This is a genomic window from Lacipirellula parvula (assembly GCF_009177095.1).
GTDB classification, from domain to species: Bacteria; Planctomycetota; Planctomycetia; order Pirellulales; family Lacipirellulaceae; genus Lacipirellula; species Lacipirellula parvula.
On the sequence record NZ_AP021861.1, the window covers coordinates 4205265 to 4320349 of the forward strand.

The window sequence follows — 115085 nt, forward strand, 5'->3', positions numbered from 1 at the left end:
AGTTTCAACAGGCTGCGCGGCTCACTCCGCCTCGCCCCAAGCGTTCGCGTCGCCGTCGTCATCGAGTTCGATGTGAATCACCTGCGGATGGCAGCAGACGGGGCAATCCTCGACGTACGACTGCGAGTGTCCGGCGGCGACGTCGACCGGGATGACGATTTCTTCGCCGCAGTTGTCGCAGATATAGGTGGCTTCGTCGTGCATCGACTTCGTGCCTGCGGGAGTGGATTCAGAGAACAGTGAGCTTGGAATGCCCGGACGGAAGATTACGCAATCTTAAGGCCCACCCAAGGCAGTGCAATCATCCGCCGTGAATTGGGGTGTTCCCTTGCAATTCGCAGGTGAATTGCTCGGCTTTTCTCGCAACATTCGCCGCCAGCAACTGCTGTCTGTTTGCACAGGTCGAAATGGCTGCCTACAATCGGTGTTCGGGCAACGTGCGGCAAAATTCCGCAACCGGCCCACGCCGAACCCATTGAATAGCACCCCGGCCGCACAACGAGGAACAGCGACTAATGGTCAAGACGAGACACTTCTCTCGGTGGAGCGCGCTCGCGCTGATTCTGGCGATCTGCTCGACGGCGTCTCTGCAAGCCGCCTCGGTCAACTACGGTAACTTCGGTCCGGTCGCTCCGGGCATCACTTTTCTGAACGTCGTCGAATCCTCGGGCACCGACGGGGTTCCGCTCTATAACTCGCCCTCGCCGTTCGCAACGGGCCTCAACTTCACGCCGACGGTGTTCAAGTCGACCTCGACTGGCGGCGCTGCGGACATCACCGACGGCCAGTTGAACTTCACGATTCACGGCCAAGACGGCAACGGCAACAACGTCGCCATCAGCTCGATCAACCTCTCGGAAAACGGCGCCTACACCTTGTCTGGCGTCGGCACGGCGGCCACCCAAATTTCGGTCGGCGCGATCATGAACGTCAAGATCACCGAGATCGACGGCGTCGCCGTGGCGCCGATCACCGTGATTGGCAACGCCTCGCTGGCGAAGAACTTGGTGGCCAATGCGGGCGTGGCCTCGCCCTGGGCGCTGAACGTGTTCATCGACGTGCAAAACCAGCTGACGACGCTCGGCGTGCCGTTCGTCACGGGCGCCACGCGGGCCGACGTCGTGCTGAACAACACGCTGGTCAGCATCAGCCAGGCGGGAAGCGCCGCCTCGGTGTCTAAGGACAATTTCCAGATTTCGATCGTCCCGCAAGTGGACGTTCTGCCGGAACCGAGCACCCTGGCGATGGCTGGTTTGGCGCTGTGCGGCGCTGGCTTGGCCGGCCGCCGGAAGCGGTCGTAAGCGGCTGGCGACGACTGTCGGCAGTTCAAATTTGAAAAGGCCCCGTTCGCAGGAACGGGGCCTTTTTTTGTGCCTGCTCCCTAACAAAAGCATTCCTGAGAGGCCCGCATTCTAGCCCCGGGCTCCGCCCGGGGGGTCGCCATACGCACGACGTTGCCCACCGGAATGGATAGCCACCCCCGGGCGGAGCCCGGGGCTACAACTGGCGCTGCGCCGATTGGTGCGCCCCGCGACCACCAGACGGACGCCCGAGGCGAATCCGTCGGAATCACCGCTAATCTGGTGAAAAATTAGCCAGACTCGGCCGTTTTGATCGTTACTAGCGAACCCCCAATTTCGGCGTCCGTAGTGGACTAAATGGGTCAGCCAGAGAATATTGAAAGAGACTGCTGCTCCGTCTGGCGACTTTTTGCGGGCCGCCGGCGAGCTTCCTGCCTGCCGGGCATGCCCGCTTCGCCTCCTTGGGCGCCGCCGAAAACTCAGACGCCGTGACGGCGTCTCCCTATTCATCGTAAGGAATCAAGCATGAGGGCTATTGGATTGGTCGAGCGACTCCGACGCGGAGGATTGCTGTCTCTCTCCTTACTGGCTGTCGCGGTTGCAGGAGCAATCGCCGGTCCTTCCGCGCAGGCCGCTGAATCTGCGCCGGCTCGTCCATCGAAGTTCAAAGACTTCGCCGAGGTGACGAAGGACGCCAAGAAGATCGAAGGCTTGTTCGATCTCTACCAAGATGAAGAACACCTCTACGGGGTAATCAAGGGGGGCGACTTCAATCAGCCGTTCTTGGCCCCGATGTCGATCGCCCGCGGCGCCGCGTCGGCGGGCACCGCGCTCAACTTCGGCGAGCAGTGGGTCGTCTCATTCAAGCGCGTCGGCGATCGCGTTCAGCTGATTCGCAAGAACCTGCGCTACGAAGCTCCCAAGGGAACGCCGCTCGAAAAGGCCGTCCAGCAGAACTACACCGACTCGGTGTTGATGGCTCTGCCGATCGTCAGCGACAACGCCCCCGGCGGCGGCGTGCTGATCGACTTCGGCGACATCTTCCTCACCAACTTCGCCAACCTGCCGGTCGGCGGGCTCGATCGGAGCCGTTCGAGCTGGCACAAGGTGAAGGGTTACCCGAACAACGTTGAATTGCAGGTAATGGTGACCTTCGCCGGCAGCGGCATGGGCCGCTCGTCGATGGCCGGCGATTCGGGAACGATCGATCCGCGCGGCGTGACGATGGTGCTGCACTACAGCCTCGTGAAGATGCCCGACGGCGGGTACCGCCCGCGCTTCGCCGACCAACGCGTCGGCCACTTCCTGAGCGCGACCAAGGACTTTGGTTCGGAAGATCCTGACACGCAGTTCGTGCGGCGGATTAACCGTTGGCGCCTGGAGAAGGCGAACCCCGAGGCCGAGCTCTCGGCCCCGAAGAAGCAAATCGTCTGGTGGGTTGAAGACACCGTTCCGCACGAGTATCGGCCCTTCGTCGAAGAGGGCATCCTGGAGTGGAACAAGGCATTCGAGAAGGTTGGCTTCCGCAACGCCCTGAGCGTCCGCTGGCAAAACGACCGCGACGAGTTTGATCCGGAAGACGTGAACTACTGCACGTTCCGCTGGATCACGACGCCGATGACGTTTGCAATGTCGAACCTCCGCTCGAATCCAATCACTGGCGAAATGATCGACGGCGACGTCATCTTCGACGCCAGCTGGATTCGGTTCTGGAAGCAAAATCACGCTTACCTGGTCGGGAGCCGCGGTTCGGATGGCGGCGACGACAAGGACGACGACGCGATTGTCGCGGTTGGCGAAATCGTGAGCCCGATCATGGCGGCTCGCTACGGCTACGGCCTGCCGGCTTCGCAACAGCGGATGTTGCATGCCCATGGCCCGAACCACAGCCACGGCGGTAAGAAGTCGATGGAAGTGGTGCCGGAATCGTTCAGCTCGTTCCAAGCCGCGCTCAACGAGCAAGCAGCGGCGAATGGCGGCTGTGCGGCGTGCCAGTACTCGAACTCGATGCAGGATCAGTTCCGCATGGCGGCGATCGCCCTTGCCGGACGCGCCAGCAACAAAGACGGCAAGGTGCCGGATGAGCTGATTGGCCAAGTGATCAAGTCGATTGTCATGCACGAAGTCGGCCACTCGCTCGGCCTGCGGCACAACTTCCGCGCTAGTGCGATGCTCGACCTTGACGAAGTTCACGACACGGCGATCACCCACGAGAAGGGTCTCGTCGGCAGCGTGATGGATTACACGCCAGTGAACATCGCCCTCGAAGGGCAGAAGCAAGGCGATTACGCGACGACGACGCTCGGCCCATACGATTACTGGGCCATCGAGTACGCCTACAAGCAATTCTCGGGAAGTGAGAAGGACGAGTTGAAGAAGGTCGCAGCGCGGTCGCCGGAAACGGGACTCGAGTATGCAACCGACGAAGACCTCTACATGTCGAACGATCCGCGGGTCAATGTTTATGACCTCGGTTCCGACACGTTGGAATACGCCAAGCAGCGGATTCAGCTTTCGAACGAAGTCCTCAAGGAGATGGAAAAGAATCTCGTGAAGGACGGCGATTCGTGGGCGCGGCTGCGGCCGGCGTTCCTCACGGTGCTCAATCAGTACGGCGACGCCGCGTTCCTGGCGACGCAGTACATCGGCGGTCGCGAGATTTCGCGCGACGCCCGCGGCGGCGAGAATGCCCACGACCCGATCACTCCGGTGAGCGGCAAGAAGCAACGCGACGCCCTGAAGTTCATCGCGAAGAACATTCTGATCGATGAGCCGATCCCGATGCGGCCCGAGCTGCTCCGTCGCGTGACGACCGAGCATTGGTATCACTGGGGCGCCGACATGGAAATGTACGCCGGCAAGGTTGGCATCCCGTACTACGCTCAGGTCGAAGCGATCCAAAACATTCCGCTGTCGGAAATGTTCGGCTCGTCGGCTCGGCTCGAACTGATCGAAAGCAACGAAGCGATGGTCGACCCCGACCAGAAGCCGTTGCAAACGGCCGAGGTCTTCCGGACCTTCACCGATGCGATCTGGTCGGATCTGAAGAAGATCGAAGAGCCTGAAGAGGGCGAAGACGCGGTCGAGGTGAAGCTGTCGAAGGTTCGCCGCAACTTGCAACGTCGCCACCTGCAGTACCTGGTCGACATCACGCTCGGCCCGAAGGGGTACGGCGGGATGCCGCTCGCGTACGCGATGTTCATGGGCGGCGGCGACCAGTTCCCGGCCGAGTCCCGCAGTCTGGCCCGGCAGCACCTGAAAGAGATTCACCGCGTCGTGGGCGACACGCTCAAGAACGACGAAGTGAAGCTCGATGAACTCTCGCGGGCCCATCTAGAGGAGATCAACGATCAACTGCAGAAGGTGCTCGACGCGAAGTTCGAAGCGGGCGGCGTGTAAAGCGCGCTGCACGTCATCGCTAAGTAACGCGAAACGCCGGCAGTCGTCACGAGACGATTGCCGGCGTTTTTTGTTTTGCAATGAGCTCTCGCGAACGCATGCTGAACACATTCTAGCCCTGGGCTTCGCCCGGGGGTCGCACCACAACGGGCATTCTCAATCGGAACAGAAAACTACCCCCGGGCGGAGCCCGGGGCTAGGGATTCGTCGGTCGCGAATTCTCGCGCCCGATCTGATCAGGCAGCGTTGATCGCGCCCGCAATGCGAACCGGGCTGACTGCCTCCCGGCGTCGCGGCTGCGTGGCGGCGACGATCGCATTGGCAAAGTCTTGCGCCGGACTTAGGCTGTGGCGCTTCCGCACCGCCTTCGCGGCGTTCGCGCCGATTTCTTGCCATTCGTGGCGACGTTGCCACGCACGTTCCAGGGCATCGTCGACGAGTTCGACGGTCGCTGCGGCGGCGATGAAGCCGCTATGGTTGTCGTCGATCAGTTCGGCCGCACGACCGACGTTGGTAACGATTGGCATTCGGCCGCACATCATCGCTTCGATCATCGCGAGCGGGTTGCCCTCGTAGCGTGATGGAAGAATGAGGCCGTGGTTGCGGGCCCAAACGGTTTCGATGTTATCGACGAAGCCGCCGAGCTTCACGGTCTTCTGCAGATCGTAGAGCTTCACGAGCGACTTGAATTGCTTCAGGCTGCCGCCGTCGCTGCCGTGGAGCGTCAGTTCCAGCGGACGTTGACGCCACTTCGATTGCCGCATCACCTGCAGCAGGACGTCTTGCGCCTTCGATTGGAAGTGGACGCGGGCGACGCACGCCAGCTTCCAGGGGTTCGTCGCCACGGGCCAGGCGGGCGCGGCGTCGACGCACACGTTGAATGGGTTATCGACGATCTCGGCGTCGGAAAGATCAACGCCCAGGTTCGCTTCGAGAATGTCGCGGTTTTGCGCGGAGACGAAATAGCAGCGGGTCGCGTTGGCGTAAGCAGTCCGTTGCGATTCGGCGTTCCACGGATCGGTCCACTGGTAGGGGCTCGCCGCTTGGACCAGGATACCGTAGGGAATGCCCGCTTCTTTACAGGCGTGGGCGACTTGCAGATCGTCCATGTGGTACGAGACGGAGATCAGCACGAAGTCGGGCTGAGCCGCGCGGAACCACTTCAGCAAGTTGTAATTCGGCGACCGCATCTTCCGGAGCAGCTTCCGAATCCGCCCGCCAAAAAACGGACCGCGACGGGGAGTGACTTCAGCGCCCATATCGAGCAGCGGCCGCAGTTGCTGCGGCACGTAGCGACGCTGCCGGAACTGGAGACAGGCCTGGTGTCCATCGCGCAGCAGCGCCTCGGCGGCGGCGCTCCAAAGTTCTTCGCTGCCGCCCCACGACATACCTTGTAGGGTGGAATAGAAAGCGATACGCATGCGATAGATTCCTGAAGTCTGTCTTCCTGATTTCTTCAGACGATGCCGATGGGAGGCGCGCCAACGAGGCGATCCGCCTTCATCCATCTCTCATTTCACCCCGCAGCCGCCAAACGCATTTTCGTCCGCTTGCGAAGCACGACGACCGTTTGGAAACCATGGTGGGCGCCGGGCGCGATTTCGACGATGTCGAACCATTTGCCCCAGCAGCGGCGAATGTAGTCGGTGTGAGCGAACACGTTGCAGTTGTGTTCGATCGAGTCTTCGTTGTAGGTAAACACCATCCGCTCGGCGGGCATCGGCTTGCCGCGTTCCCAAGCCGAGGCGAAGCTGGGGCAGTTGGCAAGCGTGCGGCGGACGCCGGTGTGCTCGTCGAGGACGCCCCAGGTGTGTTCGGAATGAATCGTCAGGAAGGCGTAGCCGCCTTCATCGAGGACGCGGTGGATTTCCGCGAGCCAGCCCGTTTCGTAGCTGTCGATGTGGGTGAACACCGACATGCCGACGCACAGCGTCATGCTGTTGTCGGCGACTGGGCAATATGGGTAGGGGCTAACCTTCACCGCCCGCACCGACGGCCCGAAGTGCTGGTCGACCCAAGCGACGTGATTGACGTTCAGTTCGGCGATCGTGACGCTAGCAGCGCGATCGGCCAAGATGACGTGACGCGCAAAGCGACCGCTGGCGCCGCCGAAATCCAGGACGCGGCTCAGCGCGCTGTCCGGGATCATTTGGCGGATGACCTGCATGTCCTCGTAGCCCGAGAGCCAGTACGAGAGGTGGCGATCGTCGAAGTAGCCTTCGCGATCGTCGGTTGCGGGAATCGGCACCTCGTCGCGCATCATCGCGTCGCGCACGGCAGGGTTCTTCAGCAGCGGCGAGAAGTGCTTCTCCACGGCGTTGACTTGCGCAGCGTTGTGGAGCAGGTCGCGCGGGAGGCCGACCGGGTCGAGATGTTGTCGGCGAGTTTCGAACCAGCTGGGCGAGTGGGCGCCTGCCATAGGTGTTCCGTCAGTTGAAGCAGGAGGTGGGCACAGGTGCTTGGCGAGCATGCCCAAATAGATTGCCTGGAGGGCAGGGGGGAATATGCCGAAAAGTAGTCGGATAGACAAGATCATTGGCTCGAAAACGACGAGCTAGCGTGTAAAAAACTGATCCGTATTGCTCGTCGAAAACATCTCCGTTACGTTACTCGCCGCATTCGGCCTTTAGCGTTTTCTCCTTAGCAGCCAGCAACTTACGCCATGTCGCGCCGCACGCCGCACTTCGCCGAGCCGCTTCACGTCGGGCGCCCGAACATCGGCGACCGCGAGCGACTACTAGAGCGATTTATCGACTTATTGGACCGTCGTTGGCTGACCAACGACGGACCCTATTTGCAAGAGTTCGAACAGCGGCTTGCCGAGTATCTAGGAGTGCGTCATTGCGTCGCCGTGTGCAATGCAACGATCGGCCTGGAACTGGCGATCCGGGCGCTCGATATGACGGGCGAAGTGATCGTCCCCTCATTCACCTTTCCGGCGACGGCCCATGCGCTGGCTTGGCTCGGAGTGACGCCGGTGTTCGCCGACGTCGATCCGACGACCCACACGCTCGATCCGGCCGCAGTGGAACGGCTGGTGACGCCGCGGACGACCGGTATCCTCGGAGTTCATGTTTGGGGTCGGTCTTGCGACATCGCGGGACTCGACGACGTCGCCGAGCGGCACGGATTGAAGGTGCTGTACGACGCGGCTCACGCCCTCGGCTGCACGCAGCGTGGGCAGATGCTGGGCAACTTCGGCGACGCCGAGGTGTTCAGCTTCCATGCAACGAAGTTCGTCAACGCCGCCGAAGGGGGCGCCATCACGACCAACGACGATGAGCTAGCCGCACGGTTGCGGCGGATGCGGGCGTTCGGCCTCGAACGGGGCGAAGTATGCGACGTCGGCACCAACGCGAAGATGAACGAACTCTCGGCGGCGATGGGGCTGACCTCGCTGGAGAGCGTCAACGACTTCATCGCCCGCAATCGGACCAATCTCGCCGCCTACGAGCGGGCGCTGGCGGGCATCCCGGGCGTCAAACTGCTGTCGCCGCCGCCGTTTGAACAGAGCAACTGTCAGTACGTCGTCGTCGAGGTCGAAGCCCGCGACGCCGGGCAGACCCGCGATCAGTTGGTCGCGAAGCTGCACGAAGAGAACGTGCTCGCCAAGAAGTACTTTTCACCGGGCTGCCATCGGATGGAACCATACCGCGCGGCGCACGAAGCAACGGGGAGGCGCCTCCCGCATACTGATCGGCTGTGCGATCGCTTGCTTCAACTGCCGACTGGCACGGCGGTGGACGAGTCAATGATCGCGAGCATCGGCACGATACTCGGCAACCTGGCGATTGGACGGCGGAGGGCGGCGTGAGCGAGCAAGCAGGCGGAGAAATCAAAGTCAGCGTGTGCATGGTGACGTACAACCATGAACGCTACATCGCGCAAGCGATCGAGAGCGCGCTGGCTCAGCGGGTCGACTTTCCGCTGGAGATCGTCATTGGCGAAGATTGCTCGACCGACCGCACCCGCGAGATCGTCCGCGATTTCGCCCGCCGTTATCCGGAGACCATCCGCCCGCGGTTGCCATCCAAGAACCAAGGGGGCTCGCCGAATTTCGTCAACACGTTCGCTGAATGCCGCGGTAAGTACGTCGTGATCCTGGAGGGTGACGATTACTTTCTCAACCCGAACAAGTTGCAGATTCAGGCCGATAAGCTCGACGAGCGGCCCGACTGGGCGATCCACTTCCATCCCGTGAAGTGCATCTATTCGGACGGAATCACCGGCGCCGACGTGTGGCCCGACAACTTCGATCGCGAAGAAGCAACGATCCACGATCTGCTGGAGGATAACTTTATCCCGACCAGCGGCTGCATGTTCCGGAACCGCCTGTTCGATCGGCTGCCGGACTGGTTCACGCAGACCAATCTCGGCGACTGGCCGCTGAACATCCTAAACGCCGCCCACGGCAACATCGGGTTCACGAAGGAGCCGATGTCGGCCTACCGCAAGCATGCCGGCGGACTGTGGACCGGGATGGACCGAGGGCGGCAGCTGATGCTGACGTTCCGGATGTTCTCGATGATCGACCACCACTTCGGCGGCAAGTACCGCGATGAAATCTACAAACATCGCTATAATACGCTCCACTGGCTGATGCACGAGGTCGACCAGGCGCGCGTCGTTAATCAGTACGTCGAGGGCCTGGAGAGTGAAAACCGTCAGCTGACCGAGCTGAATGAACGCTACGAAGCGATGGTCGACATGACCTCGTATCGCGTCGTGCGGGAGATCATGCGGCCCTGGAAGCAGTTCCGCAGCCGGCTCGACAAGTTCCTGGGCCGCGAAGTTCCGGAAGAAGCGCCCCAGGATTTAGCGACGCGGCTGAAGCGGGCCGCCTAAACTTCGATTGGCAGGCCCCGACGGCTGGAGTGCATGACTCGAACCTACCTCATCACCGGCGGCGCCGGCTTCATCGGCAGTTGCCTGGTTCGACAGATCATCGCCGAGGAACCGGCGACGCGCGTTGTCACGCTCGACAAGTTGACGTATGCGGGGAATCTCGATTCGCTGCAGCCGGTCATCGACGAGCCGCGGCATCGCTTCGTACAGGGCGATATCGCCGACGAAGCGCTCGTCGCCGAGTTGCTGAAGACCGAGCAGCCGACCGCGGTGATTCACCTCGCGGCTGAGTCGCACGTCGACCGCTCAATCGACGGCCCGGCGGCCTTCGTGCAGACGAACGTCGTGGGGACGTTTACGCTGCTGCACGCGGCGCGCGACTACTGGCGAGCGATCCCCAGCGAACGGCAACAAGCGTTTCGCTTTCTGCATGTGTCGACGGACGAAGTCTTCGGCTCGCTCGGCGACGACGGGGCCTTCGTCGAGACGACCCCCTACTCGCCGCGGTCGCCTTACTCGGCGTCCAAGGCGGCGTCCGATCATCTCGCGCGGGCCTATCACCACACCTACGGCCTGCCGACGCTGGTGACGAACTGCTCGAACAACTACGGGCCCTACCAGTTTCCCGAGAAGCTGATCCCGCTGATGATCCTCAACGCGCTCGAGGGGAAGCCGCTGCCGGTGTACGGCGACGGGCTGAACGTGCGTGACTGGCTGTATGTGGACGACCACTGCCGGGCGTTGCGAGCCGCGGCAGAGCGCGGCGTGCCGGGCGAGACCTACAACATCGGCGGCAACAGCGAACGGGCCAACCTCGACGTCGTGCGTCTAATCTGCCGGCTGATCGATCACTTGCGGCCCGATTTGCCCCATTTTCCATGCGACTCCTTGGTCAATTTCGTCAAGGACCGCCCGGGCCACGATCGCCGCTACGCGATCGACGCCACGAAGATTCGTCGGGAGTTGGGCTGGGAACCGCAGCGGACGTTTGAGGAAGGCCTCGCAACGACGGTCGCTTGGTACCTTGAAAACGGCGAGTGGGTCGGCCGAATCTCGAGCGGAGACTATCAGCGCGAGCGGCTGGGGCTGGCGGGCGAATCGCGGTAGACTGTGGGCGCTCCGGACCGCGTGGCGGTCCGGCTAAGGGCGAATGATCGCGCCGCACTGTTGAATATTTCGCCGCCTCGAAAAATCGATCCGCCGCCATGTCGCACGCCACGTATTTCAAGAAGGGAATCATCCTCGCCGGCGGGGCGGGGACGCGGCTCTATCCGCTCACGCGGGCGGCGAGCAAGCAGTTGCTGCCGGTTTACGACAAGCCGATGGTTTACTACCCGCTGTCGGTACTGATGCTCGCGGGCATCCGCGAGGTGCTGCTCATCTCGACGCCCGAGGACATCGGCGGCTTCCAACGGTTGCTCGGCGACGGCCGCGAGATCGGCCTCTCGATTCAATACGCCGTCCAGCCGCGCCCTGAAGGTTTGGCTCAGGCGTTCATCATCGGCCGCGAGTTCGTCGGCAACGACCACTGCGCGCTCGTGCTGGGCGACAACCTCTTCTACGGTCAAAGCTTCCACGCGATGCTGATGGACGCCGCGGGGCGCAAGGAGGGAGCGACGATCTTCGGCTACCCGGTGAAAGATCCGCAGCGCTACGGCGTCGTGGAGTTCGACGGCGACGGCCGGGTTTTGTCGCTCGAAGAAAAGCCAACGGCGCCAAAGTCGAACTACGCCGTCCCGGGGCTCTACTTTTACGACAACACGGTCGTCGACATTGCGGCGAACCTCAAACCCTCGCCGCGCGGCGAACTCGAAATCACCGACGTGAACCGCGTCTATCTGGAGCGCGGGGCCCTGCGGGTCGAACGGTTCAGCCGCGGCTTCGCGTGGCTCGACACTGGTTCGCACGAGACGCTGCTGCAAGCGGCCCAGTATGTGCAAACAATCGAAGCCCGCCAGGGCCTGAAGATCGCGTGCATCGAAGAGATCGCGTTCCGCAAAGGGTTCATCGACGCGCAGCAGCTTGAACGGCTCGGCAGCGCGATCAACAACGACTACGGCCGCTACTTGCTCGATGTGCTCAAGGAGCCGCTGAACCCGGATCACATCGTCGGCGGTTCGGCATGAGCGCGGCGGCCGGCTACGCGAGCCGGGCGTATGCGGAGTCGCTCAGCGAGTTCGGCGAAGTGATCGAGTTGCCGCGAGCGGGCGGATTCTTGCTCGGACAAGCGATTCCCGGCGCCGCTGGGCAAGACGCCGTTGGCCCTTATCCGCTGCTCGCGTGCCGCGACTGGAATGAGTTGAGCGGCGATCTCGCAGCGCTCGCGCAGCGGTTCATTTGCGTTTATGGCGTGACCGATTCGTTTGCGGAAGCGTCGCCCGAATTGCTCGCGGCAACGTTTCCAGATGTGTGCTACGTCTACAAGCAACACTTCGCGACCGACCTCAGTCGGCCGCTTGATGAGATCGTCGACAGCCACCATCGCCGCAACATTCGCAAAGGGCTGAGGAACGTCGAGGTGCGGAACGTCGTCCCCGACGACGCGGCGGCGTTGCAAGCCTGGCAAGGGCTCTACGATTGTCTCATCGAGCGGCATGGCATCCAGGGAATTGCTCGTTTCTCTCCCACGTCATTCGCCAAGCAATTCGCCGTGCCGGGGTTCCAGGCGTTCGCGGCCGTCGACGCGGAGGGGATTTGCGGGATGACGCTCTGGTATGTCGACCGCGGAGTCGCCTACTACCACCTCGGCGCCTACAACGAGCGGGGCTACGGCCTGGCGGCGTCGTTCGCGATTTTTTCGACGGCGCTGCAGCAATTCGCTGAGCAGGGCGTCCGCTGGGCGGCCCTCGGCGCCGGCGCCGGGACGAGTGCCAGCGACTCGGGCCTGACGCGGTTCAAGCAAGGATGGTCGACCGAAACGCGGCCCGTTTACCTCTGCGGGCGGATCTTGCAGCATGACGCCCACGAGCGGCTTGCTGCCACAGCGCCAGTGGGGACAAAATTCTTTCCCGCCTACCGCGCGCCGCGGGCGTAGTTCGTAGAAATTGCTTGGATGGGTGCCACTGGCATCCTGCCAGTGAGAACTGCCGAACGGGTCTGCACTTCAGCACTGGCAGGATGCCAGTGGCACCCCAGTTATCAAGCTGGTACGGCCTCGAAAAACTTTGCCGGTTGTCAAATGCCCGCCACTTTGGGAAAACGCTACGGATGGAGCAGGTCGACTATCAATCGCTGATCGAGCATTACGAAGGGTGCCTGGAGCGGCATGGCGACACCCATTTGGGAGTCGATTGGCCAAACCCGCACGACGCCGCGACCCGCTATCGCGTGATGCTTGAACTCCTCGGCGCCGACGCCCAGCAACCGGGCGTGAGCTTGCTCGACTTTGGCTGTGGGACGGCCCACCTCTGGCAGTACATGCAAGAGCAGGGCAGCAGCGACCTGCGGTACATCGGGCTCGATGCGTCGTCGAAGTTCGTGGAACTCTCGCAGCAGAAGTTTCCCGGCGTCGAGTTCCACTGCCTCGACGCGCTCGCCGACGCCGCGCCGCTCCCCGAGGTCGATTACATCGTGATGAACGGCGTCCTCACCGAGAAACGGGGGATGACGTTCGATGCCATGTGGGAGTACACGCAGCGGCTGCTCGAGCGCGTCTTTCCCGCCGCTCGACGCGGGCTGGCGTTCAACGTGATGTCGAAGCACGTCGATTGGGAGCGAGACGACCTGTTTCACCTGCCGTTCGACCAACTCGCGGCCTTCCTGCGGCAACGGCTGAGCCGGCACATCCGCTTCCGCGCCGACTACGGACTCTACGAATACACCACGTACGTTTATCGGGAACCGAGGTGAACCATGGCCGACGTCGTCATCTTCGGCGTGAAGGATTTTGCCTCGCTCGCCCATTTTTATTTGCGGCATGATAGCCCGCACCGCGTCGTGGCGTTTACGGTCCATCGCGAGTTCTTGCCGGCCGAGGTAGAATTTGAGGGGCTGCCGATCGTGGCGCTCGAGGATCTCGAACAGCGTTACCCGTCGAGCCAAGTGAGCGCCTTCGCGCCGATGTCGCATCGCAAGATGAACCGGCTACGCGAGGGAATTTACAACGATCTCAAGTCGCGAGGCTACGAGTTGATCTCGTACGTCAGCAGCCGGGCGACGACATTCCCCGAGCAGCAGATTGGTGACAACTGTTTTATTTTGGAAGATAATACGATTCAGCCTTTTGCAGCGATCGGCGACAACGTCGTTATTTGGAGTGGCAACCACATCGGCCACCATTCGACGGTTGAAAGCCACACGTTCATCACGTCGCACGTCGTGATCAGCGGGCACTGCCGCATCGGCAAGTATTCGTTCCTCGGCGTTAACGCGACGCTGAAGGATCAGATCACGCTCGGCGAGGGAACGCTCATTGGCATGGGGGCGAACATCACCAAAGACACCGAGGCGTGGTCGCTCTATAAGGCCGATGCGACGAAGGCTTCGAAGGTGTCGAGCGCTGACATCGATTTCTAAGCGGGCGATATTGAATGCGGCGCCTTTCGCGAATCGAAGCGCTGCAAACGGATTGGATGCACACCATGGAATGGGAAAAGCTCGGCGTTGTGTGGCAGCCGGCAGGTGAAGCGGAGTGGGCGCACACGCATGCGACGCTCCCCGTCGTCGACGCCAGCCGGCCAGGAGAGTGGCGCGTCTATGTGAGCACGCGCGACGCTGCGGGAAAGTCGCGGATCGCGCGGCTGCGCGTCGATCTCGCCGGCTTGAGTGAGAACCAGCCGCCGCAGGTGATAGCATTCGATCCGCAGCCGGTGCTTGAGCTTGGACCCGCCGGTTCGTTCGACGACAGCGGCGTCATGCCGTCGTGGCTCGTCAACAACGGCGCTGAGCAGCGGCTCTACTACATTGGCTGGAACGTCGTCGGCACGGTGCCGTATCGACTGTCGATCGGCATGGCCGTCAGTCGCGACGGCGGCGAGTCGTTCGAACGCTACGCGACCGGGCCGCTCATCGATCGCAGCCTCGACGAACCCTTCTTCGCGACGGCGCCTTGCGTGCTGCAAGATGGCGGCCAGTGGCGGATGTGGTACATCTCGTGCACCGGCTGGCAGCTGATTCACGACCGTTGGGAGCCGAGCTACCACGTGAAGTACGCCGAATCGCCCGACGGCATCCGCTGGCGGATCACTGGCCGCTCGTGCGTCGAGGCGGCCCACGGCGAGGCGATCGGCCGGCCCTGCGTCTTTCGCCGCGGCGCCGGCTACGGAATGTTTTACTCGTACCGCTCAACGACCGACTACCGCACGCGGCCGCAGCAGGCCTATCGGCTTGGCTACGCAGAATCGAACGACGGCCTCGAGTGGACCCGCCGCGACGATGCGGTCGGCATCTCGATGGGCGATGCGGGGTGGGACGCCGAGATGATGGAGTACTGCTGGGTGCAGCAGCAAGGTGCGGAGACCTACTTGCTCTACAACGGCAATGGGTTCGGCAAGTCGGGGTTTGGCATCTCACGGTTGAAACAGGCGTAAGCCTTGCTTGCCCCTAGCCCCTGGCTCCGCCAGGGGGTCGGCTTGCCTACCGCTACGCGTCGTCCTGCGTAGAGGCGCCCCCGGGCGGAGCCCGGGGCTAGAAATACAGCAACCTACGCCGCACGAGATTCGTGCTTCACTTGTTCGATCTTGCCGTACTCCACCCGCACCACCTTGTCGGCGAGCGACAGCGTGCTTTCGCGGTGGGTGATCATGATCATCGTCTTCTCGCGGCCGTAGTCGTCGAGGGCGTCGTGAATCAGCCGTTCGCTGTCGACGTCGATCTGGCTCGTCGCTTCGTCGAGAATGAGGATGTCGGCGTTCTTCAAGAAGGCGCGGGCAAGCGAGATCCGCTGCCGCTGGCCGCCGCTGAGGCGTTGGCCGTTGGCGCCGACGACGGTTTGATAGCCGTCGGTGAAGCCGCTGATGAATTCATGGGCCCGCGCGAGTTCCGCGGCGGCGATCACTTCCGCTTCGGTCGCATCCCAGCGGCCGTAGCGAATGTTGTGGAGGATCGTTTCGTTGAAGAGCTCGGTCTGCTGCGTGACGAGGGCGATCTTGCGGCGAACTTCGCTCAGCGGCAAGTCGCGGAGCGAGACGCCGTCGATGAGCACCTCGCCCTCCTGCGGATCGTAGAAACGGCACAACAGGCTGATGAGCGTGCTCTTGCCGCCGCCGTTCGGGCCGACGATCGCCAGATGTTCGCCCCGTTTCACGGTGAGGGTTACGTCGTCGAGGACCTGCTGCAGACCGTCGTAGCTGAAGCTGATGTTGCGAAACTCGACCTGTTTGTGAGCCGAGGGAAGCTGCTTAGGAACGGACGGTTCTTTGAGACCTGATTCCATCTCCAGCATCGGATAGAGCAAATTCGCGGCGGCCATACCGGTATTAAGACCGGTAATGACGGCCGACAGCTTTCGCAGTGGATCGGCCGCCGCGATGAGAGCGCCGAAGAAGACGGTGATGATCGCCGGCTCGAACGGCGTGTCGGTCATCGGGATGCCGAAGATCGACGTCGCACGGAAGATGACGAGGTATGACGAGACGCACAGGCCGGTGCAGAGCATGCCGATGCCGAGCAGTTCGGTAATCGGGCTCGACAGGGTGTTGTAGAACGTCGCCATGAGCGCGGTCCGCTTGATGGCGCCGGTCGCTTCGCGGAAGCGTTTGCGCTCGAAGTCTTCCATCGAGTAGGCCTGCACCGTGTTGAGGCTGTTGAAGACCTCGATCATGATGTGGTGGAAGCCGAGCGAGCGGTCGAGCACGCGGTACGAGAGCGAGCGAATGCGGCGATTGAGGTGCAGCATCAGGAACGCCGCGAGGGGCGCGAAAATCAGCGAGGCCAGCGTCAGCCGCCACGAAATAAACGCGGCGAGGATGAGGCAGGTGATGATCCGCAACGGCTCGGTGACGGCGCCGCCGTAGAAGGCGGTGATCCCCTGCGCCAGCATGTCGGTCGTGTGCGTGATGTGGGCGGTGAAGCCGCTGACGCCCTGCTTGTTGAACTGCGGTCGATCAAGCGCCAGCGCTTTGTTGAACACGCGGCTCCGCACGTCGCGGGCGATGCTCTGCGAAACGTACGCCACGAGCATCTGATTCATTACGGCCAACAGTTGCTTGACCGCCGTGGCGGCCACAATGACGCAGACGACGAGCACAACCGTTGAGAATGGCGTGGACGGCATCCAGCGCTCAAAAATTGGCTGGATGCGGCCGGCCCACTCGGCCGTGAGCCTATCGCGCGTGACAAGCGCATTCGTTTTACTGCGCTCAATTTCGAGCGTTTGCCGCTGAGCAGGATTCGCGGCCAGCAGCTGCCTTTCGATATCGGCGAGTTCAGCTTCGTGCGTCGCGAGATCGGTTTCGGCGCGATCGATTCGCTCCTGATTCCACGACTGGAGCGACTCGCCGTTCAGCGTCGTCTGAATGATCGGAAAGAGGGCCGCGATGTTCAGGCTCCACAACACCGCCACGGCCAGCGAGCATGCGATTGCCGCGGCCAGCACCGTTTTGTGTCGCGATGCATCTCTCAGCGCCTGCGCAAAATACTTCATCTCAACGACGGCCTCCGTGCCTCGCCGCGTCGTCATGACGCGACATTCGTACCTGCAATTTGCGCAACGTGTGAAGTCGACCTCTCAGGCGGCGCGGGGGTAGCTTAGCGTGAGGGGGGTGAACGGCCAAGCGCGAAATACCGTGAGGATTGCTCGACAAGCCTTCATGAACGGAGAATACGCTGACAAACGCGTGCAGGCCGCGAGAGGCGAACCGAGAATGCCGCCCAAATTGCGCACATCGCCCTACTTCAGCAGTTGCAAACGGGCAATCATAATAGATGTGGCGACGGCGGCCGGCCTCGCTAGCATCACCCATCGAACTGATTCGAGAACCCTAGCTGATGGATACGCGACGAGAGTTCTTCAAGAAGGCAGCCTTCCTGTCTGGCGCCGGGATGTGGGCGGCGCTGCATGGCTCGATTGAGAAGGCGCTGGCGATCGGGCCGGAGCCGGGGAGCACCTACCTCGACGCTGAGCACGTGGTGATCCTGATGCAGGAGAACCGGTCGTTCGACCACGCTTTCGGTACGCTCCGCGGCGTGCGGGGCTATAACGACCCGCGAGCGCTGACGCTAGCTAACGGCAACCCGGTGTGGGTGCAGACGAACAACGCTGGCGCCAGCTACGTGCCGTTTCGGCTGAACATCAAGGAGACGAACGCCACTTGGATGGGCTCGCTGCCGCATAGCTGGACCGATCAGGTCGACGCCCGCAACGGCGGCCAGTGTAACCAGTGGCTGCCGGCAAAGGCGTCGGGTCACGAAGAGTTCCGCGACATGCCGCTCACGATGGGGCACTACAATCGGGAAGACATCCCGTTCTATTACGCCCTGGCCGACGCCTTCACGGTCTGCGATCAGAACTTCTGCTCGTCGTTGACCGGGACGACGCCCAACCGGCTCCACCTGTGGACCGGCACGATCCGCGAGCAACCGTCGCCCGACTCGTGGGCCTGCGTACAGAACTCCGACGTCAACTACGATCGCGAGGCAAGCTGGAAGACGTACCCCGAGCGTCTCGAAGCGGCGGGAGTGCCATGGAAGATCTATCAGAACGAGATCAGCGTCTCGACCGGCCTGCATGGCGAAGCGGAAGCGTGGCTCGCTAACTTTACGGACAATCCGATCGAGTGGTTCACGCAGTACGGCGTGCGGTTCTCGCCGGCCCATCGACAATATCTGCGGCTACGAGCCGAGAAACTTCGGCAAAGGATCGCCCGCTACGAGCAGGCGCAGATCGAGGCGAAGATCAGCGTAAAGGAATGGTTCAAGCTGGGCGTCGATAAGAGCAAGCTCTTGGCGATTGAAGCAGAGCTTGAGCAGTGGAACGAGGAAAACTTCAAGTTGCTCTCGCCCGAATGTCAGCAAATCCACGAGCGAGCCTTCACTACCAATAGCGGCGATCCAGACTACCACTCGGTCGTCGAGATGGCGTACGACGACCAAGGGACGCCGCGGACGATGGAAGTCCCCAAGGGCGACGTCCTCCATCAATTCCGGCATGACGTCGACAACGACAAGCTGCCGACCGTCTCTTGGCTGGTGGCGCCGGAGCGATTTTCAGATCATCCAGGCTCGCCGTGGTACGGGGCGTGGTATCTGGCCGAGGTGCTGGAGATTCTCACGCGGCGGCCCGAGGTGTGGAAGAAAACCGTGTTCGTCCTCACCTACGACGAGAACGACGGCTACTTCGATCATGTGCCGCCGTTCGTGCCGCCTACTCCGGGCAAGGCTGACGCGGGCAAGGTCTCCGACGGCATCGATGCGGCCGTCGAGTACGTCACGCGCGAGCAGGAGTCGAAGCGGAAGGGTCTGGATGATTGCCGCGACAGCCCCATCGGGCTTGGCTACCGCGTACCGATGGTCATTGCGTCGCCCTGGAGTCGGGGCGGAGCCGTTTGCTCGGAGGTGTTCGACCACACGTCGGTGCTGCAGTTCCTCGAACATCTGCTCGAGCACCGTACGGGGAAGCCGGTCAAGGAAACGAACATCAGCGAGTGGCGGCGCACCGTGTGCGGCGACCTCACGTCCGCGTTCAAGCCGGAGCCGCCGACCGGCGCGGTCGAGCTGCCGTATCCCGACCGCGATCAGTTCTTGGAGGGGATCCATCAGGCGCAGTTCAAGGCGCCGCCGGCGGACTTCCATGCGTTGTCGGCCGACGAGATCGCAGCGATGCGGAAGGCGCCAAACAGCAGCGATGTGATGCCGCGGCAAGAAGCAGGGCAGCGGCCTGCGGCGCCGCTGCCGTATGAACTCGCCGTCAACGGCGCCGTCGATTCACAGACCGGGGAGCTGAGCATTCGCTTCGCGGCTGGGAACGAGCGGTTTGGCGAGCGCTCGGCCGGCGCGCCGTTCATCGCCTACAGCCGGCACGACGACGAGTTGCGGGTGCGCAACTATGCCGTAAAGGCTGGCGACAAACTGGCCGACTCGTGGAAGGTCGGCAGCTTTCCGAAAGAGCAGTACGACGTCGAGGTGCATGGCCCCAACGGCTTCTTCCGCCGGTTCCGCGGCGAGGGCGCCCAATCGCCGGTGGAAGTGACTCTCGGTGAGCCGACGAACTCGCGCAGTTCGAAGCAGGCGTCGGGGGCGATCGAGCTGACGCTGCGCAACGTCGGCGATCGGCCGGCGATGGTGAGCATTATCGACCACGCGTATGGCGCGCCGCCGGAGGCGTTGCAACTTCCTGCGGGGAAGGCGACGACGATTGCGATCGATCTGACGGACAGCGATCGGTGGTACGATCTCTCGGTGTTCGTCGACGGCGATGCAGGGTTTGAACGGCGATTTGCCGGGTGCGTCGAAACGGGGCAGTGGGGGCTCAGCGATCCGGCGTTAGGTTAGCTTGGGACGCGGGACGAACCACGCGGCGAGGCCGAGGATCAGCACCGCCGGGGCCAGCGTGTAAAACATCGCGTTGTACGAGGCCGTACGGGCGAAGCACTCGGCGAAGAGCAGCGGGCCAACCGCAGAAGCGAGTACGGTGAGGAGCTGCGCGGCGCCTTGGATGAGGCCGAGGTGGCGGCGGCCAAACAGCTCGGGCCAGATGGCGAAGAAGACGACCGTCACCATGCCGCCGGCGGCGCCCATCAGCACGGCATTCGAAAAGAGCTCCGAACGTCCCGTGACCGAAGGGAGCCACAGCAGCGACGCGCCGTAGAGGCCCATTGCGAGCATCATCAGTCCGCGGAGCGACCACTTCCAACCAAGCCAACCGCCGACCAGTTGCGTGGCGAGTCCAACGAACGTCGCGATGATCAACGTCTTGTGGTAGTCCTCCGCGGTGAAGCCGAGTTGCTCGACGATCGATTGGTTGAACAGTCCAAAGCCTGAATAAACGAGTCCGTAGATCGACGTGGCGAGTGCGAAGATCCAGAAGGCGGGCGTTCGCAGCGACTCTGAGAGAGTCAGGCCTGTAGGAACGGCTTCGACCGTGCTCGCATCGTCAGACTTCACGCCGACGCTTTCCGGCGTGCTGCGAACCAGCAACCACGCCGCGGGGGCGAACCCCGCCAACAGGACGATGCCGATTTCTCCCCAGGCGGTCCGCCAGCCTTGCGTCTGCACGGCATACCCGACGAGCCCAAACGCAATCACGAACATGAAGCCGACGAGCAGCGCGTAAAAACCCATCGCGATGCTGATGCGACGCTGGAACCATTTGCCGACCAGCGCGATGCTCGCCACCGAGAGGGCGCTCTGGCCGATGGCGCGGGTTGCGGTGATCAGCAGAAAGAGCATAAGGGTCGTTTCAACGCGGCTGATGCCGAGGACGACGGCGCCGAGTCCGAACACGAGGACGACGAGCACCAGTCGCGCTCCGCTGCGATCGAGCCAGCGTCCCACCGGCAAACAAAAGAGGGCGCCGATGAGCGTCGCCCAAAGATTGATCTGAGCAAACGTGGTCGGCTTGAGTTGAAGATCGGCCAGCAGCGGTTCAGTGATGAGGCCGAGCCCCTGCGTGCGTCCGGGCAGCGTCGCGAGCATCATCAGCGCGGCGGCGAAGACGTTTACCCAGCCGTAGTAAAACGGCGTCCACGCCACGAGGCCGGAGCTTGACGGAGCGGCAAGGGCCGACGGTTCGGCGTTCGAGGCGGTCATACGGCGTGATCCAGGCGGGGGCGTCGGCTCAGCAGCCACGCGGCGGGGAGGGCGATGAACAGCACGACGCCGGCCCAGCGAATCGTTCCCGATTCGAAGACGACCATGCCGTTGAACACGATGAACAACATAAACAGGTGGAGCGTGCGACCGATCCACGCGGGCCTGTCAGCATACCAGCGGGGGGCCGCCCACCATACCGCTGCGTCGAACGTCCACCAAAGCGTGAAGAAGTAGGAGACGAAGACGCCCTCGCCGACGCCGCTCGCCTGGCGGGTCGTTTCGAACGCATGGGCGTGCGACCAGCCGTGAAAGTAGTGAAACGCCATCGCCAGATGGACGAGGAACACGACGACGCCCCAGGTCCAGCACCAACGGGCGACTTGGCCTAAGCGCGTGCGAATGGCCCAGTCGTCGCGCTGCATCCGCATCATCATGAAGAGCGCTGCGGCATACCACGCGAGCGAGAGCCGCACCGTGTTGCGGGTGAGTGCATCGGCCACGTCGGTTGCCGCGAGCCGCGTGAGGCCAAGCGTCGCCGTCAGCGCGACGGCGCCGCCGATCGCCAGCAGACAGTCGACGCGACCGCTGCGCGCAGGCCGTTCCGTCGGCGCGGCGTTCACGTTCATCGCCCCGTCGCCGTGAGGAGGAAGTGCTCGAAGTCGCGGACTTCGGCGTCGTCCTCGTAGAGCACGCTGCACTTGGCGAGAATCTCCGCGCGGATCGCTTGCCGTAGCTTCGCGTTCGTGCCGAGCTCCACCGCGCGGGCGATATAGGCCTCGCCCGAGTCGACGGTGAGCGAATTGATCCCCATCTTCGCGTAGAGGGCGTGCGTAATGCGGCTGCGCATCAGTTCGCCGGGCCAGGTGACGATCGGCGTGCCAACGGCGAAGGCTTCGTAGCTGGTGTTGCCGCCGCCGAACTGCGGCGGGTCGAGCATCAGGTCGGCGAGGGCGAGTAGCTGCAAGAAGTCTTCGTTCGGCAAGGCCGGCAAGAACTTGATGCGATCGATCACGTCGGGCATGCTCCGTGCGAAGCGCTCGCGCAGCAGCCGCGTCCAATTCGCGGTGCGGCCTTCGATGAGGGCCAACTCGCCGCGGGGGTCGCGCCGCAAGATGCCGGCAAGCTGTTCGTCGAACGCCGGGTGGAACTTGAAGAGCGTCTGCGGGCAGATGTAAAGGTTCGCATCGGGCGAGAGGCCGAGATCGGCGCGGCTCTTCGCGGGCGAGGCTAACTGCGGACGGAAGTAATAGGTGGCGAGGTTCGGTAAGCGCACCAAGCGTTCCGTGTAGTGCCCCTCGCCGTCGGGGCCGTCGAGTTCCTTTCCCGAGAGAAAAAAGTCCATCGTCGAGCTGCCGGTGGTGACGGGATGCCCCCACGTGACGGCCTGCACGGGCGCCATTCGCGAGAAGGCGAGCGTGTAGCTGAGCGCGTCCATGCCGACGTCGGCGAAGAACAGCAGATCGAGCCCTTGGTCGGCGATCAACTGGCGGGCCGCAGCGACGTCGCGGTTGATCTCGACATACTTGTCGGCCGCCTGGCGGAAGCGATCGGCGAGCGCGTCTTGATGCCGGCCGACAGAAAGGACGACCGTTTCAAACTTGTCGCGGTTGAGGCGCTCGAGGCGCCCGATGTTGAGCCGGCCGATCGTGTGGTCGCGAAAATAGGCCGAAAGAAAACCGATCCGCGGACGGGGGCGTGACTTGTCGATCGTTCGCCCCTTGGTGAGATCGACGCCGCGATAGATGCGGCCGAGGTTTGCGTGAAGGTCGCGATCGTTCTCGCCTTGGTACGCGGCGAAGAAGTTTGTCGGAACGAGCGTCGCGGTGGTGTCGATCGTGACGCCGTCATCGACGACTTTCTGTACGCGAGCGAGAAGACTCTCGCGGCGCTCACGAACGTCTTCGATTGATTCGTACACTACCGGCAGCGCCGTCGCGATGAGGACGTGATTCACCGGCGCCGGCTGGACTCGCTGGGCTTCTTCGAGACGCTGGCGACCTTCGTCGACGCGGCCTTGCGCGACGAGGAGATAACCAAAGTTTTGCAGGGCAGGGCCGAACGTCGGGTTCGCCTCGGCCGCCAGGCGGTAGCACTCAAGGGCTTGCTCTTGCTGACCGGCGTCTTGCAGCGCGTTGCCGAGATGGTTCCAGGCTTCGGCCGATTGCGGCCGGGCAGCCGTGGCGCGTTGGAAGAGCTCGATCGCCTCGCCGATGTGACGTTCGCGCTGCAGGCGGAGGGCCTGATTGAGCACCATTTGGAATTGGGCGTCGCTGAGCGTGACGTCGCTGCCGCCGAAGGCATGGGCTTCAGCCGTGGGAAATGCAGGACCGCGATTGCCGCCCGCCGCGGCGCGACCGCCGACCGTAGAAGTCGCTGCGAGTTGCTCGACTTGGTCGGGGCGCGGGACGAGCCAAATATCTTGAGCGCCGTCTTGATCGGGCCGCGGGCCGCAGAGCGAGGCGCAAACGGTGTTCTCAAGCACTTGGACGTCGAAGATTTCTTCGACGCCGCTTTCGAATTCGAGCGAAGCGACTGGCTTGCCGGTGCGGAGGTCGACGACGCCGACGCCGCACTTGAGTTCGTGGCGATGCTCGGCGATCGGCACGCCGCCGAAGACGGCCGTCTCACGAATTTTTGAGAGACCGATGAACGCGAACGGGCCGCTGAAGCCGAGGCCGCGAGTGTAGCCGGGCATGCCGGCGACTGCGTCGCGACGACCGCTCGCGGGGTCGACGACTTCGAGCGTGCCGAAGCCCGAGTTAAGCACCCACAGCCGCTCGCCATACCAGCGCGGCGAGTGGGGCATCGCGAGGCCGTGCGTGACGGGCTGGCCGCTGGCGACATCGAGAATGACGCCGCTCGTGCTTTTCGTCGGCCGCCAGCCGGCGGCGGTGTCCGTCTGCGACATCATCGAGACGAAGCGCGGTCGGCCGCGATCCATCGCGAGGCCGTTCATGTGGCAGCGATCTTCGCCGGCGAGGTTCGTAATGAACGACGGTCGCCAGCGGGGAACGAAACTGAAGTCGCCGTGAAGCGTCGACAGGCACGAGAAAAGCGTGTTGACGACCCACAGTTCGTCGCCGCGTTCGCCGCCCCAGCCCATCTCATGGCAGTGGATGCCGCCGGTGACGTGCGCGGTGCGGGCGAGGTAACAGCCATCGTACCGGCCGGCCGGTTCAATGCTGGGGGCGAGCTGCGAGTTGTTTTGCAGGAACCAGATTTGTCCCTTCGCGCCGACCGCCAATTGCCGCGGCGAGACAGCGACGCCCATCGCCTGATCGAAGTTGTGGAACGAGAAGTGAAGCTTGCCGTCGGCGAGGCCGATCGACAGGAGCTTGCCGGCCTGATAGGTCGACACGAGGAGCGAGCAGCGGGCCTCGCGGAGCACGTCGACGAACGACGGCGAGTGGCGAAAGCGGACTTCCCGCCAGCGGTCGGGAGCGTCGTTATCGGCGGGAGCAGAACTGGAGTCGGGATTCGCCATGGCGGAGGATTTTGAGTGTCGGGTCGCTTGGTGTCGGGTCGCTTGATGTCGTGTCGCTTGATGTCGTGTCGCTTGTCGCCTCGTGTCGCAAAGTCGATTTTACGCGACACGAGCTGGCAATTTAGGCAATTTATCGCTGTAAGTCTACTTCACCGTTAGGGTTGCGACGCGGCTATTTGCGGCCCTAATGTCGCATCGTTTGTCGCTTCCAGTAGCTTGCTCCATCGCACCGTCGGTCGCGTACTAGCTCTGTACAGCTAGACGCAGCAGCTGCGCCACGGATCGCCCAACGGCGTTGCGGCGAACCTGCAACCTAGCAAAGTGAGTGGCCGTTTTCAGCAACGAAGTTTTTGTTTTTTGACGCGGCCAATTCCGCCGCTTGAGGGGCGAAGATCGTGCGGACGATCGCGACAGCGTACAATCGGCGGCATCATTCCAAGCCGACTTTTACCACGGCCGCACGACGAGAATTTTTTCGATGCTACCTTCTTCGAGAACGCCCGAGGGTGATTGCGGTCGCTGCGAAGTATGCGGGAGCCGCTTTCGGATTGAGCCGTCGCTGACGCGTGATGCGCCGTGTCCTTGTTGCGGGGGTTTGGTGTGGTTTCGCCGGCGATCGGACTCGCGGCATTCGTCGAATCTTTCCACCCACGCCTTCGTAATCGCTCGCAAGTCTGCAACTCAAGGGCCGAAAGCGGCCGCCAGTTCCAAGCATGCGGCGAGCGGTCCCGCAAATCGATGCGCCCAGTTCATCGGATTAGCGTTGATGCTTGCGGGATCGCTTTCGCTCGCTGGAGCAGCCGTCGCCACATCGACGTTCCATTCGCCGACGCTTGGGAACGTGCTTGGCGGGACGGGATTGGCCGCGCTTGTCGGCTGCTCGTTGCCGCTGCTGCACGCCTACGACCGATGGAGCCAACTGAAGCGGGCGCTGGTGCAAACGTTTCGGATGGAAGTGCGTCTGCCGCGTCGGTTGACTGTTTGGGAGCGGGCCGGTGCGGTCGTTCCCGCCCGCCGCGAGCGGCGAGGCTAAATGGGCGTTGCGGCTTGGTTCGCCAGCTGTTGCTTCGGTGAGCGCTTTGTGATGGGCCGGGATATGCGGGTTGTGCCGATGAATCGCGTGTGCTCGCGAGCGATTCTCGGCAAACCATGAGCGACCTAGCCAATGTGCTATGTTTCCCCTGAGCGTAGTCCACTTTCACCGCAAATTCGTCTTTCTAGGGGCCGCACGATGGGGCGCGATTCTTCTTTGTTCACCAGGAATCGGCGTGGGTTTCTCGGTTGTTGCGGCGCCGTCGCTGCGGCCGGAACCGTGGGCGCCACGGCTGCGCCGGCGATGGCCTACGACGCGCTCACCCGCGAGCAACGCGATAAAATGACGCCCGATGACGTCATCGCCCTGGTGAAGGCGGGGAACATGCGGTTCCGCACGGGCGAGCGGCAAGAAAGAAACTTTCTGCGGGAGCAGATCTCGAGCTCGACGGGGCAGTTCCCGGCGGCGGTGTTGCTCAGCTGCATCGACTCGCGGGCGCCGGCCGAGATTATTTTGGACATGGGGATTGGCGACACGTTCAACGCGCGGATCGCAGGGAACGTGATCAATGACGACATCCTCGGCAGCATGGAGTTTTCTTGCGCCGTCGTCGGCGCGAAACTTGTGCTCGTGATGGGGCACACCTCATGCGGCGCCGTCGCGGGGGCGATCGACGACGTGGAGCTTGGTTACCTCACCGGGTTGCTCGGACGGATCAAACCGGCCGTGGCGAAGACCGAATTCACTGGTGAGCGGACGGGGAAGAATCCGGCGTTCGTCGATGCGGTCGCGCGGACGAACGTGCTGCGCGAGGTCGCTCAGATTCGGGCGCAGAGCGAAATCCTGCACGACTTGGAACAGGCCGGGAAGATTAAGATCGTCGGGTCGATGTATGACATCAAGACCGGGGCGGTGGAGTTCTTGGGGTAAGGGATTGCTGGAATACGCGCTGCGCGCCTTCCTGTGCGGGTGAGAAATAAAATCCTGAGGTCCCCTCCCCTTGAAGGGGAGGGTTAGGGAGGGGTGGCGGCAGCGGGTACCAGGGTTCTTCCCCCCTCTCCAGCCCTCCCCTCAAGGGGGAGGGAGCCACAAACTTCAATATGGCAGCGTCGGCTGTTAACCGGCAGCGCGTGCGTCGTCGGGGGTCACTTTGAGCGTGGGCGTCGCGGAGTGCTCTGCCGCGGCGACGGGCAGCTGGCTCGGTTCGCTCCGGCGCTGGGCCGCGATTTGTGGATCGATGCCTTGGCGGACCACGGCGACGGCGCCTTCGCGGCGTTCGCCGGTGGTGGCCCAATCCTCGGCCTCGACGCAAAGCTGCGTGAGCAGCGTCTCGACGCCAACGCGGCGTTCTTCGAGTTCGGGACGACTCAGCCCCGGCGGAATGTAGATCTCCGGCCCGACGACAGCGCGGGCGCGTGAACCGGGGCGCGGGACGGCGAAGCGATCCCAGCTCTTCGCGCGCCAGGGGCGGTCGAGTCCCATCCCGAAGGGGACGATTGGCAGGCCGAGCTTCGAAGCGAGGTAGATGGGGCCTTGGGCGAGCTTGCGGCGCGGGCCGCGCGGGCCGTCGGGCGTGATCGCCAGGTGCATATGCTGGCCGCGGCGCGAGAGTTCGAGCAGCGCTTCGGCGGCGCCGCCGTGCGTCGAGCCGCGGACGCACTCGAAACCCAGATGGTGCGCCACCCGATAGAGGATGTCGGCATCGCGATGCTTACTGAGCAGCATCGTGAGGTTGCAGTGACCGCGCATGTAGAGCGGGATGAGAATGTATTCGTGCCAGAAGACGTAAATCCGCTGGCCACCGACGCCGTGGATGGGATCGACGTTCGGGTCGTAGAAGAGGGCCTGATACTCGAGGGTGCTCATCCAGGCGCGAACGCCGCCGGCGGCGAGGAGGCCGGCGGCACGCATCCAGAGCGGGGTGCGATCGAGTGGTTTGGGGGAGGGGTCCATCCTTGGAGCCGATCTTAAGTGGGCAGTGGGCAGTGGGCAGTGATGATTCTTACGCGGGCCAGTCGCCGGTGAAGATTTCGGCGGCGGGGCCGGTCATGTAGACGTGATTCGTGGCTTCATCCCACTCGAGTTGCAGGTCGCCGCCGAGAAGCTTCGACGTGATGCGGCGTTCGGTGCGGCCGGTGAGGACGCCGGCGACGCAGACGGCGCAGGCGCCGGTGCCGCAGGCGAGCGTTTCGCCCGAGCCGCGTTCCCACGTGCGCTGGCGAACTGTTTCGCGATTGAGGACTTCGATGAACTCGACGTTCGTGCGGCGGGGGAAGCGGGGGTCGGTTTCGATTTGCGGGCCGACGCCAAGGACGAGCTCGTCGGTCGCGCTGTCGACGTACGTGACGCAGTGGGGGTTGCCCATCGAAACGCAGGTGACGGCGAGCGTGCGGCCGGCGATTTCAAACGGGGCGTCGACCGGCGGATCGCCGGCGAGCGTCGTCGGGATGTCGCGGGCGGTGAGGATCGGTTCGCCCATGTCGACGCGAACGCGTTCGACCTTTCCACTGCGGGTTTCGAGATCGAGCAGGAACTGCTTGCCGGCAGAGGTGATGCGGAGCTGATCGCGGACGGCGATGCCGTGGTCATGGACGAACTTCGCGACGCAGCGGATGCCGTTGCCGCACATTTCAGAGTACGAGCCGTCGGCGTTGAACATCCGCATCTCGGCATCGGCGCCGTCGGCCGGGCAGATGAGGATCAGGCCGTCGGCGCCGACGCCAAAGTGACGGTTGGAGACCGCGCGGGCAAGCGCGGCGGGATCGGCGGGCGTCGGCTGGCGGAAGCAATCGACATAGATATAGTCGTTGCCGGCGCCGTGCATTTTGGTGAACTGCATGGGGAGCTGAGTCAGATGGCTGAGTGGGCAGTGGGGAAGATATTGCTTGCGGCCGGGTTATTCTATCGGGTTGGTTGGGGAATTGTAGTTGGCGTGGTGCGATGCTTGGCGGCTGCGGTGTGGTTGCGTCGGGAATCCCTCCCCTGGCCCCTCCCTTCTAGGGAGGGGAAATGAAGAGATCAGCCTGTCAGGTCTAACGCGTTGCCGGCGATGCCGGTGGGGTCCTTCACTTGGTGGTGTTCGATCGGCGGCAAGGGTTCCGCGCTAAGGCGGCCGGCTTCGGGGGGTAGTTCCCACAGGCGGCGGCCGTCGGCGTCACGTTCGGATGTTCCTTGATCTTGCTCCGTCTCGCCGATGCCGGCGGCGGCTTCGGACTTGGCGTCCGACTTGGCTTGCCGCTGCTGCACCGACGCATCTTTCGAGGCTCGTTCCGTCTCCGCCCCCGCGAGCTGCGAGAGGGGGGCGCCCGCCGCGCTGGCGAAGGCTCCTGTGGTTGCGCTGACATTCATGATCTGCGCCTCCGGTGAGGGATTGAGGATCGGGGCTGTTCGTTGGGTGTTAAAGGATAGGCTTTTTTGAGGGGGCAGGGTTCGGGGTTCAGCGAATGCGGGAAACTTCGCACCGCTCGTTTGGTCATTTGCCAATCGGCCTGCCAAACGGGTCGGTTCGCGTTGCTTGTCTGGGCGCCGCGCCGTTGCCATTCTCAAAATCGGTGCGGATTTGCTGGATCATTTGATTGAAGCCGGGGAAGGCTTCGGTGGTAACTTTCGGATCGGTGAGCGTGCCGTCGACGTAGAGCTGCATCAGGTTGCCGCTCGTTTGGCCGACGATGTGTTTCACCATCGGTAGGGCGTACTCGCGCGGGCCGAGTTCGGCGCGGAACAGCAGTTTCACGTGTTCGTCGAAGCCGGTCTCGCCGTAGCCGTAGAGGTCGACGACGTCGCCGAGGAAGTCGATGCGGCTGAGCGTGATGTGGGGGCCCTGGATGCGGAACTCGATGTCGCTTTGGTTGAACGCGGTGCTGTCGGGGGCGCCGTGGCGGAGGATTTTCAGCAGGCTGACCAGGATCGGCAGTTCGTAGATGTTGGCTTCGCGGATGTGGACTTTTCCATCGCCGGTGAGACGGGCGAGCGACGGGCCTTCGCCAGCGATGGCGACGTTGCCGTCGATCTTGCCCGAGAACGACTGCCGCGCGCCGAAGCGCTCGACCATCATGCGGTTCAGATCGGCGCCGGCGATCGCGACTTCGGCGCTATACTGCGGGGTGTGGGCGAAGCGGACCCAGGCGTTGCTGACCATCGTGCCGCCGTAGACGTTGCCGGAGACGCGGCGTTCGGGTTGGCCTGTTTGTTCGGTCGCCCACTTGCCGAAGAGGGCGCGACTTTCATCGACCCACATCGGGCCCTTCACGTTGGTGAGCTGAATTCCCTGGTAGGCGACGCTTTCGAGATCGAGTTCGCCTTCGCTGAAGCTTTGCTGTTGGTTCGAACGACCGCGGAGGTGGACCGAGCCCGAGGCGCTTTCGACGTCGATGCCACAGTGGAGATCCGTCTGATGGCATTCGAGGTTCAGATCCCACGTCGTCTCCAGCGGCGAGATCGCAGAAGCGGCCTGGCGGAAGGCTAGCTCGCTGCCGTGCAAGGCGAACGTGCCGCTGGGGCGGAGCGAATCGATCAGCCGGCGGAGATTCTCGGGCATCGCGGTCATCAGCGCGGGGCGGACTTTGATGCCATCGGCCCAGAGTCCGCTGAGGATGAACTCCCAGCCGCGGTCGCTCGTGAACGTTCCGCGTCCCTTGGTGCCCAGCGTCACGCCATCCTGGTGACGTGCGGTAAGGTTGTCGATGGTCACCGTACCGTCGTAGTACGAAATGGTCCCCGTCACGTCTTCCATGTAGTATTCGAAGAATTGCGGCCGCAGCGTCGACTTAGCTTGCGGCTCGACGACGACGCTGAACGTCGGCGCCCCTTGGCCCATGCGATGGCGCACGTCGGCGGTGACGTTGATTGAGCCGTTCGGCTGAAGCATCTTCCAGCCGTTGCGGACTGGTTCGGGTAGCGCTTCGAATAGGCTGAGGTCGAGCGGCACCTGCTGACCTTCGAAGTGGAGCCAAAGTTCGTGCGGGCCGCCGGGTTGGACCGGCATCAGTTGGCCGCGGGCGTTGATCGTTTGGCGGCCGCCCGATTGGAAATTCGAAAAGGTAAACTGATCGCCTTGCGCGGAGATCACGCCTTGGATCTTCTGCAGCGGGTAGGGGAAGGCGTCGTAGTTCACGCGACCATCGGTGACGCTGATCTGCATCGAGATCTGCGGCTTGTCGCCAGGGTTCGGCCGTTGAATCTGCCAATAGTCGAGATTGAATTTGCCGGCGGGGTGGATCGACGCGATCACGTTGCGCGGGGCGCCGTCGGCGGTTTCGGCAATGCGCTGATCGACGGCGGCGATGACGCGATCGTCGACTTCGAGATTTTGTCCGGAGATCTTCGCCCAACCGGCGGCGCCAGGTTTGGGGTCGGTCACTTGGGCGACGATGTTCACGCGTTGCCCGCCCGCCGTCAGGCCAAACAGGTTGACGTCGAGGAGCGCCGGCGCGCCGCGTTGGTCGTCGCGGGGCTTGAACGAGATCGTGCCGGCGCCGCCGTTGAGGCGATAAGCGAACTTTTCGGATTCGAACGACAACTCGCGTCCGGTGAGCGTCGCCGCGGGCGACCACTTCAAGCCGTCGAAGCGGGCGGCGAGGGCTCCGTCGACGACGCCGTGCGGCGAGTAGTTGTCCCACTCTTCGCCTAGGACGCCGGCAATTTTCATCGGCGGACCATGCTGCGGATCGGCGGCGGCCGCTAAGGTACGACGAAGTTCCGCATCGAGCGGCACGTTGTCGAGTCGCGCGGTCAGCGCGACGCCCGCGTTCGGCGCCCAGCCGCGACGGTTGAGCGCGACGGCCAAGATCGCAGCGCCCCACTTGGCGCGAAGGTCGTCGACTTTCAATTCTTGCGGATCGAGCTGAATCCGTGCGGTGAGTTCGGTGATCGGTCGAGCCAAACGCGGGTCTTCGACGCGGCCGCCGCGAACAAGCAATGTCGCGTTTCCCGTCGGCAGGGCGCCGCTCGAGCGCTGCCAAGCGCCGTTCAGCGTGCCGTCGACCGTCGCGCTGATTCGAGTTCCCGCGACCGCCGGCGGAAGGGCAGGGCGGATCCAAGCGATAAGTTGCTCGTCGAGTTGAATCCCTTTCAACTGCGCTGTCGCCGCGACCGCTTGCTGCGGTCCATCGACCGTGCCCTGTAGTTCGAATTGCTTGAGTTGCGGGCCGATCCCGGTCGCTTCGATTTTGAGCGAGGGCCAACCGCCGGTTGCCGGCGCCTGCGCCGTCGGCGTGACCGTGAGATCGATGTCGCGAAGCAGAATCGGTTGGCTGTCGGGAGCGCCTTCGTTGGCGAGCGTTGCTTCCGCTTTCCGAATGACGATCGGCGGGATGGGCATCCCGCTCGGGTGACGCGGAATGAGTTGATCGAAGTTCCAAACGCCCGCGGCGTTGCGGAACAACGAGATCCGCGGACGGCTGACTTCGACGCGTTGGATCGGCGGCGTGCCGTGCATGAGCGTCGTGATCTCGACGTCGCACACGATAAGGAGTTCGTCGACGACGAGCAGTTCATCGCGGAGTTGGCGGTCGCCCTTGGGCACGAACTCAACGTCGTAGACGACGATGCCGCGACCTTCCATCAACCGCGCACCGCCAACGGTAACGTCGAGGTGCGGGTAGCGCTCGCCGATGAACGCCTCGACGTGGCGGCGGATCTCGTCATCCATCCGCACGTACATGTAGAGACCGATCGTCACCACGCCGACGAGCGCGAGCCCGACGCCGAACTTGAAGACCGACCAACAGACGTTGACGATGCGGCTAACGATGGCGGCAGCTTCCTTGCTTTGGCCACGATGGATCTGTTTTGTCACGCGCTGCCCGACCGCGCGTCGTCATGAGCGCGGAATGGGCGGCGATATTTGCGCAAACTAAGCTACGGATAGTAGATGCGGCGGCGCCTGGCGGTCAAGACAACGTCTCGCAACGCAGTGATAGCACGCCTGGCGCGGAACGGCTCGCGCGGATGTCGCCGGGAAGATTGAGAGGCGGAGCGCCTTCCGGCGACTGAGCAAACTGGGCAAGCTGTCGCCACCAGCTGTAGGTCATCGATTGCTCAGGCCATGCCGCCGAGCGCCACGCTTGGCGGAGGGCTTCGCTCACCAGGAGCGGCGGAGCGACGGCGAGCGGTTTCGTCTGCAGTTCGATGCCGATGACAAGTCCGCTTGCGGAGCGCTCGTCAGTGAGCTGGCATGCTGCTAGCAACGCAGCGGCTTGCTCGTCGATGAACGCTTGCGCTGCAGCGGCTTGCTCGGCGGCGCGCAAGATGGCTCCCTCGGCATTTTTACCGAAACGCTCGCGAATGGGAGGGAGCAGCTCGTGACGCACGGCGTTGCGGGCGGCGACTTCGGCGTCTTGGTTCGTTTCGTCCTCACGCGACGCCTGGCCGATGGCGGCCAGGTAGTCGGTGATTTCGCTACGGCCGATGCCGAGCAGCGGGCGAATGGCGACGACGCTGGGCGACAATGGCCGGCTGGCGGGCATGCCGGCCAAACCGCGAAGGCCCGAACCGCGCAGCAAGCGGAACAGAATCGTTTCGAGTTGATCGTCGCGATGATGACCCAGCGCGACGAAGCGGGCGCCGAGCGTCTCCGCCATGCGGGTGAGAATTGCGTAGCGGGTCGTTCGCGCCGCTTCTTCCATGCCGTCGCCGCGGACTTCGGCGACTTCGCCGACGTTCGCTTTTTCGATGAACAGCGGCACGCCGAGCCGGCGGCACTCAAACGCTAACCACTCGGCGTCGGCAGTGGATTGGTCGCCGCGCAGTGAATGGTCAACGTGTCCGGCAAAGAGCTTCCCGGCGCCGCCGACTTGCTGCTTGGCGGCAAGGAGCGCGCAAAGGAGCGCCACGCTGTCAGGCCCGCCCGAGAGGGCGACGAGCACATGGATGTCGCACCACGCCGTCGCTGGCCAAGCGGCAAGCAAGCGGGCAGGCAAATCAGTGGTGGGCGGCAATGGCGGCATGCGATCCAGCATATCGCAGCAGCCGCGGGTCAACGACCCGCCGGAGCGGTGAAACAAAGGCCCCAAACACCAAATGCAACCGCCAAGGACGCCAAGAGCGCCAAGGAAGAAATCAGGAACCACCGATAAATGCGAATGAACGCAAATGAGAAGCAGAGATCGATAAGTAACGCCCCAGCCAGCGGCTGCGCTACTTATCTCATATTCACTCACCTGTGGCCGTCGACGGTTTCAAACTTCCCGCTTTTCCCTGGCGTCCTTGGCGGTTAATCTTCTTTTGTTTCGCTCCGGCGGCCCGCGTACTCGCGGCAAGAAACTCGTTGACCCGCGGTTACTGCTAGCGGTTGTTGCTGGCATTGACTTGAAATCTGGCGATTTCTATTAAAGTCGCGCGGCCTCTTCGTCCGACGAGGTCGAACTTTGCGCTCTGCGCTACTCCAGCCGATGGCTGAGCTGCTATGGAACTCGCTGCCAAACGACAACTGCGCATGATGCTTCGCCGACAGGCGCCGATGCTCGCTGCGCTGGTCGCCGCCATCGTCTGCATGAGCGGGGAGGCGGCCGCGCAAGTGATGATGGGCGCCGACGGCGCCGTGCATCTCGATGCAATTGGCGACGTCCCCGCGACGCCGCCAATTATTGTGCAGCAACAGCCGCAACTGGTCGGCCCGGCGATGGCGGGCGGGCCGATGATTGGCGGAACTCCAACGGTTGCGGGCGGCGTGCCGTGGCAGACGGCCATCGGCGGCACAGCTCAACCCTATGGGGCGTGCAGCGTCCCGTTCGCGCCGTGTGCACCAGTCGCGATGCAAGTCGTCGAGCAGCCACCGCCGATCTTATTCTCGTTCTTCGGCGAGTTTCTGTACCTCAATCCAACGGGCGTCGACGTCGCTCACGCCCAACAGGTCCGCACTCCGGGCGTGCCGCTGGGGCAGATCGCTCAGACCGACATCGGCTACAATCCCGGTTTCCGCATCGGCGGCGACATGGCGATGAGCCAACATTCGAGCATTGCCGCTTCGTACACCTACTTCGAGAGCGATGCATCGAACTCGATCGGCCCGCCCACGATTAACGGCATTCCGGGCTCCGTCGATTCGTTAGTCCACTTTCCGGGACTCAACCTCGGCGCATCGGCAACCGGGCTGACTGCTAGGAGCGAGTTCGACTTCCAACTCGCCGATATCGAGTACCGCACGCGGCTGCGGCAAGGCGAGCGCTACTGGATCAACGGCGGCCTGGGTCTGCGGTACGGCAAGCTCGAACAATCCTTCGGCCAGACCGGCGAGTTCTTGTCGGGCCAGATCGATACGCAATCAGACGTCGACTTCGACGGCGGCGGCATGAAGCTGGCTCTCGACGGCGGTCGCAACATCGGCAGCCGCGGCTTCTCGCTCTACGGCCGCACAAGCCTATCGCCGATGGCGGGCAGCTTTCGCTCGACTTATTCGATGACGAACGTCGACCTCGATTCGACGTTTGTGCAGGCGAACTGGAACGATCAGCGGATCACGACGCTGCTCGACTACGAAGTCGGCGTCGCCTGGACTGGTCCCCGCGGCCGCTGGCGGTTCGCCGCCGGGTACACGCAGTCGTTCTGGTTCAATGCCGTGACGACCAGCGACTACATCGACGCCGTGCAGTCGAGCAACTACGGCGGCGTGTCGGATACGATCATGCTGAACGGACTGACGGCGCGGGTGGAGCACTTGTGGTAGGGCGGGCTTTCATCGATCAAGCCTCCAGCCCATCCGGCTAGCCTCGCCCCGCCTTGATCTCATCGCCTGGCGAAGCTGTCTGCCCAGATGACGGCGGGCGCCGATTTTTCTGGCTGCTCCGCCGGAATTCAGCCCAAAAACCGGCGTCGACGCCGGCAATTAAGCCCGAGGCAATTGACGCCGAGCCAAATCGACGTAGGTTATTGGGATGCCTGCCGGCCTTGGTCGGTAACTCATGCCGGAGTGGCGGAATTGGCAGACGCGCTGGACTCAAAATCCAGTGCCCGCAAGGGCGTGCCGGTTCAAGTCCGGCCTCCGGTACTCCGTTGGTGAAAAGGACTTGGAGCGATATTGCTCCAAGTCCTTTTCTCATTTCTGAAACGAATTCTGACGCAAATCTGACGCAGCCCGGTTCTATCGGGACGATGCGGCGATAGTCTCTGATGATGCCGCCCCCTAGCATTGGCCAACACCAATCTAGGGGATAGCTCAAAGTGGCATGGCTCGAATTCGATGACGCAGCAGAGCGCTACCGCATCCGTTTTCGTTTCGACGGACGGCAATACAAGCGATCGCTCAAGACCGCCGACGGCAGGGAAGCCAGGGCCATGCTTGGCCGGATCGAAGAGACGATCCTTCTGATTGAGCGGGGAAGAATTACGCTCCCTGAAAACGCTGATCCTGCAACTTTCATCCTGTCGGATGGAAAGAGAACGGGGGAAAAGCCCGAGCGTGACGCGCTGACCCTTAAGACACTCTTCACCACCTACACGGATGAGCTTCCCAAAGGCGTGAAGGAAGAATCGACTCTCCAGGGCGAGGGGATTCACATCAAGCATCTCCTGAAACATTTAAGGAGCAGCGCGACGGTTCAAAACCTAAGCGTCTCTGAAGTTCAGGGGTATGTGAAGAGTCGAGCGAAGGACAAGTGGCGGGGGAAGCCTATTCGCTCAGAGACGATCAAGAAAGAACTCACAACGCTTCGTCTCATCTGGAACTGGGCGGTTGAGCAGGGATATCTCACCGGACCGTCGCCGGTCCGAGGAATCAAATACCCAAAGCTAAACGAGAAGCAGATCTTTCGAACGACTCAGGAGATTCAGCAGATCGTTTCTCGCGGGGGAATCTCTGAGGACGAGGAACGGGAGCTGTGGGACGGGCTCTATCTCACGCGGGTCGAGACAGGCGAGCTGCTGGCCCACGTTGAAGCGCAGTGCTGCCAGAGCTTTGTCTATCCCATGTTTCTCTTCGCCGCTCACACAGGAGCGAGACGTAGCGAGATTCTTCGCTCTAGAATCGATGACATCGATTTTATGTCGATGACCGTTCAGATTAGGGAAAAGAAAAAGAGTCGCTCGAAAGCCATGACCTTTCGCCGGGTTGATCTCACGACCTCCCTCGCACGGATACTGAAGAGCTGGTTCAACGAGCATCCGGGCGGACAGTACACGATCTCAGCCGACGGACTTAATCCGCTGACGGTTCACACGGCACACGACAAGTTTAAGCGGGCACTGAAAGGCACGAAGTGGGGCAAGGTTCGAGGCTTCCACGTTCTACGGCACTCCTTCGCCTCCAACCTCGCCGCTGGCGGCGTTGACGGGCGAATCATCTCGGAGTTTATGGGCCACACAACTCTTGAGATGGAGCGGAGGTATCGCCACCTGATGCCCGACATCAGAAAGCGAGCAATCGAACTACTCGTTTCGTAGCTCAATCACTCAGTGAGTGGACGACAAAATAAAAGAAACCCGCGAAGGACGCATCACGCGGCTCTTCGAGGGTTTCGCGTCGTTTAAACTTTCGATTCCTAGCTATAGGACGGCTCGGCGCCATCCAGATATTCAGTATTCTTCTTAGGCTTGGGCGGTACCTGCCTCTTATGGTCAGGTTTGTACGCTCTAGCCTCACGCGCTTCGCGGTTCTTCTTGGCTTGGGCCGCACTGTGCAATCCCTCCGCGACGTAGCGAAGGTACTCGTCATGCGTGATACGCCACTCGTTGTGCACTCCGCGCCCTCCGGCCGTCTTAACGGCACGAAGTTTACCTACGAGACAGTAGTGGGCAACGGTTTCCGCAATTAGACGGCCCTCTAACACCGGGGGGAAAGTTTTACTGGTGTAGTAAGTTCGGACCGGAGCCACCACGGGCTTATCGCCGAGGTCTTTCTCAATAGAGGCGAGCCTCTCAATGATCGCGACGAGCTTTGCCGCTAGATCAACGACCGTTCCCCAGATACTGATCAGCAAGCTGAAGATCCACTGAATCGCGTTTGACTCGAGGAAGCTTTGAAACAGCGATATCGGACTCTCTTCGGCGTTCTCTGTTCTCGCTTCACTCCATTCCTCGCGGTGTCGACTGGCGTATTCGTCGTCGTCTTCCTCTGCACTACTGGCGACCGTTGCCATTTCGTTTCCTTTCCCTGCTATAGACCGGTGTCAGGCGGCGAAGTGCTCCACGGGACATCACACTTGCGGTACAAGCTTGTTAGTTACGCAGCTCGTGCAATTTCGGTCGGAATTCTTTGGAAAAAGTTCGAACTTTCAAAATAGGTAGGGGAGGGAAGACTTTCCGCATCCTTGTCCGCTGATTTCTAGCCGGAGCGCTTCAAGTCAGAAATCAACTGGCCCAAGGGATCGGGCTTCGCCCTCAGCAGCCTTTTCCGGCTCACCTTCCTCACTGTGAGCCCTCCGCGACAGCAACCTTGTGCCAGACGGGAAGTCTGTCACGGCGCTTGCTCTGCCGCTCCGGTTCACGCTCTTCGTCAGGATGAGCCGTCTACAAGGCGGTCCGGCCTTCGGCCGGGCAATGTTTCTGTTTCCTCTCCGTAAGGGCCGCCTTCTTGTTTGCCATGCAGGGGCGAACAAACAAGAACGCGGCCCTCACTGCGAGGAAAACTTCTCCGGGGAGATTCCAGGCGGATTATCTCGGCTGACTACTGAGGGCCAAGTCAGTCGCTTTAGATAAAGGAAAAAACAACATGGCATGGAGACCACACAAACAACTAATCGAAGGCTTTCTCGACAACACCACCGCAGGGAAGGTGACCGGGTGGCTGAGATTTGCCGGGTTACCTGAGAAGGTGACCTTGGACCTTGAAGGACACTTCCACCGGGATATCAGGGGTGCCGCACTGAAACTCCTTCCACCACCACCGCTAGACGACGGCGACAGCTACATGGAGGGCTTCAACGTGCTTCAGACGGGGAGTGCGGGCGACATTACAGCAGGACTCGAACCGGCTGATTATGTTCGCTACCCCTACATCGAATGGTACTCGGCCACGAATGGGCGCGTCGTTATTGAGCTGAACCCCGAAGACATCGAGGTGATAGGCACTCCACGATCCCACGCGGAAGAGCAGCCAGTCGATCGCGAACAGCAAGACCAGAACATGGAACGGTTCTTGTCGGGCGTCTGCGAAAACCTCGCTACTTCCAACAGTAAATAGATTAACGAGCGGGCGGGTAACTCCGCCCGCTTCAAGGAGACTACACCATGACCACCACGAAATTTAGCACAGGTAACATCTTCACCACTCCGGGCGTCGCTCGACATGTACTCCTTGGGGAAATCGCTTCGGCACTCACCCGGCACTCACGAGGAGACTGGGGAACCGTCGGCAAAGAGGACTGGGAAGAGAACGAACTTTCTCTTACTCACGGCTATCGCCTCTTCTCCGTTTACCAGACAACCTCCGGACAAAAGTTCTGGATAATTACTGAGGCCGATAGATCATCGACTACTGTTCTCCTTCCTGAAGAATACTAGCCGCATTCACTAATTCCGCTGCCTCAGCCATGACAACTGAGGCAGCTTCACCGGATTCTACCCGGACGACACGGCCATAGCGACCTTCCTGGACACACGCGATCATTCGCTCATCAGCCATTGAGCACTGGTACACCTCAAGCCGCACCTCAGTCGGCTGTCCGTCACCGAACTCGTTACGCCAACTGACCTTCTGATTTCTGCCCGGTTCGCCCTCCCACTGATTCAAGATGCTGGGCAAATGTTCGGGAGAATGTTCCGCCGCCGATTTCGCCAATGCCGCCACACCTGACTCACCGAGACGAGGAAGTTTTGAGGACGTTAGTCTTACGCGTCCGCTGCATCACCGCGTCGATCGTCGCAGCTTACTTCTGGCCGTCGCTTGCTAGTGGGACCAAGCAAGCAGAAAGGCGCATGTCGGCGCTTGAGGTAGCGGGTTGGTTAAGAAGTGAGAGGCGGTTCGCGAAGCGACTTCCGCGACTCAATATGCCGATCGCCACTTGGTCACCGGGCGACCCAGTGATTGAATTCGGAAAGATCTCCTACCTCCTGAAGCACCGCTTTAATTTTCCGGCAACTACCTGCCGGATCTACATCGCATCCATGAAGGCAGCCAATCGATACGGTGGTGTGGGGGACCGGCCACCTAGAAACTCAGAAACGAGTCACGATCTTGGGCTCGCCCAGGTATATCTCGAACTGAGAATGAAAGGAGTAATCGGCGATGCCGAATGGGTTTCAGAAGGAAACATGAAGGTGAAGTCCGGTGAGAAGGTTCCCGATGCACTCATACGGACTCGCGACGGCAGAGCAACTGTGATCGAGTTTGGAGGCGAGTATTCAAAGATGAAATTACGCGACTTCCACCTCTACTGCGAAGCACTCTGCCTGAGGTACGAAATATGGTAACGCCCGTTCAGAAGGCAATCCTGCGACACATCGCCAGATACCAGGTATCCCTCCGCCCTGTGATAGATCGGAAGTTCTTCAACGGTAAGTCCGGCGGCTGCGGGAAGGCAATTGCCGACCTCAAAACGCAAAAACTTATCGAGTCAAAGGAACACGGAATCGCAGATGCCAAGAATTCGAAAGCGAACTTCACGCTCTACCATCTCTCGCTGTCCGCGACCCGTTTAGTGGGGGCTACCGCGCGTCGAGCAAATGCTCCCGGACCTACCGCCATACCCCGAAGTCTGGCGATCCTTTGGTACTGCTGTATGCGTAAGACGCCAAGTTACCGGCTCGAAGCCCGCGAGGTGAAGCAAGTATTCCTTCCGGGGGTAGGAGGTTCAACTCGTAAGGACGGAAAGATTCCCGGATTCCACTGCCTCTCCCCCGGACCCGAATTCCACATTTCGAACGTTTCCGTGCCGAAGGCTTCGCTGGCCGAAACAGTCAGCGAGCTGAAAAAGAATGTCCGCAACGCCAGAGAAATCCCTGAATTGGCGGAGGCCATTGCCTTGAAGCGGTACCGTTATCTGGTATTAGTCGAGTCCTCTGAAATGTGTGACCAATTACGAGTCGCACTCAGTCAGACGATTGGCCAGCAGGGAGTGGCATTTTTCGTCACTCGTGCGCCAGGTTCCTGGGGAGTGAGCAGTGGAGAAGTGGGACTTAGAGGACGACGATCTCGGCAAGATTCAAAAGCCTAAGCCGCTCACGACCCCACGTGACAAGACTGGAGGATTTCCCCTCCTATACATCTGGCCAAACGTCCCGCTTCTTGGCCGCGCGTTCATTCTTCATGTCCAAGTAGCTCTGGCGATTCCGCTAGTTCTTGCCACAAGTCTGACTCTTTATCGTTCCGGAACTCTTCCGATTGCCGTCATCGGAAGCTTTCCAGTCACCTTTCTAATCTGTACTTGGAACTACATCCGTCTATTACGGTTAAGGAAAAGACAGCTGGAATCTCCGTTTCCACCACACCCGCTGCTCATTCAACGCGAACCAGATGTTATCTGGTATCTGATCGCACCCACGCTGTATGTTCCGATTGGCCTGTTAGTTGGATCGATTCTGAGCATCTGGTTTGGAAACCGCTTCGTTGCGACGTTTATTCCCGCGCTCATCTCGTTTGCTGCCTTCTATAAATTCGGAGGAAGACCGATTGAGTTCTACTTCGAACACATGATCTGCCAACCGTTCATGCCCGCCGAGTACCGTCACGAGAAGCCCTCTAAAGACGGCCAACCAAACATGCTGCTACTGGGAGGCCTCTTGGTTGCGATCGTGACACTCCCAATTCTCATCTCTACAAGTGTCGCGATAGCAGCGGTTGCTGGATTTGTCGGGTGGTTTCTCTGGGTCCGATCGAAGCGAGTTCGGGACGGCAACGATAGTCAGATCGTTCTCTACTTCGTCGTTCAGGCGTACCGTGTCGCACGAACGTACGTCGATTATCCGACCGTCTTCGAATCAGCCAGATCGCTCGACGATGCAAATCAGTGGCTCCCGCCTTCAACTCAGCTAGTACGGCGTTGCATCTTTTTCGGTCTAATTGGCAGTCTCTACGCCGCATTGATCTTGGGCCTCACATACTACTGCCCGTGGGACATCTTCGCTTCGCTGTTCGTAATGCCAAACGAATCCGCTTTGGTAACCGGCGATGACTTGCTGCACGGCTACAGTTGGCTCTTCGCTCCTTTCCTCCACATACCACTGGCCTCGCCACTCGCGCCTTACCTTCTCTGCTTTGGCATCGCAGTCATTCTCTTCCTGACCCTTCCCCCCGCAATTCTCCTTGCAATCTACTATCCGCGACTGGTCGAACTCGAACGGCTCCATCAAGAGCTGAAGAGAAACGTGAAGCATACCGAAATGTGAGGTCCGCAATGTTGTACCGCGAAACTCTGGCACCCGAGCAAACCCTTTGGCAGAGGATTCAATCTCACAAGGAATCTTCGACACGCATCGATCAGCGACGTAGCATCACGTTCGGTATCGATCCGAAAACAAACGCGGTGATATCTGTTCCGGCGCAGCTTTTCTATAATGGCCACGCCGTGATCTTCGGCAGCACCGGCTCTGGCAAAACAACCGGAACACTCTTGCCCGCGGTGCTCCAGTTCATCCGCGGCCACCGTGACATTACTGGCGCATGGGCACCGAAGAACCCGGTTTTCGTTTTTGATTTGAAAGGAGATAACGGCTTTTTTCACGCCGTGAAGCGAGCCGCAGAGAACGACAACCGATCGTTCCGCCATCTCTCCTGCGAGCCAGGCAATGGTTACTACTTTCTCGACCCATTCGAGTTTATATCGCCGAAATCCACGTCTGCACTTACGCTAGCGTCCGACTGGATTCGCTCACTCGGCTTAGACAACGGAATCGTCTACGGCGGTCAGTATTTTACTGCGCAGAACTTCGTACTTCTGAAGCAAGCCTTCAAGGACATGCTCAGGGTGGGCGGACAGCTTTCTATCGGCACTCTCGCCATTCAGCTCGCACGCCGCGCCAGAGAAAAAGGCAACGCCGACGCCAAACACATTTCTTTGTGCCTGGATACGCTCGCGGAATACCCGCAGATCAATCTAAGCGCCCACGCTGCGATGCCTTCACAGCGAATTGATTTCGCTGACGCAATCGAGAAGGGCGACGTAGTCTACTTTCACCTTGAACTGAACCAGACTGCCACAAGTCTTCGCGAGGTAGCGGCAATCGCGCTCACGACTCTAATTCAAGCGGCGAAACTTCGACGCAGGAAAGGACTTCCAAAGAAATCGATTCATGTCGTAGTGGACGAATTTTTTCACATCGCAGGCAAAGCGTTCGGTGATCTGCTCTCCACATGCCGCGCTTGGGGCATTCAATTCGTACTTGCAACTCAATACCTGACGCAACTTAAGACACATGACCGCGATCTGCCGGATGGCGTATTAACAAACACCGCGATTAAGCAGTTCTACTCAGGAGCCACCCCCGAGGAGATCGAGTTTCTTCGAGATGAGTCGGGCAAAGCTCGCGACTTGAAATACGGCAAAACAACATCAAGAAAAGGTGATGGATACTCGACTTCCGAAACTGACGGTTGGTTCCTAGATGAGGACGCAATACGCGCCGTCAGTGATGAGAAGATGCATTCGGTCCTTCTCGTCAACGATGGGCTCACGTACGGCCCCGGCACGAGAACTCGAATTTGCCGGGCACTCTATCCAATACTTATAATCGAGCACCTCCGCTTCGACAATGAGCCACTACCGAACTATCCGAACGGTGATCTTGCGGACCTAAGGCCTTGGAACACTGCCGACGCCTCGCCCCCCAGTTCTGCTAAAAGCAAAGCGAGTAAGCGAACGTTCACAGACGAAGAGCTGCTGAGAGATGATGAACTTCAGTCCCGAATGGAATCGCTACACACCGCACTTACAGCGTGAGCAGATGTATGTCTACAAAAGACAAAAGGCCCCCATGGGCCATTTTGTCTCGCACATCAAATGAATGTGCTTCATATATCCTCCGTGACATATTCCCCGAGCAACGCTCAGGTACGTTTCCTAAAGTGCCGCCAAATTAGGCCCTAGGCGGCAAGGGTAAAAAAAGTTTTTGAGTAGCACCGATCGGGATGTTAATCTCGCAGGCATGCAACGCAAACACAAAGACATCGTATGGGGCTTTAGCTGGCTGGTTCCTAAAGACGTGCCACCGGACTTTATCGCTTCAGTCGAAAGCGCACTCGGGCCCATCTGCGGGTGGCAAGGGTACGTAACGCTGGCACTTGTGCTCAGCACACTCGTTGTTATACCAGCCGTCCTTTTCTATCTCTGGCTACCCATGCTAGCCCTCGCAGGACAAGTATCGGCGATAGTCTATTGGTGCAGTCTGCTGTACCGCGAGATGTTGAACAATGAAAACAACATCCCGAAGAATGATAAGTCAAAATAGCGCAAATCTATTGCTGCTATCGCAGGTGACCACGATAGGTAACTGCTAAAAACCATCCCGAAGGATGGCCGGCCACAAAATTGGCCTACTGACTTAGAACCGACGTGTCGTAGCAAGAATGCAAGACATCCAGCCGATTCCAATGAGAGAAGGAACCAGAAGCGCGAGCATTATAAATGCTAAGCGTCTCCAGAACCTCTCCCACATGCCTGGCTCCTGATGTAGTTCAATCTTCACCACATTTCCGTCGCGATCCAAAGTCACTATCCGTTTCTCAGTCATGGTTGTCTCCTCATATTAGTTGTCATTCACAATTGAACGAACCGAAGTACGCTCAACGGTGGAAGACGAAAGGAAGTACCATGAGTGACCGACGGACATGGAAGAGCATCCATTGCTCAGGAAAGGCCATCCTTGAATCGATGGTTGCGAATATGGGCAAACGCATCGAAGAAAAACGGGGATAGATGTCAGAGGGTAGTTGTTTCCTATGTGGAAATTCTACCCGGGTAAGCTTTTACGACCATACGCGTGGCATCCGGGTACCGTCCGGGAACAATTTCACCCGCTCGCCAAAAAACCACTATATTGATCGACTGCCGCATCGATCGCGGATACCTGAAAGGATTACTCTCGAAAGGAAAATCCAGCCGTGTCTTACTACGACGATCTGGGTGTCTCGTCAGTCGCTTCAAGCGACGATATTGATAAGGCTTACCGAGCACTCGCACAGAAGCTCCATCCAGATCGCAACCCTGCAAATAAGAGTCAGGCGGAACTTCAGTTCAAACGAGTGCAGGAGGCGTACGAAGTCCTGTCAGATCCACACAAGCGACAGGCGTACGACTCAATTTTTGCATCACGGAAGTCAACTCCTGAGCCTCCGCCAGCAGCTCCCAAGAATCCGATCGCTCGACCGACTTCGCCAAAGTCGACGCCTCCACCGGCGCCGCCACGCGCCGCACTCCAGGAGAAATCAAAATCCCTCTGGAGTAAGCCTGTCGTCGGCGTCGGAATTGCTGCGACGCTATTACTAGTTGCCGCCGCTGCAACTGTTGCCAGTAGGCCGCCAACTGAAGTTACGCCGGAGACAGTATCGCAAGACGAGATCGAAGAGCGTGCAGAACACCTGAAGAATCAGCAGAAGCTTGCTGAGATTGAAGAGGAAGAAAGGAAGCGGGTTATCCAGATCGCCCTCGCTACTGCCAAGCTCAAGAAAGTAAGAACCGAAGGCGACCGGGCATTAGCACTCGTAAACGAGCTGAATTCAGAACTCGCAGCTTGGGACAAAGAGGTGGTGCCGCTAATGAATAACGATCGCGGAAAGTACATAGCGGCCAGTGAAGAGGGGACTCGCACATTCGCAGCCAGGTTTGAAGTCAAGCGTCCCACAAGTTCGGACGCGGCAGCAGCCGCAGATCGCATCAACCTCCTTCTTACACCAGTCTCAGCGGAACTCGCGAAGACTTCTCCTACGTGGGAACCTGATGCAACGCTCACAGAAGCAATTCTAGAAGAAATGAACGCAACCGAAGCCATGCTTCGGCAGGCGAGGGAGCCAAGGCAACAGATCATTGCGCTAATTGAGGTAGGCAAGCGAAGTGGCAAGCCAAGTGATATCAGTCTAGAAGATGCGATCGCTCAACTAAAAGCAAAAGAGCAGGCTTCGCTCGCTGCGATCGAAAGTGCAAATCAAAAGAAGATCGCCGAGAAAAAAGCTGAACAGATGGCAGCGGCGGGAGTAGAGGCCGTTAACGACATCGAGAAAGATACCGCTGCATCAAGAGAAGCGGCTCAAGCTGAAGCCGAGAATAAAAAGCTCCTCGTGAAAGCGGGTAGCGGGAAAACCAAAGCTCTCCTTAGCTTCTTCCTTATGAAGGGGCACCTTCAAGCAGATCTTACCGAGACTGCTGAGAAGAGACCGTTCTCGCTCGCGAGACTTGAAGGACGAGGCTGCCTCGACAAGACTCCTGAAGGACAAACCCGGCTGCTTCATTGCCTATGCACAAGTTACGAAAAAGAACGCCCGACTTGGAAAACAACTCCGTACTTGAGCGACCTGACAGATACTCAACGGCAAAAGCTTGAGCGGATGCAGGACGCTTTGATTGAGCTCGGTCCAGCGCTCGTTGAACTTCAACTGCTCGATCCTTGAAGCAGTCGATCTTCTCAATTGCGAATACGTTTCACCGGTAGACAGCCCATCGGTAAAAGCTGTCGGCGGTATATCGCCGCGTGACTACCGTTAAACGTCGTTTCCTCGATTGCAATTCCCAAGGTAGTGTGTGCATCATAAAGGACGTTATGATGCATTGTCGGGGAACCGACGACTTCAGCAAAATCGGGTTTAGATAGCCCGTCCTGAACGTTGGAGAGAATGGCAAAGAGAGACGCCCCCGCAATAATTTCTAAGCCGAACGATTTGGCACGTGGTGGCTTTGATCGACTGCCGCCCATTGTTTCGAACTCCGGTGCTGCCGCATCGGTAAAGTTCATTGAGTTTTTCGCAGTTACGATTCGTAATCGAAATACTCGGGCTGCGTACGTTCAAGCAGTGCTTCAATTTCTGTCTTGGTGCGAAGCACGGAATATACGGTCGCTCCGAGACGTGCAACCTGTAACCATTGCACTCTACATTGAGAAGCACGAACTTTCGGTTCCCACAATCAAGCAGCATTTGGCCGCAATCCGGAAGCTATTCGACTGGCTCGTCACCGGCCAAATCATTCCCTATAGTCCTGCGACTTCGGTTCGCGGACCGCGACACGTGGTGACACGCGGCAAGACGCCGATTCTGTCCGTGGATCAGGCGCGCTCATTGTTGGATTCAATCGACACTTCAACGATAGTTGGTCTTCGCGACCGCGCGTTGATTGGGATCATGGTGTATAGCTTTGCTCGGGTCACCGCCGTAATCAAAATGCGAAGACGCGATTACTTTCAAGATCGCAAACGCTGGAAGTTTCGCCTTCACGAGAAAGGCGGAAAGCGTCACGACGTCCCCGCTCATCACAACGCTGAGGAATATCTGGACGCCTATCTCGATGCCGCTACTTTTGAGAAGGACGCGAAGGCCCTGCTCTTCCGAACGATTGACCGCAAAGGGATGATGACTAATCGGGGAATGTCTCGAACTGACGTTTTAAAAATGGTTAAGCGTCGCGCAAAGAAAGCTGGACTTCCTTTCTCGACCTGTTGCCACACCTTTCGAGGAACTGGCATCACAGCCTACCTGGAAAATGGCGGCACGATCGAGAACGCTCAGGCAATCGCCGCACACGCCAGTCCAAAGACTACGAAGCTCTACGACCGAACGAGCGACGAAATCACTTTGGATGAGATTGAGCGGATCGTAATCTGAATCGCTAGATCTGAACTCTGATCTCGGCTTCAGTTCTAACACGAATTGGTGCGAGTGCTGGGTACTTGTGCCTAATCTCAGCGTACAGGTCGCCTTTGAATTTTTCTGCCGTGATCGTGAGGACGACAGCATAATCAAACCGCGCTGATGCACCATTACGACCGATCGCATGCAGCGTCATGAATGGCTCAAAAATACTCGATGCCATTTTCGATTTCGTTCGACGCACCAAAGGCTCCCACTTGCAATCGAGAGCTCGCTTGGCGAGTTCGTCCTTATACTCATTCCCAGATTCAGTCAGGGGGAATGTCGATTGCGTCCAGCGCTCTTTCAAGAGTTCCTTGACTTCCGCTTTGTCATTTATCAGATGGAGCTTCTTCGGTCTGGCACTCAGGCCTTTCGGTGGCGAGAAATTGAATCGCTGACTATGCGGGTAAAACGTTTCTTCCAAACAGCATGACGTGTAGTCACTCGGATGCATCGGATCCACGGGAGCAAGTGAAGCGACAGTCCACGTTACTTGCAGTTTTCCTGGAATGGCAACTCGGTCGGGCCACGGTATGGGGAGACGAACAACCTTGGTCGGCAGAATGACGCCCTGAAATACAACCGTCACGCTCTTGTCCGTGCAGAACAATAAGTCATCGATTCCGTCAGCGATGCAACCATGCCCAAGTAAGTGATCGGGAGTCTTGCTCGGATGGCGCGCAGTATGAGCCAGTAACGCTCGACCAAGTAGTGCCGAACTTCGCTCAAAACTTGCGGTGGCCTGTCCGCACAGGCGCGCCGCGTTCGGTGACGCGAAGCTCGTTCCCCACTGAAGCAGCTTTTGCCCAGCGGTAGTCGAAACGAGATGCATTGGCGAATTGTCACAACCTCCAAACGCCGCGACATCAGGCTTTACCTTGCCGCATTCCCGACCGGGACCTTTACAGGAATACGGAGCATGAACTCTATCCGTTCCGGACAGCGTGTACGCCCCCACTCCGATTCCGTGGACGACATCCGAAGGAGCTTGAATTCGGTCGTAGCCTGAGACAGTTCCGTCGTTGCCCACAGCAATGACGAAGGCAACCTTGTGCCGATGCGCGAGATCATCCAGGACATATGTGAACCGTGAGATCGGATCATCTTCGACCGGTCCGCGTGGGCCGAAACTCAGATTGAAAACCTTGATATCGGGCCTCGCGGGAACCGCTCGCTCGATTACGTCGATCGATTCGAATAAGTCCTCATCAAGGCGGTCGGAAGTCGGTAATGCTCTAATGCTCACGACGTAGACTGGGGGCGTAGGCGTGCGTCCCGTCATGCCGTTCAGAGGCCCATGAAGTATCGCACCCGCAACGGCAGTGCCGTGAGCGACGCAATCAACATCCGGTGGCGTCGCGATCCCCAGCGACAGGTCCTCCTCGACATGCCCCAGGAGCAACGGGACCGTTGGATCGAGGCCTCCATCGAACATGCCAACCTTAATCGTCGATCGAGTCGTCGACGTAGGCGGCAGTGGCGCGACAGATGATGGAGCGTTGCGAAGATTCGGCAAGCCGCCAAAGCTGAGCGGATGAGCGGCTCTAAGAGGGTTCGTCCCAGCTAATGCATTTAGCATTTGTCGAGTGGCCCGGCACGAAACAAACGTTGGACCGTTTGGGTAAGGTCGTATCGTGCTGCGCTCCGGGTCTACCCCCGCCTCTTCGAACAGTTGAAAGAGGAACTCTTTCTGCCGCCCCGAATCTACTCGACTGGGATGAAGGGTGAGTTCAATCCGACCCTCACGCCACTCCTTGCTGAATCCATGAATCTGTTCTGCGGGATCAAGCAGATCGAACTTCTCGACCCGGCGCACTGCGTCGCGAAATTGTTTCGTAAGCTGGTTCTCAGTGCGATCTAGGTGTCGCACGAGGCGCTTGAAACCCTCCTCGGGACCTTGCACGAAAACAAGCCGTCCCGTTATTTCTTTCTCCTCCTCCTGGATTTTCTTCGTCACACGCTTAGTTGGAGCAACGTCTTCAATCTTCGAGCGGTAACTGCGCGATCCGACGTTACGCAGTTCAGGGACTTCTGAAAAGATCGCTGTGGGCTCGTAAGATTTTGCGATCGCGTCGGGATGAAGTCTTAGACAGAAGACCGCTTCTTCCTCCAACCTTTTCTCGACCGGCAACGAGTTAAATAGATCGAGCGTCGTAGCAACGCCCGATTTGAGTAGCGTGCGCGCCTCGTCGTAGGTTCTCGGGGGCTCTGGAGATCGGCCGCGGAACGCTTTTTCAACGCCCTCGACGTACTTTTCGCCGCTTCCAAGAATGAGTCGTCGCTGCCCGTCAGCCATCGATAACTTCCTTACCTAAGTGGTGCTGGATCGTTGACGGACTCTTACCAAAAATCTCTGCAAGTTCACGCACAGTAAAGGGGCGGTCGTCGCCGCTTTGAATTTTTCTCAAAAGCGGTCCGAGCGATTTACTATCCAGTGTGTTTTCCATCCTCGTCTGGAACTCGTGCATGACGCTCTTCTGTAGCGGAACCTGCCAAGATAAGTGATGACGAACCGCTGCTTGCATCAGCCCTTGAACGTCCGCCGCAGTGGATCCCTCCATTGCATTTGCAAAGGCACTGATAAGCTTATCCGAAAGCTCCGATGAAAAGCGACCCGCTGCGCGTTCTAAAATCGCACGACGTTCGTCTTTTCCGGGCAGAGGTAAGGCGAGAACTATATCGAATCGGCGCCGTATCGCAGGATCTAGAAGGCCCGGATGATTAGTTGCCGCAATCAATACAGACTGCAAGGGCCAGTCTTCCAGCTCCTTAAGCAATACATTCACGATACGCTTTAGCTCTCCCATCTCCGTCGAATCGTCTCGCCGCTTTGCAATTGCGTCAAATTCATCAAGTAGCAAAACGCATTTACGCGAGCGAGCGTAATCCAAAACACGGCGAATATTGAAGCCGGTCTTACCGAGAAAACTTGAAATGGATGTTGCGAGATCAAGGGAAACCAATGGCAGCTTCAACTTGAAGGCGAGCCATGAGGCGAGCATCGTCTTGCCAGTACCCGGCTCCCCCACAAGAAGGACTGATCTTGGGGGTGAGAACCCCTCGACGAGCAGTCGCTCCTGATCGTTCCGCTCCATCAAGAACTGCTCCACCTGACGATTGAGGGCTTCAGGCAAAATAGGCGGAGCGGAATCCTCGGTTGAATCGAGGCGTACGAGTGGCAGACCTTCTTCCGCGTCAGTCGGCGGAGGTCCAGATTCTTTCCAGCGAAGCCCGGAAGGGTTGCTTGAGTACTGGGAGAGAATTGCACCAAGTTCACTTCCAAGTTCAGGGTTCTCGCGTTTGAGTGCTCGAATCACTTTCAGCAGAATCAATTCCAGACGCTGAGTGTCGCCAGCTAACCCAGCTTCCGCAATTTTTCCAATCCACTGCTGCCACAGTTCTGTTCGAGCCACGCGATATCCTTTTCGAAAGTCGAACGCTGATTTCAGGCCGTTTTCCAGCGATTGCTGAGCGGCTGTTCGATGACATCGAAAAGTATCGCCAAAATCGAACATGAACTCAAGCGTTTATTGCCGACGATGGTGAGGCTCGGTCCGACGTGATCACGACCTTTTCACCTTCAAGAAAGCTCGCTTCTCCCAATGTCTCGGTAGTCCAACGTTTCGAAATGGGCGGGCTGCGTCTCCCCACCCAACATGTTTCGAGCAGTTGCACAGCGCCCTTTGCGAACGTGGCTCTGCTACAAATCCAAAACGTTGCTGACCGATGTCAAACTGCATCGTTGAATGAGGCATCTCGAACGCGCCAGTCAACATTCCCATCGCGTATCCAGCTGCCATCGAGCCAGCGGTAGAAGTTAGATAGCCGACCGTGTGTAGCTGTCGTTGATTACCACGCCAGTACTGGTCAGGGTCATCACCTCTCTTCACGGCCTCGCGGGCCTGTTCCTCGCGTGTAGCGCGCTCTTCATCGCTCATCAGTTCATAGCTCAAACCGGCCGCATCGATTCGGCCCTGACAGAAAGCACAAGGGAGGTCGGGGCTGTAAAGCGTGAACTCGATCAACTGTTCCGTGATCCGTCCACTCTTGCCATCCATCCCTACCCCCACGTCGAGGCAGGGGAGCAAGTAGTGTCGTGAAAAATCGCTGAACGCGACTCGGCCGTGCAATGAGTCGGTGCAGCCAAGCACAATGTCACACCGAAGAAGTTCGTCTAACGCATTTTCGTGAAGGATGTTCCCAACTAGACCTGTGACAGCCGTAGTTGGATCGATTGCCCTGACCAACTCGTCAAGAACGTCTACCTTGAAAGGCAGCGGACTTGACTCCAAATGTTTCCTGTACAGTCCGTGAAATCTTTCGTGATTCGAATTCGCCACGCGCTGTGGTTCAACTAACACCAACTCACCCGCGCGCGCGCGTGTCAGGACGTGTGTGGCAGGCGACCCCGTTCCACTGCAACCCACCACGCCGATGACGCTTCGGCGGAGGCGTGTAACAGAGGGTGCTCCGATCAGTTGTTCGAGTCGCCGAGAGGTTGATTCCTCCCCGTTTGCAGAATCGTCTTGATGTGGCAGAAGTTCAGATCGAATCCGCTCGATTGACGAACCGACAGTCAGCATGTCGACCAGCGGCAGCCAGGTCCCACGGTAGTAAACACGTCCCGAGAAAGTGAGCCCCGATGCCTCGCTGCGTTGAAGAATGAAGCTCAAATAGGGCGCACCGTTAGTTCTCGCGGCGAATTCCTTCGCAAAGTATTCGTCCATGTCGTCGTCTAGCGGACTTGGGTACGTGCCGTATCCCTCCGGGTGCGAATGCACCACACCCACTCCCAACTCCTTCGCGCTCTCGGCGCTTTGGAGGGCGCGAAGACTGTACTGATCCTTAAACGTCGTAAGCGGCGTTTGACGATCGAGGTCGCCCGCCCCCGGCCAAAGACCATCGAGGTAGCTGAGCGCCAGCCCCCAGCTCGTCTTGCGCCACCCAAACCGGAAGAAGGTCCCCCACTCCCGATCCGGATAGCGTTGAAAAATGAATTTCTCAAGGGCGCGCCGATCCGCTTCGCGAATCCTTAGAAGCGCGTAGCCGAAGTCGACACCGAGCGTGATTCGACTTACTGAAGATCGTGCAACCATGACATCACCTCCACAACGTAAGTATGAAATCCGTGCACGGTCGGGTCCCACGCGGGGCCACCACCCCCGTTATGTGGGTGATAACTGATCTGTCGCCAAGTGCATCCCAGCGCTGTGGTGAGAACCTCCTGCGGCTGACCCTTTACCTTGCCGATTAACGGCGAATCAGTCCGCAGATAGGCAAGATCGAGCATCTGCGCCGGATAACCTCCCGGCACTGGCACGAGCACGTCGGTTGTGCCGAAGTTTCGTCCCGGATGAGTGCGCAAGTCGTGGAAGATGACGACATCGGGCCCGGTCAGCACGGTGACGCGCTGTCCCGACGAAGCCAGCAGGTCGATTTCACGGTCAATGCGCGACCTCTCGAAACCACCAGTCACTTCTTTCCGAACTACGTCAAAGACTTCGCAGCCTTTGATGCAAACCGTTTCGTCCAGCGCAACTTCTCGATTTCCGTCAGAGACGAACCAGACACGCGTGTCGCCCGGCTTGTCCGGGTAGACGAGAGCAGCGATCTCAAGTCCAGTCATCCGGCTCTTCACGCCCTGAGCCTCACTGAAGATCCGGGAGCTTACCGTGATCTTCAGCTCTGCGTGAACTTCACGAGAAATGAAAACCGGCCCATCTTCGAAGAGGGCGGTCGCATCGATCGCTATCGGCACGTCATGTGTTCCGTCCACATCTCGCAACACGTCCGAATGTGTCGAGAGGCTAAACAGCGAGCGCAACGTTTCACCGCTTAGCTCCGGGCGGATCGTAATCTCAGAAACGTCGTTAAGGAACCATGCGCGCTTGGCGATCTCCTGGCACGCGCCACGCCCGGTCACTTCGCATCGCTTCAACCGGTAGAAAACGTTTCCTTCGGCCAAGTCGATCATGTCTCCGTCATCAAAGACCACGTCATTGGGCGAGTTGTGGTCGCGAACGAGCACGTAATCGGACGGCACGCTGGCAAGTTCCTTGGCAAGAGCGACCGGCACTCGCCGCTGCGGCATGGGCACGGTGACATCATCAATCGAGGCGGCCCACTTTCCGGTTGCCCGGTTATGCGAGCCGCCTTTAACAGGCCCTACAGCGTTCAATACAGCTTCTTTCTTCATGGGGAGTACTCCAAAAACTAAATGGTTTACACGCGGCGACCGCAACATGCTGGCCACCTGTGCTCATTATACCAAATTTGCTAAGTTTGACAAGCAGAAACTTATATTGCTTGATTCACTTAGCAGGAAGGCGTATCCTAGGAGCTGGAATTCACCACAAAGGCAAAGACCATGGCCAAGAAACCAGAGCCCAAGACCAACCCTGAGAAACCCGTCGAAGCAACCAGCCCCCAAACGTTAGGCGACTATCTCGCCAGCATTCGCGCGATTCGGAAACTGAAACTCCGTGATGTCGAGGAAGCGACAAATAAAGAGGTATCCAACGGATACTTGTCGCAACTCGAAACCAACAAAATCACCAAGCCGTCGCCGCACGTGCTGCACGCGTTGGCAAAGGCCTATGTGATTCCTTACGAAACACTGATGCAGAAGGCGGGCTACCTTCCCGCTTCCACATCTCCCGCGCCACAGGTGTTGCGATCGGCCTCAACCCCGCAGCACGGCCGCGTCCCAACATTCGCAAATGAGCCCCTGACGCAGGAAGAAGAGGAAAGTCTGCTTGAGTATTTAGCGTTTCTTCGATCTAGGAGGGGTAAGAGTGGCAAAAGCCAATGATTATTTGCTTCCCGACGCTCAGCGCGCTCTGATTCAGAAGCATGCGAAGCTGGCCTTGGAAAGAGCCGGAGCATTTGGAGTTTTTCCAACTCCTATCGACGAAATTCTGGACGCGTCAAAACTCGTCGTTTCGGATGATGATTTAGCGGACGAGGGACTGATCGCGCACTTTCGCCGTAAGGCCAAAGCTGCCGGGCAGAGTCTCCGTCGAGCGATAAATAAAGTGATGGGCGCGCTTGATGCGGTAGCGAAGATTATATATCTCGACCGCACCCTTCACGTCGCCAAGATTGCATTCATCAAACTCCATGAAGCGGGACATGCAGTACTGCCATGGCAACGTGACATTTACAGTCACACTGAGGACTGCGAAGTTACCCTTGCCCCAGAAATCGCAGAGGAATTCGAACGCGAAGCAAATACTTTCGCGGCTGATGTGATTTTTCAGATCAATAAGTTTACCGAAGAAGCTAATCAGTACCCGTTCGGCATTCTCGTGCCGGTGCGATTGTCAAAACGCTATGGAGCCTCAATTTACATGTCTGTGCGTCGCTACGTGACTGAAAGTCATAGAGCGTGCATGGTCTTAGTTCTGGAGCCACCGAAAATTGCGCCTGGAGGTTTTTCAGCAGAAATGCGGCGCGAGGTCGCGTCGCCATCCTTCCTTCAGCAATTCGGACCGCTGTCATGGCCAGCGTCTTTCGGTCCAGATGACGAGATCGGGCGAATCGTCCCGCTCTACGGCCGAAAGATGTCACGACCGCGCGAGATCACCCTCGTTGATCGCAATAAGGTTCAACACAAATGCGTCGCCGAAGCCTTCACCCAGACACATCAGGTATTCATCCTAATTCACTCTGTCGCGACTCTAAAACGCCTCACTGTCTCAATGACTGGATAGTCCCCTAAGCGGAACAGGTTTGGGCTATATCGGCTATATGCGGTTGGTCTCGGCCTTTGTTCACGCGGCTAACGGTAATTGCATCGAACGGCTTCACGATCTTGCGTTGGTATCGCAGCACCTCTGGTGACACTCGGGCAAGATTACCTGCATGACGCGCTTGATTGATCAGTCTCAGAAGGTTTAACAATTGCTGCCGCACAGGGGCGTACGGCTCGTAAGGTAGACAGAAAAGTTCCCTCGCAAGTGTCTCAGCGGAACGTTTGCACGCGTTCTCTTTGAAATAGGCCTTAAGTTCTGCGTACCGTTCACGATCAACCTGTACCCTGGAATGCCATCCAGAATCCGGTTCCGCCGGAGCATCCGCTTCCTTTCTCAGGAAGCCACCCGGCTTGTAACTTATCGAGTGGCCAGCGAACTTGATCGGAACTTTTCTGACATCTCGTATTGTCGCTGCCTCCTCCGCAAAGAAGTGATGCTTGCCGTGCGTTGCGAGTAGGAGAAAGAATCTCTCGTACCTCAAGTACTGAAGGTTTGCGAACCCTGCCGCCTTACGCCGCCACCGGCTCTGGCGTGACATCGAGATTCCGTACTTAACAAGAAGCTTCTCGTCCAGCGTTCTTGGATCTTTACCCTCGGGCAACCACCCCGACACGTAGAACCAATACCCGTGCGGCAAGTAATTACTTGCCAACTGCTGAATAAATCCTTCGACTGAAGTTGCTGCGTACCTGTACTGCATACGATCACATGCTTCTCTACGAATTAAAAATGAGGGCTAGTTAACGGCCAGCCCTCGATGCCAAAATCTTTCAGTGAAACAGCTGCGAAAGAAGCTCGGGTGGAGTTCTTTCACGGAAGTTTGAATAAGCACTTCCGATTGCAGCTGTCGCGTAACGCCAGCAAAAGCCCGCAGACTTGAGTTCTCTGCGAGAACCTCCTTTCTCGGCGCCCATTCGGGGCGGCCGAACTGTATTCCAAGTTCGACCGCCCCAATTTATAGGCGTACCGCAAGAACTAACCTTCGGTGGCACTCGTCGTGCTGAACATACACGTCGACTGTCCACCGCCAATTGCTGCCACAGGACGCTCCTTCTCCCGAAGAAGCCTCGTGAAGCCGCTATACCTCCGACCACGGAAAACAGCAGCCGCAGGCTGTCCGCATGGGACCGCCTTAAGCCACCTTGATCTTCTGTCTGGCACCATGCCAGTCAGCCCTTTCGTCGTCGCTAATGTGCCCGGCACCACCCGTATGCACGCGAGCGGGCTTCGACTGCCTTGCCGAAGACACCGTCCGAAACAGACGAGGCTCCCGCCTCGACCGCTTTCGGCTTTCTACTCAGGCCACACTCCCTCACTACGGCGTTTCAATCACCTGACTGATCAAGGCCAGGCACCGGGAACCACCCCGGCAGCCGCAGCGATTCCTGCGTTAGTCATGCACTTCGATTCTCAAGTCACGTGGCTATCGGGTGTTATCCCGAGGGCTCACTTAGCTCTATGGCCGGGCTTCCGCCACGGCATAGTTTCCGTAGTCCGACGACTACGATTTCAGGGGGCAGAACACAGAAGCTCCTCCCTTACCCATGAGCTAAGGCTCTTCGCCGTCAGCGATTCCCGATCGGGAATTTGTCTGACCTATTCGGCGACGTCTCTTGAGACTCTGACCGGTAAGCCCTCTCGGGCCTTTCATGGTAGAGCTATTCACCGTGGGTTTTTTCGACCCATCGCCGGACGCGATCAAACGTCCGATCCCGTTTATTGCTAAACGAGAGCTCCCCACACCGGCGCATGTTGAACGAACCCTTTCAGGTCACGAACCCCATGGGCGGATTTGCGGTTCATAAGACCGCTCACCAGCTTTGAAACATGACAGCTCCAACGGGACTTTCCCGTCGGAACAATTTCCGCATCGCCCTCATTCCGAAGACTACGCTATTGGATAGAACGCTGAGATTACTCCACTGCGATACAAAGGCAGTGGGATTAATTCAGTGAGCCTCCATCGAACGAAGCGAGCGTGTCTCCACGCACTTCGCTCTACTGGCGAAGCGTTTGACAGGCGGTTAACCCTGTCCCCTTAGCGAGCTGGTAGGCTCGTTTACCGGGTACGCTTCCCAAACAGAAGATCTCAAGTCAAAGCGTTTGCATCGTTGACGATCGCGGGACCTATCCACCGTCCCACATGGGGCGAGTCTAGCGCAGTTCAAAACGCTACTGAATCTTTAGGTGAGGCGAGATGGAGGTTTTCAGAGCCCTCGTCGACTCAGAACTCTCATACATCATCTCCTCCGCCATCTAATTGGCTCCCTCGCACCATGCGACTGCCTCAATAGTTCACCCAACTTTACAATGCGGTTCCGGCATGCTACTCGACCGAAGTTCATTTTAACTCCAAAGATCGACATGCCATTTAGTTCACCTTTTGGGCCATGGCGACCCGCCGCTAGGGTCAACTATGCGTGCTTCAGCTGGACTGGCCCTAAAAAGCACTTCGATTCTCCAGCAAGAGAGCGCCTATTTTGGTTGTGCAGGATTCGCTGGGGCGCATTTGCCGGTCATTTCCTGTTCATCGCCGTTGCATTTTACATTCTGAATCTCTCTTTGAGATTGACTCCGTTCATTCTCGTCCAGGCCGCACTCGCTTTGACGAATCTCGGACTCCATCTCTCACTTCGCCACCATATTGCACATCTAGAACGGCTAAGCGCCTGCATCCTGACTCTCGATGTCTTGTTGCTAACTGTTCTGCTTACGTCATACGGGGGCTATGCGAATCCCTTCAGCATGATGTACTTGGTGCACGTGGTCTTAGCCTCGCTACTTCTTGGAAACGTCGGTACGTGGGGCATTGCGACCCTCTCCGGTATCTCGTACGGAAGTCTCTTTATGTGGTATCTCCCCCTCCCTGGGATGCATATGCATCACGCCGAGAGTTCGACCACCTTTGATCTTCATCTTCATGGCATGCTCGTAGCATTCATACTGATCGCGTGCCTCATCGCTGGATTTATTTCGCGCATGCGCCGCTCAGTCGAACAGAGTGAAAGAGAACTCACCGCGATGCGAAGCAACGAGGAGCGGTTAATCGCACTGACGCAGCTAGCAGCAGGCGTTGCACACGAGCTTGGCACGCCGCTGGGGTCCGCCATGATAGTTGCATCCGAATTGAGAGCTTCAATTGATCAGATGAGCAGCCGTGATGTCGCCGACGAACTCGACATCATGTTGACAGAGTTAACACGTTGTCGAACTATTTTAGGCAGAATGCGTGCTGAGTCAGGCACTCTCGCCTCTCAGTCCAATACGGATTGCACAGTCGAAGACCTTTTGAAATCCGCCAAAGCCCTCTTTCCCACTCGTCCAATTTCGCTATCTAGCCCAGACCGCACCGCCATTGTCTCAATCCCTTTCGATTCCGTCTTACGGTCGCTATCAGCTTTGATCTCAAACGCCATAGATGCGACAAGTTCCGGAGGTCGAGTCTCGCTCACAGTTTTCGCACGACCGAGATGGATGGAGATCCTGGTTGCCGACGATGGTCCGGGAATGGACCACTTAACTCTGAAGCGCGCCGGAGAACCGTTCTTCACCACCAAAGACCCAGGACGTGGTACCGGACTGGGACTTTTCCTATGCCGAATGTTTGCTACCCGTGCGGGAGGGAATCTTCAGCTTTCCTCGAAACCAGGTCACGGCACGGTCGCGATCCTAACTATTCCGCAATAGTCTATGGAACACCGGAAACAATTCGACCTGCTGATCGTTGATGACGATGATCCATTCCGCGAACTAATGATTAAAGCATTTACTCGACGGGGACTTTCAGCGATCGGCGCAAATTGCGTAACGCATGCCATCGCTTTGTGTGATGACATAATTCCGAGTAAGGCGATTCTCGACCTTCGAATGCCAGGTCCGTCAGGACTTGTGCTTGTCGAGTTCCTAAAGAACAAGTTCCCAGAAATTCAGATCGTGATCCTTACGGCATTTGGAAGCATCGTGTCGACTGAAGCCGCCATTAAGCAGGGAGCTTCTGCCTATCTCATAAAACCGTGCAATATATCTGACGTATTGGCCGCGTTTGAGCCATCCTCTCAACAAAGCGATGTCCCGGTTGACTTTCCATCAATCGCACAAGTTGAGTGGGATTACATACAGCGTGTACTCCGCGACTGCGGCGGTAACGTGACTCGAACTGCGCAAGTCTTGAATCTCGACCGAAGATCGCTCCAGCGACGGCTCGCTAACCCACCGAATCTAAAGTGAACCATCGCGGCATTTTTGCCGCATTGATTACTGTGCCTCACTTTGCTTGATTACAAGCTGCTAAGGTTTTCATCTTGTTCTCTTGCGTAAAGGAGGTGTTACGTGTGTCCGATGTGTTGGGCAACAGCGTTGGCGACTTTCGCGTGTTTTTTCGGCATTTCTCTTGTGTTGGTGGCTGGGAGCGATCTGTTCGTCCTTGTCATCGCGGGTGTGCTATCCGGCACCGCACTGCTTCACAAATTAGAAGAGACAGTGTGGTTGCCGTGGTGGTGGTACGTCGTAGTCGCTTCGATACTGACGCTACGCGTCCTGTATATCGGCTTTGTTCACAGGGATCGTCTGCTCGTTGTACATGCCTGGAATAAAGCTAAGGCGGTTTCGAGATCACGTTGCAAGACAGTACCGATTAAGCAGTGAGCGTTCTACAAAAGGTTCTGACCCTCCTATTCAGGGTTTGTCTCCCCCACTTCGAATGATAGGATTCGAAGTACTTTTATCTGGTCCATCGGGGCCGGACATATATGCACCCGTAAATGAGGTGAATCACAATATTAAGGAGCAATGACATATGTGCGTAGATAACAAGGGATATCCATGGGAACGACCAGCGACAGAGGCTGACGCAGCGACAATCGGGGAACATTTTCCGAACATCGATTTCGCGGAGTTGTTGGCGGTTATGTCCCAGGACATGGCGAAGCCCCTCACAACCGACCTTGTCCTGATTGGAGCGATGCTTTCTTCCTGCTCCGATGATCTCGGAATGTGCTATGTGCCATTCACCGGCCTGGAAGCAGGGAGCAAGAATATGGTTAAGCTGCCTGTAATGGATCAGGTTGTTGATTGGTTCGAGAATTCTGCACTCGGCACTGACATGTGGCACCATGCATCCGACTGGTGCGAGAAACGGCATGGTGGCCGATTTCATTTCTGTATGAATTGTGGATGCGGATTTGTCTCTCTTGAAGCGCACCAGGATTCTCGTTGGAAGTCATGGCAAGTGCGATTCAACCTAAGCAGAGCATCTGTCTTCGGTGCAACAAGCGTCGTGCGCCGTGATTTGAATTCGATTCTGAACACTGACATTACCGATGCGCAGCTTGCAATGTGGCATCGCATCCGAACGTGCTTGGAATCGCTTCCGAGCTATCAACACGTGAATTTGGACCGCGCTGCCTAAGCGGCCCGTGTTTCAAAAAGCTGGGATCGGTGTAATGCGCCGGTCCCGTCTTCTGACCTTCCTCCAGCCAGCTCCGACCTACCCAACTACGACCCTTGACCCAATACCTAAGACACACACAGCATTCGATCCAGCTCCTGATCGATAATTGTGTTTCGGTAGCCCGTAGTTAGAGCTTCAGAACCGGATTCAAGCGCCCGCTCCCATCCACTAAGGACAAATGAATCAGCGTGCTCGAAGGCAAGCTTCTCGATTGCTGCCTTCTCTGAAACTGATAGTCCCTTCCAATAGGCTCGTCGCGACTCGCGTTTTCTGTCTTCAACAGTCAGTTGGATCTCGCGAGGCTTTAAGACTTCCTTCGCTTCTAGTTTCGATGCCGGGCTGACGGAGTAGTCGGCCCTGATCGCTCTCACCAAGTACCCGCCACCATTTTTGATGGCCAAGCGCTTCTCTTTTGGAAGCTGGTCGAAAGCCGCAATCTGCCTTTCAATCTGACCAGCGGAAAACTCAGTCGCGATTTCCTCAGCGACTGTTCGCGTAACACCACGCTCAACTAACTTCGCTGCTGATCTACCTAGTCCCTTTTCTTCGGCCACCGCGATTTGCTTTTCACTTTTCTCTGCGATGACGATCCAATTTCCTGGACCACGTTTCACGAACCGCTCGTGGCGTGACATTGGCTTAATGAAATGGATTCGCTCCAACTCCTGAAATGCGGGTTCAAGCTTCCGCTTTAGCTGGCCTGTATCGTAGCTCCGGCTGAGGCCTAGATGCTCACAGGCGAACACGCGGATATCAAACTCCCATCGTCGCTTGTGATAGAAGCGTTTATCGAGAAATCGATAGGCTTGTCGCGCCGCAGCGCCGTCTAACTGGAAATAGACTTCGAGGTTCAACTTCTTGATGTAGTTTGCCGCAAAGCTCGCGAAGATTGTTCCGTTCCAAGTGAGGGACGAAAGTGGTTGCTCTCCCGCCCCAACCGACTCCCTCCCGCGAAGATCGACCGATTCCAAAATGTGAAACGTGCGATTGCGCCAGCTCTTGCCTTTTAGATCCCACCACGCGCGATTGTAGAAAAGCGTGACGCTCGCAAGCACGTTCAGCGAATGTTCGAGCCGCCGATACGATTTCCCGCCGTCATCCCATTTCAAAAACTTCACCAGCTCATATCGCGTGAAGTGGACAGTCGGTTCGCGAAACGAATTTCGGCATTTCGTTAGATGGATGAGGGCCAGCAGCACATCGTTGTCGCGTGCAGTCGGCAGTCCGAATTGATCTGAGCCTGAGATCGTGAGCTTGCGATTGACTTTCTGCTTCGCTCCCTCGTCCCAGACCTGGTCTTCAAATGAAAATGTTTTCTGTCCCTGAGGCACTCGATTCGCAATTGCGGCAAGCGGGAACTCGGCAAGGTTCAACTCGTCGCGACCATCGGTCAGATCGAAATTCCACAGCGGCTTCCAAGTCTCTTCTCTTAGCTGCTCTTCCATCCCCTTTCCCGCTTCGTAAATAAAACACCACCAGCTTGGCCCGTGTTGTTGATCTTTTCTTATAGTTAATAACAAGAGTTACCTCTCGCTAACCTCGCGCTAGTGCTGGCGAATCGCTTCGCTTTCCTGTCTCGGTTCCCGGTACTTTGCAGGATTCCCTGCCTCAGTTCCCGGTAAACTCCTGTCTCACGTCCCGGTGCTTAGCTGCCCCGAAACCCAGTAGTTCTGTCTCAAATCCCGGTACCCCGAGATAAGGGCTAGTGACACTCAAGAAATTGATTGAAAAATCTGCCTCAGTTCCCGGTAAGCGAATTTGCCTACGGGAATGAGATCGCTGAACGCTAGATACAAAAAGTCTGTTGACAGGAACAAAGTGGCGGGAATAGAGTTCGTGTGTCACCAACGATTCCTATTCCTGCCCGCTCCTACCAAGGCGTGCAGCTAGCAAAGAAGCCGACTTACCAGGTCGGTTTTTTTGCGTCTTCAATCTGATTCACCGGACTCATCACAGCCAGAAGGCAAACGGAAGGTCCGGCATTTTAACCGTCTTAAAGTTACCTCTCCAATTCAAGATCTGACAAGGATCTTTTTGAGAGATCCGCGATCACTCGCGAGCGAGAATCGCGTCGCTTCGGCATGATTCTATGTCAGCATGTTTGCAAGTTGGTTTGCTTGATGGCTGGTTTGCTGACAAGGCCGCAAGCGTGTGTGCAGGTCAGTAAGTAAGGCCGCACGTCAGATGGTCTGCACGTATGCCTGTCCGTAACTAAGCAAGTAATCTTGTTTGCATAAATACTATCTTGTCAGCACGTCTGCATGCGGGCTAGCGTTGTCCGCATGATGATTGTCTTTGCAAACACGAAGGGCGGAGTAGGGAAGTCGACCCTCGCCGTCCACCTCGCCGTCTGGCTTTTCGACCGTGGGGCCAAGGTCGCACTTCTCGACGTTGACCGGCAGCTCTCGGCACGGCAGTGGATCGAAGAAGTTGAGCCTCAAATTACAGCGCGCACAGCGGGCACGCCCGAAGATGTCCTCTCAGAAGCCCAGAGTTTGGCTGAGTCGCACGATTTCGTCATCGCCGATGGTCCGGGTGGTCTGAACGATTCGAGCCGCACACTTCTCATTCTGGCCGATCTCGCGATCTTTCCGATCTCGCCCTCGATACTCGATTTGCGGTCGGTAGCCGAAGCGACTCAGGCGCTGAAATATGCCCAGTCGATCAACGGTGGAAAAGTTCAAGGGCGACTCGTCCTGAACCGCATGCGAACGCGGGACAAAATCTCTCGCGAGATGGCAGAAGCGGCGCCGAGCCTCGGGCTCCAAGTGACGAAATCACACATCCGCGACCTGCAACCGTACCGCGACGCCGCGCAACAAGGCACGGTCGTGACACGAATGGGGTACAAGGCAAAGGAAGCTGCCGCCGAACTGACGCAGCTCTTCGTTGAACTAATGACCGACAAACTTGCGTTCCTCGGAACAGAGGAACAGCCGAAAACAGGAAAGGTAGCAGCCAATGAATGATCGACGTTCCATGGGAAGCGCTCTTAAGATGACGCCCGAAGTTAGTAAGCTCGGCCCTGAAGCGCTCGCCTTCATCAAAAGCGGCGTTCCTGCGAAGGAGCCCAATCCTCCCGTTCATACCGTTGAGCTGAAGACTGAGACGGTCACCGCACCAGCTCCAGTGGATACTGCTGCTGAAGTAGTCCCAGAATCAAAAGAGCCGAAGGCCAAGAGAACGCAGAAGGTTCAGGCCCCTCAGTACCTCACCAACCGCATTACGGTCTCCATTACCACCCGACTGGAACAGCGCACCGCCGACGCCTTGCGTCGTGCCCACCTGGAACAGAAACTCAAGAATGTCCGGCCCGCCACCCAGCAGGAGATCATGGAACTCGCCGTTCAGGGTTGGCTAAAGGACAACGGTTACCTCGATTAGCCCTTGTAAGTGCAGCAAGTCAGCCGCCCTCCAGGGAATCATTCTTTGGCTGCGGTTTTTCTTAGTCCGTGCTATAATTTAGACATGCTACAGATTCCACTACCTCCAGCGACCGAAGAGATGCTTCGGGAACGGGCGAAGGCCAACGGCGAAGACGTTTCGGCGTACGCTGCCCGCTTGCTTCACGACGCCTTAAGTGCGCCGTCTGTGGATGAACTCCTTGCGCCATTTCGCAAGCAGGTTGAAGAAAGCGGAATGTCTGACGGAGATCTCGACCAACTGGGCGAGGAACTCCGAACTGACGTGTGGCAGGAGCAGCAAGCCAGGAAAGCCAAAAGCGCGTGAGTACGCTTGCCGTCTATGACTGCATGCTCTTTCTGCGAGCGGCAGCCCGCCCTCGTCTCGCACGGCCCCTTTTCGATTTAGTTTATCAGGGTGACGTGACGCTCTGTCTCGGACCAGAAACGCTGGCCGAGATTCGCGACGTTCTTACCCGACCAAAACTTCTCGCGAAGTTCCCAGCCCTGACCCCTGAAGCAGTTGATGCCTTTCTCGCTCGCCATCTTCGCATGGCGACTTGGATTAACAACGTGCCGGAGCACTACGTTCTTGCCCGCGATCCCAAAGACAGCAAGTACATTAACCTCGCTGTTGCCGCTAACGCTCCCTTCCTCGTCACTGACGATCAGGATCTGCTGGAGTTGATGGACTCTTCATCGGTGGTGGGAACGGAGTTTCGCAACCGCTTTCCAAGCCTTCGGATTGTCAGCGCTGCTGAGTTTGAGGGAATTGCAACGCCTCCTTCTCCTTAAGGCCCGCCATCGCGGCGATCCTGTCTTCGGCTGCACTCTTGCCGCCTCCCCGCTCGCGTCTCCAGCGGACGATTCCCGGACGCTGCCGGGAAGTTACGGCAATAGTAGTGCTGATCCTGCGCGGCAATGATGCATTCAGCCGCCATATCACCGCCCAAACTTTTTTTTGAGTAGCGATTTCGACGGTGGCACTATGACCAAACCTTTTGATGTTTAGGAGGTCCTCGCCATGAATGAATCGAAGCAAGAACTAAAGTCCGACGCGAAGAAAAAGAGCGCAGCAGCGGAACCTGAGACTGCCGAGCCAGTCCACATGATTAGAGAAGGCGCCGTCGCGGCATCGATCTGGCAGCGTCAATCGCTGTCAGGTTACGCCTACTATGACTTCTCGCTTTCCCGCTCCTGGAAAAGCATGAGCAGCAGCAAGACAGGCTACTCACGGAACTTCTTCTCTCGTAATCGTGAAGAAGTGCAGCTGGTCGTTGAGAAAGCGTGCGACTGGATCTCCCAGCGCGAACGCCAGGATGAAGCGTCTGAACCCGCTGCATCAAGTGACGCGAACAGCGCCGCACTCTGATCCGTTTGTTATTGATCCGTCCCGATTTGCTCTTTGTAGTTACGTGGTGAGTAGAAGCCTAATCACCGAGCTCTCATGGAAGGAACGCAAGCGCGCTTCCTGCATGAGAGACCGGTGGTGCAACAAAGGTTTCAATCGTGGTTGTGTATCTAGGGAATAGCACCGTGCTATTCCGACTCAATCGCCACTTCTACAAGGAGCTTTTCCATGGAAAAGCAAAACCTGACTCGTGCTTCGCAGGAACTGTTCCGGCGAAGTCCAGACGAGTCGTTCGAATCCCTCGGAGCCCTTTCAACTTATTGCAGCGCGAAGCGTGAGCAATCAGTTGACGTCTGGCATCCGCCAAGTCAGATCACGCCGGAACTTGTCGGCGAAGACTTCGGCGTCAGGCTCGGCTCCGACGGAGCGTTTCTCCTAAATGACTGGAGCTTTTCGCAGCTCTGTAAGTGCGCCGCAGTCGGTAAAGAGACCATCAATCGTCTCTCTCCCCACACGGCGGCTTCGGCATTGAAAGAAACGTTGCCGCGCAGCAACAAGCCGCTTCAGTTCTATCACAGGGATCAGGTAATTCGATCGATTCACGGAACGGGATACACCCGGCTCCATGATTCGGACGTGGTTGCCATGCTGCAAGAGTTCGCAGTCGACTTCCAGCCACCCCAGGTCGGGATGAATGGAGCGACGGGCCTCTACGCAGGAGAGCAGGATCTATTCTGCTTTCTGATTGATCCCCAAGGCTGGACTGAAATCGAAGGCGAAGCTTTCGCTCCCGGATTCTTCATCTGGAATTCGGAGGTCGGCAAGCGTTCGATCGGCATCGAGACGTTCTGGTTCCAGGCAGTGTGTCAGAACCACATCGTCTGGGACGCGACAGAGGTCGTTGAGTTCACCCGCAAGCATACCTCAAGCGTTCACTCAGCACTCACTGAGATGAAACGAATCATTGAGGCACTTGTCGCGAAGCGCGACGAGCGGCGTGCGGGATTCATCGAAGTCATTGGCAGAGCAATGCGCACGAAGCTCGGCGATGACGCCGACGAAGTGCTAAAGACGCTGACGAAAAACGGCATTGGCCGTAGCGTTGCAAAGCAAGCGATGGCAATTGCCGAGCAGCAGGGTCGTTTCACGATCTTCGCTCTCGTCGACGCCCTCACTCGCATGTCGGGTGAGATCGTTAACGCCGGTGACCGTACCGACGCTGACGAAAGGGCAGGGGCTCTTCTGGCCTTAGCCCAATAGCTTCGAAGTTTCTCTTTCCAATTGGTTTTTCATCAGTTCTCACAAATAAGGAAGTCATCAATGGCTACTTCTTCGCAACAACAATCCGAGAAGGCTCGCCCCGTCCACGAAATTCGTCTTGGACGCATTAAGGCCGCCATCTGGGAAAATGAAGTCAGTACCGGCATTCGTCACAACGTCACCTTCCAAAGAATCTACAAGGACGGAACGCAGTGGCGACAAAGCGACAGCTTCGGCCGCGACGACTTGCATCTCGTGATGAAGGTCGCTGATCTCGCCCACACTTGGATCTACGAGCAGGGACAAGACAGCGGCGCGAATGATCGAGCAGCGTAGAAATTGAGAGGTTCTTACCGATGCATTGCACCACCGGCCCTCTCTTTTCTTTCTAGAGGCATCGTATGCAACATGACCTTCTCTTAAACAGTCTGCGTCACCAGAAACGAAAACGCATGACAAAGCTCCTGCGGATCGTTATCGCGGCGACTCCATTGGCTGCTCTCTGGCTTCTCGGCAAGTGAAGCCATTCACATCCGACACCACGCCATATTTCTGAGGCCGACTACTCGGCGGGCACGTTCACGACAGCAGCGAAGTCTCGCAATCGTCGTTTTTGAACGTGGGAAGCTCTCCGGCTGGAGAGGCTGTGTCTTCTGACATTGGACGGTCTTTGAAAGCGGGCAATTGCTTCACACAACATCAACGCGGTAATTCACTCGATGACAATTAACTACTGGTACTCTGTCTGTATCGATTGCAATGCGAAGTGGTTCGCCCAATCTACGATGGCAGCGTGTCCGCGCTGCGAAATCGAGCATCAGTCGAATGAGTGCATTCATCCGCCGTGGCAGAATTCAAATTCCAAGAACCCCTCAGACTCCGACCAACAAAGGCAGGGTGGGGAGGCTGAAAGAGTGATTGCTGAGGAGAACGCCTTCATCGCCCTATCATCATCGGGGCCAAGGGCCTCGCGGCCTCAGCGGGGCGAGCCCCGACGATGATAGGACGACGAAGGCAGGTAGAGATGCAGGTGAAGACGCTTCGCTTAGCAGTTGCAGCCAGCGACTCCCACCGCTTCGATCACGGAATGGCCGAATCAGTTGCGGCGGCCAGACGATTGAGCAACATTTCATTCGTTACCATTCACAGCCAGACGTCGAAATCGCCACAAGCCGCATAAATTCAGCCCCAGAAGAACGAGTGTAGACGGTTCAGGAATGGGCGATACCGAAGTTGTGGTGACCCTTCCGAAGTTCTCTTTCCACAAGGTGAGGTCATCCGCATCTATTACGCCGTTCAACGAGCCATCGGCCTCAAGTTCGGTCGTGGAATGAAGGGTGCGTTGCCAGAGGAGAAAGTCGCCTCCATCGACAACGTCATTGTTGTCATAGTCCCCGGGGAGCTTCGCCGCAGCATTGATTTCTTTTGCAGCGATCTGGAAGTCCTCAACCGACAGGTTGTAATTCAAGGCAATTAAGAACGGCTCTGACGATCCATAGCTCGGCGACGTTAGCCGGGCGAATAAACCGTAAGCACCAAACTTCGCCGCTGGGGCATCGTCCAACAAATACAGAATCGGATGTTGGTGCGTCCCTAGGTCAGTGGATAGTGGCTGCAACACTTGCATCGACGCCCCCGTAGTCGGTGCATCGAATTGCGTTAGTACGACGTTTCCCAACAGCCGCTGAGAGGCCATTTCAAGAGTTGGGTTACTCGGAGCGATATCAAGCTGCTGCGATTCCTTATCCCAAAACCACATCCACCGCAGCGGTCCGTTCGGGAGGGTGAAATCCGGTCTCGCAATGACCTCGATATTCAGCTGGCTCTCTGCTTCCATTCCATTCACATCGTACCCCGGCAGCGTAGAACCGAGAGTGAAGCCCGGCGCAACATCCAGGTAGGCATCCTCGTGGTCATCGAAAGCCATGCTGACGAAACCACCGGGCGTACTAAGACCGCCGCTAACAACGAGTCGACCATTCGTGACATTGACATGTATCGGGTTCCCGTGGCCGTAACAGATTCCTGCCGCCAGCGCGAAAACCATCGCGAGCGTGTATTTCATAGTTAACCTCCTAGCCTACTGAGGCTTGGAAAAATCAAATCCCTCATCGACCCACTGCTTTATTTGATCGGAGCTTATCGTCTCAACGTGGGCGTCAAGGAAAAGGTAATTTGAGGCGCTAAAATGTCTCTCTAGATGAATGTCCTGCTCTATTGCCCAGGTCACAAAACCACGCTGGATGTTAAGTGGCGTGAACCAGTTCGATGCGTGGGCGTGCTCGACGATTTTCTTAGGGTCGGCTCCCCATTTGTCTGCAATTTCAAATCCAACCATCGTCCGATGGGTGCTTTCGATCTGACGTAGGAATCGCACTTTGTCGGAGACCTGGTTGGCAGCAATGTCATTAATGATGAAATCATTGGCGACGTAGCTACTACCCTTGATAGCCAGGCGCTCGTCAGCAATCGGGTCTTCCGGACAGATCCGAATGGCATCAACACTCTCCATGTATGGAGCAAGGGTATCGACCCAACTAAGCGTCTCGCCGAAGTGGACGTTGTGTGGAAATTGCCCTTCGTTTGAATCGCAAAAGCCGATGATCGCAAAACCAATCTGTCGTAGTTGGTTCTTGCAAGCGGCAGAGCGCGCGGAAGCCCGCGCGCTCTGTACCGCCGGTAAGAGCAATGCAACCATCGCGCCGATAATTGCGATAACCACTAATAGTTCGACTAGTGTCATCGCCCTTCGGGCTACGTGCATTGGATCAGCCTTATCGCTTTCGACGCAGCATTGCACAACTGCCCAAAGCAAGAGCCGCAAGGCCCAGGCTCGCAGGCTCAGGGATGGCCGTCATGGCCTGGATGGCTCCTGCGCCAATTCCCTGTTGCTGCGCAAATGCAAACGTCGCCGCACCGGCTTCCGTGGATGTGACTCCCTTTGGCAGCACGAAATAAAACGGGTCCGACTCAGTGAGCGTCTCGTTCGACACTTTGAGGCTGAGAAGGTAAACGCCGTCCGCTAATGTGCTGGTATTCGAGACGCCATCGCCTAGAAACCGGAAACCCATGCCTGTGTGAGCTTCGTCGCTGGTCACCGTCAAAGGATAGGTGAGCGATGCAAAAGGCCCGCTATCAGTCGTCGTCGCAGTCAGCGGATTTCCGCTCACCGTCTTATACAACTGCAATTGCGAATCACCCGTATCGACGAAGCTCGTTCCATTCCACTTCTTCAACCCGTCCACGATGCTCGTCGTGTAGTTCCCTGTCTTAAACGGATGGGAAGCTGCATCAACGAACCCAACTCCAGGAGCGATGCCGGGACCGGAACCCGTGGTTCCGGGTGGCTGCACAACCCAGATATTGGAAACGCTCGTCACCGGCAAAACGTAAATCGACGTTGCCGGGCTCACGGGCGTGTAGTCGTCGATCATCACTTGTCGTGTGATGATCTTCCCGCTTTCGGCGGTGAGTTGAATCTGCGGACCGTGCCCCCAGGCGGGAGCAACGGACGTGGCTAGGGAAGCCAAAGCAATAAGACACCAATTTAGACGCATTAGACTTATACTCCATAGTTGCTGAATCATGCGCGCACGATCTGCGCTAACGCTAGAAGTAGCGTTTCAAAAACACACAAACGTGGGCGCCATCAAAACAATTCGTGACAGCAAAAGACGAACGCTATGCAGCGTCCGGTGGTGGAGTCGCCACGTCATAACTTGGCGATAGGTAGAGATCAGACCGAGTGCCCGGCAACTCGCTAACTTCGAGAGCGGGAGGACCGAACGCGTAGTGAAGCGGTGGAAGTGCAGGAGGTAACATCCCCACTGATACGCTGATGCCGCGACACTTCAAAGCGGTGACGAGCAATACGATCTTGCTATCGGATGGCTCACGTTCGGAGCAAGCACCATCGCTACAGCATGCGTTGCGATGTTCGCAGCAAGTCGGTTTCGCTGACAACTCTCTGCGGGCTGCTGCGACCACAAAAATAGGGACTTTTACCCCGTTTTTCTCGGCCCATTCGATTTTTTGGGTATTCGTGAAGCAACAACAATCACGCCAGCAAGTTTCAGCGTCCGTGCAGCCACAGGGGCAATTCTGACAGGGGAATGGGTCGCCAGCATGCTGGGTAGAGCCAGTAGGCAGAGGTACGCCGATTGCGCCGATAATCATCGCCAATGAGGCGATAGCTGCAATCAATCGATGCTTACGACGCACGGACCACCCCCGAACCCTCGCGATTAGACAGCGAGGCAAGGGTGATAGTTTACGTTGTGCGGAGAGCAGCGACAACCATTTACTGAGATTTAACCTGTCAGCAACCACCGATGCCGGGAGTCGAGGTCACGCACCGTAGGTAGCGCCGTGGCCATCTGGATTTCCATTCCACTCTCTACCGATCCGGCATCATATGGTGCTTTCTGCCACACAACTATGGAGCCAGAACGGTACGCCTCTCGATACTCTCTCATGAACGACGCTCAGTTCTCAGCGGACCACGTTTCCTCGTTCGGCTCGGGGTATCACACAGAATCCGCATGCGTGACAATCCACTCGGGCTTGTACAAGGATAAGGGCATCCCCAAAAAGGCAAGGCAACTGGATTCCAGCGCCCAACAACACCAACTATCCCGTCATGCGGCTCTACTGTCCGAGAACGGAAGCTCCTTCAATCCTTCCAGCGGAGGAAGGTTTGTGGAAACCACCCGACATCCTGCTAAGTGGGTAACGATTGCTGCGCTACTACTCAGGACGTGCGCACTCAAGCGAGTTGCGTTTCTCAAGACGGCAAGGTTACGTTCACTCGTCAGAATAGCGCCGAGCGACGGCAACCCAGACGTAATATACCGGCACACCGAAAGCGATAGTGAGCAGGGAAATGGACGAGATAACTGGACGTTCGTAAATAACGGCTCCAGTTAGCAGCGTGGTCCCCACTAGAAAGACCGCCGGTACAAGAGGATAACCAGGCGTCTTGAATGGCCGTGGAAGATCAGGCCTTCTGCGGCGTAATACGTACACCGCATTCACTGTTAGCATTGAAAATGCCGCCAGGCCTACGCCTGAATAGAGTAAGATCCACTCGAACGAAGTGGTCCAGAGTAGTATCAGCGACCAGGCGCCCTGCAATACGGTAGCGATCACTGGAGTACCACGAGTCGAGATTTTACCTGCCCCTGCGGGGAAATGCCCCGCACAGGCCATCGCATAGATGACTCGTGGGCCCGTTAGAATGTAGGCGCTCACGGAAGCAAGCAGCGTCAGCCCAATCGCCACTGATAACCAATCGGCGATCCGCTGACCATACAACCGTTCTGCCGCAATCTGTGCGATCGGTGCGATCGCGTCGATGTTGTCTGGCGTGCCGACGATCGCTCGAACGTCGACGGCCGAAAGTGCCAATCCATACGTCGTGTTCAACATGAGGTAGAGGACGATCACTAAGCCTGTGCCTATCAAGATCGCGCGAGGCATCTGCTCCTGCGGCCGGTCGACCTCACCGGCTACGTACGCCGCAGCGTTCCAGCCAGTATAGGCGTAAGAAATGTAGACCAATGACGACGCCATCGTGATTAATACACTTGGCGTCAGTGGCGGTCGGTCGACGAGATTTTCCCATCCGCCCCGACCTGCCACCAGTCCGGCAATCGCCATCGCGACGAGTATCGCGATTTTCACGGCGGTCATCGCGCCCTGCGTCAGCATTGCCGAACTACGGCCTCGGCAGTGCACTAGCCCTAGACTGATGATCATCACCGAGGCGACCGCCTGTTGAGGAACTCCCGTCGCGTTGTCTAATCCTAGAGGGGCGAGTAGGTACTCGGCCGCTGCCCACGCCGACGCGGCGATCGGACCGCCGAAGCCAATCAGGAAGGACACCCAACCCGAGAGAAACGCCGCCAAAGGGCCATACGCCTCGTAAAGGAACACATAATCACCGCCGGTGCGCGGCAAAGAGGCGGATAGTTCGCAAAGCGTCAGTGCTCCGCACATCGCCAGCACCCCGCCGATTACCCATAGGGCTAGCATTAGTTGATTGCTGCCGACGAAGTAAACCGTGAGTCCCGATGTCGTCATCACTCCTGTGCCGATGGTGCTTGAGACGACAATGAAGATTGTCGTCATGAGGCCGAACTGCGGACCAGATTGCGGCGATTCTCTTAGAGACCCCATTACGATTACGGATTCCTTCGCGCATCTTCTTTATCCGAACCCAGCAACTCAGCCAGGTTTTGAATACGCCGCTAATTCTTGGTGCCAACGACGATGTAATGCCGTGGCATTGATTCGCGAATGGTTTTGACTTCAAAGCCAGCCTCTTCGAGTTGCTTGGTCACTTGGTCCGGCGTGATCCGCATCGCTTTCGGCGGCCCGACTTCCGCGTCGACGGCATAATCCACCACCACAAACCTTCCGCCCTGCTTCAGGCCGTCGTACACCTTCTTGGCGTATGCCTCTCGACCGTCGAGGTGATGCCAAGTGTCGAGAGTCAACACTGCGTCCATGGATGCGGCGTCCAACTCCGGATCGTTCGCGTCCACTTTGCGAGGCACAATATTCGCCGGACCTAGTTCAGCTTTTCGTTCGGCCAGATACTTGACCATCTCCGGCGACGAATCGATGGCTACGACTGTTCCATCTTGCCCTACTGCCTTACTCAAGGGAGCCACCATGTAGCCCGTCCCCGCGCCGATGTCGGCGACGGCGTCGCCGGGCTTCAAGGCTAGGGCTTTGACGATCGTGTTCGGCTGTTGCCACTTGTCACGTTCTGGATCGTTCCACTTCTTCTGCATTTCAGCAGGATCTGCAAAAGGGTGTCGATGTTGGTGATGGTTATGCATACGATGTTCCTCCTGTTGAGCTTCTTGTTGAGCGGTCGTCTTCCCGTTGGTCTCAGCCGCAGCGACTTCCTTCCATTCACTGACCCATGCGATGCTGACTGCAATTGCAAGCACGACCACAGGGTTGGAACTGATATTCATAACTACGTCTCCTAGTACGAGTTGTTAGCTGCCCACGCGCAACCAGTTCGCGCGTATTGTAATTCTTCACGTCGATTCCATGGGCGCATTGGGCGCGTAGGCCACCCACCCGCGAAAGGCGAATCCGGCGTAGAACAAGCTGACGTTTGTGAATCCCGTATCACGCAAGATGGCTTCATCCTGTTCTGGTGAGAGAACGGTCAAATACAATTCGAGTGCGGTCCGAGCCCTCTGCGCGTCGGCGACGCTGAGGCCGGAAGACATGGCGAACGCGGCGAAACGCGACGCCCAAATCGACCGCTGAGTTGCACCCTCTGGAATGCTGAAGTGAACCACCACAAAGGGTGCGCCAGGTTTCAGTCGGCGAAACACCTCGGCCGCCATTTCCCGCCGCTCTTCAATTGATGCAAAATGCATGGTCAAAAGACAGGTCGCCGCGTCGTACGGTCCTTCGGGCGCGACGTTGATGAAGCCATGGTGAAGTTGAACTCGTGATGGGCACGATTCGAGGTATTTCTTAGCGAGATCTAGCATTTCCATGGATGGGTCGATCCCATCGATCACCCAGCTAGGAGACGCTTGTGCGAACGTCTTCAGCTCCAGTCCTCCTCCCGCCCCCACGATGAGCACACTACCTTTTTCGGGAACTCGTTCGGCAAGCAGGAGCGCCGCCATCCGGTGCATGTCGGCAAAGCCTGGCACTAGGCGCGGTGGTCCTTCTGCGTAGCGGGCGACGGCTTCCGGATCCGAGAAAGCAGCAGAAGGCTTTTGCAACTCAGGTGGCATGAGCGTCCTTGCGAACACCACGATGTTTGCCGCGCGCCTTCATTCGCGATTGAACGTCCGCTTTCAGCATGGAGAGCGTCACTTCACCGAAGCGATTGAGAAGCATTTCCTCTGCATCGTTAAATGCTGGTTGCAGCGCAGCGTTTACAGCCTCCTCGACGAGGCAGCCAGGTTCTTCGGTGCGATTGCCAATGGCGAGAAGTGAGGGACTGCCTAACGCGCTGTAAATGTCTCGCAAGGTCACCTTCGACAGGTCGCAAACCAGCGTCCAACCGCCGCCATGGCCTTTTTCCGACTGCACATATCCCTGCCTCCGAAGCCCAGCCATGATGCGCCTAATGACCACTGGGTTGGTCGCCATCATCTTGGAAAGCTCCTCAGATGTGACACGCTCCGCCCGATCCGCCATATGCAGCAAGATGTGAAGTACGCCCGATAAACGACTGTCTCGTTTCATGTAACTTATGATATTACATGAGTGTGGGGGCGTCAAGCCCGTGAGTCGAGTACGCGATAGGGGCGCTCTTGAAGCAGCATTCCGCGTTGGGCATTAGAGCCCTTGGCTCGACCAATGATATCGCTGCACTCTCACCGCTCATCTGGCGAGAGATCGCCTAACGACTTCTGATCGGCCCGAAGGGATTAGGAATTCGCCTGATCGCTAGGTGCACCTTCCTGAAGGATCGCTCACGCAATCGGCTGGCTACGCACCTCTTAGAATCTGACGCAAATCTGACGCAGATCTGCCCGTTCACCTTCCAGATACCACCCGGGTTGGATCGGTGCGAAGTGTGACGAAAGGACCGAGATTTCGCGTGCCATCCGAGTAGTGTCCAGGCATCTTTCGGACACTTCGTAACATCTTTTCTCGGACTCAAAATCCAGTGCCCGCAAGGGCGTGCCGGTTCAAGTCCGGCCTCCGGTACTACTCAAATTTGCCTTATTTTCCAGGGTTTTCAAGCTAGTTCGGATCGAATCGGTTGTGCTGCCGGCGATGACATACACGCCTGGTACCACGCCTCCTACCCGACCTAGACTTGAACATGGCTAAGGCAAAACCCCAGAAGCCGTACGCGGCTTACCCTCTCTACGCGCACTCTCGCGGATCATGGGCCGCTCGAATTGGCGGCAAGGTCCGCTACTTCGGTCCGTGGCGCGACCCCAAAGCCGCGCTCGACAAGTATCTGGCGTACATGAACGGCTCGACCGTCGTCGACCGGAAAACTGTCGGTAGCCTGACCGATGCCTTCCTCGCCGACAAACAGGCCCAACTGGCGACCGGCGACATCACCCCGGTCACCTTCGCCGAATACAAGCGGACCTGCGAAGTAATCGAAGCCCACTACGGGCGAGGCCGTTCGGCCGATTCGCTGGAGTTTAACAGCCTGCGAATCGCGCTAGCCAAGGGAAAGAAGATAAAGACGCTTGGGCCGGTGACGCTCAAGCGCCGGCTGGTCATCGCGCGGATGATCTTCCCGAACGCCGGCAAACCACTGAAGTCCCCCGCGCAACGTGTCTTACGAGCTGCGAAGGAAGCTGCGGGCGTTCGCCTTTACGAAGCGGCCGATCTTCGCAAGCTGGTCGCCACGGCCGACGACAGCTTCAAGTGGATTCTGCTGCTTGGAATCAATTGTGCATTCGGACCGAAAGACTGCTCGCTCTTCCCCGGTCCTGATGGCGAATGGCACAACTTCGCCCGACCGAAGACGGGTATCTCGCGCCGGTGCTGGCTCTGGCCGGAGACCGTCGAAGCCCTGAAGCATCAAAGCGTTGGCTGGAATCGACACAACGTCGCCCACACGTTCGTGGACCTTTGCGGGCAATGCGAGGTCACCAACCACGGCTTCTACTCACTTCGCCGAACGTTCGTCACGGTCGCAGAAGGCTCGCAAGCGGTCATTGACCGCATCTGCGGCTGGTCGCGGAATGACATGGCGACCCAGTACCGCCAGAAGACGTTCGACGACAAGCTACGGGCGTGCTCGGAAGGCGTTCGCGCGTGGTACTTGGCGTGAGGTTAGGAAGTCGTCGAGATCGGCCGGCTTCACCATGTAGCGTGGGCGCTGTCCCGTTGCGAGGTTCGACGCCTTCAGGAAGCCGGTTTTGATCCATTCGATGACCGTCTCTGGCGCTGAGCCAGTCAGCTCAGCAACTTCCGGCGGTGACAACAGCGGTTCCGGCCCTGGCTCTGGCTTCTCAGCCGTCGCCGCGATTGCCATCGCGAGATACTTCCGTACTTCGATCGGCTGAGCGGCTGGCGTCCATTCCCTTACAAGTTCCGGGTGGCCATGCTTCGCCGCCCATTCGCTGACCTCGTTGGCGATGCCGGCGGCGACGGTCTCGGCGCACCGGTCGTCAACGTCGTCGAGCTGGGTTAAAAGCTTTTGGAAGTTCATGCCGCTCTCCCGCGCACTTCATTCGCGGTCAACCGACTAACGAGCCACGTTATCCAGGCCCCAAGCTCGGCCTTCGCCGGGTCGAACTGATTGGCAAATTGAAAGATGCGGGTGAACACCCGGTCGGCGACAGCCTCCGCGGCGGCTTGATCCAGCTTGCGAGCGGCGGCGCGAACCACCCGAGGCCGGTGGCGATCGATGATGGCGGCCTTGGCGGATTCGTCGCCAGCGGCGACGGCGAACATCAATTCGGTGTCTGACATAGATGAGGTCTCCGGGTGAAAAGTGGACACTACCTCCATTCTGCTCGGTATCTGGAGCTGTCAACGTTTGTGTCAACGGTTACGCGGTGTTGCATAACCTCTAACGTCCCGGCACGATCGGGCGAAACGTTACGACACGCCGTGGCAAATTGGGCAAGGTATCGCGAGAATCCTCCGACTTTTTGAAACCCGGGATTGACATCCACATTAAACCGAGAGATAAACACGCACTGACAACCCTAGTCCTTCACGCACAGGTAGTTGTCACCTGTTGCCTTGCTCGGCCGCTTGGAGCTGAGAAGGCCTGAAACGGTGTCTAGTACACCGGCGACCGTTCCTGGCACGTCCGGGATAGTCTCGTTGCGCAGCGACCAGCCTGCTGGTGTTGCACGGCAGCGAGATGCAAGTGGTTTCTGAGAGGAGATTCTATCCGCGTGGGTAGCGTCGAGTCTCATGTTTTAATCAGTGGGGGATGCCGCGATGCATAATCGCATTGACGGGTTGTCAACGGAGGAAGCGCTTGCGCTGCAACATCGAATAGATCGCATCGTTGCGTTCTGGGGGTGGTTGCGGGTGGGCGATGATCCCGGCCAAACATCTTGGGAAGAATTGGATTCGTTGGAGCGCGAGGTGACGGAATGCCTGCAAAGTGGGACGCCGGCCGACATCAGTCGGGCGGAGTCGTTGACGGCGCAAGCGAGTTTCCTAATGACCGGGCAGTACAACCTCTAAACTTCCCAAAACCATCTATTAAAGGCTGAAGCCTTGGACATATATCTCGGCCAGACTGCAAGAAAACTTCGCGATTCGTTGGGGTTAACTCAACGCGCGGCGGCCGACGCTCTGGACATTTCGTTCGTCCATCTGTGCAACATCGAGAAAAATCGAGCAGCGCCGTCACAGGCCTTGATCGATAAGTACCGCGAGCTTTGGGGCGTCGATCTGTACGTTCTCGCTTGGTGCTCAATGGGCGACAACGAGAAACTGCCGCAGGCAGTGAGGAAGTCGGCGGGTGAACTGGCGAAGGGATGGCAGCAGCACGTTGACTCGCTGATTAAGCAGCAACGATCGAAGGCCCATGGTTGATGCTCAAGATACGACAGGTTAAGCATCTGGCCAGCGCGCTCAGCACGACGCCGGCTGAGATGGCTGCGGTGCTGAAATCTCCGGCCGACTTTTATGAAGAGTTAGAGCTGAGAGACCCCTCTCGGCCGGATAAACCACGCATCGTGGTGAACGTGACCGGCGCGCTTCGGGCGCTCCAATCAAAACTCTACCGCCGCATTCTTTTGCCGAAGCTATCGCAATCAGCCCATAGTCACGGTGGTGTCAGCGGCCGTAGCATCAAGACCAACGTTGAACCCCACTTGGGTTCCAAGTTCGTGTTCAAGACGGACATCGCAAACTTTTATCCGAGCATTCACTTCAGGCGGGTCTACAAGCTGTTCGTCGAAGACTTCGAGTGCTCCCCCGACGTTGCGAGCGTATGCACGAAGATTTCCACTTATCGGCACCACCTTGCGCTCGGCTTGATTTGCAGCCCCATGCTCGCAGATCAAGTGCTGAGGCGCGTCGATCGGCGGATCGGCGGTGCCTGCGCGGGTCTAGGACTTGTCTACACTCGCTACGTCGACGACGTTGCTATCTCCGGTCCATTCAACATCGAGACAAGCGGACTTCCCCGTCTAGTTGAAGACATCTTGGCGAAAGATGGGTTCAAGGCGAACGCCGACAAGCACCTGTTCGGGAGTTTGGCCGAGGACCTGTCAATCACGAGTCTCCGTGAGGTTCGGGGACATTTAGATGTTCGTCGCGAATACTTAGACGAGCTTGAACGGCAGATTGATGATGCCGCGAGCTTAGCTCGCGATGGTGAATTCATCGGTCCGTACTTCACATCGGAGCAAATTCTCGGCAGGGTTCGCTTTGTTTGCTGGGTGAATCCCGGCCGCCGCCGAAGTCTGATAAGTCGCTTCCGCACAGTGAAGTGGAAGAAGGCGAGGAAAGTCGCCAAGAGACGTGGTTACGAAGTCACCCGAAAGACGCTGACAAAACTTCCGCGAAGGGAAGAGCCAAGCTAATGGCCAAGTACCTCCGCTACACGCTGGCTGCTCTGTGCCTCGCGGCAAGCGTGGGGTGTCTGGGGCTCTGGTGGCGGAACCACTCGCGTCACGATCAGTTCTTAGGACCAAATCACCTAAGTCCGTCTAGTTCAATCTATGTAGAATTTGGGGAGGGCATGGCCATCGTCGCGATTGTGAACAGCCCTGCGACGCAAGCCCCGACTTTCCAACGGACGAGATTTCGACTTTTCCCATCTCCGCTGAGATCAGCGAACACGCATAGATTTGGCGCGAGTGACAACGAGATTTACTTCCCCCTCTGGTATCCGGCCCTAGTCTTCGCGCTCGCTGGCGTCGGCATCCTGCGAATTGGACGCTTCACGATTCGCTCGGCGTTGGTGGGGATGACGATCGTGGCGGTGCTGTTGGGGATGGTCGTTGTTTTATAGCATGGCTAGCTAGCATGTCAGGCTAGCTAGCTTGACAAGCTAGCTAGCTGTACCACATAAGAGCAAAAACTCTTCTTTAGCTGGCGACGCGGCAAACCCCACCGCCAAACCTAAAGCCAGTGGATAGGGCTGAAAATCCCGTGCCAAAAAGTGCCCGTTTCACCGCGGGATTTTGACCCCGCCCGGCTCCGCCTCGCTCGGCTCGCCGCTCGATTCACGTCGCTCACACTCTGCTGCTGATCACGTCGATCACCGCCGTGGGGTGTAGATGCTTGACATATCGCTCAGTCGTGGCAACGTGAGCGTGGCCTAGCTGCCCTCCGATGATGTTCATCGGGACGCCTTCGTTGACCAGCTCAAAGGCGTGCGTGTGACGTAGACCGTGGGGATGTACCCGCTTGGCGATCCCAACCGCAGCGGCTAGCCGCTTCATCAGGGCACGCACGTAGGCCGTCTTCACCGGCTCGCCGCGTAGGGTGCAGAACAGCTCCGCCTTAGCGCTAAGCCCCAGCGCCTTCCGCTCCGCCAGCCACAAGTCGAGCAGCGCCCGCGCGACTGTATCGAGGCCCACCACGCGGGCAACGTCGCCCTTGCCGTGGAGAATGCGAAGCGAGTTCGTCTCCAAGTCGCACGGCCGCAGGGCTAGGGCCTCTGACACTCGGAGGCCGCTCCGCCAGAGGATTCCGATCAACGCCCGGTTCCGGGTTCCCGTTGCCCCGCGGGAGCAGGCTTGGAGCAATCGCTCGACCTCGGAGCGGCTCAGCGGCTCGACGGGGTATTTCGTCCCCTTTTTCATCCCAGTATCACCTTTAGATGAGAAGTGTAACTCTATTCCAAGTCTAACCTCTGGTTGTGAGGGCGGACGGGTGATTCGCGCAAGAATGATACTCTTTTGGAGATTTCCGTGTCTAATTGTGAGGGCAACCAACCGAGCCATCGCGTCTGGGAATTCAAGGGCGACGGCCGCACCTGGATCGCATGGGCGGTCGGCCACGACCCACCCGAACCCACACCCGGCTCAGCCGCCTCGCGGGCGTTCGACTCGCTGACGCCGTGCAACGAGCTGGCCCCGAGTTCGATGCTCGACAAGGCCGCGGCGATCGCCTTGGCGAGGCTGATCAAGGGCATTCGACGCGGTCAGGGCTTGGAGGTCTTGGCCGGCCGGGCGTTTGGCGGAAGCGGCCCGATCCGACCGGCCGGCGGCTGCCGAAGCCTCAGGGCCTTGGCTCGAATGCTCGGCTGTTCGAGGCGGCAGGCGTCCAAATATGCCGGCTTTGACGATTATGACGGTCGCAGCGGTCGTAGTGGGTCTGATTATGACGATCGCCCCTAAAATTGGCCCGGCCTGAACAAATCCGTCAACCGCGCGTGAGACAGTACGCGGCTAGTAGCCTCAGGAAGGCCTCTGGCAGGCCCGTACGTACGTTCCGATAGCGAACGCGACTCAGGGAGGGGTGTTTTGCTACAGGCCATGCAAAACAGGATTACTCTCAATTCTTTTCCCATTTCGTGCAGCCAACTTGGGTTTTCAATCGCAATAAATGCGCCCCTGCTCTCCCGTGTGCGCCGTATTAACGGTGTCCCGAAACTAATTGCACCTAGAGAACTACATGAATGCTGACCCTAGATGATCCCTGGACTGTCTACAGAAGCTATCGCGACTGCCCATGTCGATCGAATCGCCGCGCCCTCGTTGAGTCGATTGCCAGCAAGTGGCTGCCGGCGACCGCGGGCAAGTTCCTAGCCAAGACGGGTTCGCTCGCGACGCCGGATCGATTCGAGGAACTGCTCGCGGCATCAATCCTGGCCGTCGTCGAGGGCGTCGACAAGCTCACGAGAGCCTATGACGAGGTCCGCCATTTAAGGGCTGACGTTAATACGCTCGCCACGAAAGCAATGATCACGGCCGACGACGACGCGCGGCCAAGCGGTCTTGGGCCGACTGCGGCCGCGAAATACCAGCGGCGTCGCCGAGGGACCGAGGAAGCTAGGTCGACCGATCCTAAGGCGGTCAGCATCGATCCCGGCAATGAACCGCGCGATCGATCGCGCGGGAAGTCGAACGAGGAGTACGACTTTGCGCAGTGGGTTGAGGTCACTGCCGACGAGCAGGTCGAAAGTTGGAAGGAATGGGAAGCATTGGCGTATTTATCCCACCCCTTGTTCGCGACGGGCAAGCGAGGGCGGCCGAATATCGCCGCGATCGCACGACATCTGGGAACGAACCCGGACACGCTCCGCGACCGCCTTAAGCGGCTCGGCCAGCGAGTCGCCGCGGCGTGCAACGATCCCGACCACCGAGAAATCTTGGAAAAGTTGCTGGAATTCTGACCGTGTTTTGCATGGTTGTCAGAAGGAAGGTAGTAGGAGAGGTTCCGTCTCCTATGCCGCATGGCAGCACTCACCGCGTCAAACAGCCAAACAGTTATGCGCGCGCCTATATATAGTGCGCGCATCTAAGTTAGTAGCTAAGCAGGGTTGTTCGGAAGAGAGGGGACTAACGTCTCCCCTCTCTCCCTCCCTCGCGTTGCTCACCACCCGGCTAAGCGACTACCTGACCGAAAACGCTCCGAAGTTCCCGCCGCGCGCAAACAACTGCGCGCCCATCCGATCGGCCTCGCATCTTGGCCGATCGGACCTTATCAACCGAAGGTGCAAAAGGTCTATCAGTGAACTACGAAACGCTGGCCGCCCGCATTATCGAGGCGGCCGCAGCTAAGAACATCGACGCCAAAGTTACCCAGCAAGTCGGCGTAGACCGCGTCATTAGCCTTTCCCGCTGTCCATGCGAAACCTACGGCGACTCTGACCACTGCGAGCTGTCCCAGCCGTCAATTACCCTGCTGGGCGGCCAAATCACTTACACCTGCGGCCACCCCCGGTGCTCCCACCGTCCTATTGAGGAAGTCGCCGACAAGCTCGGCGTGACGCTCCCCTTTCGGGGGAAGACCCTGACAGTCTTCGATATCGATGAGCTGGCGGAAGTGTTCAAAGAGGACAGACCTACCTACATCGAAGGTCTGCTCCGCCGCGAGGACGTGATGAACGTCGTGGGTCCATCGAAAGCGAGGAAGACTCTGTTCGCGACGCAGCTCGCGCTGACGCTCGCCATGGGCGGCAAGTTCCTGGGCAAGTACCAGACCTACTATCCCGGCGCGCCGGTGCTCTATCTCGACTATGAATTGTGCGGCGACTCGATCCGCCGTCGCGTTCTTCAGCAATGCGACGCCCTGGAAGGGTTCGAGAAACAGCATCGGAAGCGGGTGAAGTTCGCCAAAATGCGGGGGAAGCAACACATGAAGCTCGACGAGCTTTGCAAGTGGCTCGCGTCGCTCCCGCCGAAGACTTACAGCGTCATCGTCGTCGACGCGCTTTACAAATGCTACCCAGACGGGATGGACGAAAACAGCAACTCGCACATGACAACGCTATACAACATGCTGGCCATTGCGGCCGACGTGCATCAGGCCGCAATCATCGTGATTCATCACTTCTCAAAGGGGAAGCCGCTCAATAGCCGCATCGCTGACCTTGGAGCTGGAGCCGGTTCGCAGTCGCGTTCGGCCGACGCTCACGTTGTACTGAAGGAACACTCACGCAAAGACACAATCGAAATGCACGGTATCGTCCGCGACTTCGCGCCGCTTAATCCGATCCTGCTGCAATGCGATTGGCCATTGTGGGTCTACCTCCCCGGCGACGTAGACGCGGAGTCAATCAATATCGAGTTGGCCGCCATTGCGAACGATCTTGTTGCCACGGCCGACGAGCCGCAACCGAAAGCCAAGTTCGTCACCCTCCAAACGAATCGTAAAGATGAATACTTCGGGGAACCGTTGTCGTCGCGCCGCGCGAAAGCGCTCATCGAGAAGGCAATCGCCGAAAAATGGATCACCGAGGACACGAAGCATCGGCCCCATACCGTCTGGCTGACGCCAGAGCAACGCGCAAAGGTCAACCAAACCTTGCTCAACGTCGCGAACACACTGATTGCGGAGGCCGCCTAACATGCGATGGAAGAGAACCACGCCGTTCCCGAACTTCACTGCCGTCGCGGCCGCAATCCCAAACTTCATCGCGCCGCCAATCCGTGACCGTTCAGTGCGGGTCGGCCTCACGCGCACCGGCATCCGTTGCTATCTGCGATCGGACGCCGATGTACCAGGGTGGAAATTTGGCTGGACGGATCAAGCCGGGGTGATGGGCAAGGGTCGAGCGCCTATCTGGGTGCTCGACATTGTTCCCGACTTCGAGGAAATCCACGAAGGCCTTCGACTCTGGCGCGTACCAGACGCAATCGAATCTGGCCATCGGTTTGGCTACATGCTCGACGCCAACGGCGTCTGGGTCCACGTCGCGCCGACTGCTGCTGAAGCTTACTTAGAGTCGCAGGGGATTGCCCGACCCCACGACTACCTTAAATCAATTCGGGCGACTTACGAGGCCGCATGATGGCAAAGTACGCATTTAACATCAACGAGTTTCAGTGCGTTCAATACTTCGGGCGCGTCGTCGGCGAGACGAACGACACCCTCACCGTGAACGCCTACGACGCAATCAGCTTACTGATGATCGGTTTCTTAGATGAAACCGGCGAGGCTCATACCATTGCGAAGGAAAGCGCTCGCGTCTTCAGCAACCGGAAGGCGGCGATGAAAGCATTCGGCGAAACGATGACAGCCTACTATCGTCGCACTGGAACCGGACCATGTCACCCACGAAGGGCAGCATGACAATTCACTTTTTCCCACTCACACAACGCTTCGAGATCACCGCTGAGAGAACATGGTCGGGCCTCACCAAGGCCGATGCCAAACTCTTGTTGCTCGGATTCAATCTCGGCCGCGCGAAGATAGCCGAGTTGCTCGCCTTATCGACCGCGCTGGGTTACTTCTGCGGCCGTCCACTCACAATTTCGTAAACGCGACTGTTCGCAGTCGCGGGCCGCCGTCTTCGCGCCTAGTCTTCTCGAAGATGACGGCCACAATTCACCCGCTCCGCGCGTAAGCTAGCGCGCGAGCCGGCGGCGAGTACCAGGGTGACAAGGTACTCGTCGCCAAATATACGCTCGCCCTTCCAAGGGCTGAGCGCTCGCCAGTCGCGTGTACGCAAGAAACGGGGCGCGCGGCTGGCAACTTACTTCGCTCCCGCGCAAGCGGTCGAGCGCCGGTCCACGTGGGGACGGGGTCTCTACGTGGGCCGGCCTTCTCTTACACCACAAGGATTCCCATGCCCTACGAAAAGCCAACACTCCAACAAATTCAAGACGCCGTCGAGGCGTCCGCGTGCCTCCGCAAGTTCCAGCCGGTGCTGGCGAACATCATCGCGACGGTCTCGCTCTACGAATCTCCGCCCATCGGCCAATTGATTGACCTCTGGCGGCTTAGAAAAAGTGAGTGGTTCTACTCATGAGCAAACCATGGCACGCGCTTAGAGGTTCGGCGAGAGTCGCCGCGAAGGCAATCGACTCGCAGAAAAACAAACTCGACGATGCAGGCACTGCCACTTATGCGCGCCTATGTCGTGCTTATGGAATCGCCTACAGCGATCTCGTCGCCGCCCGAATCGAGGACGGCAAACTCGTCCTCTCTTGCGGCGCGGTCGAGCTTCCAATGTCCTTGAATCTAGTCGACAGGAAGTGGCTTGCACTCTGTCACAAACAACTTCTCAAACCAGAGGAACCAAAATGCCCATCGACCCCCGTGTCGCCGTCGTGCGAACCCAAGACGCCATCGTCGCCCTCGGAATGCGATTCAGCAACGAAGAAGACCTGATGCAAGAGGTCCGACGCAGAGACGCTGCTGCCGGCAGCTATAAGCTGAATCCAGTCGACTTATATGCTGGCGTCCCCCGAGGACGTTTTCGAGACGATCGCTCAGAGTATGAGAGAGTCAGCCAGAATGCCTGGTCGCCGGTGTTCGACACGTCGGATAACGACGGAGATAGCAACCCCTGGCGAAGGGACGACATTGGTCAGATCAAGGCGGCTGCGGGCCTCTCGACTGACGCCGAATCACGCCGAGCTTTTTTCAAGCGAAGCGAGCGCGAAGTCGACGAGAAGGAAGAGCGTGAAGCCTTTCTGGCAGCCGACAAGGCTAGTCCCGAGCGAGCTGCGGCGATTGAGTATGCGACAAATCACTGGCGATCAGTGGCTTTCGATATCAACCAACCGCTCTCGGCGGTTATTCTCAGCGAGCAGATGCTAGCGCAGGCGTCTACAAACGGCGCGAGCTTGACCGCGCTCAAAGAGATGAGCGTCAAAGCCGTCGAGCAACAGAAAACGATCCTCGCCGAGAGACGAGATAGGGCTTCACTCGCCCGGTTGGCTGCTCAACAAGCGTTCAACGCTGCGGGCGTCGAGCCTACGAGCTTCGGTGGTACACCCGGCATTTCACCTGGTGACACTGTCACCAAGATGCGAAGCGCCGACGGTGTTGTCTCTTTTGACGTGGTTAGTGCTGAAGGCGTTCTTCGCGCGTCGTATACCCCCGAAACCGTGCCGGCCGCCATCCAGGCAGCCGCGGACCAATAAACAAGGAACAAAATCAATGAGCTACACAGACAAAGAACTGTCGCCGCAAAGCACCTTAAGCACCACTTTCCGTTGTCCCATTTCAGGCCGTGCTTTCCATGCCCGCTGGGATGATGAGATCGACGCTATGCAAGCCGCTCAACTCGCATTTACCAAAGCGTTGATTGTCCAGCAAAACAAGCACGAACCAATCGGCGATCGTGAACTGACGCTCGCCGAACGGTCCGCCTACTACCACCACCGTATGTTCCCTAGCGCTCGCTAGGCCAGCAAGGCTAGACCGGCAACTTCGCCGACTAGCGTTCACTCTTTTTAGGAGATTCCTGTCTTGAATCCATTCTCAGCGGCCTTAGCAGGCCTGTCCCCCGGCAGCGCAGAAACGAAGGGCATGCTCTGGGCATATCTGCGATCCCGCGAAGCATCGTACAGCAGCGGTTATACGGCCGCGGCGGGCAACCCATTCGACTGGGTTTGCGCAGATGCAAAAGCGCTCATGGGCGACTCATGGGCTACGACGTACATCCTCCAGCAATTCGGCCACCAGCGAGTCTACAAGTGATTTACAACCAGACATTCGTCAAAACCATCCATCTCGAAAAGCCCGTGTTTATCGAGCAGATCACAGGCGTCGAGTACCCAAGTCGAGCAGCGGCTGAAGCCGCTTGCCACGCCATCATGTTCGACCTTAATTGCTCAATCCCCGGCGACGCTACCACTCACGTCCGCGTGACTCGCACGTTGGCGGCTTGGCAGGAGCTGTGCCAGCTCAGGATGGCGCAAGCATGAGCAACCCCCTCATCCCAGTGAAAATATCCCGCTTCATTGGCGAATCCTTCCTGATCGGCGACATCGAGGTCGTTATTAAAAACGTTCGGGGCAAGCGTGTACTTATGACAGTCTTTGTCCCGCCAGAGGTTCGCGTCGTGAAGCCGGAGAAGAAATCTTGATCATCACATTTCGGCACAGCGGGGAAGACCTCTATAGCGCCGCCGTAGCGGGTGGCCTTATCTGCTACCGATTGCCAAAATCGGCAGCGGCCGCTGCTATCTGCGAAAAAGTCGAAGGCATCAGTCTAGCTCGCGCGACAGCGATGTTGGAGAAGCCAGCATCGTCGGCTGAGTGGCGGGCAACGTGGGCTTGCGCTATTAGCGCCGACTTAGACGGACTCAACAGAGAAGTAGCCGACATTGGCGACCAGCAACGGGCCTATCAGCTCGCTGTGAGGATTGAGCAAGTAATGACGATGCTCGCGCAGGTTCACCAGGAGCTGGCCGAAGAGAATAAGCTCGCAGCCGAAGCGAACGAACTTGAAAGCAAGCGCGTTGGCATCGCTGCCGCCGAAGCCAAACGAAACGCTCAGCAGCTAGTCGTTGCCAAACAAGCAGCTGCCGCGCGGAAAGACGCCACGAAATGGCTTGACCTGCGCGTTGTTCGCGATGGCGATGAGATCGTCGTTTGGCGAGACGTGCGGGAGTTCTCGCATGTCGAAGGCCCAAACCACGTTCAGCAGTTTCGCAACTATAGCGTCAAAGTCGCTAGCTACCCCTCCTCTGAAGCCCCGCCCGAAGTGCTTGCCAGAATCGGCATGCCTGTCACGCGGTCGAAAGTAAACATCCCCTATTGGGCGCAATGAGAAAAAAACGATTCAGATACGTTGGCGAGTATCGAGAGGGCATGAAGTTAGAGGTAGGTGACATCTATCGCGACGCGAGCGGTGTGGGGTTCGTCGTGACCACTGACCGAATCCAACCGGTTGCCGCCACCCCCGATGAATCCGACACCCCAAAAAATGGCAAAGACGGCGTCGATGGCCGTGACGGGAAAGATGGTCGCGACGGCAGCCCCGGCGAAGTGAAGGCGTGGAATCACCGGGGGGAATACAAGCGGCAACAGTACAGCGAAGGCGACGTTTGCGAAAGCGCCGGCTCGTCATTTCTATGTATTGCGCCGACGAAATCGGAACCTCCAAGTCGCGCATGGAAACTTCTCGCCGCCAAAGGTGAGGACGGCGCTATCTATCACACCAGCTCGCACCACACCAGGACTGAAACAGTCATTGGCGGGCCTGAGAAGATCACGGCCATTTGCGACAGCGATACGCCGAAGGGCGCAGTCCTCTACGTTTCTAGTGGCGGACATGTTGACTTGGCGTGCGCCAACGGCCGTCCGCAGACTCGCGCAATCGGCATTGCCACGGCGGCCGCCAGTGCGGGTCAGCCCGTTGAGTACATCACCGTTGGCCCGGTGTCGTGCGAAACGTGGTCACTTACGCCGGGCATCGTTCACTACTTGGACCCTGCCATCCCCGGCGGAATAACCGCCGTCTATCCGACAACAGTGGGCCAGTTCGTTGTAGTTTTGGGCGTGGCAACAACGACTACTTCCCTAAACCTCTCCATTCACTACCATTTGGAACAATCATGACCATCGACGAACAATTTGCGCGGATGGGTCCGGCGCAAAAGAACTTAACATTGGCCCTAAGCCAATATTTCAAAGCACTGAGCGCGGAAAGAGACGCAATCCTGATTGAACGACTTAAGAAGCGATTCACCACCGATCCCGCGGTAATCAAGAAGCTACTGGAGCTGTTGCGTGGAGAGTAGCCCCCTCACTCCAGACGAATTTTCGTTAGTGGAGGAAATCCGTCTCTTACGCCGTTTGATCGAAGAGGCTACGTCACCAAATCTCAAGATGAGCTTGACGCTCGCGCTCGCAAAGTGCCTCTCGCAAGAAGCGGAAAGAACCATCAAGTCTAATGAGATGCTCAGCGCCGGAGCGGTCCACCTATATGTGGACAAATGTATGGAGACGATCGCTCGCGTTCTTCAGGATCAATTGCCGGAAGAGCAGATGTTCCTAATCGTCGATCTCATCTCAGAAGGGCTAGCCGCGCTGACACCGAGGAACACGGCCGCTGACTTAAAGCTGCTAAAGTAGGATCGCGAGCAGCGCGAAGAACAGAATGGCAGCGACCTGCCAGAAGCAGCCCTGATTGGGCGGCGGCGGTGGCGGCGGGTCTATGACCGTGGTGTAGAGCGTCGTGATGTCGTCCATTGCAGCTCAGCATCTAATCAGATATGATTGCCCGCGGTGACGGGGAATGTGTAAACTTCGCCCCCAGAACCAAACCAAAAGGCCCGGCATCACTGCCGGGCCTTTTGTCGTTTAGCGAGCATAAGGGTTGAACCCGCCGCCGTAGTAGATCACCGGCCGCTCGCGGCGGGCGGAGACGACGACAATCACCTTCGGGCCGCAGTACGTTGGCCGAGCGGGCGGCGGCACCTGCTGGAACATCCTAGGAGCTGCTTGCGCGGTCGACGCCATCAACAGCAGGCAGGCCATCGTGCGAAGGATGCGGACCCGCGGCCGGATCACTTCGAGGCGAGCGATGGCTCGAAGTTCGTGGCGACGTGCTTCGAGGAGTTCACGGATGCGGGCGACAAGTTGTGCTTTGCGTTCGTTCATGGGTGTCATCTCCGAAGAAAAGAGCAGGGCAGTGGATTTCGTATCGGAGTCCAGTTACGATGATTGCCATACACGCCTGACACGCCGATTCGACCGTTTCACGACGGTTCAGACCGGTTTGAAAGACTGAAAATCTCGGCAAAAAGCGTACTGTGTAGGACTTGAGTCACCACTCAAAATCCAGTGCCCGCAAGGGCGTGCCGGTTCAAGTCCGGCCTCCGGTACTCCGTTGGTGAAAAGGACTTGGAGCAATATCGCTTCAAGTCCTTTTCTCATTTCTAATACGAGTTCTGACGCAAATCTGACGCAGCCCGGTTCTATCCGGACGATGCGGCGATAGTCTCTGATGATGCCGCCCCATAGCATTGGCCAACACCAATCTAGGGGATAGCTCAACGTGGCATGGCTCGAATTCGATGACGCAGCAGAGCGCTACCGCATCCGTTTTCGTTTCGACGGACGGCAATACAAGCGATCGCTCAAGACCGCCGACGGCAGAGAAGCCAGAGCCATGCTTGGGCGGATCGAAGAGACGATCCTTCTTATCGAGCGGGGGAGAATCACTCTTCCTGAGAACGCCGATCCGGCAACCTTTATTCTGTCAGACGGCAAGCGAACGGGGGAAAAGCCTGAGCGTGACGCGCTTACCCTCAAGTCGCTATTCACCACCTACACGGACGAACTTCCCAAAGGCGTGAAGGAAGAATCAACTCTCCAGGGCGAGGGGATTCACATCAAGCACCTGCTGAAACATTTACGGAGCAGCGCGACTGTTCAAAACCTGACCGTGTCTGACCTGCCCCCGGTTAGTGAACCAATCGTTAAGTTAGAGTTGGCGTTGCCCCAACGCCAGCCTGCTTCGCTTGCTGAGGCGTAGCCGAAGCAAGCGAAGCAGGCTGAATCGCTTCCGGCGCCGGAGCCCGGTAGCCCAACGAACTGTGCGGTCGGACGGCGTTGAAGTGCCGGCGCCAGCGCTCGATGAGAACCTTGGCCTCCAGCAGCGTATCGAACTGCTCTCGCGCGAGCAGCTCGTCGCGCAGCTTGCCGTTGAAGCTTTCAACGTAGCCGTTCTCCCAAGGGCTGCCCGGCTCGATGAACAGCGTCTTAACGCCGACCCGAGCCAGCCACTCGCGCACCTTCGTCGCCGTGAACTCGGCGCCGTTGTCGCTGCGGATGTAGGTCGGCACGCCGCGACGGACGAACAGGTCGCTCAAGCGCTCCAGCACGTCCTCGCTCTTGAGGCTTCGGGCCACGTCGATCGCCAAGCACTCGCGGGTATGCTCGTCGATTAGGGTGAGCATCCGAATCGCCCGGCCGTCGCTCGTGCGATCGGCGACGAAGTCGTAGCTCCAGACGTGATCTTTGTAGGATGGGCGCAGCCGCACGCACGAGCCGTCGGCGAGCCACAGTCGCCTCCGTTTTGGTTGCTTCTGCGGCACTTTCAGGCCCTCCTGACGCCAAAGACGCTCGACGCGTTTGTGATTGACCGTCCAGCCGTCGCGCCGCAACAAGGCAGTCACCCGGCGATAGCCGTAGCGGCCGTAGTCGCTTGCCAGTTCCACGATCCGCTTGAGTAACCGCGGCTCGTCGCTGGGAACGCGCTGCTTCCGCCGCTGTGTGCTGCGATGTTGGCTCAGCACCTGGCAAGCCCGACGCTCCGACACTCGGGCGCGTCCGAGAGAATCTCGAACGTACTCGACCGCACAGCGTCGTTTCGTCGGGCTCAGAAGTTTCCCGACGCGGCTTCCTTCAAGATCGCCTTATCAAGCTCCGCGTCGGCGAGCAATCGCTTCAGTCGAGCGTTCTCTTTCTCAAGCTCTTTGAGACGCTTCGCTTGGTCCATCCGCAAGCCGCCGTACTCCTTCTTCCAGCGGTAGTACGTCTGCTCCGTCACGCCGATCTGCTTACAGACTTCGGGAATCTTCTTCCCACGAGCCAGTTCGACTTCCGCCTCGCGCAGCTTCGAAATGATCTCTTCCGGCTTGAACTTCGTTCCTCGCGGCATCGGAATGCTCTCCTTCGACTTCGCCCACAGCCTAGATTCTCTCCAAGCGTGGGCTCTTTTGAAGGGGGCACGTCACTGTAACGGGAGTTACGATGCATTCATCGGCTGAGGATGTCGGAACTCTTCGAAGCGATATACCAATGTCTGAGGGAACGTGCGCAGCTGGTCACGCGATCCTGATGCACGTACTCATCGGTAATGTTGAAGAACGAAGCGATCACATTAGCGCTACGAGACAACCAAGCCTACGGCGCCGCGCCAGCGGTCGGAGCGTCTTGAGGTTGCTTTAATCGCACCAGGAGCCATTGCTCCGTTTGATCTTTACCGATGTGAAGCAAACATGGCGCTTCTTCCTTCGTGAGGTTATACAGTCCTGTCTCAATCACGCTCGTTTTGTTGTCGCCGACAGTGAAGGCCACACGCTGCGTCTTCTTGTCGATGGAACCTTGGACTACTTGATTCTGCTTCGTCGCTGAATCTGTGTAGTTGCCTCGGATTACGCCCTCCTTGTTGACGGCCAGCTGGATGCTGATGTCGGAAGTCGTCTGATCGGGCTTCGTGAAAGCGAACACGCCCAACGGCAACCAGTCACTGTCTGGAGAGGCGGGTACCGCAGCGCCTGCCGCGGCAATCTGATCGGCCTGATCGTAGTACTGTTCGGACGTCCCAGCGTCATCGCCGTTGACATAGACGTTGCCGTCTTCGTAGGTGACGTTGTTGCCGTAGTCGTAGTACACGGGCGGTTCGTCCGAGTAACCGCAGTAGGCCGACGCGGAGTTCCATGTGCACGCGTTCCATGCAGCGCCCGCAGCCCAACCGGCGGCTAGCCAAGCTCCTGGATACTGCGCGTACCAACCTCGACCGTAGACTCCCCAGTGCGAGTAATTTGTTCTTACCGCAGCGCCAGCAACGTATCGACCTGATGGCGAAACGCGGGCAAATCCCGCCGCAGCGCCGCGTGGTCCCGCCGTCACTCCACGAACTGCGGCGCCGCCTTCTGGACCGCGAACGCCGCCAACGGCACCGACTTGGCCACCCGGGCCGACGCCAACCGCGCGGCCAGCGGCAGCGCCACCGGCTCCCTTAACTCCGCCCGCTGCCGCGACGCCCCCTTCAGATCCAACGCCAACGGCGCGACCGGCCGTGTTTCCGCCAGGTCCGGTTACGGCAATTCCCGCCGCTTGGCCGCCGCGAGGGCCTTCCGCCGTCCCCGTGTTCACGTCGAAGTTTCCGCCGCCTCCCGATTGCAGCTGACCGGCAGAACGGTTGGAGCTGGCGCTTAGTCCATGCATTCCTTCGTCCGACGGAAGCCCCAGAAAGCTACTGAGTTGATTTCGGCTGGGCGCCGAGTATCGATTGCCTGCGGCTCCGGCTCCGTTGAACTCTCGGCCACCTGCACCTGCCACTCCGCGTTGACCTGGCGATCCAATATTGGCAGCCCCCCGATTTAGTTGGCCTGCGCCCGACGGACTGGCGAGTCGGCCCGGCGAAGGCATCTGTCCCCCGCCAAAATTAGATCCACCTGGTCTGCCGCCCCCGTAACCGCCACCGCCCCCGCCGTAACCTCCGCCACCGTACCCGCCGCCGCTAGGCCGCGCTCCGCCGGAGAACCCGCCGCCTCCGCCGCGACTCATGCCTCCTCCGCCTCCCCCTCGACCACCACCCCCGCCGCCAAAGCCACGACCCCAGGTAAGGTCGGTAGGGAGCAAGGAAAGCGCAATGCAAACGAGGGTCATCACAAATCGAGAGGTCATAGCACGATCCCTAGGTAACTTGTGGGGCACTTGGCAGGCGGTTTACTTCGCAAGCTGGCGTCGCATGATCACTTCGTCGCTATCAGGAAGCTGCGTGCCGTCGAGTGACCGATTCACCGATTGCCAAACGTAGGCATTATCGTCGAGGCGATGGAGGCGATTGACGGCAGTCGTCGCCGCTCCATCGAGAGTCACGCCAGTGATTGACGCTTGCCATCCGCCCTCGGTAGGCGTCCAGATTCCGACGGCGAAGGAGCCATCTGCGCTAAAGCTCCATGACTGAACATGGCCCGCTTGAGCATTCCAGCCGATGATTTGGACGCCGCTTGTCTCGACTCCGTCGGCGGCCTTCGTCGTATACCTTCTCTCCACAAAGCTCTTCTCGCCAATCCATTTGCAAACTGACTCTGTCGTGACGCCCTGCTCCTCGGCAGTCCAAGTTCCGATGAGCCACTCAAGATCTGCGATGTGCTCATGAGCGGTTCCGCCGTCGGCCTGTGCGTCACGCACGGACGCCATGAGCCAACGCCCATCGACTTTGACGTGGACGACCGAATAGGCACTGGCGGTCGATTCACCCGCCGGGGGGAGCGTCAAGACGGCGTGCCCGTCTTCGATGGCGGCATCAGGACTTACTGATCGCACCGAGTCGACTTCGAGTGCGATTGCGGCTCCCGGATTGGCTTTGAAGAAATCGGCGTAGCGTTTTTCGATGGCTTCCTGGCCAGCGTACTCGGCGCCAGATTCATCTATGTACTCGCCACTCGCCGTCCAAAGCCCCGCAATCGCCTTCGCATCTCCACGGTTGAATGCTTCGGCAAACGCGATAGCTGTTTTCTGGATAGCCGCCGTGTTTTCATCGGCGGCCTCGGCGCTCTTCGCACCCTCGCCGTTCGACTTGGGTTGCTGAGCTTGAGCCAACGGCAAAACAGCTGAGAACGCGAGAACCAACGCGGCCGTGGCCACGGTCCGGAGTTTCATAGAAGTGCCTGGGAGAAGAGCGAGCGGATAATCGTGGTCGACTTCGACTGATCGATTTCAGAAATCTAAGAGCTTGTCAGATTCAAGCTGTGTTCACCCTAGCCGAGGGCCGCATGGAATACAATAAACCGCCCATTCAGCCCCAGGTGCGCGATGCGTGAGCTTCCCGAGTAAAGACCCTCGCAAAAGGTGATTGAAGGCCAACATCTTCAACGTTTTACGCAGCGAAACCCGACGTGGTTACTTGCAGTCGTCTCGTGGATTTATCACTCTTGCTGTTGGATGGGCGAAGGCAATGAGTTCCCTGGTAGCATCGCGGGCCGCCTCGTAGGAGACGGCCCGCGTGCTTCTCGACCGAGTTTGCCGTCGCTTACTCGCGGCCAGCGGCGGCTTTCTTCATGCCCTCTTCAAGAGTTTTGATGTCATTAGGCGAAAGTTGTGGGCGGTCCACGTTCAGCGTCAACTTGTGAAGCTTGCCGGTGAACGCGAACGGCGGCTGATAATCCGCATCGTTCACGCCAGTTAGCGTGTCGGAGCCAATGTCGAAGCTCTCGTCCCACTGGAGAATCATCGGTAGCGTCTTCTCCATGCGCTTCGTCGCGACCACCTTGCCATCCACCTTCAGTGTGCCGATGCCGGGTTGGCCGAGTCCGCTGAAGCTGTTGTAGACAAGCGTGCCAACGCCGATCCCCTCGTATTTGAAGTCGAACTCGACCGTGTGCTTGCCGGGCGCGAGCGCGTCAGGGCCTTCCCACTTGAGGCGTTCGAGGTCGAGCAAGTTCCAGAGGAATACCGGTTTCCCCTTAAGCAGGTAGAAGCCATAACCCGCAAAGCGCCCGCCCGAGGTCAGCAACATCCCTTCGGCGCCGCCAGCCGGTACCTCGACGTCGGCGGAGATAGTGTAGCTGGTATTCAGCAGCACCGGCGAATCGCCCTGAGGCAGACCTACCATCGGGCGCGTATAGACGAACTCAGAGCGCCCGGCGGTGATGTTCGGCCGTGGCGCGATAATGCGCGCTGCCACTGACGCATCCAGCGGGAATACCTGATATTTCTTCGCCTCGGCGAGGAACTTGGCTTTGAGTTCTTTGACTTTGTCCGGGTATTTTGCCGCTAAGTCCTCCGACTGGGTGAAGTCCTTGTCCAGGTTGTAAAGTTGAAACTCTTGGTTATTGAGCGGGTCCGGGTTGGCCGCGCCAAACGCTTCCCATGGCGCCCGATCGACCTTCGTACTCATGAACCAGCCGTCGTCATACAACGCATACTGGCCCATCATTTCGAAATACTGGGTCTTGTGTTGCGATGGAGCCTTGGCGTTGGCCGCGTCGAAGGTGTAGAGGAAGCTCGTCCCCTCGATCGGCTTTTGCTTGATGCCGTCAACCACATCGGGCGCGGTGATTCCTGCGGCCTCAAGGATCGTCGGCGCCACGTCGATGACGTGCATGAACTGAGTGCGGAGGCCGCCCTTGTCCTTGATGCGCGCCGGCCACGACACGACCATGTTCTGGTTGACGCCGCCAAGTTGCGATGCATTCTGCTTGAACCAGGAGAACGGCGCATCGAACATCCAGGACCAGCCGGCCGACATATGATTGTAGGTCTGCTCGGTGCCCCACACGTCATACCACTTCATTTGCACTTCGACCGCCATGTCGCTGACGCCGTTGAACCACGCGACTTCGTTCGGCGTGCCCATCGGGCCGCCCTCAGCGCTCGTGCCGTTGTCGCCATTGATGTAGATAATGAGCGTGTTGTCGAGCTTGCCCAAGTCCTCGAAGGCCTGGACCACGCGTCCGATTTCGTGGTCGTTGTAGGCGACGTAGGCGGCGAAGACTTCGACTTGCTTGAGGTAGAGTTTCTGCTCCGCGGCCGTCAGTTGGTCCCACTCCTTGAGCACGTCCTTCGGCCAAGGCGGCAGCACGGAGTCCTGCGGGATCACGCCCAGGCGCTTCTGGTTCTCGAAGATGCGTTCACGCACCTTGTTCCAGCCTTCGTCGAACAGCTTCATCTTGGTGATCTTGTCCACCCATTCCTTCGTCGGATGGTGCGGAGCATGCGAGGCGCCCGGCGCGTATTTGATGAAGACCGGTTTGCTTGGATCGATCTGATGCATTCGCGTCATCCAGTCGATCGCTTCGTCCGCCATGCCGGTGATCAAGTTCCAGTCTTTCTTGCCCTTAAACGGATAAATTTGAGTCGTATTCCGGAAAAGGTTTGGCTGCCACTGGTTGGCGTCGCCGCCGACGAACCCGTAGAAGTACTCGAAGCCCATGCCAGTCGGCCACTGGGTGAATGGGCCGGACTGGCTCGCCTGAAAAGCAGGCGTGTTGTGGTTTTTGCCGAACCACGACGTGTTGTAACCGTTCTCGAGCAGGATGCGGCCGATCGTGGCGTTGTCGACGCCAATGACGCTGTCGTAACCAGGGAAGCCCGTGGACTGCTCAGAGACCACGCCAAAACCGACCGAGTGATGGTTGCGGCCGGTGATCAGTGCGGCTCGCGTCGGCGAGCAGAGCGCCGTGGAGCACATGCGGTTGTACCGCAGCCCCTCCTTGGCCAAACGGTCCATCGTGGGCGTCGGAATCACGCCGCCGAACGTGCTGGGCACACCGAAGCCGGCATCATCGGTGATGATCAGCAGCACATTGGGCGCGTCCTTCGGCGGCGCCACGCGTGGCGCCCACCAGGGCGTCGATTGCAAAGCGTCGTCCTTGATCACTCCGCCAAACTTGGGCGCTGGCGGCGGAAGCTGTTGGCCGTCAATGGTGGTCGTGGCACCCGGCGCGCCGAGCGTGCCGCTTGTTTCAATCGCTGCCTTCTCGCCGCGACTCAATTCCGAAAGCCCGCAAAATGCGGCCAAGAAAGCGGCCGCCCAAGATAGTTGACGCATCGCCGTTGCCCCGTCAGGAAATGAGAGTCGTACGCTGAGATAAAACGCCGCGACTGCAAGTTCCACATTGCCAAGACGTATTGTACTGAATCAAGGCCCGGGCAAAACCAAATTGCGCGAGACCCCGCGGCACGGGTTGAAATACTGCCAAATGCGAAAGACATGCCGAAGATCGGGAACTTGTCTGGGGAATGTGGGCTAATGCCTGCGTTCGTGGCGGTCCTCTCGTTGGCCGCACTCTCGCCGCCGCCTCGCTTGCATCTCAAGCGGACGATTTCTGGACGCTGCCGGGAAGTTGCGGCAATAGTAGTGCAGATCCTGCGCAGCAATGATGCGTTCAGCCGCCATATCACCGCCCAAATATTTATTTGAGTAGCGAATTCGACGGTGGCACTATGACCAAACCTTTTGATGTTTAGGAGGTCCTCGCCATGAATGAATCGAAGCAAGAACTAAAGTCCGACGCGAAGAAAAAGAGCGCAGCAGCGGAACCAGAGACTGCCGAGCCAGTCCACACGATCAGAGAAGGAGCCGTCGCGGCATCGATCTGGCAGCGTCAATCGCTGTCAGGTTATGCCTACTATGACTTCTCTCTGTCCCGCTCCTGGAAAAGCATGAGCAGCAGCAAGACAGGCTACTCCCGAAACTTCTTCTCTCGCAATCGTGAAGAAGTGCAGCTGGTCGTTGAGAAGGCGTGCGACTGGATCTCCCAGCGCGAACGCCAGAATGAAGCGTCTGAACCCGCTGCATCAAGTGACGCGAATAACGCCGCACTCTGATCCGTTTGTTTTGATCCGTCCCGATTTGCTCTTTGTAGTTACGTGGTGAGTAGAAGCCTAATCACCGAGCTCTCATGGAAGGAACGCGAGTGCGCTTCCTGCATGAGAGACCGGTGGTGCAACAAAGGTTTCAATCGTGGTTGTGTATCTAAGGAACAGCACTGTGCTGTTCCGACTCAATCGCCACTTCTACAAGGAGCTTTTCCATGGAAAAGCAAAACTTGACTCGTGCTTCGCAGGAACTGTTCCAGCGAACTCCAGACGAGTCGTTCGAGTCCCTCAGAGCCCTTTCAACTTATTGCCGCGCGAAGCGTGAGCAATCAGTTGACGTCTGGCATCCTCCAAGTCAGATCACGCCGGAACTTATCGGCGAAGACTTTGGCGTCAGGCTCGGCTCCGACGGAGCGTTTCTTCTCAATGACTGGAGCTTTTCGCAGCTCTGTAAGTGCGCCGCAGTCGGTAAAGAGACGATCAACCGTCTCTCTCCCCACACGGCGGCTTCGGCATTAAAAGAAACGTTGCCACGCAGCAACAAGCCGCTTCAGTTCTATCACAGAGATCAGGTAATCCGGTCGATTCACGGAACGGGCTACACCCGGCTCCATGATTCGGACGTTGTTGCCATGCTGCAAGAGTTCGCAGTCGACTTCCAGCCACCCCAGGTCGGGATGAATGGAGCGACGGGCCTCTACGCAGGGGAGCAGGACCTATTCTGCTTTCTGATCGATCCGCAAGGCTGGACTGAAATCGAAGGCGAAGCTTTCGCCCCCGGATTCTTCATCTGGAATTCGGAGGTCGGCAAGCGTTCGATCGGCATCGAGACGTTCTGGTTCCAGGCAGTGTGTCAGAACCACATCGTCTGGGACGCGACAGAGGTCGTTGAGTTCACCCGCAAGCATACCTCAAGCGTTCACTCAGCACTCACTGAGATGAAACGCATCATTGAGGCACTTGTCGCGAAGCGCGACGAGCGGCGTGCGGGATTCATCGAGGTGATTGGCAGAGCAATGCGCACCAAACTCGGCGATGACGCCGACGAAGTGCTAAAGACGCTGACGAAAAACGGCATTGGCCGTAGCGTCGCGAAGCAAGCGATGGCGATTGCCGAGCAGCAGGGTCGTTTCACGATCTTCGCTCTCGTCGACGCCCTCACTCGGCTGTCGGGTGAGATCGTTAACGCCGGTGACCGCACCGACGCTGACGAAAGGGCAGGGGCCCTTTTAGCTTTAGCCCAATAGCTTCGGAGTTTCTCTTTCCAGGTTTTCCATCAGTTCTCACAAATAAGGAAGTCATCAATGGCTACTTCTTCGCAACAACAATCCGAGAAGGCTCGCCCTGTCCACGAAATTCGTCTTGGACGCATTAAGGCCGCCATCTGGGAAAATGAAGTCAGTACCGGCATTCGTCACAATGTCACCTTCCAAAGAATCTTCAAGGACGGAACGCAGTGGCGACAAAGCGACAGCTTCGGCCGCGACGACTTGCATCTCGTGATGAAGGTCGCTGATCTCGCCCACACTTGGATCTACGAGCAAGGGCAAGACAGCGGCGCGAATGATCGAGCAGCGTAGAAATTGAGAGGTTCTTACCGATGCTTTGCACCACCGGCCCTCTCTTTTTTTCTAGAGGCATCGTATGCAACATGACCTTCTCTTAAACAGTCTGCGTCACCGCCAGCGAAAACGCATGACCAAGCTCGTGCGGATCGTGATCGCGGCGACTCCATTTGTTGCTCTCTGGCTTCTGAGCAAGTGATGCCAATCGCATCCGACACCACGCCATATTTCTGAAGCCGACTACTCGGCGGGCACGTTCGCGACAGCAGTGAAGTCTCGCCGCTATCGTTTTCGAACGTGGGAAGCTCTCCGCTGGAGAGGCTGTGTTTTCTTAGAGCAAGATAGGCTTTGAAAGCGGGCAATTGCTTCACTCAACATCAACCCAGTAAATCACTCAATGACAATTAGCTACTGGTACTTTGTCTGTATCGATTGCAATGCGAAGTGGTTCAGTCTATCTACGATGGCCGTGTGTCCGCGCTGCGGAGTCGAGCATCATTCGAATGAGTGTGCTGAACCGCCGTGGCACAGTTCACATTCCAAGAACCCCTCAGAATCCGACCAACAAAGGCAGGGTGGGGAGGATGAAAACGGGACTGTCGCGGAGAACGCCTTCGTCGCCCTAACATCATCGGGGCCAAGGGCCTCGCGGCCTCAGCGGGGCGAGCCCCGACGATGACAGGACGACGAAGGCAGGCAATGATTAGAGCAGACGCTAAGATTTAGGTCGTCCTACAATCACATTCGAACTTTCCGATTTGGCGGGCAGTCTTTTGGGACGCGTCCCTGGGCATAGGGACAAGTGCTTCCGCGTTTTATGCTGATGGTGCCGGATAGTCAGCGGAGGTACCGTCCGACAAAGGTTTCGTTAAAGTCAATCTAGCGATTGACCCTCCACTCGCAGCGAATTTGCGGAAAATTGGCCACTTGTAGCATCACGAATTTGGCGAAGGTAGAATCTGGGCGACGGTGCTCACCGCCGCCCTGCTGGATTGGGCTACGCTTCAGTTGGGGCTTTCTAGTCTCGGCCGACGATTCTTTTTTCCCGGAGGCATCACTGATGCAACGCTGGCTCTTCACATTGTCCGCGGCATGGTTGCTGCTGGCGCAGACGGCACTCGCTCAAGAGGGCAAGAAGCCGAACATCCTCTTCATCATGGGCGACGACATCGGCTGGATGCAGCCGAGCTGTTATCACCGCGGGTTGATGGTCGGCGAAACGCCGAACATCGATCGCCTCGCCCGCGAAGGGGGGATGTTCATGACCTATTACGCGGAGTCGAGTTGCACGGCGGGCCGCTGTGCGTTCGTTACTGGCATGCATCCCTATCGCGCGGGCATGGTCCTGCCGCAGTTGCCGGGCGCGATTTCGTATCTGCGCCCCGGCACGCCTTGCATTGCCAAGTTCCTGTATGACCTCGGCTACAGCACAGGCGAGTTTGGTAAGAATCACCTCGGCGATCATCCCGATTCGCTGCCGACGGCGCACGGCTTCCAGGAGTTCTGGGGCTACCTCTATCACTTGGATGCGATGCAGCAAGTGAGCTTCCCGGACATCAATAGCAGCCCGGATAAGCAGGCCGTTGTGCCGCCCATGAAGATGATCCCAATTCCTGGCATTCCGCCGCATCCAGGTGAAATCGACCCGAAAGACGGCGTCTGTATGGCGGCCCCACGACCGGTGCTCTGGATGAAGTCGTCCGACGGGACGGCAAAGAATCAAAAAGGGACCGACGAAGGTCCGCTCACCCTGGAACGCTCCAAGACGGTCGACGAGGAGATCTCATCTCACGTCATCGACTGGCTTGATCGCAACGACCCCGAAAAGACCCAAAAGCCCTTCTTTTGCTATTACAATCCCGCCCGCATGCACGTCACCACCGTGCTGTCGAAAAAGTATGAAGACATGATCGGCACCGTCGGCGGCAAAGACTGGGGCGCCAATGAAGCCGGCATGAAGCAGATGGACGACAACATCGGCTACGTCCTCAAGAAGCTCGAAGACATGGGCGAACTCGACAACACCATCGTCGTGTTCACCACCGACAACGGCGCCGAGGTTCAGACCTTCCCGGACGGGGGCGTCACGCCGTTCAAAGCCGGGAAGTTGAGTACGTGGGAAGGCGGCATGCGCGCTCCGTGCGTCATTCGCTGGCCTGGGGTCGTCAAGCCAGGCACGATCTTCAAGGAGATGTTTTCGTCGCTAGACTGGCTGCCCACGTTGGTAGAACTAGCTGGCGGCCCCAAAGGGGAGGAACTGAACAAGCAGATCATGGAGGGCAAGTACGAAGGCATCGTGAAGACCAAGCTCGATGGCTTTAACCAGATCGACTATCTCACCGGAAAGGCTGAAAAATCGAATCGCGACACCTTCTTCTACTACCAGGGCCGCCTCCCTTCGGCCGTACGCTACAAGAACTGGAAGTTCTACTACACCATGATGGGGTCCATGGGCACCGATGCTCTCAACGCCCCCGTGACGTATCACTGGACGCAACTCCAGAACATCATGCGTGATCCGTTCGAGAACAACGTTGGGGCCGAGCAGAAAGGCGCGTTCTCAGTAGCAGGAGCCTTAGCTTCTCCAAGCACCGCGTATATTTATGACTGGAACCTCCTGCCCATCGGCCAGCTCCTTTGGGAAAAGGAACTCATGTCCTATGTCGACTTCCCGCCCCTCCAGATGGCGGCGAGCTATAACCTCGAACAGGTCCTCCAGCAGGTGCGTGAGATGGGAGCGAAGCACCCAAGCGAGTAATCGACGGGTGAGCGAGACGAACGCGGCGGGCGGTCCTTCGAGGCCGCCCGCCTTTTTTCTGCCCAAATAACCTCAGAAGAGGCAATCATGTCGCAACAGAAGAAGCCCGCCATCGCGACGCTGGCCATCCTGTGGATTCTTTGCGGCGCCAATGTTACTCAAGCGCAAGACGCGCTTCCCTCATGGAACGACGGCGCCGCCAAGCAGGCGATCGTCGCCTTCGTGACGTCCACGACGACCGAAGGCAAGGCCGATTTCGTCCCCCCTGCCGAACGGATCGCCACCTTCGATCAAGACGGCACGCTGTGGGTCGAGCACCCCATGTACTCGTTCGTGATGTACGCGCTCGATCGCGTCCATACAGTCGCCAAAGAGCGGCCCGAACTGGCGCAGGTCGAACCCTTCAAGACGGTTCTCTCCGGCGACCGGGCCGCCATGGCCAAGCTGACGCTCCCTGATCTCGAAAAGATCATCGCCGTCACCTACACGGGAATGACGGTCGAAGATTTCGCCGACGAACTTTCTCGCTGGCTGGCCGAAGCGCGCGATCCCCGCTGGAAACGGCCCTACACCGAACTAACGTATCAACCGATGCAGGAGTTGCTGAAGTACCTCCGCGACCACGGCTACAAGACCTACATCGTCACCGGCGGCGGGCAGGACTTCGTGCGAGTCTATTCCGAGCGAGTGTACGGCATTCCGCCTGAACAAGTCGTCGGCACCGCGGGCGAGACTAAGTTCACCTACGCAGCAAATGGAAAGCCGGAACTCGTCAAGGAGCCAAAACTCCTGCTGAACGACAACGGCGTCGGCAAACCGGAAGGCATTCAGCTCGTCATCGGCCGCCGCCCACGCGCTGCGTTCGGCAACTCGACGGGCGATCAGCAAATGCTCGAGTACGCAACGGCCGGTGAAGGCGCGCAGTTGGCGATGCTCGTCCTGCACGACGATGCAAAGCGCGAATACGCCTACGGCCCCGCCACTGGCCTTCCCGACACGAAGGTCGGCGCGTTCACTCAGGCGCTATACGACGAAGCGACTGCCAAGAGCTGGACCGTCGTCAGCATGAAGAACGACTGGCGGAAGATATTTACGTTCGACGAATAACGCCTTCTAACACGGGGCGGCGAGACGTGCGTCAAGCTTCGGGAACGAGTAGCGTCAGCCCTAGAAAGAGGGTCCAACCCGAATTGCTTTCATCACGGGCAAAGTTGTACTGCGGATTGACGAAGAGTTGCAGCTTCTGTCCCCACACGTCGACAATCTTGTCGAGTTCGATTCCCAATGGCAGTTGGCTCCAGCGATCGCTGCCCCAGTCGTAGCGAAACTCGCTTTCGCCAATTCCAACGCTCCACGCATCGTCAAACTTGTACGCCAGAATCGGCTGGATTCGCGATTGTGAGGCGTCGTCATTGAGAAAGTTCTGCGACAACACGCCAACAGTCCAGTGACGATTCTTCGTCACGGCAGCGGCAGCTGGTCCGGCTTGTAGGGAATCGTCGTTGGCGTCGGTAAGTAATCGAAACGAAGGACCGACGCCCCAGCGGCCCCAGCTTTCTTGAACCACGAGCAGGTCGAAAATTTCCACGTCACCGATCCCTGCGCCATCATCGCTTTGCACGTCATAAGGCACGGTGACTCGTAATATATTGATCGTCCCCCACGCTTGAAACGGAATCGTTGGACGAAACTGGACCGATTGCGAATCGCCGTCTCCAGTGCTCGTCGGCCAACTCCAATTCTGCCGCATCCTCAGGTCCATCAGCCACGAAGTCGGATCAGTGACGCGGTCGATGAGTCGTTCGCCGCGGCGTCTGGCGATCTCCTCGTGAATCCCAGAGGAGAAAGTCTCATCGACGGCGGGCATCCCAGTCTCGTCTTCCGAGACGATTCTTGGAGGCGTCCAGTTTCCGTCGCGCACCGCCGAATCGAGCGACATATCTTCAGCCAACCGCTCGTCGGTTAGCAGAAGAGTTTCCGCCGCTACGCAGTCAGCGCGCGACACGACTAACGCCGTAGCGAAAAGCAGAATTGCTGTGAGAAAACGCAGCGGATGGATTCGAAGCTTCCTCATCGTCGCCTTGACATCACGGGGGTAGTCGTAACGACCGTGCTATTCTGCGACACACGCCCCGCGCCCGAAGCGCCAAGTAATTCCCATCCCGGCCCAGTAACTCTCTAGATTGACCGCGGTGTTAGCGCCGAGCTGTTCTGAGGCCGGGAACATGCCGCCAGCCATCACGTCGAAGTCGACGCCGGGCAGCACATCGCTGAACCCGACCCCTCCCGAAATGCGGTGCTCGCCGACGACTGCGAGTTGCGCCTGTAAATACTTCACAGCCGGGACGCCGCCGGGGACGGGGATACCGGCCACCGAAGTGCCTGTCGAGGAATCAATCGGATTCTGCGCCAGCGCGTATCCCGCGCGAAGCTTGCAGCGTTTGGTGAGCTGATACTGCGAGCCGAGTTGCAGCACCCACTGATCGCGATAAACGTCGCGGAATAAATCCGCGTCATCCCAGTTCATGTACAAGACGTCTGCGGCGAGCAACAGATCGCCGCCCATCAAGCTCGAATTCGCAATTCCCAAGCCAACGTTTCTTGGCAACTCAAGTTCCACGTCCCGCGACGCTTCAAATTGGCCATTGAGAAGCTCCAGGCGTACGGCGTCCTCAAAGCGAAAGTGCTGCCGAGTTTGATAGTACGCTCCGAGCGTGGTGGCGTCGCTGATGGCATAGCTCATCCCAAGGCTCGCTCGCAGGCCGTATGCGTTAGTCATCGCCCCGTCGCCCACGAATGGCCCATCAAGGTAGCCCGAGCCCACGAAGATGGTGGAGCCTAGGGAAAGCCGATCGGTCAACTGAACGGCCGCCGAAGGAGCGAATTCCAAGATGCTCAGGTACATTGAGGTCCCGTTGCTCGCGGGGACCTGCCGGAAATCGGTTCCCGCTCCTGCCGCGCCAACTAGCGCCATACCGAGCGTCACTGGGAGGCCGTAAGCCGTGAGTTCTTGAGTGACGCCAACGTTCGGCACCGCGGTACCTGGAGTTTGTGATTTCGCCGCAAAGGGGGTAACGCCAGGTAGAGGTACGTTTCCGGTTTGATCAATGTCGAACGTCGCTTCGGCCCAAGCGCTGCCAACAGTGAAATTCGTGCCCCGATATTGGGTAAGCGTCGCCGCATTGCCGTTAATGCCGGAGATGAAATCTTGCGGCCGCGCAACGCTCGTGCCACCCATAGCGCCCGACGCGGGCATCAACGTGTTCCTCAGGTCGACGCCGTATGACTGTGCATGAGCGGAATCGAATGGGGTCAGAGCGATGAGCCAGCAGAGCACGAGTGACGGGAAGAATTGGCGAGTTCGCATGGCATCCCACTCAAGTCGACGACGGCCGTGACGCGGGAGCAATCAATGAGTTGCTCACTTGCATTCACCTTCGACTTCGTGGCGACTACTAGCACGCGGCAAAAACTGTATCGACAGGAACTTCCGGCATAATCGGGACTGTCGCGTTTGATACAACCGCTACAGGCCGACCTTGGCTTGGCAAATCATCGCGAGGCAGAGCCACGGACTACCGCCGCCGCTTCCCCTATATCCGTTCAGGTACCACAGCCACTCCCGGAAGCCGCCCGGACAACAGATGGGCAATCGGCCGCGTTGTGCTGAAATGCGCGAGAACTATGCGAAGCATGGCGACAATTGGCACGGCAAGGATCATCCCGACGACTCCCCACAGCAGTCCCCAGAACGCGAGTGCAAGGAGCACTGTTACTGGATGTAGGTCAAGTCCGCTGCCCATCAATTTTGGCGTCACCAAATTGCCGATCGTCATATGTATAAAGCCGGGGATCGCGATAACTGCGAATATCGTCCAAGGGTCGTGAAACTGAGTCACCGCTACCGGCAACGGCAGGGCGGTGGCGATAATCGGGCCTATGCTCGGGATATAGGTCAGCATGAAGACGAGCAACGCAAACACCCATGCCATGTGTAGTCCGAACGCCCAAAGCACCGATCCGACAAGCAAACTCGTTATCGCTGAGATCGTAGTCATCGTCGTCACGTAGCTGCGAATAGTGGTTTCTATCTCTGCGTACATTCCCGTGTGCCGCGTATTGGAATTTCGCCCAATCAGCAAGAACACGACAAAGAACGTAATCAACACCCCGTGCGAAATGACATCTTTCGCTGTGCCAGCCGTTTCCGTAATTAACCCCGGCAGGTAACCCTCTAACTCAGAGGCAATCCGAGCTTCGTCGACGGCAATATGCCTTGCATGAAGTTGGGCGAAGATCCGCGCCGTAAGGTCGGCTACTTGTGAACTGTATTCGTCGGCGGATTGGACCATTGACTGCACCGCTGCAATCAGGCCGACGCCCATCAATGCGAGAAATGCCAGGACAACCAAGAGAGTCGTCAGCACCGCGAACCATTTGGGAAGTCGCCATCGGTTGACTTGATAGTCTACGACCGGCGCTACGACCGCCGTGATAAAGATGGCCAAGACAAAGGGGACCATCACGGCGCGAGTATAAGCCAATGCAATAGCTAACATTCCGGTCGCGAGAATCATCATCGAGCCAACGACTAGCCAGATCTGTTCGTTGCGAACTTCGGCGTTTTTCATGATTGAGAGCCTTGTTGCCACGAAGAGTGATCCGAAATTGGAAACAGAAACTGCCAACGAGGAAGAATCGCCGATTCGCCGCCGCTGCGAGCGCCTGTTCGGTAAACAGTTTTCTCGGTAAACGACCTGAAGCGATATAGACCTTCAACCGCGCAGTGACCAGAATTAGACGGTGAGCACTGCATCAAGAATACCTCAGTGGCGTTTCTTTACCACGCGATACACGCCTGATTCGACGCTCAGCACATTTTTATCGCGAGCCCAGACTCAGGAGAACGCTAACGCCCATATCACTGTTAGCGTGCTTGACGCTGCCGAAAGTGCAAGATACTTCGGCGTATCGCTGGCACGGCGAGGCATCCAGCCCGTCCATATCCGCATCTCCAATCGATCACAGTCGCTGCTTCGTTTGCGTCTCGTTCGAATTGATCCTAACTACTACACGCCGCTTGAAGCGGCTGCGCGGAATCACTTTTCGTTTGTTAAACGATTGTCTGCCTTCGGGCTCATAGGTTGGATTTTCCTTCCGCTGCTCGTGCTGATTCCACTGAAGCTGATCACCGCATATCGCGCAAATCGGCGAATGGATCAATTCTTCAGTGAGCATGCTTTCCACATGCGACCAATCCCGCCCGGTGGCGTCTCGGAAGGCTTCGTGTTCACCTCGATCGATGCGGGAATGAAGGTGGTTCCAATCTCGCTTCATTCGGAAAGTGACTTACTAGGGGTTGCGGGTAAATCTGATGAGGCAGATGACGCAACCAACGAATTTGTTTTTTCAATTCCGGTGCCTGGTATTTCCGTTGATTTTCTAAGACGCGACTTCAGCGATTTGATCAGTCCCGGCTCAAGTGTAACCTGCGACGTTGTTGCGTTAAGCGCGCATTTGACGGAAATGCCCGCTGCAACATCGAACGCCGACCGGACCCGAACGGGCGATCCCCTAAACCTGGTCGTTATTGGTGACTTTGACACCATGCTCAGAGCATTCGTCGCGAGGTGGGATGAGAGTGAAGTGATTACTCTGGCCACCTGCTGGAAGACGGCCCGATCTTTCTTGCTCAGTAGTCACTATCGCTATTCTCCCGTCAGCGCTCTCTATCTCTTTGGGAGAAGTCAAGACATTGCATTGCAGCGGAGTCGTAAGTCAATCAATGAACGACTTCATTTGCGACTCTGGCTCACTCCGCTGCTGTTCGAAGGCGAGAACGTTTGGCTAGGTCAAGTCAGCCGGGATATTGGCGTTCGCTTCACCTACAAGACTTGGAACTTGACGACACATCGAGTTGACCCCGATGTCGACGAGGCGCGGGACTATGTCATTGAAGACCTGACTCAGGCAGGCCGGGTCGACGCCACGAGCTACGTTGATGGCGTAGGCAGTTGCTCAAGTACGGTGCCGCGGCGAAACTTGACCGGAGATCCGTACTTCACCGACGGCAAAAGAGCCGTCATTTTACTTTCGAAACAGCGAAATCAGCAGGACGCCATTTAAGGCTGAAGGCGTCGAATTGATGCAAAATGAGCTACCGCGCCATGAGGGACGCCGACGGCTTTCCGCAGCACGCTTACTCGGTGCCATTGTCGGGCTCTTTATTGTCATGCCGCTCGTCGACAGATGGCGATTCGGACGTTTCGTCGAGTCAGCAGCCTTCACAGTCGTCCTGCTTGCAGCAGTAGCTGCGGTAGGTAGTCAACGGAAGACTCTCTTACTCGCAGCGACAATGGCAATTCCCGCACTTGTCGGCCGTTGGCTGAGTCATGTGTGGTCAGACCCCCTGGTGTTGCAGCTCGGTCTCGCAGCGGCAATCGTGTTTGTCGCCTTCATCATTTGGAACTTGCTGCGATTTGTAATGTCTTCGCCCGTGGTGGATTCGGAAGTCTTATGTACCGCTATTTCTTCTTATTTGCTGCTGGCCGTCGCATGGGGTTTCTCCTACGAGCTGGTCTCCAGTTGGGATCCAAGTGAATTTGCAATCACTGAGCCTACGCACGGTAATGTTAAGCTCACGAGCTTCACGTCGCTGTATTTTAGCGTTCAGGTACTTACCACTATCACATTTGGTGACATCCTCCCCGTATCAAATATCGCGAGGATGATGGCGATCGTTGAAGCGGCTGCGGGAGTATTTTACATGGCCATTCTCATTGCGAGGCTAGTTGGACTTTACATGGGTCAATCGCAGTCGGGGGCAGGTCGACAGTAACGACACGGTGCAAGTTAGGGAAAAATAGCTTTATGTTGTGGCAGTATCCGTCGCCGCAGCTATCGCGAACTGCCCCGGCTAGTTTCCCGGTACGCAAACAGCCAAGCGTCGGGAAGAATTGTCAGGAAGTAGAACCCCTCAGACTCCGACCAACAAAGGCAGGGTGGTGAGACTGAGAAACTGAGAAAGTGATCGCTGAAGACGCCTTCGTCGTCCTATCATCGTCGGGGCCAAGGGCCTCGGGGCCTCAGCGGGGCGAGCCCCGACGATGATAGGACGACGAAGGCAGGCAGAGAATTCAGAGACAAAGAGTGAGTTTCGCTTTCGGTTCCTAGTTTAGACCGAAAAACCCCAGAGTTTCACTTGCGTGCAGGGATGTGGGTTCTGTGATGATCAAGGACGCGTGTCGAATTGCAAACTGATAGGCTCGATCTGCTAGCGTCCCCCGGGACGACCGCACAGAACTCACGAAGCCCCGAGAACTTATAAAAAAGAAGGACAATCATGAAGCGGCAGAATCGAACCATCGCGCACCTTTTACTGGCAAGCACTGTTTCATTTACTCTTTTCGCGGGCTGCGAGAAAGAAACCGATCCAGTGTCACGCGCCGCCAAGGTCGACGAAAAAGAGGGAATTGCCGTGCCTAGCCTAGAGGAAACGAAGGCGATCGCCGAAGAGGCGTTTATCTTCGGACTGCCACTCGTGATGAATTACGCGGTGATGCAGGAATTTGCAGTTGATAAGAACTCCGGGCAGTTCAAAGCGCCGTTCAACCAGATCAAGAATGAACGCCGCGTTGCAACTCCAGAGGATACAGCGGTCATCACCCCCAACAGCGACACCCCTTATTCTATTTGCTGGCTCGACTTACGCGCTGAGCCGATGGTAATCTCCGTCCCTTCGGTTGAAAAAGAACGCTACTATGCTGTGCAACTAATCGACAGCAACACCTACAACTATGGTTACATCGGCAGCCGTGCAACGGGTTCCGAGCCCGGTGACTATCTCGTCGTCGGGCCGGACTGGAAGGGTGAGAAGCCAGCAGGCATCAAGCAAGTATTCTCATCGACCACTCCCTTTTCGCTCGCCCTGATTCGCACTCAGCTCTTCAATGCCGGAGACATGCCGGGCGTCGAGAGAGTCCAGGCTGGCTACAAGGTTCAGCCGCTTTCCGCGTTTCTAGAAACACCTGCCCCCCCCGCTGCACCAACAATCAACTTTGTTCCGGCCACGACGGCAGGGATCAAAGCGAACTTCTACGAATATCTAGATGCCTCGCTAGAGTTCGTACCCGTCATGCCGGTCGATAAAGAGATTCGAACCAAACTGGCGACAATCGGTATCGGTCCAGGCAAGAAATTTAGTTTCAAAGATCTCTCGGCCGAACATAAGGCCGCAGTCATCCTCGCAATGAAGGAGGGTGATGCGAAAGTTGACAAGTTCTTAAGCACCGGGATGAAGAACATCAACGGCTGGAACGTGGGCGCATTCTTTGGCGATGCCGCTTTCTACAAGGGTGATTGGCTTATGCGGGCTGGCTCGGCCAAGGGCGGGCTTCTCGGAAATGATCCAGTCGAAGCCATGTATCCCTACACCCGAGTGGATGCTGCGGGTGAGCCGCTCGATGGCAGTAAACACAACTACACGCTCACGTTCGCCGCAGGGCAGCTTCCGCCGGTGAATGCTTTCTGGTCCGTGACGATGTATGACGGCAAGAGTCAGTTATTGGTCGCGAACCCGATCAACCGTTACCTCATCAATTCACCGATGCTGCCCACGTTGAAAAAGAATGCCGACGGCTCGGTCACTCTTTACATCCAAAAGGACAATCCTGGCGCAGACAAGGAAAGTAACTGGCTTCCAGCGCCTAATGACACCATCTATCTCGTGATGCGGCTCTACTGGCCGAAAACGGAAGCGCCTTCGATTCTTCCAGCGGGCGAAGGTTCGTGGAAACCACCCGGCATCCTGCAAGCTAAGTAGGGACGCGTGTTGCCGCCACGGCCGACCTCTTCGCAGCGCAATGAGATCTGCTGCTTGTCGCTCTCTAGGTTCGTTTAGCTGCGTTGCGGCTCAGAGTCGCGCTTCTTCCAGAAGCGTGAGGGGCCGCAGGTCGATCGCTCGGATAAGCGGGATAACGCACTCGAATAAACTACTAGAATGTCGGTTGTGCTGAAATTGGAGTCCCTGGAGTGCTGCGAATGAACAAAAGAGCGTCGCACAACTGCATGTTATGCGACGCCCTTTAAACCCCTCGCCAGTAGCCGCGGGCTTCGGAAGCAAGCCTAGGCGTTTGCTCCTGCGATGAAGGGGGAAGACTTAGCTTATGTACAATCAGTCGGACGATCGCCGCTCACTCCATTGCAACAGGTTACTTTTACGCGATTCTCGATCCTTTGAATGCTGGGCAAATCGCCAATCAGTTGCTGCAACAATTGTTTCAAGTAATAAGTCGGTAACACCCCGTCAATGACGAGGAGATCGTCAACGCAGGTAAACGTAAAGCCATCGACTCGACCCGCAAAGTGAACTGATTTGGACAAGTGTTCGCGTACATTATCTTCAACCTGGCGCGGCCCAGGCACAGTAGCTTGGCTTGGAGTCGCTCTGTTTGTTTTCACCATTACTCCGGTTCAAGTGTTCTGGCGAGCGTGAGCAACTTCCTCGGGCGACAGACGAAAGCTATGCCCGGGACTATGACACGTCCCTCGATTCCTACTAGTTGACGGGTCTCCTGCCCTAAAAAAGTGCGATTGGAAACCTTGATAATTGCTGATTTAGTTTTGATCGGCAGGCCACTACGGACTTCCATGCTTGCCCGTAGCCTTTTCCTTGCCGAGCTTCATCTACTCGCCACAGCAGATCTCCGAATGCGGGCTGCCTTCCGGACAGGGACAAGCCTTCTCATAGACGAGCTGGGCTCTGCAGTTCTCGCAAACATAACGATCTCCGACTTTTCGTGACCTTTTCCTCTCTTATTCGCATATAGAGATAAGGCCGTTGGAGAGCGTGTAGCCCTCTGAACGGTATAAGCTATAGACGCCCACAAACTGGCTCGACTGCTCGTTCACCGATCGCGTTGCGAAGTCCCCGTCGATTTCGCAAACGCGGCAACAAAATCCTTCTGGAATGCGTCTTTGATCTCAGCTGTCTTATCCGCGCCGCACAGGTAATTCCTTACGGGCTAGCTCCTGACCGGCCCGCGTCATCTGACAGCCGCAACGGCATCCTCAACCTTGCGCTGGCAAAAATACCAATCCGTACAGCCGGCATCCTCACGGCCACGCCGGTCGGCCTCGGCAACTGTTTTGGGAGGCGGGACCATGACTTTAGCGCCAGGCGTCCAACCTTCGGGGGTGGCGACTTTGTGCCGGTCAGTGGTTTGCAATGCCTGCACAAGCCGGAGGATCTCTGCGACGGAGCGTCCGTTCGACATCGGGTAATAGAGCATCGCCCTCACCTTGCTTTCCGTGTCAATGACGAACACGGCTCGAACCGCAGACGTGTCGCTCGCTCCCGGCTGGACCATGCCGTAGGCGTGGGCAACTTGCATTGTCAAGTCTTCAATAATCGGGAACGGAATCGCGACGTCAAACTTCTCTTTGATGTTCCGTACCCAGGCAATATGCGAAGACACGCTGTCGATCGAGAGGCCCAGCAGATCGCATTCGATCGCCTGGAAGCGTGGATGAGCTTTGGCAAATGCGATGAACTCAGTAGTGCAGACCGGCGTAAAATCCGATGGATGGGAGAACAGCACAAGCCACCTGCCGAGATAATCGGCCAGCTTTGCGCTGCCTTGCGTCGTTACCGCCTGAAAATCCGGAGCCGGTTCATTCAAGCGAGGGAAGCTTGTCGGCTTCGGATAGGCGGAATCTAAATTGTGCCCATTTGAGGCCGACGATTGCCTGGGAGCGACTCGGTTATTGTCGCAGTTCTGATCGGCCATCGGTTGTACCTTTCCAAGCTTTGGGGATTTGAATATCGCAGCGAGTACTCTGGCAGCGACCCCGAGAGGAATCTCGGGGGGATAGTGGTTGGACGGCGTGCAAAGTCCTGTAACATGGGAATCAGGAACCGGCCAGTTACTTACTCCAACCTGCGCCCGATTTGAACGACCGGGACCGGCGGCGATACTGATGCCGCTAGCTTCCGGTGAAGTGCCGGGCGCAGGAAAGAGAAAGATCGCGGGTTACTCTCGTGTGACTAGACTCGAGCCGGATCGGTGACTGCTGCCAGCTTGACGTTGACGTGGTACTCCACGATTTTGCCGTCTCGAATCACTGCGGTGCTGTGCAAGACGTCGAGCCCAGTGATGTTTTTGTTGGTTTCAGAGGCCCGTTCGACTGCCTGCCGAGCAGCGTCGCTCCAACTTACTTTTGATTCGCCAACCATTTCGATCACTTGGATGGTAGCCGGGGCCTTTGCGTTTTTTATCGTAGTAGACATGATTCATACCTCAACAAGGACTGGAAGGTAAACTTACGGGCCAACTGCACACGGGAGCACTACCGAGATTCTTGCGAATGCCGGAAACGCCCCCAGTCGTGGCTTAGTAAGAAACGGCGAGGTTGTTTTGGACCTCGGTCACGCCGGGAGTGCCCCACGCGGCCGAGCTGGCCTCTCCTCGTTCGTCCCATGAGTTGACCGTGCCGGCAAGCGTTACCTTGCCCCCATCGGCAGAGACTTCGATGCGTTCGGCGTCGATCTCGGCGTCACGCTTGAGCGCCTTCTCGATTGCATCCTTGACCGCAGCTGGTTGGACGCTCGGCTTGAGGGTGATGTTGTTCGAAACGCCCTTGACCCCAGACTGGTACCGTACGGAATCCTCAGCAGCGGTGCGTTGGAATCCCCAGGTGACCGTACCGGTTAACGTCACCCAGCCGTTCTCAACAGTTGCCTGGACGTGGCTCGGCACCCAAACGTGCCACCCGAGAGCCTCCACGACAGATTGGGCAATCTCTGAATCCTTACGCTTATGGATTCCGCTGAGATTTACTTCCATTTCTTCTACGATTGCCTTGACGCCTTCCACGCGTTGCGTCGCGCGTTCAGCAGCGCGCTTTTCGGCAAAATGCGGCACGCTGCCGCTGAGCGTCACGACCCCATCCTTGACAGAAACGCTGATGTCGGTCGCGGTCACTGTGGGTTCCCAGCGCAGTTCTTCAATCACGTCGTACTTCAGCTTTTCATCCTTTGCCATCTCAACGCCATTCTTCGCCAAAGGCGATAAAAAAAGCCGACGTGATTGAACGCCAAAATGGCGTGCAATCACGTCGGCTTACTCTGTAACTGGTCGCCCGGCGAACCGGGATACCCTTCACTTGGTCTTCCGACGACCTGTATTGTTCTGCTCGACTGGAAAAGCGTTGCGAATGCGATGCCGAACTAAAATGGCCGATGGCTTCGCATGTTCGCAGCGGCACATTATTGTCGTCGCGTTCGCAAAACGGGCTTCCCACCAAGAAAATGAAATCTGAATTGCTGCTCACACCGAACTCCGAACGCACATCGAGGGCGCTTTTGATGCGCGTGCTCGGCCTGCGAACCCTCCCGGGCGTGGGTCACAGGAAACGCCGTGGTTCGTCGCGCACCGGCTTTTCAATCTGCTCGCGTTCGCCACGAGCGCACTCGATGCAGTAAGCCGTATAAGGCACCGCCTGCAGGCGTTCTGCGTCAATCTCGTGCCCACACTTTTGACAAATGCCAAACGCTCCCGCCCTGATCCGCTCAATCGCTCCTTCCACCTGCTCAAGCAGCCGCGATTCGTTCTGCGAGATCGCAATCTCGCTGTCGAGGCCCTCCACATCTTCATCCGCCGGATGCGTCGGCAGATTCGTAATTCGGCCAGGTTTGAACACGTCCTCGCGCAGGGCCCTTTCAGACGAATCGATTTCGCGAGTCAAACGCTGA

105 protein-coding genes and 1 tRNA gene (1 of these 106 only partly in view) are annotated in these 115085 nt (G+C 58.1%); 64 read left to right on the forward strand and 42 right to left on the reverse strand.

The features are described 5' to 3' along the window. Positions 1-21 precede the first annotated feature (21 nt). Entirely contained in the window at positions 22-204 is a 183-nt protein-coding gene (locus PLANPX_RS16355) for a CPXCG motif-containing cysteine-rich protein (RefSeq protein ID WP_152099766.1), read from the reverse strand. 311 nt (positions 205-515) lie between these two features. Here PLANPX_RS16355 and PLANPX_RS16360 point away from each other — a divergent pair, with 311 nt between their 5' ends. Together PLANPX_RS16360 and PLANPX_RS16365 are read left to right on the forward strand one after the other, a co-directional pair. Further along, positions 516-1301, forward strand: coding sequence for a PEP-CTERM sorting domain-containing protein (locus PLANPX_RS16360; RefSeq protein ID WP_152099767.1), 786 nt, complete (start codon positions 516-518; stop codon positions 1299-1301). 525 nt (positions 1302-1826) lie between these two features. After that, complete coding sequence (locus PLANPX_RS16365) at positions 1827-4700, forward strand: zinc-dependent metalloprotease (RefSeq protein ID WP_152099768.1); 2874 nt, start codon at positions 1827-1829, stop codon at positions 4698-4700. Positions 4701-4936: 236 nt separating this feature from the next. Here the strand turns inward: PLANPX_RS16365 and PLANPX_RS16370 are convergent, their stop codons facing one another. Beyond that, positions 4937-6121: a glycosyltransferase family 4 protein gene (locus PLANPX_RS16370; RefSeq protein WP_172992113.1), complete on the reverse strand. Its 1185-nt coding sequence runs from the start codon at positions 6119-6121 to the stop codon at positions 4937-4939. Positions 6122-6216: 95 nt separating this feature from the next. Beyond that, on the reverse strand, positions 6217-7119 hold the full coding sequence (locus PLANPX_RS16375; RefSeq protein ID WP_172992114.1) for a class I SAM-dependent methyltransferase: 903 nt from the start codon (positions 7117-7119) through the stop codon (positions 6217-6219). 243 nt (positions 7120-7362) lie between these two features. Between PLANPX_RS16375 and PLANPX_RS16380 the strand changes: the two genes are divergently transcribed. The 8 genes from PLANPX_RS16380 to PLANPX_RS16415 all read left to right on the forward strand — a co-directional run bounded on the left by PLANPX_RS16380 (position 7363) and on the right by PLANPX_RS16415 (position 15073). Further along, complete coding sequence (locus tag PLANPX_RS16380; protein WP_152099771.1) at positions 7363-8514, forward strand: DegT/DnrJ/EryC1/StrS family aminotransferase; 1152 nt, start codon at positions 7363-7365, stop codon at positions 8512-8514. Next, a complete protein-coding gene (locus PLANPX_RS16385; protein ID WP_152099772.1) occupies positions 8511-9545 on the forward strand; it encodes a glycosyltransferase in 1035 nt (344 codons plus the stop codon). The genes PLANPX_RS16380 and PLANPX_RS16385 overlap by 4 nt, the downstream gene beginning before the upstream one ends. Before the next feature lie 33 nt (positions 9546-9578). Next, positions 9579-10652, forward strand: a complete 1074-nt coding sequence (gene rfbB / locus PLANPX_RS16390; RefSeq protein ID WP_152099773.1) for a dTDP-glucose 4,6-dehydratase — start codon at positions 9579-9581, stop codon at positions 10650-10652. Positions 10653-10750: 98 nt separating this feature from the next. Beyond that, positions 10751-11671, forward strand: coding sequence for a glucose-1-phosphate thymidylyltransferase RfbA (rfbA, locus tag PLANPX_RS16395; protein WP_152099774.1), 921 nt, complete (start codon positions 10751-10753; stop codon positions 11669-11671). Beyond that, positions 11668-12579, forward strand: a complete 912-nt coding sequence (locus PLANPX_RS16400; RefSeq protein ID WP_152099775.1) for a GNAT family N-acetyltransferase — start codon at positions 11668-11670, stop codon at positions 12577-12579. The genes rfbA and PLANPX_RS16400 overlap by 4 nt, the downstream gene beginning before the upstream one ends. Positions 12580-12662: 83 nt before the next feature. Beyond that, positions 12663-13394: a class I SAM-dependent methyltransferase gene (locus PLANPX_RS16405; protein ID WP_198421745.1), complete on the forward strand. Its 732-nt coding sequence runs from the start codon at positions 12663-12665 to the stop codon at positions 13392-13394. A 3-nt stretch (positions 13395-13397) separates the two neighbouring features. Beyond that, a complete protein-coding gene (locus tag PLANPX_RS16410; protein ID WP_152099776.1) occupies positions 13398-14060 on the forward strand; it encodes an acetyltransferase in 663 nt (220 codons plus the stop codon). Positions 14061-14125: 65 nt separating this feature from the next. Continuing rightward, positions 14126-15073: a hypothetical protein gene (locus tag PLANPX_RS16415; protein WP_152099777.1), complete on the forward strand. Its 948-nt coding sequence runs from the start codon at positions 14126-14128 to the stop codon at positions 15071-15073. Positions 15074-15186: 113 nt separating this feature from the next. Here PLANPX_RS16415 and PLANPX_RS16420 read toward each other — a convergent pair whose 3' ends face one another. Then, complete coding sequence (locus PLANPX_RS16420; protein ID WP_232536144.1) at positions 15187-17163, reverse strand: ABC transporter ATP-binding protein; 1977 nt, start codon at positions 17161-17163, stop codon at positions 15187-15189. Positions 17164-17471: 308 nt separating this feature from the next. On the opposite strand from PLANPX_RS16420, the gene PLANPX_RS16425 reads away from it, so the two are divergent. Next, positions 17472-19973, forward strand: a complete 2502-nt coding sequence (locus PLANPX_RS16425) for a phosphocholine-specific phospholipase C (protein WP_152099778.1) — start codon at positions 17472-17474, stop codon at positions 19971-19973. On the opposite strand, the gene PLANPX_RS16430 is transcribed toward PLANPX_RS16425, so the two are convergent. Genes PLANPX_RS16430 through PLANPX_RS16440 form a run of 3 tightly spaced genes read right to left on the reverse strand, consistent with a single transcriptional unit; the run spans position 19965 to position 24717 of the window. Next, positions 19965-21230 (reverse strand): MFS transporter, encoded by a 1266-nt coding sequence (locus tag PLANPX_RS16430; protein WP_152099779.1) that lies wholly within the window; start codon positions 21228-21230, stop codon positions 19965-19967. The genes PLANPX_RS16425 and PLANPX_RS16430 overlap by 9 nt on opposite strands. After that, positions 21227-21859, reverse strand: a complete 633-nt coding sequence (locus PLANPX_RS16435) for a hypothetical protein (protein WP_152099780.1) — start codon at positions 21857-21859, stop codon at positions 21227-21229. Before PLANPX_RS16435 ends, PLANPX_RS16430 begins: the two co-directional genes overlap by 4 nt. Next, on the reverse strand, positions 21856-24717 hold the full coding sequence (locus PLANPX_RS16440; RefSeq protein WP_152099781.1) for a TIGR03032 family protein: 2862 nt from the start codon (positions 24715-24717) through the stop codon (positions 21856-21858). Before PLANPX_RS16440 ends, PLANPX_RS16435 begins: the two co-directional genes overlap by 4 nt. Positions 24718-25483: 766 nt before the next feature. Between PLANPX_RS16440 and PLANPX_RS16445 the strand changes: the two genes are divergently transcribed. Further along, the gene (locus tag PLANPX_RS16445) at positions 25484-25750 is read left to right on the forward strand and encodes a hypothetical protein (RefSeq protein ID WP_152099782.1); all 267 of its coding nucleotides are present in this window, start codon (positions 25484-25486) and stop codon (positions 25748-25750) included. A 198-nt stretch (positions 25751-25948) separates the two neighbouring features. Then, positions 25949-26680: a carbonic anhydrase family protein gene (locus PLANPX_RS16450; RefSeq protein WP_152099783.1), complete on the forward strand. Its 732-nt coding sequence runs from the start codon at positions 25949-25951 to the stop codon at positions 26678-26680. Between the two features lie 186 nt (positions 26681-26866). Here PLANPX_RS16450 and PLANPX_RS16455 read toward each other — a convergent pair whose 3' ends face one another. The 5 genes from PLANPX_RS16455 to tilS all read right to left on the reverse strand — a co-directional run bounded on the left by PLANPX_RS16455 (position 26867) and on the right by tilS (position 33696). Beyond that, complete coding sequence (locus tag PLANPX_RS16455; RefSeq protein ID WP_152099784.1) at positions 26867-27703, reverse strand: lysophospholipid acyltransferase family protein; 837 nt, start codon at positions 27701-27703, stop codon at positions 26867-26869. 49 nt (positions 27704-27752) lie between these two features. Next, on the reverse strand, positions 27753-28589 hold the full coding sequence (dapF, locus tag PLANPX_RS16460; protein ID WP_152099785.1) for a diaminopimelate epimerase: 837 nt from the start codon (positions 28587-28589) through the stop codon (positions 27753-27755). Positions 28590-28768: 179 nt separating this feature from the next. Next, positions 28769-29098, reverse strand: coding sequence for a hypothetical protein (locus PLANPX_RS16465; protein ID WP_152099786.1), 330 nt, complete (start codon positions 29096-29098; stop codon positions 28769-28771). Positions 29099-29222: 124 nt separating this feature from the next. Continuing rightward, positions 29223-32546 (reverse strand): AsmA-like C-terminal region-containing protein, encoded by a 3324-nt coding sequence (locus tag PLANPX_RS16470; RefSeq protein ID WP_152099787.1) that lies wholly within the window; start codon positions 32544-32546, stop codon positions 29223-29225. A gap of 94 nt (positions 32547-32640) precedes the next feature. Beyond that, positions 32641-33696, reverse strand: a complete 1056-nt coding sequence (gene tilS / locus PLANPX_RS16475) for a tRNA lysidine(34) synthetase TilS (protein WP_232536145.1) — start codon at positions 33694-33696, stop codon at positions 32641-32643. Positions 33697-34184: 488 nt separating this feature from the next. On the opposite strand from tilS, the gene PLANPX_RS16480 reads away from it, so the two are divergent. The 3 genes from PLANPX_RS16480 (at position 34185) to PLANPX_RS16490 (ending at position 37126) form a co-directional block, all read left to right on the forward strand. Then, the gene (locus PLANPX_RS16480) at positions 34185-35414 is read left to right on the forward strand and encodes an Lpg1974 family pore-forming outer membrane protein (protein WP_152099789.1); all 1230 of its coding nucleotides are present in this window, start codon (positions 34185-34187) and stop codon (positions 35412-35414) included. A gap of 237 nt (positions 35415-35651) precedes the next feature. Continuing rightward, positions 35652-35735 (forward strand) — tRNA-Leu (locus PLANPX_RS16485). Positions 35736-35908: 173 nt separating this feature from the next. Next, a complete protein-coding gene (locus PLANPX_RS16490; protein WP_152099790.1) occupies positions 35909-37126 on the forward strand; it encodes a tyrosine-type recombinase/integrase in 1218 nt (405 codons plus the stop codon). 98 nt (positions 37127-37224) lie between these two features. Here the strand turns inward: PLANPX_RS16490 and PLANPX_RS16495 are convergent, their stop codons facing one another. After that, positions 37225-37821: a hypothetical protein gene (locus PLANPX_RS16495; RefSeq protein ID WP_152099791.1), complete on the reverse strand. Its 597-nt coding sequence runs from the start codon at positions 37819-37821 to the stop codon at positions 37225-37227. A gap of 572 nt (positions 37822-38393) precedes the next feature. On the opposite strand from PLANPX_RS16495, the gene PLANPX_RS16500 reads away from it, so the two are divergent. From PLANPX_RS16500 to PLANPX_RS28470, 7 genes are all read left to right on the forward strand, one after another. Beyond that, positions 38394-38864, forward strand: coding sequence for a hypothetical protein (locus PLANPX_RS16500; RefSeq protein ID WP_152099792.1), 471 nt, complete (start codon positions 38394-38396; stop codon positions 38862-38864). A 47-nt stretch (positions 38865-38911) separates the two neighbouring features. Continuing rightward, positions 38912-39184: a hypothetical protein gene (locus tag PLANPX_RS16505; protein ID WP_152099793.1), complete on the forward strand. Its 273-nt coding sequence runs from the start codon at positions 38912-38914 to the stop codon at positions 39182-39184. Between the two features lie 486 nt (positions 39185-39670). After that, entirely contained in the window at positions 39671-40093 is a 423-nt protein-coding gene (locus PLANPX_RS16510) for a hypothetical protein (protein ID WP_152099794.1), read from the forward strand. Next, the gene (locus PLANPX_RS16515) at positions 40087-40836 is read left to right on the forward strand and encodes a hypothetical protein (RefSeq protein ID WP_152099795.1); all 750 of its coding nucleotides are present in this window, start codon (positions 40087-40089) and stop codon (positions 40834-40836) included. Before PLANPX_RS16510 ends, PLANPX_RS16515 begins: the two co-directional genes overlap by 7 nt. After that, positions 40784-42007 carry a hypothetical protein gene (locus PLANPX_RS16520; RefSeq protein WP_152099796.1) on the forward strand — a complete coding sequence of 408 codons (1224 nt, stop codon included), beginning with the start codon at positions 40784-40786 and terminating at the stop codon, positions 42005-42007. Before PLANPX_RS16515 ends, PLANPX_RS16520 begins: the two co-directional genes overlap by 53 nt. Before the next feature lie 8 nt (positions 42008-42015). After that, the gene (locus tag PLANPX_RS16525) at positions 42016-43557 is read left to right on the forward strand and encodes a type IV secretory system conjugative DNA transfer family protein (protein ID WP_152099797.1); all 1542 of its coding nucleotides are present in this window, start codon (positions 42016-42018) and stop codon (positions 43555-43557) included. Positions 43558-44717: 1160 nt separating this feature from the next. After that, on the forward strand, positions 44718-46220 hold the full coding sequence (locus PLANPX_RS28470) for a DnaJ domain-containing protein (RefSeq protein ID WP_152099798.1): 1503 nt from the start codon (positions 44718-44720) through the stop codon (positions 46218-46220). Between the two features lie 14 nt (positions 46221-46234). Here PLANPX_RS28470 and PLANPX_RS27425 read toward each other — a convergent pair whose 3' ends face one another. Then, positions 46235-46561, reverse strand: a complete 327-nt coding sequence (locus PLANPX_RS27425) for a hypothetical protein (RefSeq protein WP_172991748.1) — start codon at positions 46559-46561, stop codon at positions 46235-46237. Between PLANPX_RS27425 and PLANPX_RS16535 the strand changes: the two genes are divergently transcribed. Then, positions 46443-47426: a tyrosine-type recombinase/integrase gene (locus PLANPX_RS16535; protein ID WP_152099799.1), complete on the forward strand. Its 984-nt coding sequence runs from the start codon at positions 46443-46445 to the stop codon at positions 47424-47426. The two genes, PLANPX_RS27425 and PLANPX_RS16535, sit on opposite strands and share 119 nt — an antisense overlap. Before the next feature lie 4 nt (positions 47427-47430). On the opposite strand, the gene PLANPX_RS16540 is transcribed toward PLANPX_RS16535, so the two are convergent. Genes PLANPX_RS16540 through PLANPX_RS16555 form a run of 4 tightly spaced genes read right to left on the reverse strand, consistent with a single transcriptional unit; the run spans position 47431 to position 53649 of the window. Continuing rightward, positions 47431-49749: a S8 family peptidase gene (locus PLANPX_RS16540; protein WP_152099800.1), complete on the reverse strand. Its 2319-nt coding sequence runs from the start codon at positions 49747-49749 to the stop codon at positions 47431-47433. Next, on the reverse strand, positions 49742-50968 hold the full coding sequence (locus tag PLANPX_RS16545; protein ID WP_152101907.1) for an AAA family ATPase: 1227 nt from the start codon (positions 50966-50968) through the stop codon (positions 49742-49744). The genes PLANPX_RS16540 and PLANPX_RS16545 overlap by 8 nt, the downstream gene beginning before the upstream one ends. A gap of 48 nt (positions 50969-51016) precedes the next feature. Further along, on the reverse strand, positions 51017-52549 hold the full coding sequence (locus PLANPX_RS16550; protein ID WP_152099801.1) for a ThiF family adenylyltransferase: 1533 nt from the start codon (positions 52547-52549) through the stop codon (positions 51017-51019). Beyond that, positions 52528-53649, reverse strand: a complete 1122-nt coding sequence (locus PLANPX_RS16555) for an E2/UBC family protein (protein WP_172992115.1) — start codon at positions 53647-53649, stop codon at positions 52528-52530. The genes PLANPX_RS16550 and PLANPX_RS16555 overlap by 22 nt, the downstream gene beginning before the upstream one ends. A gap of 171 nt (positions 53650-53820) precedes the next feature. Between PLANPX_RS16555 and PLANPX_RS16560 the strand changes: the two genes are divergently transcribed. The 5 genes from PLANPX_RS16560 (at position 53821) to PLANPX_RS16580 (ending at position 60614) form a co-directional block, all read left to right on the forward strand. Continuing rightward, entirely contained in the window at positions 53821-54264 is a 444-nt protein-coding gene (locus tag PLANPX_RS16560; protein WP_152099803.1) for a helix-turn-helix domain-containing protein, read from the forward strand. Continuing rightward, positions 54248-55165: an ImmA/IrrE family metallo-endopeptidase gene (locus PLANPX_RS16565; RefSeq protein ID WP_152099804.1), complete on the forward strand. Its 918-nt coding sequence runs from the start codon at positions 54248-54250 to the stop codon at positions 55163-55165. Before PLANPX_RS16560 ends, PLANPX_RS16565 begins: the two co-directional genes overlap by 17 nt. 2406 nt (positions 55166-57571) lie before the next feature. Continuing rightward, positions 57572-58894 (forward strand): sensor histidine kinase, encoded by a 1323-nt coding sequence (locus PLANPX_RS16570; RefSeq protein WP_172992116.1) that lies wholly within the window; start codon positions 57572-57574, stop codon positions 58892-58894. A 3-nt stretch (positions 58895-58897) separates the two neighbouring features. Then, a complete protein-coding gene (locus PLANPX_RS16575; protein ID WP_152099806.1) occupies positions 58898-59434 on the forward strand; it encodes a response regulator transcription factor in 537 nt (178 codons plus the stop codon). Between the two features lie 568 nt (positions 59435-60002). Then, entirely contained in the window at positions 60003-60614 is a 612-nt protein-coding gene (locus PLANPX_RS16580) for a hypothetical protein (RefSeq protein ID WP_152099807.1), read from the forward strand. A gap of 107 nt (positions 60615-60721) precedes the next feature. Here the strand turns inward: PLANPX_RS16580 and PLANPX_RS16585 are convergent, their stop codons facing one another. Then, a complete protein-coding gene (locus tag PLANPX_RS16585; protein ID WP_152099808.1) occupies positions 60722-62101 on the reverse strand; it encodes a replication initiator protein A in 1380 nt (459 codons plus the stop codon). 837 nt (positions 62102-62938) lie between these two features. On the opposite strand from PLANPX_RS16585, the gene PLANPX_RS16590 reads away from it, so the two are divergent. From PLANPX_RS16590 to PLANPX_RS16620, 7 genes are all read left to right on the forward strand, one after another. Continuing rightward, positions 62939-63625, forward strand: coding sequence for a ParA family protein (locus PLANPX_RS16590; RefSeq protein WP_172992117.1), 687 nt, complete (start codon positions 62939-62941; stop codon positions 63623-63625). Next, positions 63618-64040, forward strand: a complete 423-nt coding sequence (locus tag PLANPX_RS16595; RefSeq protein WP_152099810.1) for a hypothetical protein — start codon at positions 63618-63620, stop codon at positions 64038-64040. Before PLANPX_RS16590 ends, PLANPX_RS16595 begins: the two co-directional genes overlap by 8 nt. 45 nt (positions 64041-64085) lie before the next feature. Further along, positions 64086-64385, forward strand: coding sequence for a hypothetical protein (locus PLANPX_RS16600; protein WP_152099811.1), 300 nt, complete (start codon positions 64086-64088; stop codon positions 64383-64385). After that, positions 64382-64852 carry a putative toxin-antitoxin system toxin component, PIN family gene (locus tag PLANPX_RS16605; RefSeq protein WP_152099812.1) on the forward strand — a complete coding sequence of 157 codons (471 nt, stop codon included), beginning with the start codon at positions 64382-64384 and terminating at the stop codon, positions 64850-64852. The genes PLANPX_RS16600 and PLANPX_RS16605 overlap by 4 nt, the downstream gene beginning before the upstream one ends. Positions 64853-65081: 229 nt before the next feature. Further along, a complete protein-coding gene (locus PLANPX_RS16610; RefSeq protein ID WP_152099813.1) occupies positions 65082-65429 on the forward strand; it encodes a hypothetical protein in 348 nt (115 codons plus the stop codon). 507 nt (positions 65430-65936) lie between these two features. Beyond that, positions 65937-66668, forward strand: a complete 732-nt coding sequence (locus PLANPX_RS16615) for a DUF932 domain-containing protein (protein ID WP_232536146.1) — start codon at positions 65937-65939, stop codon at positions 66666-66668. Positions 66669-66728: 60 nt separating this feature from the next. Beyond that, positions 66729-67004 carry a hypothetical protein gene (locus PLANPX_RS16620; protein ID WP_152099815.1) on the forward strand — a complete coding sequence of 92 codons (276 nt, stop codon included), beginning with the start codon at positions 66729-66731 and terminating at the stop codon, positions 67002-67004. Between the two features lie 793 nt (positions 67005-67797). Here the strand turns inward: PLANPX_RS16620 and PLANPX_RS16625 are convergent. The 7 genes from PLANPX_RS16625 to PLANPX_RS16655 form a co-directional block, all read right to left on the reverse strand. Then, positions 67798-68733: a PEP-CTERM sorting domain-containing protein gene (locus tag PLANPX_RS16625; protein ID WP_152099816.1), complete on the reverse strand. Its 936-nt coding sequence runs from the start codon at positions 68731-68733 to the stop codon at positions 67798-67800. A gap of 15 nt (positions 68734-68748) precedes the next feature. Then, complete coding sequence (locus PLANPX_RS28475; protein ID WP_152099817.1) at positions 68749-69432, reverse strand: type II secretion system protein; 684 nt, start codon at positions 69430-69432, stop codon at positions 68749-68751. A gap of 10 nt (positions 69433-69442) precedes the next feature. Further along, on the reverse strand, positions 69443-70102 hold the full coding sequence (locus PLANPX_RS16635; protein WP_172992118.1) for a PEP-CTERM sorting domain-containing protein: 660 nt from the start codon (positions 70100-70102) through the stop codon (positions 69443-69445). A 1369-nt stretch (positions 70103-71471) separates the two neighbouring features. After that, the gene (locus tag PLANPX_RS16640; protein WP_198421747.1) at positions 71472-72797 is read right to left on the reverse strand and encodes an APC family permease; all 1326 of its coding nucleotides are present in this window, start codon (positions 72795-72797) and stop codon (positions 71472-71474) included. Positions 72798-72916: 119 nt separating this feature from the next. Continuing rightward, positions 72917-73654: a class I SAM-dependent methyltransferase gene (locus PLANPX_RS16645; RefSeq protein ID WP_152099820.1), complete on the reverse strand. Its 738-nt coding sequence runs from the start codon at positions 73652-73654 to the stop codon at positions 72917-72919. A 66-nt stretch (positions 73655-73720) separates the two neighbouring features. Further along, complete coding sequence (locus PLANPX_RS16650) at positions 73721-74440, reverse strand: class I SAM-dependent methyltransferase (RefSeq protein ID WP_152099821.1); 720 nt, start codon at positions 74438-74440, stop codon at positions 73721-73723. Next, positions 74430-74897, reverse strand: coding sequence for an Rrf2 family transcriptional regulator (locus PLANPX_RS16655; protein WP_152099822.1), 468 nt, complete (start codon positions 74895-74897; stop codon positions 74430-74432). Before PLANPX_RS16655 ends, PLANPX_RS16650 begins: the two co-directional genes overlap by 11 nt. Positions 74898-75483: 586 nt before the next feature. On the opposite strand from PLANPX_RS16655, the gene PLANPX_RS16660 reads away from it, so the two are divergent. After that, entirely contained in the window at positions 75484-76455 is a 972-nt protein-coding gene (locus PLANPX_RS16660) for a hypothetical protein (protein ID WP_152099823.1), read from the forward strand. Here the strand turns inward: PLANPX_RS16660 and PLANPX_RS16665 are convergent. Together PLANPX_RS16665 and PLANPX_RS16670 are read right to left on the reverse strand one after the other, a co-directional pair. After that, entirely contained in the window at positions 76411-76836 is a 426-nt protein-coding gene (locus tag PLANPX_RS16665; protein WP_152099824.1) for a helix-turn-helix domain-containing protein, read from the reverse strand. The genes PLANPX_RS16660 and PLANPX_RS16665 overlap by 45 nt on opposite strands. After that, on the reverse strand, positions 76833-77099 hold the full coding sequence (locus tag PLANPX_RS16670; protein ID WP_172992119.1) for a sigma factor: 267 nt from the start codon (positions 77097-77099) through the stop codon (positions 76833-76835). Before PLANPX_RS16670 ends, PLANPX_RS16665 begins: the two co-directional genes overlap by 4 nt. A gap of 480 nt (positions 77100-77579) precedes the next feature. Between PLANPX_RS16670 and PLANPX_RS16675 the strand changes: the two genes are divergently transcribed. The 4 genes from PLANPX_RS16675 to PLANPX_RS28080 all read left to right on the forward strand — a co-directional run bounded on the left by PLANPX_RS16675 (position 77580) and on the right by PLANPX_RS28080 (position 79611). Further along, positions 77580-77831 carry a hypothetical protein gene (locus tag PLANPX_RS16675; protein ID WP_152099826.1) on the forward strand — a complete coding sequence of 84 codons (252 nt, stop codon included), beginning with the start codon at positions 77580-77582 and terminating at the stop codon, positions 77829-77831. A 33-nt stretch (positions 77832-77864) separates the two neighbouring features. After that, positions 77865-78185 carry a helix-turn-helix domain-containing protein gene (locus tag PLANPX_RS16680; protein ID WP_152099827.1) on the forward strand — a complete coding sequence of 107 codons (321 nt, stop codon included), beginning with the start codon at positions 77865-77867 and terminating at the stop codon, positions 78183-78185. Continuing rightward, positions 78185-79180, forward strand: a complete 996-nt coding sequence (locus PLANPX_RS16685) for a reverse transcriptase family protein (RefSeq protein ID WP_152099828.1) — start codon at positions 78185-78187, stop codon at positions 79178-79180. The genes PLANPX_RS16680 and PLANPX_RS16685 overlap by 1 nt, the downstream gene beginning before the upstream one ends. A gap of 158 nt (positions 79181-79338) precedes the next feature. Continuing rightward, positions 79339-79611: a hypothetical protein gene (locus PLANPX_RS28080; protein WP_232536147.1), complete on the forward strand. Its 273-nt coding sequence runs from the start codon at positions 79339-79341 to the stop codon at positions 79609-79611. Between the two features lie 223 nt (positions 79612-79834). Here the strand turns inward: PLANPX_RS28080 and PLANPX_RS16695 are convergent, their stop codons facing one another. Beyond that, the gene (locus tag PLANPX_RS16695) at positions 79835-80548 is read right to left on the reverse strand and encodes a tyrosine-type recombinase/integrase (protein WP_152099830.1); all 714 of its coding nucleotides are present in this window, start codon (positions 80546-80548) and stop codon (positions 79835-79837) included. On the opposite strand from PLANPX_RS16695, the gene PLANPX_RS27430 reads away from it, so the two are divergent. From PLANPX_RS27430 to PLANPX_RS16760, 14 genes are all read left to right on the forward strand, one after another. Next, the gene (locus PLANPX_RS27430) at positions 80504-80944 is read left to right on the forward strand and encodes a hypothetical protein (protein WP_172992121.1); all 441 of its coding nucleotides are present in this window, start codon (positions 80504-80506) and stop codon (positions 80942-80944) included. The two genes, PLANPX_RS16695 and PLANPX_RS27430, sit on opposite strands and share 45 nt — an antisense overlap. Before the next feature lie 281 nt (positions 80945-81225). Then, positions 81226-81942, forward strand: coding sequence for a hypothetical protein (locus tag PLANPX_RS16700; RefSeq protein WP_152099831.1), 717 nt, complete (start codon positions 81226-81228; stop codon positions 81940-81942). A 338-nt stretch (positions 81943-82280) separates the two neighbouring features. After that, entirely contained in the window at positions 82281-83618 is a 1338-nt protein-coding gene (locus tag PLANPX_RS16705) for an AAA family ATPase (protein ID WP_172992122.1), read from the forward strand. Position 83619: 1 nt separating this feature from the next. Beyond that, a complete protein-coding gene (locus tag PLANPX_RS16710; protein ID WP_152099833.1) occupies positions 83620-84063 on the forward strand; it encodes a hypothetical protein in 444 nt (147 codons plus the stop codon). Next, positions 84060-84344, forward strand: coding sequence for a hypothetical protein (locus PLANPX_RS16715; protein ID WP_172992123.1), 285 nt, complete (start codon positions 84060-84062; stop codon positions 84342-84344). The genes PLANPX_RS16710 and PLANPX_RS16715 overlap by 4 nt, the downstream gene beginning before the upstream one ends. Then, the gene (locus tag PLANPX_RS16720; protein WP_152099835.1) at positions 84341-84532 is read left to right on the forward strand and encodes a hypothetical protein; all 192 of its coding nucleotides are present in this window, start codon (positions 84341-84343) and stop codon (positions 84530-84532) included. Before PLANPX_RS16715 ends, PLANPX_RS16720 begins: the two co-directional genes overlap by 4 nt. A gap of 308 nt (positions 84533-84840) precedes the next feature. After that, complete coding sequence (locus PLANPX_RS16725) at positions 84841-85023, forward strand: hypothetical protein (protein WP_152099836.1); 183 nt, start codon at positions 84841-84843, stop codon at positions 85021-85023. 274 nt (positions 85024-85297) lie between these two features. Next, positions 85298-86143 carry a hypothetical protein gene (locus tag PLANPX_RS16730; RefSeq protein WP_152099837.1) on the forward strand — a complete coding sequence of 282 codons (846 nt, stop codon included), beginning with the start codon at positions 85298-85300 and terminating at the stop codon, positions 86141-86143. 16 nt (positions 86144-86159) lie between these two features. After that, complete coding sequence (locus tag PLANPX_RS16735; RefSeq protein ID WP_152099838.1) at positions 86160-86408, forward strand: hypothetical protein; 249 nt, start codon at positions 86160-86162, stop codon at positions 86406-86408. A gap of 290 nt (positions 86409-86698) precedes the next feature. Next, positions 86699-86929 carry a hypothetical protein gene (locus PLANPX_RS16740; protein WP_152099839.1) on the forward strand — a complete coding sequence of 77 codons (231 nt, stop codon included), beginning with the start codon at positions 86699-86701 and terminating at the stop codon, positions 86927-86929. After that, a complete protein-coding gene (locus PLANPX_RS16745; protein WP_152099840.1) occupies positions 86926-87090 on the forward strand; it encodes a carbon storage regulator in 165 nt (54 codons plus the stop codon). Before PLANPX_RS16740 ends, PLANPX_RS16745 begins: the two co-directional genes overlap by 4 nt. Then, positions 87087-87776: a hypothetical protein gene (locus tag PLANPX_RS16750; protein WP_152099841.1), complete on the forward strand. Its 690-nt coding sequence runs from the start codon at positions 87087-87089 to the stop codon at positions 87774-87776. The genes PLANPX_RS16745 and PLANPX_RS16750 overlap by 4 nt, the downstream gene beginning before the upstream one ends. Continuing rightward, positions 87773-88567, forward strand: a complete 795-nt coding sequence (locus tag PLANPX_RS16755) for a hypothetical protein (protein WP_152099842.1) — start codon at positions 87773-87775, stop codon at positions 88565-88567. Before PLANPX_RS16750 ends, PLANPX_RS16755 begins: the two co-directional genes overlap by 4 nt. Next, positions 88564-88749, forward strand: a complete 186-nt coding sequence (locus PLANPX_RS16760; protein WP_152099843.1) for a hypothetical protein — start codon at positions 88564-88566, stop codon at positions 88747-88749. Before PLANPX_RS16755 ends, PLANPX_RS16760 begins: the two co-directional genes overlap by 4 nt. Positions 88750-89074: 325 nt before the next feature. Here PLANPX_RS16760 and PLANPX_RS28270 read toward each other — a convergent pair whose 3' ends face one another. Beyond that, positions 89075-89200: a hypothetical protein gene (locus PLANPX_RS28270; protein WP_261344399.1), complete on the reverse strand. Its 126-nt coding sequence runs from the start codon at positions 89198-89200 to the stop codon at positions 89075-89077. Positions 89201-89311: 111 nt separating this feature from the next. Next, complete coding sequence (locus tag PLANPX_RS16765) at positions 89312-89611, reverse strand: hypothetical protein (protein WP_152099844.1); 300 nt, start codon at positions 89609-89611, stop codon at positions 89312-89314. A 397-nt stretch (positions 89612-90008) separates the two neighbouring features. Here PLANPX_RS16765 and PLANPX_RS16770 point away from each other — a divergent pair, with 397 nt between their 5' ends. Continuing rightward, positions 90009-90488, forward strand: coding sequence for a hypothetical protein (locus tag PLANPX_RS16770; RefSeq protein WP_152099845.1), 480 nt, complete (start codon positions 90009-90011; stop codon positions 90486-90488). Here the strand turns inward: PLANPX_RS16770 and PLANPX_RS16775 are convergent. The 4 genes from PLANPX_RS16775 to PLANPX_RS16795 all read right to left on the reverse strand — a co-directional run bounded on the left by PLANPX_RS16775 (position 90433) and on the right by PLANPX_RS16795 (position 97070). Continuing rightward, positions 90433-91616 (reverse strand): IS3 family transposase gene (locus tag PLANPX_RS16775; protein ID WP_152099846.1). Its coding sequence is split into 2 segments (ribosomal slippage): positions 90433-91349 and positions 91349-91616, totalling 1185 coding nucleotides; the frame shifts between segments, so codons are not numbered across the junction. The two genes, PLANPX_RS16770 and PLANPX_RS16775, sit on opposite strands and share 56 nt — an antisense overlap. 245 nt (positions 91617-91861) lie before the next feature. Next, positions 91862-92908 carry a hypothetical protein gene (locus PLANPX_RS16780; RefSeq protein ID WP_152099847.1) on the reverse strand — a complete coding sequence of 349 codons (1047 nt, stop codon included), beginning with the start codon at positions 92906-92908 and terminating at the stop codon, positions 91862-91864. A gap of 504 nt (positions 92909-93412) precedes the next feature. Next, positions 93413-94351: a YybH family protein gene (locus PLANPX_RS16790; protein ID WP_152099848.1), complete on the reverse strand. Its 939-nt coding sequence runs from the start codon at positions 94349-94351 to the stop codon at positions 93413-93415. A 370-nt stretch (positions 94352-94721) separates the two neighbouring features. Then, entirely contained in the window at positions 94722-97070 is a 2349-nt protein-coding gene (locus PLANPX_RS16795) for an arylsulfatase (protein WP_198421748.1), read from the reverse strand. Between the two features lie 602 nt (positions 97071-97672). On the opposite strand from PLANPX_RS16795, the gene PLANPX_RS16800 reads away from it, so the two are divergent. The 5 genes from PLANPX_RS16800 (at position 97673) to PLANPX_RS16820 (ending at position 103441) form a co-directional block, all read left to right on the forward strand. Then, positions 97673-98020 (forward strand): hypothetical protein, encoded by a 348-nt coding sequence (locus PLANPX_RS16800; protein ID WP_152099850.1) that lies wholly within the window; start codon positions 97673-97675, stop codon positions 98018-98020. 206 nt (positions 98021-98226) lie between these two features. Further along, a complete protein-coding gene (locus PLANPX_RS16805) occupies positions 98227-99258 on the forward strand; it encodes a DUF932 domain-containing protein (RefSeq protein WP_152099851.1) in 1032 nt (343 codons plus the stop codon). Between the two features lie 57 nt (positions 99259-99315). Further along, positions 99316-99591, forward strand: a complete 276-nt coding sequence (locus PLANPX_RS16810) for a hypothetical protein (protein ID WP_152099852.1) — start codon at positions 99316-99318, stop codon at positions 99589-99591. A 1045-nt stretch (positions 99592-100636) separates the two neighbouring features. Then, positions 100637-102334, forward strand: a complete 1698-nt coding sequence (locus tag PLANPX_RS16815; protein WP_152099853.1) for an arylsulfatase — start codon at positions 100637-100639, stop codon at positions 102332-102334. Positions 102335-102421: 87 nt separating this feature from the next. Further along, positions 102422-103441 carry an HAD family hydrolase gene (locus tag PLANPX_RS16820; protein ID WP_152099854.1) on the forward strand — a complete coding sequence of 340 codons (1020 nt, stop codon included), beginning with the start codon at positions 102422-102424 and terminating at the stop codon, positions 103439-103441. 31 nt (positions 103442-103472) lie between these two features. Here the strand turns inward: PLANPX_RS16820 and PLANPX_RS16825 are convergent, their stop codons facing one another. The 3 genes from PLANPX_RS16825 to PLANPX_RS16835 all read right to left on the reverse strand — a co-directional run bounded on the left by PLANPX_RS16825 (position 103473) and on the right by PLANPX_RS16835 (position 106965). Further along, the gene (locus PLANPX_RS16825) at positions 103473-104339 is read right to left on the reverse strand and encodes a hypothetical protein (protein WP_152099855.1); all 867 of its coding nucleotides are present in this window, start codon (positions 104337-104339) and stop codon (positions 103473-103475) included. A gap of 108 nt (positions 104340-104447) precedes the next feature. After that, positions 104448-105701 (reverse strand): OmpP1/FadL family transporter, encoded by a 1254-nt coding sequence (locus PLANPX_RS16830; protein WP_152099856.1) that lies wholly within the window; start codon positions 105699-105701, stop codon positions 104448-104450. Positions 105702-105927: 226 nt separating this feature from the next. Beyond that, positions 105928-106965 carry an AI-2E family transporter gene (locus PLANPX_RS16835; protein ID WP_152099857.1) on the reverse strand — a complete coding sequence of 346 codons (1038 nt, stop codon included), beginning with the start codon at positions 106963-106965 and terminating at the stop codon, positions 105928-105930. 172 nt (positions 106966-107137) lie between these two features. Between PLANPX_RS16835 and PLANPX_RS16840 the strand changes: the two genes are divergently transcribed. The 3 genes from PLANPX_RS16840 to PLANPX_RS16850 all read left to right on the forward strand — a co-directional run bounded on the left by PLANPX_RS16840 (position 107138) and on the right by PLANPX_RS16850 (position 111155). Next, entirely contained in the window at positions 107138-108460 is a 1323-nt protein-coding gene (locus PLANPX_RS16840; protein WP_152099858.1) for an LssY C-terminal domain-containing protein, read from the forward strand. A 19-nt stretch (positions 108461-108479) separates the two neighbouring features. Further along, a complete protein-coding gene (locus tag PLANPX_RS16845; protein WP_152099859.1) occupies positions 108480-109172 on the forward strand; it encodes a potassium channel family protein in 693 nt (230 codons plus the stop codon). A gap of 504 nt (positions 109173-109676) precedes the next feature. Next, on the forward strand, positions 109677-111155 hold the full coding sequence (locus tag PLANPX_RS16850; protein WP_152099860.1) for a DUF1254 domain-containing protein: 1479 nt from the start codon (positions 109677-109679) through the stop codon (positions 111153-111155). A gap of 1222 nt (positions 111156-112377) precedes the next feature. On the opposite strand, the gene PLANPX_RS16855 is transcribed toward PLANPX_RS16850, so the two are convergent. The 4 genes from PLANPX_RS16855 to PLANPX_RS16870 form a co-directional block, all read right to left on the reverse strand. Further along, positions 112378-113121, reverse strand: a complete 744-nt coding sequence (locus PLANPX_RS16855; RefSeq protein ID WP_152099861.1) for a peroxiredoxin — start codon at positions 113119-113121, stop codon at positions 112378-112380. A 257-nt stretch (positions 113122-113378) separates the two neighbouring features. Then, positions 113379-113621 (reverse strand): dodecin family protein, encoded by a 243-nt coding sequence (locus tag PLANPX_RS16860; protein ID WP_152099862.1) that lies wholly within the window; start codon positions 113619-113621, stop codon positions 113379-113381. Between the two features lie 103 nt (positions 113622-113724). Next, a complete protein-coding gene (locus PLANPX_RS16865) occupies positions 113725-114447 on the reverse strand; it encodes a BON domain-containing protein (RefSeq protein WP_198421749.1) in 723 nt (240 codons plus the stop codon). A gap of 289 nt (positions 114448-114736) precedes the next feature. After that, positions 114737-115085, reverse strand: the 3' portion of a protein-coding gene (locus PLANPX_RS16870) for a TraR/DksA family transcriptional regulator (RefSeq protein ID WP_152099863.1). Its footprint extends 50 nt past the window's final position; the window shows 349 of its 399 coding nt (coding positions 51-399); its start codon lies off the right edge, out of view; it ends in the stop codon at positions 114737-114739.

What these genes read in the sequence shown, in the direction of transcription:
- PLANPX_RS16515 (WP_152099795.1), top strand. Translation starts at nt 40,087, where the DNA reads ATGGTAACGCCCGTTCAGAAGGCAATCCTGCGACACATCGCCAGATAC.
- PLANPX_RS16790 (WP_152099848.1), bottom strand. Translation starts at nt 94,351, where the DNA reads ATGAAACTCCGGACCGTGGCCACGGCCGCGTTGGTTCTCGCGTTCTCA.
- PLANPX_RS16640 (WP_198421747.1), bottom strand. Translation starts at nt 72,797, where the DNA reads ATGACGACAATCTTCATTGTCGTCTCAAGCACCATCGGCACAGGAGTG.
- PLANPX_RS16500 (WP_152099792.1), top strand. Translation starts at nt 38,394, where the DNA reads ATGGCATGGAGACCACACAAACAACTAATCGAAGGCTTTCTCGACAAC.
- PLANPX_RS16635 (WP_172992118.1), bottom strand. Translation starts at nt 70,102, where the DNA reads ATGATCGACGACTACACGCCCGTGAGCCCGGCAACGTCGATTTACGTT.
- rfbB (WP_152099773.1), top strand. Translation starts at nt 9,579, where the DNA reads ATGACTCGAACCTACCTCATCACCGGCGGCGCCGGCTTCATCGGCAGT.
- PLANPX_RS16855 (WP_152099861.1), bottom strand. Translation starts at nt 113,121, where the DNA reads ATGGCCGATCAGAACTGCGACAATAACCGAGTCGCTCCCAGGCAATCG.
- PLANPX_RS16735 (WP_152099838.1), top strand. Translation starts at nt 86,160, where the DNA reads ATGAGCTACACAGACAAAGAACTGTCGCCGCAAAGCACCTTAAGCACC.
- PLANPX_RS16550 (WP_152099801.1), bottom strand. Translation starts at nt 52,549, where the DNA reads ATGGTTGCACGATCTTCAGTAAGTCGAATCACGCTCGGTGTCGACTTC.
- PLANPX_RS16655 (WP_152099822.1), bottom strand. Translation starts at nt 74,897, where the DNA reads ATGAAACGAGACAGTCGTTTATCGGGCGTACTTCACATCTTGCTGCAT.
- rfbA (WP_152099774.1), top strand. Translation starts at nt 10,751, where the DNA reads ATGTCGCACGCCACGTATTTCAAGAAGGGAATCATCCTCGCCGGCGGG.
- PLANPX_RS16575 (WP_152099806.1), top strand. Translation starts at nt 58,898, where the DNA reads ATGGAACACCGGAAACAATTCGACCTGCTGATCGTTGATGACGATGAT.
- PLANPX_RS16590 (WP_172992117.1), top strand. Translation starts at nt 62,939, where the DNA reads ATGATGATTGTCTTTGCAAACACGAAGGGCGGAGTAGGGAAGTCGACC.
- PLANPX_RS16420 (WP_232536144.1), bottom strand. Translation starts at nt 17,163, where the DNA reads ATGACGACGCGGCGAGGCACGGAGGCCGTCGTTGAGATGAAGTATTTT.
- PLANPX_RS16675 (WP_152099826.1), top strand. Translation starts at nt 77,580, where the DNA reads ATGCATAATCGCATTGACGGGTTGTCAACGGAGGAAGCGCTTGCGCTG.
- PLANPX_RS16695 (WP_152099830.1), bottom strand. Translation starts at nt 80,548, where the DNA reads ATGGCTCGGTTGGTTGCCCTCACAATTAGACACGGAAATCTCCAAAAG.
- PLANPX_RS16535 (WP_152099799.1), top strand. Translation starts at nt 46,443, where the DNA reads ATGGCAAAGAGAGACGCCCCCGCAATAATTTCTAAGCCGAACGATTTG.
- PLANPX_RS16355 (WP_152099766.1), bottom strand. Translation starts at nt 204, where the DNA reads ATGCACGACGAAGCCACCTATATCTGCGACAACTGCGGCGAAGAAATC.
- PLANPX_RS16525 (WP_152099797.1), top strand. Translation starts at nt 42,016, where the DNA reads ATGTTGTACCGCGAAACTCTGGCACCCGAGCAAACCCTTTGGCAGAGG.
- PLANPX_RS16370 (WP_172992113.1), bottom strand. Translation starts at nt 6,121, where the DNA reads ATGCGTATCGCTTTCTATTCCACCCTACAAGGTATGTCGTGGGGCGGC.
- PLANPX_RS28270 (WP_261344399.1), bottom strand. Translation starts at nt 89,200, where the DNA reads ATGGACGACATCACGACGCTCTACACCACGGTCATAGACCCGCCGCCA.
- PLANPX_RS16410 (WP_152099776.1), top strand. Translation starts at nt 13,398, where the DNA reads ATGGCCGACGTCGTCATCTTCGGCGTGAAGGATTTTGCCTCGCTCGCC.
- PLANPX_RS16710 (WP_152099833.1), top strand. Translation starts at nt 83,620, where the DNA reads ATGCGATGGAAGAGAACCACGCCGTTCCCGAACTTCACTGCCGTCGCG.
- PLANPX_RS16685 (WP_152099828.1), top strand. Translation starts at nt 78,185, where the DNA reads ATGCTCAAGATACGACAGGTTAAGCATCTGGCCAGCGCGCTCAGCACG.
- PLANPX_RS28475 (WP_152099817.1), bottom strand. Translation starts at nt 69,432, where the DNA reads ATGCACGTAGCCCGAAGGGCGATGACACTAGTCGAACTATTAGTGGTT.
- PLANPX_RS16445 (WP_152099782.1), top strand. Translation starts at nt 25,484, where the DNA reads ATGCTTGCGGGATCGCTTTCGCTCGCTGGAGCAGCCGTCGCCACATCG.
- PLANPX_RS16450 (WP_152099783.1), top strand. Translation starts at nt 25,949, where the DNA reads ATGGGGCGCGATTCTTCTTTGTTCACCAGGAATCGGCGTGGGTTTCTC.
- PLANPX_RS16510 (WP_152099794.1), top strand. Translation starts at nt 39,671, where the DNA reads ATGCCGATCGCCACTTGGTCACCGGGCGACCCAGTGATTGAATTCGGA.
- PLANPX_RS16375 (WP_172992114.1), bottom strand. Translation starts at nt 7,119, where the DNA reads ATGGCAGGCGCCCACTCGCCCAGCTGGTTCGAAACTCGCCGACAACAT.
- PLANPX_RS16415 (WP_152099777.1), top strand. Translation starts at nt 14,126, where the DNA reads ATGGAATGGGAAAAGCTCGGCGTTGTGTGGCAGCCGGCAGGTGAAGCG.
- PLANPX_RS16585 (WP_152099808.1), bottom strand. Translation starts at nt 62,101, where the DNA reads ATGGAAGAGCAGCTAAGAGAAGAGACTTGGAAGCCGCTGTGGAATTTC.
- PLANPX_RS16670 (WP_172992119.1), bottom strand. Translation starts at nt 77,099, where the DNA reads ATGTCAGACACCGAATTGATGTTCGCCGTCGCCGCTGGCGACGAATCC.
- PLANPX_RS16495 (WP_152099791.1), bottom strand. Translation starts at nt 37,821, where the DNA reads ATGGCAACGGTCGCCAGTAGTGCAGAGGAAGACGACGACGAATACGCC.
- PLANPX_RS16725 (WP_152099836.1), top strand. Translation starts at nt 84,841, where the DNA reads ATGCCCTACGAAAAGCCAACACTCCAACAAATTCAAGACGCCGTCGAG.
- PLANPX_RS16660 (WP_152099823.1), top strand. Translation starts at nt 75,484, where the DNA reads ATGGCTAAGGCAAAACCCCAGAAGCCGTACGCGGCTTACCCTCTCTAC.
- PLANPX_RS16830 (WP_152099856.1), bottom strand. Translation starts at nt 105,701, where the DNA reads ATGCGAACTCGCCAATTCTTCCCGTCACTCGTGCTCTGCTGGCTCATC.
- PLANPX_RS16845 (WP_152099859.1), top strand. Translation starts at nt 108,480, where the DNA reads ATGCAAAATGAGCTACCGCGCCATGAGGGACGCCGACGGCTTTCCGCA.
- PLANPX_RS16765 (WP_152099844.1), bottom strand. Translation starts at nt 89,611, where the DNA reads ATGAACGAACGCAAAGCACAACTTGTCGCCCGCATCCGTGAACTCCTC.
- PLANPX_RS16540 (WP_152099800.1), bottom strand. Translation starts at nt 49,749, where the DNA reads ATGGCTGACGGGCAGCGACGACTCATTCTTGGAAGCGGCGAAAAGTAC.
- PLANPX_RS16745 (WP_152099840.1), top strand. Translation starts at nt 86,926, where the DNA reads ATGAGCAACCCCCTCATCCCAGTGAAAATATCCCGCTTCATTGGCGAA.
- PLANPX_RS16365 (WP_152099768.1), top strand. Translation starts at nt 1,827, where the DNA reads ATGAGGGCTATTGGATTGGTCGAGCGACTCCGACGCGGAGGATTGCTG.
- PLANPX_RS16835 (WP_152099857.1), bottom strand. Translation starts at nt 106,965, where the DNA reads ATGAAAAACGCCGAAGTTCGCAACGAACAGATCTGGCTAGTCGTTGGC.
- PLANPX_RS16820 (WP_152099854.1), top strand. Translation starts at nt 102,422, where the DNA reads ATGTCGCAACAGAAGAAGCCCGCCATCGCGACGCTGGCCATCCTGTGG.
- PLANPX_RS16815 (WP_152099853.1), top strand. Translation starts at nt 100,637, where the DNA reads ATGCAACGCTGGCTCTTCACATTGTCCGCGGCATGGTTGCTGCTGGCG.
- PLANPX_RS16620 (WP_152099815.1), top strand. Translation starts at nt 66,729, where the DNA reads ATGGCTACTTCTTCGCAACAACAATCCGAGAAGGCTCGCCCCGTCCAC.
- PLANPX_RS16425 (WP_152099778.1), top strand. Translation starts at nt 17,472, where the DNA reads ATGGATACGCGACGAGAGTTCTTCAAGAAGGCAGCCTTCCTGTCTGGC.
- PLANPX_RS16645 (WP_152099820.1), bottom strand. Translation starts at nt 73,654, where the DNA reads ATGAATATCAGTTCCAACCCTGTGGTCGTGCTTGCAATTGCAGTCAGC.
- PLANPX_RS16720 (WP_152099835.1), top strand. Translation starts at nt 84,341, where the DNA reads ATGACAATTCACTTTTTCCCACTCACACAACGCTTCGAGATCACCGCT.
- tilS (WP_232536145.1), bottom strand. Translation starts at nt 33,696, where the DNA reads ATGCCGCCATTGCCGCCCACCACTGATTTGCCTGCCCGCTTGCTTGCC.
- PLANPX_RS16625 (WP_152099816.1), bottom strand. Translation starts at nt 68,733, where the DNA reads ATGAAATACACGCTCGCGATGGTTTTCGCGCTGGCGGCAGGAATCTGT.
- PLANPX_RS16545 (WP_152101907.1), bottom strand. Translation starts at nt 50,968, where the DNA reads ATGTTCGATTTTGGCGATACTTTTCGATGTCATCGAACAGCCGCTCAG.
- PLANPX_RS16595 (WP_152099810.1), top strand. Translation starts at nt 63,618, where the DNA reads ATGAATGATCGACGTTCCATGGGAAGCGCTCTTAAGATGACGCCCGAA.
- PLANPX_RS16650 (WP_152099821.1), bottom strand. Translation starts at nt 74,440, where the DNA reads ATGCCACCTGAGTTGCAAAAGCCTTCTGCTGCTTTCTCGGATCCGGAA.
- PLANPX_RS16760 (WP_152099843.1), top strand. Translation starts at nt 88,564, where the DNA reads ATGACCATCGACGAACAATTTGCGCGGATGGGTCCGGCGCAAAAGAAC.
- PLANPX_RS16850 (WP_152099860.1), top strand. Translation starts at nt 109,677, where the DNA reads ATGAAGCGGCAGAATCGAACCATCGCGCACCTTTTACTGGCAAGCACT.
- dapF (WP_152099785.1), bottom strand. Translation starts at nt 28,589, where the DNA reads ATGCAGTTCACCAAAATGCACGGCGCCGGCAACGACTATATCTATGTC.
- PLANPX_RS16755 (WP_152099842.1), top strand. Translation starts at nt 87,773, where the DNA reads ATGAGAAAAAAACGATTCAGATACGTTGGCGAGTATCGAGAGGGCATG.
- PLANPX_RS16665 (WP_152099824.1), bottom strand. Translation starts at nt 76,836, where the DNA reads ATGAACTTCCAAAAGCTTTTAACCCAGCTCGACGACGTTGACGACCGG.
- PLANPX_RS16465 (WP_152099786.1), bottom strand. Translation starts at nt 29,098, where the DNA reads ATGAATGTCAGCGCAACCACAGGAGCCTTCGCCAGCGCGGCGGGCGCC.
- PLANPX_RS16505 (WP_152099793.1), top strand. Translation starts at nt 38,912, where the DNA reads ATGACCACCACGAAATTTAGCACAGGTAACATCTTCACCACTCCGGGC.
- PLANPX_RS16455 (WP_152099784.1), bottom strand. Translation starts at nt 27,703, where the DNA reads ATGGACCCCTCCCCCAAACCACTCGATCGCACCCCGCTCTGGATGCGT.
- PLANPX_RS16380 (WP_152099771.1), top strand. Translation starts at nt 7,363, where the DNA reads ATGTCGCGCCGCACGCCGCACTTCGCCGAGCCGCTTCACGTCGGGCGC.
- PLANPX_RS16440 (WP_152099781.1), bottom strand. Translation starts at nt 24,717, where the DNA reads ATGGCGAATCCCGACTCCAGTTCTGCTCCCGCCGATAACGACGCTCCC.
- PLANPX_RS16435 (WP_152099780.1), bottom strand. Translation starts at nt 21,859, where the DNA reads ATGAACGTGAACGCCGCGCCGACGGAACGGCCTGCGCGCAGCGGTCGC.
- PLANPX_RS16555 (WP_172992115.1), bottom strand. Translation starts at nt 53,649, where the DNA reads ATGAAGAAAGAAGCTGTATTGAACGCTGTAGGGCCTGTTAAAGGCGGC.
- PLANPX_RS16405 (WP_198421745.1), top strand. Translation starts at nt 12,663, where the DNA reads ATGCCAGTGGCACCCCAGTTATCAAGCTGGTACGGCCTCGAAAAACTT.
- PLANPX_RS16715 (WP_172992123.1), top strand. Translation starts at nt 84,060, where the DNA reads ATGATGGCAAAGTACGCATTTAACATCAACGAGTTTCAGTGCGTTCAA.
- PLANPX_RS16480 (WP_152099789.1), top strand. Translation starts at nt 34,185, where the DNA reads ATGATGCTTCGCCGACAGGCGCCGATGCTCGCTGCGCTGGTCGCCGCC.
- PLANPX_RS28080 (WP_232536147.1), top strand. Translation starts at nt 79,339, where the DNA reads ATGGCCATCGTCGCGATTGTGAACAGCCCTGCGACGCAAGCCCCGACT.
- PLANPX_RS16560 (WP_152099803.1), top strand. Translation starts at nt 53,821, where the DNA reads ATGGCCAAGAAACCAGAGCCCAAGACCAACCCTGAGAAACCCGTCGAA.
- PLANPX_RS16360 (WP_152099767.1), top strand. Translation starts at nt 516, where the DNA reads ATGGTCAAGACGAGACACTTCTCTCGGTGGAGCGCGCTCGCGCTGATT.
- PLANPX_RS16800 (WP_152099850.1), top strand. Translation starts at nt 97,673, where the DNA reads ATGAATGAATCGAAGCAAGAACTAAAGTCCGACGCGAAGAAAAAGAGC.
- PLANPX_RS16430 (WP_152099779.1), bottom strand. Translation starts at nt 21,230, where the DNA reads ATGACCGCCTCGAACGCCGAACCGTCGGCCCTTGCCGCTCCGTCAAGC.
- PLANPX_RS16805 (WP_152099851.1), top strand. Translation starts at nt 98,227, where the DNA reads ATGGAAAAGCAAAACTTGACTCGTGCTTCGCAGGAACTGTTCCAGCGA.
- PLANPX_RS16580 (WP_152099807.1), top strand. Translation starts at nt 60,003, where the DNA reads ATGTGCGTAGATAACAAGGGATATCCATGGGAACGACCAGCGACAGAG.
- PLANPX_RS16700 (WP_152099831.1), top strand. Translation starts at nt 81,226, where the DNA reads ATGCTGACCCTAGATGATCCCTGGACTGTCTACAGAAGCTATCGCGAC.
- PLANPX_RS16570 (WP_172992116.1), top strand. Translation starts at nt 57,572, where the DNA reads ATGCCATTTAGTTCACCTTTTGGGCCATGGCGACCCGCCGCTAGGGTC.
- PLANPX_RS16810 (WP_152099852.1), top strand. Translation starts at nt 99,316, where the DNA reads ATGGCTACTTCTTCGCAACAACAATCCGAGAAGGCTCGCCCTGTCCAC.
- PLANPX_RS16860 (WP_152099862.1), bottom strand. Translation starts at nt 113,621, where the DNA reads ATGTCTACTACGATAAAAAACGCAAAGGCCCCGGCTACCATCCAAGTG.
- PLANPX_RS27425 (WP_172991748.1), bottom strand. Translation starts at nt 46,561, where the DNA reads ATGAACTTTACCGATGCGGCAGCACCGGAGTTCGAAACAATGGGCGGC.
- PLANPX_RS16400 (WP_152099775.1), top strand. Translation starts at nt 11,668, where the DNA reads ATGAGCGCGGCGGCCGGCTACGCGAGCCGGGCGTATGCGGAGTCGCTC.
- PLANPX_RS16610 (WP_152099813.1), top strand. Translation starts at nt 65,082, where the DNA reads ATGAATGAATCGAAGCAAGAACTAAAGTCCGACGCGAAGAAAAAGAGC.
- PLANPX_RS16780 (WP_152099847.1), bottom strand. Translation starts at nt 92,908, where the DNA reads ATGCATGGACTAAGCGCCAGCTCCAACCGTTCTGCCGGTCAGCTGCAA.
- PLANPX_RS16730 (WP_152099837.1), top strand. Translation starts at nt 85,298, where the DNA reads ATGCCCATCGACCCCCGTGTCGCCGTCGTGCGAACCCAAGACGCCATC.